Source organism: Corynebacterium sp. NML140438 (assembly GCF_001875725.1).
In the GTDB taxonomy this organism is placed as follows: domain Bacteria; phylum Actinomycetota; class Actinomycetes; order Mycobacteriales; family Mycobacteriaceae; genus Corynebacterium.
This window is the reverse complement of record NZ_MLCQ01000029.1, coordinates 1-111063: the sequence shown is the minus strand read 5'-3', so window position 1 is coordinate 111063 and position 111063 is coordinate 1. Positions and strand designations below refer to the sequence as shown.

Genomic DNA, 111063 nt, shown 5'->3' with positions numbered 1-111063 from the left:
AGAACCCGCGCCCGGCGAGGTCTTCTGCGACGCGCGCGGCGGAGCGTTTCGTGCGGGCGAAGATGATGGTTTTGCCGCGGCCGTCGGCCTGCAGGATGCGGGCGAGTACCTCGGGCTTGTCCATGTGGTGGGCGTAGAACACGACCTGTTTGGTGGTTTCGTGGGTGGAGGCGGCTTCGTCGCCTTGTTCGGCGCGGATGTGGATCGGCATGTTCATCTTGGAGCGTGCCAGCTGCAGGATTGGGCCGGGCATGGTCGCGGAGAACAGCATCGTTTGCAGTTGCTCAGGCAGCGCGGACCACAGTGTCTCGATGTCGGGCAAAAAGCCCATGTCGAGCATTTCGTCGGCCTCGTCCAGGACGAGGATCGCGACGTGGCCAAGTTGGAGTTCGCCCTGGTGGTAGAGGTCGATGAGGCGGCCGGGTGTGCCTACGACGACGTCGACGCCGTTGTGGAGCGCGTCGATTTGCTCCTGGTAGGGCCGCCCGCCGTAGATGGTGGTGACGCGCACCGGGGTGTACTTCGCGGCCCGTTCCAGGTCGTCGCCGACCTGCACGGCGAGTTCGCGGGTGGGGACGACGACGAGGGCGCGGGGTGTGCCGTCGAGTTCGGCGATGGTGGCGTCGTCAAATACTCGGTCGAGGAGTGGGATGCCGAAGCCGTAGGTTTTGCCCATCCCCGTGCGGGCTTGGCCGATGATGTCGCGGCCGTCGAGTGCGAGGGGGATCGCAAGTTCCTGAATGGAAAATGTGCGGCGGATGCCGAGCTCCTCGAGGGCATCGATGAGTTCGGCGGCGACCCCGAGCTCATAAAAATCGGGTGACTGTTCTCTAGCAGCTGATTTGGACACGCCCTCATCTTAGCTGTAGCCCGTTACAATGGATTGACATCCGTGAAGATGAACAAAGATGAAGAAGGATAAGGACGGAAACGAACATATGGATATCAAGATCGGTCTTGCAGACACCGCACGTGAGCTCTCCATCGCGATTGCTGAGGGGCATGAGGATGTGCTCAATCAGGTGAAGCAGGCGATTGAGGATCAGGCCCCGACCCTGACGCTGGAAGACGACAAGGGCAAGAAGTACTTGGTGCGCACCGAGAAGATTGCCTACGTTGAGCTCGGTTCTGCCCAGGCTCGTTCCGTTGGGTTCATGCGTTAAAACCAGCTAGATTTACGACCATGAACAACGATCACAACACCGACGTTTTCGAGGATTGGGACTTTGATGACGACGGTGAGTACACCTCGGTAGACCCGGACGCGGAGGGGCGCCTTGTGCGCTTCGCCCGCGAGTACGGGTGGCGCGCCTACGCGATTCCGGTGCTGGCTGTGTTGACGGTGTTTGTGATTGTGAACATGCTGCAAAACCCCGACGGGGAAGTGTTCGCGGGAAGCGCGCGCGAAAGTGCGGTCGAGCAGCCTGACGGTGACGAGGCCTCGCGCACGGTGAGTGCGCTCCCGGAGGGGCAGCAGGATGTACTTCAGCTTCCGCCGGGAGGTCCGTTCACGGAGACCGGGGAGGGTACCTTCTACGAGGTCGGGCACCCTGGGATGCAGGCGGGCAAGGGCGATGAGCTCACGGTTCGCTTTGTTGTTGAGGTGGAGCACGGGCTCGATACGGCGCTGTACGGCGGGGATGAGGCTGTCGCCTCGCTTGTCGACGCCACCTTGAGCGACCCCCGCGGCTGGACCAACGATCCACGCTTCCGGTTCGAGCACGTCACGGCGGCTGATGAGCCGTCGTTGAAGATCCGTTTGGCGTCCCCTGCGACGACGCGAGAGCTGTGTGGTGTACACCTTGAAATGGAGACGAGCTGCCGCACCCGCGTGACGGGTGAGGATACCGTCATTTTGAACGAGGCCCGCTGGGTCCGTGGTGCTGCTCCGTACGAGGGGGACTTGGGACGCTACCGTCAGTACTTGATTAACCACGAGGTGGGCCACGCGCTCGGCTTTGCCCACCACGAGCCGTGCCCGGAAAACGGGGTGTTGGCGCCGGTGATGATGCAGCAGACGTTGAGCTTGAACAACGCGCAGCTCTACTCCTTTGATAAGGAAGAAGTGTACCCGGATAACCAGGACACCTGCCGGTCGAACCCGTGGCCGTACCCGCGTCCGGCAGTGCTATAGGTGGAGACAGACGAGAGGAAGGCGAGCTGCGCTGTGACTATTCCCGAGCATGTGTTGTCGGCGTTTCAGGTTGATGGGGAGGTGGCGTCGATACCTGATGCTGCCTGGGGTGAGGCGAAGCAGTTTGGGCGCATCGTGATTTCGCGGGCCTTGCCGACGGCTGCGTGGTCGGGCAAGGTGCGTGAACGTATCGCCGACCATCTTGAGGGGGTGCACGTTGCGCGCCCGGTGCGTGCGACGGATGGGCGTTTCGTGGTTGCGGGGTACGTGGCCAATGAGTTTTCGCCGGGTGCGCCTGCCGCGCGCGTGGATGAGGCGGTGGCGGCGGTGCTCGCGCTCGAGCGCGCGTTGTTGCAGGCTGAGGTGGCGCAGGAGCTGCCTGAGCGCGACAGCTCGGACGTGATCGCTGAGGCGGACCGCGGGGCTTGGAAGGGCCACGAGGACGCTGGTACGGAAGGGCTGTGCGTGGCGCACGTGGACGCGCTTTCGCGCACGTTGTTCTCCGGGTATGCCGCGCCGGTGTTGACGGATCTTTTGCCTTCGGCGCGACTTCGCCCGAAGGGCTACTCGGCCGCGGTGGTGATTGTCGACGCCCTGCTCGCCGGGGCTGTCGATCCGCGCATTGTGGAGCGCTGGTCCCACATTCCAGACCTCGTGTTCTTGGCGGGGCGGGCGTTGGACTTCCGGATGCGCATTGCGCAGCATGACGGGACGTTCCAGCGGGCGAACATTCGTTCGAAGTTTTCGGAGGTTTCCGAACTGCTCATGTCGCGGTAGCGTGCCACAATGGTGGCCATGAATGACCAGCCGTCCGCCACTCCTCGCGCGTTTCTCGTTCCGCGCCAACAGCTCACGCAGACCCGAACGTGGTCGCAGCCGCTTCCTACCGAGGGGGTATGGAAGGTAACGGGCCAGGCGGGCTCGGGCGTGACCAGCTTCCTGATTGATGCGTTTGTGGCGTCTGCGAAAAAGCAGTCGGACGCGGAGGGCGTGCTGTTTCTGACGGATTCGAAGGAGTCCGCCGCGCGGATTCGCGCCGAGATTTCGGAGCGGCTCGCCGGTACTGACTTCGTCGCCGACGGCCCCATGGTGCGCTCTGTGCATTCCTTGGCGTTCGCGGTGCTTCGGGAGCAGCAGGAGCAGCTGCGGTTGATCTCCGGCGCGGAGCAAGATGCGGTGATCCGGCAGCTGCTGCAGGGCCACGCCGAGGACGGCCGCGGGAGCTGGCCCGCGGAGCTGCGCCCGGCGCTGCCGATGGTGGGCTTTGCCCGCCAGCTGCGTGACTTTTTGTTGCGCGCGATTGAGCGCGGCTTGGACGCAGACGGACTCAGGGGGCTTGGGGCCCGCTACGGGCAGGAGATTTGGGGCGCGGCCGGGGACTTTTTGGAGGAATACCGGCAGGTCATGGCGCTGACTGGTACGGTGCGCTACTCGGCATCCGAATTGATTGCGAAGGCGCTCGATCTGCCGCTGGAGCGGACGTGGCACACCGTGATCGTGGATGACGCCCAGCACCTCTCACCGGCGGCGGCGAAGTTCGTGGAGCGCCTGTTGAAGGGGGCAACACTCGGAGTGGTCGGCGGCGACCTGGAGCAGTCCGTCTACCAGTTCCGCGGGGCGAGCCCGGAGTTCTTTACCACCCTTGGGGGCCTGGAGCACACCGTGATTGACCTGGGGCAGACGCGGCGCGAACCGGAGGTTTCGGTGGCGCTGGCGCAGACTCCGACGGCGGAGCTCGCGGCGGTGGCGGACGCGCTGCGGCGCGCGCACCTCGAGGAGGAAGTACCGTTTCGAGACATGGCGGTGGTGGTGCGCTCAACAGGGCTCATCGAGCCGTTCCGGCGCGCGCTGCTGCACGCAGGCGTGCCCGTCGCCCTGAACCCGACGGACGTGGTGCTCAGCGAACAGCGGATCGTTGCCTCACTGCTGCTTGGCCTGCAGTCGCTATACAAACCGCTGACGGTGGAGCAGTGGCGCGACTTGTTACTCGGACCGATCGGCGGGACGGACCCCGTCACGCTGCGGCGTTTGTTGCGGGGCTTGCGGCGGTGGAAGCCGGATACACGCGCCGAGGAAACACTGCGCGAACTGGTGGTTTCCAAGGCTGAGCTGCCGGATTTCGGCGCGGTGCTCACGGACCGCGAGCTGCAGATGCTGCGCCGCATCCGTCAGGTGCTCGACGCCGCCAGGGAGGTCTACGACGCCGACGGCAGCGTGGAGGAGGTGCTGTGGGCACTGTGGCACACCACGGGGTTGGCCGAGCACCTCACCGCGGTGGCGCTGCGCGGCGGCACAACGGGCTCGCAGGCCGACCGCGACCTTGACGCTGTCATGGCGCTCTTCGACGCTGCCGGTGACTTCACCGAGCGCAAAACCCAGGGTGGGCTCGAGCTGTTCGTCAACAGCATGCTGGAGCAGGAACTGCCTACTGGTGTGCGTGATCGCCGGGCGGCAACGCCGGACGCCGTTGCGTTGCTGACTGCGCACGGCGCGGTGGGCAGGCAGTTCCGCAGGGTCGTGGTCGCGGGTGTGCAGGACCTCGAGTGGCCGAGCCTGGGGGAGACCGGCTCAATTTTCGGCCAGCAGGATCTGGTGGACCTGGCGGACCACGACGTGGATCCCGCCACGCCGGTGTCGCACCTGCGGGAGCGACTGGAGGAGGAGCGTCGCCTCTTCCACGTGGCGCTGACCCGCGCGACGGAGCGTGTCCTGGTCACGGCCGTCGACCAGGTGGAAGGCGAGGAGGTACTCGAGCCTTCCCGGTTCATCGAGGAGCTCTGCGAGGAAACCGGTATTGTCCCACAGCAGGTGACGCTGTCCGCGGACGACGCGGAGGCCGTAGGCGAAGGCGTGGAGGCGACGGTGGTGCGCGTGCTGTCCCGTGACGATTTCCTGGGAGAGCTGCGCCGGACACTGGCAGACGAGGAGCACAGCACAGAGGCGGACCGGCGCCAGGCCGCACGCCAGATCGCCCGGCTGGTGGAGGCAGGGGTGCCGCTCGCGGACCCGGAGCAGTGGTGGACCACCACCGAACCCTCGACGGATGTGGCGGTTGCAGGGCAGCGGACGTTGTCGCCGTCGAGAATTGAGGCGCTGCTGCAGTGCCCGATGCGCTCCGTGCTTGAGCGAAGCCTCGGGTTCGATAGCTCGATGCCCATGATCGTCGGCTCGATTGTGCACGCCTACTTCGAAGCCCTGGGCCGGGGCGTGCCGGAGGGGCAGGCGCGGATGCACACGATGGCCACGTACCGCGCGATGCTCGACGCCCCCGCGTGGCAGGCCGATGCCGAACTCCGTGATTTCGAGGCGATGCTGGACCGCACGCACACGTGGTGGCAGAATCGCAACCTCCATTTCGCACAAGTGGGCGTGGAAGTGCCGATCTCCGTGCAGGTCACCGAGGACGTCCACATCCGCGGGCGCGCCGACCGGCTGGACCGGGAGGCAGATGGCCACGTTCATATCGTGGACCTCAAGACGGGGTCGACGATGCTCTCCATCGACGCCGCGAAAGAGTTCGAGCAGCTCATGGCCTACCAGCTCGCGCTGAGTCATGGGACGCTCGTCGGTGAAGGCGACGGGGTCCGCGTGACGACGTCCACCTCCGGGGAGGAACCCCTGAACGTCGGCGGTGCGGTGCTGGTGTATTCGAAGCACGGCGCTGGCGCGGCAACAGAGCGGGTGCAACCGCGCAAGGAGGCTGATGAGCTTGCGGAGTTTACGGAACTCATCGCGCCACTGCCCAGCAAGACAACGGGCCCACAGCTTGAAGCGCAAGCGGGCAAGCACTGCGACCACTGTGCTGTGCGCTCACTGTGCCCGGTCCAGATCGAAGGGACGATGATTTACGATGGCTGATGTTTCACCCCAAGCACTCTTTCAGGCGCTCGGGGACGCGTTCCCTCCGAGTGACCAGCAGGCGGAAGTGATCGGGGCAACGCCGGGGCCGATGCTGGTTGTGGCGGGCGCTGGTGCGGGCAAGACGAAGACGATGGCGGACCGCGTGGTGTGGCTCGTCGCGAATGGGTATGTGCGGCCTGAGGAGGTACTTGGCCTGACGTTTACCCGGAAAGCGGCGCGTGAGTTAGGGCAGCGGATCCGGCATCGGCTGCAGGCGTTGGCGCGGCATCGCAAGCTTGTCCGGGAGCTCGACCCGTCGGGCGTGCTGGCGGAAAGTTTAGAGGTGATCGCGCCGACCGTCGCCACGTACGACTCCTATGCAGGCCAGATCGTACGCGACTACGGCCTGCTTGTGCCGGTGGAGCCGGACGCGCGCTTGATCACGCAGGCTGAGCTGCACTCGATCGCGGTCGAGGTTGTGCGTAATTACAACAAACCGCTCGTCGCGGATGGCGCACCCGCGCCAGCGATGCGCACCGTGGTGGACGACCTGCTTGGGTTGACCACCGCGATCGGCAACGCGCTGGCGAGACCTGAGGATATTGATGAGGCCGCGGAGATCTTCCTGAAAGAGACGGAGTCGCTGCCGAAGTCGCCGCGCAGCAAGACCGAGTTCTCTCAGAAGATGACGGGGTGGCGCAACAAGCAGCGCCAACGCCAGATGATGTTGCCGCTGGTTGAGCAGCTCAACGCGACCCTGCGCGAGCGCGGCGTGGTCACCTTTAATGAGCAGATGAACATCGCGGCGCTCCTCGCGGAGCAGCACGCATCGGTGGGGGCTGCGCAGCGCCAGAAGTACCGCGTGGTGATGCTCGACGAGTACCAGGACACCTCCCATTCGCAGCGTGTGCTGCTGCGCAGCCTGTTCGGGCAGGGCCAAGACCCGACGTTGACGGTGACGGCGGTGGGCGACCCGATGCAGGCAATTTACGGGTGGCGCGGGGCGACGTCGGAGAACCTTGCGGCGTTCGTGGAGGATTTTCCGGCCGCGCACGGTGCTCCGGCGCCGAAGAAGCAGCTCACCATTTCGTGGCGGAACCCGAGCAAGGTGCTCGAGATGGCGAACCAGGTTTCTACCGCAATTTTAGGCACAGGGGAGCAGCGTGCCGTCGAGCCCCTGGCGCCGCGTAAGGACGCCGCGGAGGGCGAGGTGGTGATGCAGTTCTTCGAGCGCGAAGAGGAGGAGATCGAGTTCGTCGCCGACGCGCTGCAGCAGCAGTTCGAGCAGAGCGAGCGACTCTCGGCTGCGGTGCTGACGAGGAAGAATCGGCAGGCGCAGCCAATTGCCCAGGCGCTTGAAGCACGCGGGGTGCCCTACGAGATTGTGGGGCTCGGCGGGCTGCTGGATACCCCGGAGGTGCAGGACACGCTGGCTGTCGCGACGATGCTGGTCCGCCCGGAGGACTCCGCGGCGGCGCTGCGCGTGTTGGGAGGCCCGTCGGTCGGGCTGGGCCTGGCGGATATGGAGGCGCTCGCCGAGCGTGCGAAGAACCTGCAGGCGCGCGCGGAGGGGTCGGCCACGCAGGAGGACGCTCCGAAGCCGGCGGACCCGGAGGAGCGCCTGATCGAGGAGCTGACGCAGCTGGCACTTGAGGCGGAGGCATTGAAGATGCAGCAGGCGAAGCCCGCGGGGTTGGCGGACGCGGTGGCGGACTTGGGGGAGCCGGAGCGTTTCAGCGAGGAGGGCTACAAGCGGCTGCGGCTGCTGGCGTCGCGGCTACGCCAGTTGCGGCGCAACTCGCTGGGCAAGCGGCTGAGCGACCTGTTCGCGGACATCATTGAGGTGTTTGGGATCCGCGTTGAGGTGCTGGCACGGCAGTCCTCGGCGGGGACGGTACACCTGGACCAGTTGCTGCACTACGTCGAGCAGTACCCGGGCACCAGTGTGGAGGCATTACTGGACTACTTCGAGCTGGCCAAGCAACAGGAGGACGGCCTGACGCCGGGCAACGTCACGGTGCGGGGGGACCGCGTGCAGATCCTGACCGTGCACAAGGCGAAGGGCCTGGAGTGGGACACCGTCGCGGTGTTGCACGCGGACAAGGACACGTACAGCTCGAAGATTGAGACCTTCCTGTCCCAGATCCCGTACCTGCAGCCGGAGACATTCGGCGACCCGGATATCTACGAGGACTTTGCGGACGTTGAGCACCGTACGGGGTTCCAGAAGGCTGCGGACGCGTGGCGCAAACACATCGGCGAGGACCTCGCGGAGGAGCAGGCGCGCCTGTTCTACGTTGCCATCACCCGCACCGAAAATAAGCTGCTGATTACCGGGTCGAAGACTTCCCTGACTGGCAAGAATACGAACGGCCCCTACGAGCACTTCGCGGCGTTCGAGGGCTTTGAGATGCCGGAGGAACCAGAAGATGAGGCCGAGGCAATAACAGTGCCGCAGCCAGAGGCGGCCGTCGGTACGTGGCCACGACCCTCCTACGAGGCCGCGCACGCCGCGAACAGCCAGGCAACTCGCCCGAGCGAGCTGGTGAGAGGTGCACTTGAGACCGAGATCGCGCCCGCCGCCGGTGAGCTGTACGAGCTGTGGGAGCGCGACGCCACCGCGCTCATTGAGGAGCACAAGGCGGCGCAGTCGCCGGACGTGCCCGTCATGCTGCCCGGTGAGTTGACGGCCTCCGACATGGTGGCCATGCAGGCGGATGCAGAGCAGTTCGCGCGCCGGGCCCGTCGCCCGGTGCCGTTCAAGCCGAACCAGTACGCGAAGCGCGGCACCGCCTTCCACGAGTGGATCGAGGATTTCTACGGCGCGCACGCGCTGCTGACCGAAGACGAGCTGCCGGGGATGGGCGAAGCGGAGGTGGATCCATCGACACTCAAGCGGCTGAAAGCCAACTTCGAGGACAGCCACTGGGCGTCGAAGACGCCGACGCACGTGGAGTGCCCGTTCGAGTTGGCGCTTGGTAAGGCGGTGGTCCGCGGCCGGATGGACGCGGTCTTCGAAGACGGCGACGGCTGGGTCGTCGTCGACTGGAAGACGGGCACGCGCCCGGTGGGGGCGGCGATGGAGGCCGCGAAACTGCAGCTGGCGGTGTACACGGAGGCGTGGAAGCGCATCGCCAACGACGGCCGCCCCGTCCGCGCCGTGTTCTTCTACGTGCGCGATGGTAAGGACTTCACCGCCACCGACCTGCCGGATGCGCAGCAGTTGACGGAATTGTTGGAAGATGCAGCAAACGGCGCGACTTCCGGTACAGTTTCACGCCGTAGTAGCGAGGAAGGATAGCGGAGTGAACCTGCCGTTTACGTTGTCATGGAGTGACCGGTTCCGTGCGGACGCGGACCCGTCGGAAATTCCGGTGCACACCCTGCTGGATGTCGTGCGGATCCCGTCGGCGGAACGCACAACTCCGTGGGCGCTGATGGCGAGGCGTTTCGGCTACGCAGCCATCTTGGTGCTGGCCGTGGCGACGGTCGTCTACTTCGACAAAGAGGGGTACACGGAGCCACTGACGTTTATCGACGCCCTCTACTATTCCGCGGTGTCGCTCTCAACGACCGGCTACGGCGACATTACGCCCGTGACACAGAGCGCCCGCCTGATGAACATCCTGGTCATCACGCCGTGCCGTGTGGCATTCCTGATGCTCTTGGTCGGTACCACGCTGTCGGTGCTGACCGAGGATTCCCGCAAGACGCTACAGATTCAGCAATGGAGGAGAACAGTGCGCAATCACACCATCGTTATCGGCTACGGCACCAAGGGCAGGTCCGCGGTGGACGCGTTGCTCGCCGGCGGCACCGCGCCGGGCAACATCGTTGTTGTTGATGATGACGCCGTGGTGCTCTCGAACGCTGAGAAACGCGGCCTGGTCACCGTCCACGGCAACGGCACTCGCTCGGGTGTGCTGAAGGTTGCCGGTGTGGCGCGTGCGCGCTCTGTTGTGGTGGCGCCGTCCTCGGACGATACTGCGGTGCTGGTCACGTTGTCGGTGCGTGAGTTGGCGCCGAGCGCGATGATTGTCGCCAGCGTCCGCGAGAGCGAGAACCAGCACTTGCTGATGCAGTCGGGCGCGGATTCCGTGGTGGTGTCTTCCGAAACGGCGGGTCGCCTGCTTGGCATCGCGACGGTCACGCCGCCGGTGGTGGAGATGATGGAGGACCTGCTCAGCCCGGACGAGGGGTTCGCGGTGGCGGAGCGCCCGATCGCGGACGACGAGGTCGGGGCGAACCCGCGCCACCTCGCCGACATTGTGCTGGGCGTTGTGCGCTCCGGTGAGCTCTACCGCATCGACGCCCCCGAGGCCGAGACGGTCGAGCCTGGCGACCGCCTGCTGTTTGTGCAGATGACGCAGCCGACTCCGCTGACAGAGCGCACGCGCCCGACGGAGTAGACGGCGTATGAAGCGGTTCATTGCCTTCGATGCCGCCGGCAGGTTTGTGCTGGGAGCAGACGGTGCACCCGCACTTTTCGACGCCCCCTCCGCCCAACCACACGCCGAGAAGACAGTGCACGTCGGCGACGATGTGTGGGCGGTGCTGGTCAGCGAGGCGCAGCTTGAGGCGATGGGCGAGCGCTTCGGCACTTGCCGCAGTCACGCAAGCGACTACCTGGTTGCGCGCGGGTTCGGCCTGCTGCGCAACCAGCGCCAGCTGCGTTTCGACCCGCGCGATGGCAGCGAGGTCGCCTGGGGCGCGGCGGGCATCGTCGCGCGTGGCGCCAGCGGGAAACCACTGTTCCCGCGCATTGACCCGTCGGTGATCGGGGTGGTGCAGTCCGCGGATGGGCAGCAGATTTTGCTCGGGGAAAACGCGCGCCGGCCGGGCTACTTCACACTGATCGCGGGCTACATCGACGTCGGTGAGACCATCGAGGATGCGTTCGCGCGTGAGGTGTGGGAGGAAACGGGGCGTCGTGTCGGGCAGGTGCGCTATGTTGGGTCGCAGCCGTGGGCGCTGTCGGGTGCGCTGATGTTGGGGATGGTGGCGTCGACAAGCGATGTTGATGCTGTGGGGTCCGTGGATGGGGAGCTGACGCAGCTGCGATGGCTGCGCCGCGACGAGCTGGACACTGTCACGCTGGCGGTGCCTGGGACGATTGCGCGGCGGATGATTGACCAATGGGCTCGAGGAGAGTTCAACGAGGACGGGAGTGGAGCGTAAGTGACTGTTGACCTGAGTTTGTTGGATGAGGATCAGCGGGTTGCGGCGACCGCTCCTCGTGGCCCGGTGTGCATCCTGGCTGGTGCCGGGACGGGTAAGACGCGCACGATTACGTACCGTATCGCGCACATGATTGACCAGGGCACGGTGAGCCCGAACCGGGTGCTGGCGGTGACGTTTACACAGCGCGCGGCAGGGGAGATGCGCGATCGCCTGCGCACGATGGGCATTGGCGGCGTGCAGGCGCGCACGTTCCACTCGGCGGCGATGCGGCAGCTGCGCTATTTCTGGCCGCAGATTGCGGGGGATCTGCCGTGGCGGCTGCTCGATAACAAGTTCCCGCTGGTCGGACGTGCGGCACGAGCGGCCGGGTTGGAGTCGGACAAGGAGATGGTCCGCGACCTGCTGGGGGAGATCGAGTGGGCGAAGGCCAGCGTGATCGGCGCGGAGGACTACGTGGACCGCATCGCGGATACGAACCGCACCCCGCCGACGGATCCGAAGAAGGTCGCGGAGGTCTACCGGCTGTACGAGGAAGCGAAGACGAGCCCGCAGGGCATGCTTATCGACTTCGACGACCTCCTCCTGCACGTTGCGGGTGCCTTGGAGAACGCGCCGGCGGTGGCGGAGGAGTTCCGCTCCCAGTACCAGTCCTTCGTGGTGGACGAGTACCAGGACGTGACCCCGCTGCAGCAGCGGGTGCTGGAGGGCTGGCTGGGCCAGCGCGATGACCTGACGGTGGTGGGGGACGCGAACCAGACGATTTACTCCTTTACCGGCGCGACCCCGGATTACCTGCTGAACTTTTCGCGTACCTACGAGCACGGCACGGTGGTGAAGCTGCAGCGGGACTACCGCTCGACGCCCGAAATTACGGAGCTGGCCAACGCGGTGATCTCGCGCGCGACGGGCAGGGCCGCGGGCACCAGGCTTGAGCTGATCGGTATGCGGGAGTCCGGTCCGCAGCCGACGTTCCACGCCTACGACGATGAACCGACGGAGGCCCGCGAGGTTGCCGCGGCGGTGCAGCGCCTGATCGATTCCGGGGTGCCGGCCAAGGAGATCGCGGTGCTGTACCGGATTAACGCGCAGTCGGCGGCGTTTGAAGCGGCGCTCGCGGACGCGGGCATCGTCTACCAGGTGCGCGGCGGGGAGGGATTCTTCCAGCGCGGTGAGATCCGCGAGGCGCTACAGACGCTCGTGGCGGCAACCCGGCGCCACGACTTGCCGGATGACCCGGTGGTGGTGGCCAAGGCGGCGTTCGCCCCGCTCGGGTTGACGCCGACGGAGCCGGAGGGCGCCCAGGCCCGGGAGCGCTGGCAGGGGCTGCGCGCACTCGTGGACCTCATCGAGGAGATCGTGCACACGAAGGAGGCCTCGAGCCTGGAGGACGTGCTGCGCTCGCTGCGCCAGCGCGCGGAGGCGAAGCAGCCCCCAGCGATTGACGGGGTCACGCTCGCCAGCTTGCACGCGGCAAAGGGCCTGGAGTGGGATGCGGTCTTCCTCGTGGGGCTGGTGGAAAACACGCTGCCGATCTCGCACGCGATCAAGGCGGGCGATGAGAACATCGAGGAGGAGCGCAGGCTTTTCTACGTCGGCGTGACTCGCGCCCGGGAGCACCTGCAGTTGTCGTGGGCGCTGGCCAGGCAGGAGGGCGGCAGGAAGTCGCGGTCGCGCTCGCGCTTCCTGGACGGGCTGGTGCCCGAGCTTGAGGCGGAGGACACCCCGCAGCGGTTGAAGCAGACGCGCCGCTGCCGGGTGTGCGGCAACGTGCTGTTCGCCCCGGCGGACAAGGCGCTCGGCCGGCACCAGGATTGCGACGCCGACATTGACGAGGACGTCTACCAGGCGCTCAAGCGCTGGCGGTTGAAGACGTCGCGGGCGGCGAAGCAGCCCGCCTACATGGTGTTTTCCGACGCCACCCTGCTCGCCATCGCGGAGACCATGCCGGAAGACGAACAGGGCCTGCTCGCCGTGTCGGGGGTGGGTCCGGTGAAGGTGGAGCGCTACGGCGCCGAGGTCCTAGAGACCCTGGAGGAGTTCCGCTAGCCGCGATAAACACCTAGAAGCACAGCGGGCAGTCGGGGTGCGGCTGCAGGCGAAGCGTTTTCAGCGGGGTGCGGTTGAACGGGTCCGCAAGCAGGGTGTCGCCGGTGCGGGGGTCCGGGGCGGATACGCCCGGCGGGTCCGGCAGCTGGCAGATCCGCCGGGCCATGGTTGCTGCGGCGACCACGCCTGCCTGGACCACGACCGGGTCCGGGTTGCGCACGCCCGCGGGTGCCGCGGCGGCGATCGTTGCCCACTGTGGGTCGCGCTCGAGGAGGTAGTGCTCGCGGCAGATCAGGCACGGACCCTCGACACCGACGGCGTAGGGGCCGACGAGGACGCGGGCGTCGATCTGCAGCACCGGAATCACAGGGCCTGTGCGGTGCCGGGTGTACGCGGCGAGTGCCCGGGTGCGGTGCGCCTGGTCGACGATGATGAGCGGGAGAGGCGAGGGCGCGTCGAAAAGGAAGCGGGAGAGTGGCTGGGTTGGATCGGGGGAGCGCACGTGGATGCCGCTGGTGCGCAGTGTTTCTGCCAGCGTGTTCGCCAGCGTTGAGGTGCCAACCAGGAGTACCTCGTGGCGCGAAACCTCGACGAGGATGCGGTAGGCGATGAGGTCCTGGATGAGGCTGCGCGCGGCATCCGCGTCCATGGAGACCGCCAACCGGCGAACCACCTTGGGCAGTGGCTGCGGGGCCGACAGTGAGTCGAGGACCGCGGCGACCGCGCGGGCGTCGCCGACTTCGATGATGCCGCTGCGTGTGGCGTCGAGCCCGAATTGCAGCGCGTGCGGGCCCCTGCTGAGTACCTGTACCCCCATCGCCAGCTGAATGACAGATTCCGACTGGTTACACATGCTTCCCCCTTGTGCCCCTGTGGCTGTGTCGGTTGTACAGCATACAATCTTCGGCATGCAAGAGTCGGAGTTTGAGTATCGGGTGATTCGCTCGCCGCGGCGCACGCGCACTGTGCAGGCCCGGCTTATCGACGGCGTCGTGGAAGTTCGCATCCCAGCCAGGTTCAGCGAGCGCGAGGAGCGCGAGGCGGTGGCCGAGATGATGCGGAAGATCCGGAGGAAGACCCGCCACCAGCACGTCAGCGACGCCGACCTCCAGGCCCGCGCGGAGGCGCTCAACGAGCAGGTGCTTGAGGGGCGGGCGAAGGTGGGCTCGATACGGTGGGTGTCGAACCAGACGAAGCGGTGGGGAAGCTGCACCCCGTCAGGGGGCACGATTCGGATTAGTGACAGGCTGCAGCACGTGCCGGGCTACGTCCTCGACGCGGTGATTGTGCACGAGCTGACGCACACGTTCATCCCGGGGCATGGCCCGAAGTTCTGGGCGTGGGCAGACAAAGCACCCCTCGCGGAACGCGCGAAGGGCTACCTTGAGGCCTACCAACGGTTCGGCGGGGAAGGCTAATCCTCGTCGTTCTTGCGCAGTTCCTCTTCCAGGCGGGCGAGCTCTTCGTCGAAGTTGTCGTCGGAGGAATCGTCGAGCAGGGTGTCGATGAACGCCGCCGGGTTGGACAGGTGCTCGGGCGCTGGAAGGAAGTCCGGGTGGTCCCAGATCTGGTCGCGGCGGGCCTGGCCTACGGCGTTTTCGACGCGGCGCCACAGCTCGGCGGCCTCGCGGACCTTCGGGGCGCCCAGCTCGATGCCGACGACGTTCGCGAACGCGCGCTCGGCGGAGCCACCCGTTGCGCGGCGGCGGGCCCACGCCTCGGCGAGCTGCGGCGTCGACGGGATACGGTCCGCCAAGGAAGCGTCGGTGACAACGTCGACCCAGCCTTCGACGAGCGCGAGCAGCGTCTCCAAACGGGCGGTGGCGGACGCGTTGCGGGAGGTCACGCGCGGGGAGAGGTCTGCGCCCTCCAACTGCTGGAGCGCCTCCTGAATGGCTTGTGGGTCGCCGCTTTCCAGGTTCAGGCCGCGCGCCATCTCCTCGAGCTGCGAGGTATCGATCTCCAGGCCGGCCGCGTACTCCTCAACGGAGGAGACGAGGCGTTCGACGAGCCACGGCACGTGCTTGAACAGGCGCTGGCGCGCTGCCTCGCGGGCCACAATGTAGACCAGGACCTCCTGGCCGGGGATCTCGAGGCATTTGGCGGCAGCGGTGACGTTCTTCGGCAAGATGGCTGTGACCCCTGCTGGTGCGACGGGCAGGCCGAAGTCGGAGCCGGTCAGGGCTTGCTCGGCAAGGTCGCCGAGCGCGTGGCCGAGCTTGACGCCGAAGTTCATGGCGTTCATTTGCTCCATCATGCCGACCATCGGGCCCATCATCTCGCGGGCCTCAGGGGGCATGGTGTCGCGCTGCGCGCGGTTCATCTGCTCCGCAACAGGGTTGACCAGGCGCTTCCACATCGGCATGGTCTCAACCAGCCAGTCGTCCGCGTTCCACGTGCGCGGCTGGGCGTTTGCGGATGGCAGCGTAGTGGCGTCGTCAAGCCAGAGGTCGGCGAGCCGCACTGACTCTTCAACCGCGGTGCGATCCCCCGCGGAGACCGCAACCTTATCGCCGACGTGCTGGCGTGCCATGCGCAGCGCCATTTCGAAGTTCACGGATTCGCCCTCTGTGCGGGCGTTCATCGTCGAACCCATGCCCGAGAGCATCTGCCCGAACTGGTTCAAAATATCGCCCAAGCCACCTTGACCACCGCCAACGTTGCCCCCGAACCCGAACGCGGCGAACGGGTTGTTCTGCTGGTTGCGACGCTCGCCGTCACCGTTGTCACCGTCGTTGTCGTTGTTGGGGAAGGTAAATCCGAATCCATTGCTCATAGGCACCACCCTACAGTCGTGTGTGCAGGTTGTGTCGGCTGCAAGCGGGTAAATCGCAACGCTGTGGGCGAACATCTAAGATTTGTGGGCGTGATGAACGCCGAGCAAGAACGAGCACAGGCACAGCCGCGCAGCCGCCGCCTCGCCACGATTGTGTGGGGCGCCATCCCCCTTGTGGCGCTGGCCGCGGCCCTGAGCCTCGACCATATTCCTGGCACCGATATCTCCCTGGCCGTGCCGTACGCGGCGCAGGGCCCGGGGCCGACGTTTAACACGCTCGGCGACGTTGAGGGCGTGCCCGTCGTCGAGATCGAAGGAGCGGACTCCGATGCAACGGAGGGCAACCTCAACATGACTACGGTGTCCGTGCGCACTAACATGACGCTGGTGCAGGCGCTGACCCGCTGGATCGCCACGGATGACACGATTGTGCCGCTGGAGCAGATCATGCCTCCGAATACGAACCGGGAGGAGATGAAGCAGCGCAACCAGGAGGCCTTCGTCGCCTCGGAGTCGGCGGCGACGATCGCCGCGATGAACTACCTCGGGCGCCCGACCACGGTGGTGGTCCACGAGGTGATGGAGGACAGCGCCGCGAATGGGGTGCTGCAGGTAGAGGACACCATCACGCGCGTCGGGGGCAAGGATGTGTCGCAGCCGCGCGAGGTGCAGCGCATCGTGCGCGAGCACGCCCCCGGGGACCGACTCGCCGTGGAGGTGCTGCGTGACGGCGCACCTCACACGGAGGAGATCACGCTCGGCGCGAATCCGGAGGATGCGAAGGTGCCCATGTTGGGGATCTTGATGACGTCCGCTCCGGCCGACGGCGTGCAGGTGACCTACAACCTCAACGATGTGGGTGGACCGAGTGCCGGGATGGTGTTCTCGCTGGCGGTGATCGATAAGCTGTCGCCGGGTCTGCTCAACGGCGGGAAGTTCGTGGCCGGCACCGGCACGATTGACGAGTCAGGGGAGGTCGGCCCAATCGGCGGCATCTCCCACAAGATCGCCGGTGCGCGCGACGCCGGTGCGGAGCTCTTCCTCGCGCCCGAGGGCAACTGCGCGGAAGTCATGCGCACGGACAGCGGGGAGATGCAGGTCGCGGCAGTCAAAACGCTTGACGACGCCGTGAAGGCCATGGACGCGTTTGCCCACGGCCAGCCGGTGCGCAGCTGCAGCTAGGAGTCAGACTCCGTGGAGGTGGTTGCCTCCGCGGGGGACGGGGCACCCTCTGGGCGCTTCGCCAGCCCAAGCTTGTAGATGTGCTCGCGCGGACCTTCGCGGTCCATGGTGAGCAGCTGCTTCATAATCTGGCCCTTGTCATTATCAATGACGGTCACCACGGCAGAGGACCCAACGGTAGACCAGCCGACCACGAAGCGGCCGGTGTCTTCCACGACTTCGCTCGAGCGCAGCTCGGTGAGCACCTGCGTACTTGTGGTGGCGACGGACTCAGACTCCATGAACTGGAATTGACCCATCTCGGAGCTGCTGCAATCGAACGCGTCCGGGAGCCCGGTCGGGGTGCAGCTATCCAGCTTTTCGAAGAACTCGGGCGGAGCGAGCGTCGAAAACTGCTTCGCGACCTCGGCAACGCCGTTGTCGTCCTTCTTTGCGGTGCTCGTGGTGCTTGTCGACGTCCCCTCCGCCTCCTTCGTAGTCTCCGTGGCCTTTGTGGTTTCAGACTCCGACGGCGAAGGCGACGCAGAGGTCTCAGCAGAGGACGTGGTCGGTGCCTCCGTCGTGGTCGGTTCCTCCGTCGGGTCGTCCTTGCCACCGCACGCGGTAGCTACCACCAGCGCCATCGCCAGCACCGCTGGAGTGCCGACGCGCCGGCGCCAAACGTTCGAAAATGCAGCCACGGTGTGCTCCTTCATCCTCTTAGGACAGCTCATCTGGGTCTTGTTCCAAACCGTAGCGTAACGCAGCAATCACATTCGGCGCCACGTTTGGCCCGCCGCGAAGCTCAATATCGTCCTGGGCGAACATGCCGCGCTCCTCAAGCTCCTCCTCGGTCAGGCGCATCTGCAGCAGCGTCTGCTCGATGCCTTCCTCGCGCAGCACACCGGAGAAGAGGCGCGCCGGGCGCGGCGAGGGGTCGTCACTGCTGGTGTCCCGGAACATGATCTCCTGCGCCAGCACGGCTCCCTCCACCGCGTGTGGCCAGGCGATACGCGCCACGTACTCCGCCAGCTCCTCGGAGCCGGGGCGGATATTGTCCGGCAGGTTGTCCTGCACGACGAGGGTGAGGGGCGAAGAGGCGTCGTCAACCTCGAGCTGCTCGAGCTCGTCCACAAGCAGGGAGGAGGGTACGAGCGCGAACAGCGTTGGCCCCTGGTCCCAGCCTTCCGCGTGCACGAACTCGACGGCTTCGGACATGGCCTTATTTAATGCTTGTTGGTTGAGCACGGGAACCCTTCTGTCAGTTCAGGCGTTACACTTTTTAAGATAGAACCTTAATACGCGTACTAAGACTATTTCGAAGGAGCAGGATTTGGCCACCCGCCTTAGCCAACCACAGCCCCACGCGAAAAAGCAGAACACCGGGCTCGCCGTCACGATTGGCGTCCTCGGTGTGTTGCTGTTTTTCATCCCGATCCTGATCGGTCTCTACACCGATTTTCTTTGGTTCGGGGAGCTTGACTTCCGTGGGGTCTTCAACCGCGTCATCGTGGCGCGCGTGGTGTTGTTTGTAATTTTCGCCGCCGTCGGCGCACTAATCACCTACCTTGCCGCGTGGTGTGCGTGGCGGGGCCGCACGAAGGAAGCCTTGAGCTTCGAAGCCGTCGTCGGCGACACGCGGACCAAAGTGAACCTGCAGCAGGGCGTTCGCACGCTCCTGGTGTGGGTCCCGGTGGTGGTCGCGATCTTCTCCGGCCTGGCAGGGCAGCGCCTGTGGCGCACGTTCATGCTGTGGTTCAACGGAGAATCCTTCGGCGTAAATGATCCGCAGTTTGGCAAGGACCTCGGGTTCTACGCCTTCGCGCTGCCGGGTATCACCGCGGTTATCGACGGCCTCTCGCTCCTGCTGCTCGTCGCCTTCATCGTCGGCGCGGTGGGCCACTACCTGCTGGGCGGCATCCGCATCGGCAATAAGGTCAGCGGGGTGCCGGGCCACATTTCGACGGCCGCTCGCGTGCAGCTTGCTGTGACTGCCGGCCTGTGGATGGTGCTCAAGGCAGTCAGCTACTGGCTGGAGCGCTACACCCTCCTGTACTCGCAGAACGACATTTTCACCGGTGCGTCCTACACCACGGTCAACGCCTCGCTGCCGGCCAAGATGATCCTGACGGTCATCGCGGTGCTTGTCGCGGCGGCGTTCTTCGCGTCCGTTGTATATAAGGACTTCCGAGTTCCTGTGATGGCCGCGGTGCTGATGCTCGTGTCCTCGCTTGTGGTCGGGGGCGTTTGGCCGGCGCTGCTGGAGCAGTTCTCGGTCAAGCCGAACCGCCAGTCGAAGGAATCCGAGTACATCGCCCGCAACATTGAGGCCACCCGCTTCGCGTTCGGCCTGACGGACGAGCAAGTGGAGTACCAGGACAACTGGGGCGCGGAAAAGGTCTCCAACGACAAGGTCGCGGACGACGCCGCGACGATCAGCAACATTCGCCTACTGGACCCGGAGATCATTTCCCCGACCTTTACCCAGAACCAGCAGCTGCGTAACTTCTACGGCTTCCCCGACCAGCTGGCGATGGACCGCTACGAAGTTGACGGCAAGATGCGCGACTTCGTCGTCGCGGCCCGCGAGATGGACCCGAACGCGCTGCGCGAAAACCAGCGTGACTGGATCAACCGCCACACCGTGTACACCCACGGCAACGGCTTCATTGCAGCGCAGGCCAACCGTGTTGACGAGGCCGCGCAGGACGCCGGCTCCACCCGTGGTGGCCTGCCAATCTTCACCGTCTCGGACTTGCAGTCCAACGCGATTGCTGCTGAGAAGGACCAGGCGGACGAGCTGGGCATCCAGGTCGACGAACCCCGCGTCTACTACGGCCCGGTGATCGCCTCTGCGAACGACGGGCTGGACTACGCCATCGTCGGCGATAACGGTCAGGGCCCCGTCGAGTACGACACGGACAGCTCCACCTACACCTACCAGGGCGAAGGTGGCGTCAACATCGGCAACTGGGTCAACCGCATCGCGTACTCCGCGAAGTACCAGGAGCTGAAGTTCCTGCTGTCCGACCGCGTTGGCTCCGAGTCCAAGATTCTCTACGACCGCGACCCACGCGAGCGCGTTGAGAAGGTCGCGCCGTGGCTGACCACGGACTCCAAGACCTACCCGGCCGTGATCGACGGCAAGATCAAGTGGATCGTGGACGGCTACACCACGCTGTCCCAACTGCCGTACGCAACGCGCGAATCCTTGACGGATACGACGCAGGATGCGCTGAACCCGGACGGGACCACGCAGCGCCTACTGAACAACAACGTCGGCTACATCCGCAACTCCGTCAAGGCAACCGTTGATGCCTACGACGGCACGGTGGACCTCTACGCGTTCGACGAAAACGACCCGGTGCTCAAGGCGTGGATGGGCGCGTTCCCAGACACCGTGCGCCCGGCAAGCGACATCTCCGATTCACTGCGTGACCACCTGCGCTACCCAGAGGACCTGTTCAAGGTCCAGCGCGAACTACTCGCTCGCTACCACGTGAACGACCCAGGCGTGTTCTTCAACAACGACGCCTTCTGGTCCGTGCCGAACGACCCGACCGCGCCGGAAGGCCGCAAGGAACTCAACCAGCCTCCGTACTACGTTGTTGCCGGCGACCCGGAGACCAACCAGCCTTCCTTCCAGCTGATTACGCCGTTCCGTGGCCTGAACCGTGAGTTCCTGTCCGCGCACATGTCCGTGTCCTCCGACCCGGAGAACTACGGCCAGATCACCGTCCGCGTGCTGCCAACCAACACGCAGACCCAGGGCCCGAAGCAGGCGCAGGACGCACTGATGTCCTCCGACCAGGTGGCGCGTGACCGCACCCTGTGGAAGGGCACCAACGACCTGAAGAACGGTAACCTGCTCACCCTGCCGGTCGGTGGGGGAGAGATCCTCTACGTGGAGCCGATTTACTCGCAGCGCAAGGACCAGGCGTCTGCCTTCCCGAAGCTGCTGCGCGTGCTCGTGTTCTACCGCGGCCAGGTCGGCTACGCGCCGACGATCTCCCAGGCGCTGAAGCAGGTTGGCATTCACTCTGAGGCCGCCCAGGACATCGACATCGTCGACGATAAGGGCAACACGAAGCCTGCCAAGGAAGCACCAGCCGATGGTGAGAAGGCCGAAACCTCAGCACCAGCAGCTGCCGGTAACAAGGACGAGGCCCTGAACAACATCAACGACGCGCTGCGCAACCTGGAAGGCGCACGCAACGGCTCCTTCGAGGAGTACGGCAAGGCGCTCGACGAGCTCGACCGCGCCGTGAAGGAATATCAGAGCATGTAACCCTTCCCGTGTGACAGCCTGAATCCCCTGCGAATCCGTGAGGTGCGCAGGGGATTTGGTGTTTTTAAGGGTCGTGCGTATAGTTATCACTCGTTGCCCGTTAAGGCAGCAGGTGAAAATTCAACATCACCCGACGCGGGGTGGAGCAGCTCGGTAGCTCGCTGGGCTCATAACCCAGAGGTCGTAGGTTCGAATCCTGCCCCCGCTACCAACTTCCGACCCCTACCAGGGAATATCCTGGTAGGGGTCTTCTTCATTTTGTGCTGAAATCGCCATTTGGTGCACTAGATGGTGCACTGGGCTCAAAATCCTGCAGCGCGTAAGACTGTGACACGCCAACAAAATGGCGCATGTTTTTCGGATGTTCTGTCTCGAACGGTCTTAGAAAATCATCACCGCTCCGCTAAGATTGTCTTTGAGCGCGAGTTACCGGGATGCCGTCTTATAGGGCACGGGTCTCGCGCATTTTTAGGATGAAGACTGAATCAATCTACAAGGTGATGTAGGCAATGGGCGGCAATACTAACTTAGGCACAGCCAAGACTGCCAAGAAGGACGAGTTTTACACGCAGTGGAACGACATTGAAACGAGATGCAAGCCTATCTCGAATACGACCCCGACGTGTTCAGGGGTAAGACAGTGCTGCTGCCGTGTGATGATCCAGGAGCAAGCAACTTCACCAAGTACTTTGCACTGAACTTTGAGAAGTTCGGCTTGAAGAAGCTGATCTCTACCTCTTATGCACCGGCGTCAAACCCAGCCGTGACTGAGAAAGGGCAGATGCTACTGGACTTCGCGCTTGGCGAGGACCAGGACGAGAAGTTCAATGAAGACGACACCTGGCTCCGAGGACGCATTTACGTCATGGGAACAGGGCAAGGACCTTAACGATGACGGGCGCCTTAACAAAGAAGACCTCCAGTGGGATTACCTTGAAGGCGATGGCGATTTCCGTTCTGAAGAGGTCACGAAACTCCGCGATGAAGCCGACATCGTTATCACCAACCCACCGTTCTCCCTGTTCCGCGAGTTCCTTGCGTGGCTGATTGATGGCAACGTCCAGTTCTCCGTTATCGGGAACATGAACGCGGTTACCTATAAAGAGGTATTCCCGCTTTTCAAAGACAACAAGGTTTGGTACGGCCCCTCAATCTCTAGCGGTGATCGCGAATTTCGTGTACCCGAAAGTTACCCACTTACCGCTGCAGGTCAGCGTGTGGATGAACAGGGGAATAAATTCGTCCGCGTAAAGGGTGTTAGATGGTTTACCAACATTGAGCATGGACGCCGACATGAACAGCTCGTGCTCATGTCGATGGAGGACAACATGATCTACGGTTCAAAGACGGTCCGAAACGTGGGGTATCCAAAGTACGACAATTACGACGCAATAGAAGTACCAGAGACCAAGGGAATCCCCAACGATTACGACGGCATGATGGGTGTCCCCATCTCGTTCCTCGACAAGTACAACCCAGACCAGTTTGAGATCCTCGGGATCACGCAGGCATGGGACGATCATTCGGGGTTGAAGCTCAAGAACTATCCAACCCAGATTCAGGTCAGCAAGAACGGCGTTAGATCTCGGGTGGGCAAGCTTAATGACGGTGCCGCCATACCGCATGACACAGAGCCTCAAGACGTGACGTACTACGAGGTCGACGGACAATTCTTTACTAAACCATATTGCAGAGTTCTTATCCGCCACCGCAACCCCAATGTCAAGGAGTCTTAAGCCATGGAAGCAAAACTCAACCCCCGCAAGATCCGTGACATCGTTGACGGATTCCACTACAACGAACTCGAAGGCAAAGGTCTGTACGGTTTGGCTGGCAACCTCACCATCCAGCCTGAGTACCAGCGCAACTACATCTACAACGACGGTAAGAAAGACGTTGCCGTCATCGACTCGCTGCTCAAGGGCTATCCACTGGGGCTAATTTACTTCAACCAGCCCAAGCAGGACGAAGACAAGTTCGAGATCCTCGACGGTCAGCAGCGCATTACCTCTATCGGGCGCTTCTACAAAGACCTGTTCGTCGTCAAAGACACTGACGGCAATGAGCAGTATTTCTCGTCGCTGGGCAAACACCAGCAAGAGCAGATCCTTGAGACTGAGCTGCTCATTTACGACTGCTATGGCACTGAGGCCGAGATCAAGGAGTGGTTCAAAACCATCAACATCGTTGGTGTGCCACTTACAGCCCAAGAGCTACGTAACGCCGTGTACTCAGGTCAGTTCGTCGATGCTGCTAAGAAGGTCTTTTCCAACTCCGGCTCTGCCATCATGTCCAAATGGTCGAACTTCGTTAAGGGCGACCCAGCCCGCCAGGAGGTGCTTGAAGTAGCACTTGACTGGATCGCCCAGCGTGAAGGCACCACCATCGACAGCTACATGGCAAAGCACCGTGAAGACGATAACTGCAACGAACTACAGACTTACTTCACTGCAGTTATCGACTGGGCAGCAAGTGTGTTCAAGATGACAGACACGACGATGCGCGGCATCGCGTGGAACACGCTGTATGAGCAGTACGGCGCCAAAGGCTACAACGCGACTGAGATGACGGCTGCTGCAAAGGAGCTGCTGTCTGACCCGCAAATTCAGTCCAAGAAGGGTATCTACGAGTACCTGCTTGGCGGCAAGACAGACACCAAACTACTTAACGTACGTGTCTTCACTGAAGCGGTGAAGAAGCGCGTCTACAAGCGCCAGACTGATGCTGCAAAACAGAAGGGTGTCTCCAACTGCTCGTATTGCGCTATCGGTCACGATGAGAAGAAAGCAAAGATCTGGGCGCTTAAAGAAATGGACGCTGATCACGTCACTGCGTGGTCCAAGGGTGGATCGACCGAGGAGAGCAACTGCGAGTTGCTCTGCAAGTCGCACAACCGTGCCAAAGGCAACGCTTAAAGTCGGTGATTAACCATGCTCATCGGCTACGCGCGTGTTTCGACCTCCAAGCAAGGGCAGTCTCTCGACACCCAACGTGAAGCGCTCATCGACGCTGGCTGCGATGCTGCGCACATTTACACCGACACCATCTCGGGCACTAAGTGGCAACGCCCCGGCCTCGATGACGCGCTGGCATACATGCGACCCGACGACACCCTCGTCGTGACCAGGCTCGACCGTCTTGGCCGCAGTCTCGCAGAGACGGTCAACACCATCGCTGACCTGGCGGATCGCGATATTAACGTCAAGGTGCTCGAACCAGCGCTAGACACCTCACGGTCTGCCGACAAGGTGGTCATCAACGTCATGGCGTCACTGGCTGAGTGGGAGCGTGACCTGTTGATACAGCGGACACGTGAGGGAGTAGCCCACGCCCGAGCACAGGGCAGGGTAGCCGGACCCAAACCGAAGCTCAGCAACGAACAGGCCCAGGTGGCCAAAGAGTTACTCGACGGCGGCAAGTCCGTGAGTGCTGTCGCTAGGACCTTCAACGTGTCCAGACCCACTATCTACCGTGCCATCGAGCGCCTTGAGGCTGACGCATAACAGCCCAGACCCCACAGTGACCGCGTCGCTAGTGCCACTGTCCTGCAAGCCGAGCACTAGGCAGCACTAGCGACGCCCTGAGCGCGTGGGGGTGCTGCAGGGCGGTGCTAGCGCCGCCCGGCACAGCCGGGGCCAAATACGGGATTGACCACACACATCCCGTATTTGGCATAAGGAGTGCTCATGTCCACCTATTCGCAAACGCTTACCTCCCACGGCGATATCCTCGCCAATATCCCCGGTATCTTGGGGTTTTACCCGCAGGACTCGCTGGTCATCGCGTTCTTTGAACGAAACGACGACACCCCTGGTCTACACCTGGGACCGCTCGCTCGGCTCGACCTGGACGACGCTGTTGAAACGCTGGTTGACAACCAACAGCAGTTCGCTGCTCTGTCAGACCGCGACAACGCTGACGCCATCATCGCCTACGTGGTAAGCAGCGACCCCTTAGCCGCCGATGACCTGGCGGAGTTCCTGCTCAGCGAGGACTCGCCGTTGCCTACGGTGCTTGCAATCATCCAGGTTCCCGAGATCACTTCTGGAACCGGCTGGTGGACTGTGTATCAGCAACTCAGTCTCTCAGCACCGCGCAGCGGCGTGGTCAGCGAGGTTGCAGGCTCTCTCACACTGCAGCAGATGATCTTGGACACTGGCCAGCTGCCAGCGCTGTCGCGTGAGGAGCTGGAAGAGCGCTTGAACAGCACAGCTCACGGCATCGACGAGGAGGAATATCAAGACATCATCGCCGACGTTGAGGGGTACGAGAACGAGATTCACTTCCTCCGTGATGACCTGCAGCAGGAGTACGAGAAGGCTGCAAAGGGTGTCTCTAATCCCACCGACACACAGGCCATCCGTGCTGCGCTGAGGTGTTTTACCACACCTATGTTGCGTGATCCGCTGCTCGGAGCGCTGCTAGACGAGCCGCAGCAAGGTCTGGCGTTCGCAGAACGTCTTATGCAGACAGTGCCGCGAGACTGGCTCAAGATGCTCTCGCAAGTGACCGCTACTGTCGCGGTTCTCGCACAAGCCACAGGGCAGACTGGCCTGGCAGGCGTGGCCGCGCACAAGGCCACTGAGCTGAGCGATACCGAGAACTTTCCGAACCTGGTGGACAGATCCATCAGCCGCGGCCTGGGCAGCAAGCTCATCACGAGCGTGCGTCAAGGTGCGTCGAAGGCACACTACCTCTTGTTCGACGCTTAAAGCTCTACCCCGTTGCAGCAGTCGCTGTAGCGGGGTTTTCTTTTTCTATCAGTGCCGTGACCAGGGAAGAAGGAAATCTCCACCGAGCAGGGGAGAGGTCTCTAGACAGCAGAGCTGTCTCAAAGAACGGATTGAGAATCAATCCACGACACGGAGGCACGCCATGTACCACTACACCCACGAAGACCTAGAGCTGCTCTACCTCATGTCTGACGGCATGGATGGCGAAGACGCCGATCCGGGTGCCGCACAAGAGCTACGCGACCTGGAAGCAGCAGGGGCACATCTGCCCTGGGCAGTGCTGTAACAGCACTTACAGCAGCAGCAAAGCCGCTGCTCAAACACACAATTGAAAGACAATCACACACTCACTCATATAAGGAGAAATCACAATGTCCAACCCGTTTAACAATGGCACCATCGTTGGCAACGCAGCACGCGAGCCGAAGATCTTTGAGCACGCAAACGGCGGTGCGACGGTGAAGCTCAACGTCTACGCACGTAATACGTTCAAGAACAAGTCCACAGGCAAGGTGGAATCAGAGATTGTCGAACTCACTGGCTACGTGGCTGACGCCAAGAACCTCGGCGTCTTCGGATGCATCGGCGCTGGTGATCGCGTTGCAGTGAGCTACTCGCTGAAGACTGACAACTACACCGATAAGGACGGCAACAAGCACTATCCGCTGGTAGCGCGCATCGACACTGTGCAGCTGATCGACTCCAAGAAGGAGTCTGAGGCACGAGCAGCACGCCGCGAGAACAGCGCAGATAACGCTGCTGCTAATGACTCTGAAGAAGTGCCGTTCTAGTTGCAACAACACCCCGCAGGGAAACCTGCGGGGTTATTTTTTCAGCACAGACCACGCATAACGCCGTCGCCGTCCAGTACGGGAGCGCTGATACTCCTGCTCCAGACGCTCTGTCTCTACACAGTGCATTACATGAGCCATTACATGAGCCATTACATGCGCTGTTTTACTGCACTGTGTACTAGCCATTCCATTACGCACTACGCTGGCGCACTTCAAGTTCATTGAAATCTTCTCAGACATTAGTGGTTCTCCTTCAAGTGAAGAATGCTTTAACTGGCCCCACCTTACCGGCATTCCTCTCAAACTTGGCCTCTGTTCGCTATGAGCGTTGGGGCACAGCGCCTAAGGCGCATACGGAAGCTGGGTTAACATTTACTCATGTCTGTTTCTGAGCTGTCCACCAGTACCCAGAACTATTTGAAAGCTATCTGGGGGCTAAAGGAATGGTCATCCGAGCCCGTTACCGCCACACTTATAGCGAAACAGCTGGGACTCAAGCTCTCCTCGGTCTCCGATGCAGTGCGCAAAATGTCGAAGCAAGGGCTCGTGTCACACACGCCCTATGGCTCTGTGGAGTTAACCGAACTTGGCAGGCAGTACGCATTGGTCATGGTGCGCCGCCACCGATTGCTTGAGTCTTTTTTGGTTCAAGCATTGGATTATACGTGGGACGAGGTCCATGATGAAGCCGAAAATCTTGAACACGCGGTGTCTGACATGCTCATAGAGCGCGTGGATAAGTTCCTCAATTACCCCACTAGGGATCCACACGGCGACCCTATCCCTACGGTTGATGGACAGGTCACTATCCCCAGTGCGCACCGTCTCACCGACAGCGGCGCACAACCGCAGGTGACCGTGGAACGCATTTCTGATTCCGACCCACAACTGCTGGCCTTCCTCAAAGAGCAAGGCATCGTCATTGGGGCTGTTCTTACCACGCGCGAAGGAACGCCCTTTTCAGAATCGCTCGAAGTACAGGTAGCCGACAGTACTCAGTGGGTAGTACTTGGGCGCCCAGCTACGGACGCAGTGTTTGTAGCACACCACAGCCTGTAGTCTTTCCCTTTCTCATTAATCCTGTCCCTACCTGCCCTTTTAAAAACTACGGTGCGGCGTAGTTTGCAACTACGGTAGTACGTAGTTAATCTTTTCGATCATCACCTATCCCACTTATGGCTAAGGCCAGGATGAGCAGGATTGTCATGTCAGACTCACCAGATTTGGTGTACTTTTCTAGCGTTTCTGAAAACACAAAAAGATTCGTCGAACGCTTAGATAGACCCGCAGTGCGCATTCCACTGCGGCCCAAGAAAACCGGAATGATCCAGGTTTCACACCCGTACGTACTCATCGTTCCAACCTACGGCGGTGGCTCGCTCAAACGCGCAGTCCCCAAACAGGTCATCGACTTCCTCAATGACCCAATCAACCGTTCCTTTATCCGGGGCGTGATTACCTCAGGCAATACCAACTTCGGAAGCGCTTACTGCGTCGCCGGCCGCATCATTTCCGCTAAGTGCCACGTTCCAGAGCTGTATCACTTCGAGCTACTCGGCACGCAGAAGGACGTTGCCGCTGTAAAGCAGGGCCTTCACAAGTTTTGGGAGCAGCAAAGCAACTAACAATTACACCCCATTGATTTCCCACAAAATGAAGACCACATCCGCAACACACAGATTGGAAACCACAATGCCGCCACTTAAGGCCACCCCCACACAGCCCATTGGCCCTACGCCCCGCACCGCTTCAGCAGACGATGCCGGCGGTGTCGGTAAGCGCAAGAGCTACCATGCACTCAACGCGCAGCTGAACCTATTCGACGATTCGGGAAGAATCCAGTTCGACAAGGACATTGAGGCAACACAAGACTTTTTAGCGCACCATGTCACTCCCCGCATGCATCAGTTTGAATCCACCAAGCAGCGCTTGGAGTGGTTGGTTGATAACGAATACTACGAGCGGGAATTCCTTGAGCTTTATGATGACGATTTTCTGTGCACTATGTACGACAGAGCCCACCGAGCCAAGCATCAGTTCCGCACTTTCCTCGGCGCATTTAAGTTCTTTACTTCATACGCACTGAAAACCTTTGATGGCTCGCGATTTCTGGAAGGCTACGAAGAACGCGTCGCCACCACAGCTTTGTACCTTGCACAGGGCGATGAAGAGCTTGCGGAGAAGCTGGTGGATGACATCATGACCGGACGCTTCCAGCCCGCCACCCCTACTTTTCTCAACGCAGGAAAAGCCCAGCGTGGCGAAATGGTCTCCTGCTTCCTCCTTCGCATCGAAGACAATTTGGAAAGCATTGGCCGCAGCGTGAACTCTGCACTGCAGCTTTCAAAACGCGGCGGTGGTGTGGCCTTGTTACTGAGCAATCTGCGCGAATCCGGAGCCCCAATCAAAAAGATTGAGAACCAAGCTTCCGGCGTAGTCCCAGTCATGAAAATTCTGGAAGATAGCTTCAGCTATGCCAACCAATTGGGCGCTCGACAGGGCGCTGGAGCCGTCTACCTACATGCGCACCATCCAGATATTCTTCGTTTCCTGGATACCAAGCGGGAAAATGCCGATGAGAAAGTCCGCATTAAGACTCTTTCGCTGGGAGTTGTTATTCCAGATATAACCTTCCAGCTGGCCAAAGAGAACAAGGATATGCATCTTTTTAGCCCGTATGACATCGCTCGCGAGTACGGCGTAGCCATGTCTGACATGTCTATCACCGAGTATTACGACGAGCTGGTTTCCAATCCGCGAATTTCTCATACGACTATCAAGGCCCGCGAGTTTTTCACCACGCTGGCTGAGCTTCAGTTTGAATCTGGATACCCCTACATACTCTTTGAGGATACGGTCAACCGCGCTAATCCCCTCAAAGGACATATCAATATGTCCAATCTGTGTAGTGAGATCCTCCAGGTCAACACGCCATCCACCTACGGCGCCTCAGGTAACTACACCACCGTTGGCCAGGACATTTCCTGCAATCTAGGGTCGCTCAATATCGCTAAAGCTTTTGAATCACCGGACTTTGGGGAAACTGTTGAAACCGCGGTGCGCGCTCTCACGAAGGTCTCAGACCTAACAAATATCGAAGCTGTTCCTTCCATCGCTCACGGTAATGCATCCATGCATGCCATCGGGTTGGGCCAAATGAATCTCCACGGTTTCCTGGCTTCCAAGCGTATTCCTTATGGCTGCGCCGAAGCACTGGACTTTACAAATATCTATTTCCTGACCGTGACCTATCATGCGCTCCGTGCATCCCATGCGCTAGCGGTTGAGAAAGGTCAACGATTCACTGGCTTTGAAGAATCCACCTATGCCACTGGCGTCTACTTCGACAAGTACATCGACCAAGACTGGGCGCCGGCCACTGACCACGTAAAACAGCTATTCCATGAGGCTGGCGTGCAGATTCCTCAACGCGAGGATTGGCTACGGCTCAAGAACCAAGTGATGCAAGACGGCATCTACAACGCCTACTTGCAGGCAGTTCCACCCACTGGATCAATTTCCTACATCAATGACTCCACCGCGTCCATACACCCGATTGCCTCCAAGATTGAAATACGCAAGGAAGGCCGCTTGGGGCGCGTGTACTACCCCGCACCGGAAATGACCAACGACAACTTGGAGTATTTCGATGACTCCTACACCGTGGGGTACAAAAAAATCATCGACACCTACGCTATGGCCACCCAACACGTGGACCAAGGGCTTTCCCTGACTTTGTTCTTCACCGCTGACACCACTACGCGGGACATCAACAAGGCACAAATCTATGCCTGGAAAGCCGGAATCAAGACCTTGTACTACATCCGTTTACGCCAACCTGCACTCCAGGGAACCGAGGTCGAAGGCTGCGTTTCCTGTGCTCTGTAGGAACACGGTCCTTCCTTCATTCACAACCATCCATCAAGAAAGAAAGAAGCTATGTCTTCAACATCAAACACTGCTGAGCTAACCAGCATCTCAGTTACGCCGCCAAGTTACCGGCATGACCCTTCAGCCCGCATCCGCGCCATCAATTGGAATCGGGTGAGCGATGAGAAGGATCTTGAAGTGTGGAACCGCCTCACCGCCAACTTTTGGTTGCCAGAAAAGGTTCCACTTTCAAACGATCTCCCGGCGTGGCAGAGGATGACACCGGAGGAACGCAACCTCACCATGCGGGTGTTCACGGGACTCACCACCCTGGACACCGTCCAGGCCACTGTGGGCGAAATCTGTCAGATCCAAGATGCCCGCACCGAGCACGAGGAGGCCGTGTATACCAACATCGCCTTCATGCAATCAGTCCATGCCCGTTCTTACTCTTCAGTGTTTTCTACTTTGAGCAGTACGAAAGAAATTGATGAGGCATACCGCTGGGCGGTGAATAATGACCTTCTCCAGGCACGCGCCAAAAAAGTGCTCACTCATTATTTTGGACCCGATCCACTCAAGCGCAAAGTGTCATCGACGCTGCTTTCCTCGCTGCTTCTCTACGCGGGTTTCTATCTTCCCCTGCATTTTTCCGTCCACGCCACCCTGACAAATACGGCAGACATGATTCGCCTCATTCTGCGTGACAAGGCAGTGCACGGTTACTACTCAGGCTACAAGTACCAGCGCGGACTGGAAACGTCTGCTCCACAACGGCAACAGGAGATGCATGATTTCACTATTTCCTTGCTCGAAGAGCTTTATGCCCTAGAGCTGGATTATTCCGGCGAGCTATATGAGCCGTTGGGGCTCATGGATGATGTAGCTGTATTCGTTCGCTATAACGCCAATAAGGCGCTCATGAATTTGGGCTACCCGGACTACTTCCCACCTGAAGAAACGGAAGTGAACCCGGAAATCCTCGCTGCCCTAGCACCTGGAGCAGATGAAAACCATGACTTCTTCTCCGGCTCCGGTTCCTCCTATGTCATTGGCACCGCTGAAGAAACGAGTGATGATGACTGGGATTTCTAAACCGTTTCCACGACCAGACCAAGGAAGCTGGCTTGAGACCATCGCGCTGTTTGAAGCCATCCGCGAAGGAAACCAACCAGCAGCCATGCGGCTTTTGGATACGTCCGCCGCACGGGAGGCCGTCCTCGGGGGACTGTTAGGACTCATCGAACTGTACTTCCGCCATGAAGAAGACAAAGTGGATAACTTTCTTACTGCCGCCCACGCCGCCGGGCCACCGCCTGCCTTTGGCTGCAAGCCTTTTCTCCCTTGATCGCACGTACCTACGCCCAACTAAGAAGAAAGGACTTCCTATGACCACCCCACGCATTAGTGTTATCGTCGGCAGCCTGCGCCGCGGCTCATTTGCGCGCAAGATTGCACACGAAGTGCTCACAATGATCCCTGAAAACTACCAGGCAGACATCGTTGAAATCCGTGACTTGCCGCTCTATGACTTCGACTACGATGACCCCTCGGTCACGGACAAGCCCATTCCAGCTGAGTACACCACTTTCCGCGACACCATCAAGAACTCGAGCGGCGTCCTCTTTGTTACCCCGGAAAATAACCGTACTATCCCTGCCTGTCTCAAGAATGCAGTGGACATCGGTTCCAAGCCCAACTCGGATGTGGCTTGGAAGAACCTTCCCGCAGGTATCATCAGTCACTCTGTAGGCCGCATGGGCGGCTACAGTTCACAGAAGAACCTCCGGCTCGCCCTGTCCTACTTCGATATGCCGCTTCCTGGTCAGCCCGAGGTATTCCTTGGCCAATCCCCCACCCTCTTCGAAGACTCCGGCCATCTCAATGAAGGCACCGCAGGCTTTGTCAAAGACTACGTTATACGCTTCCTGCAGTTGGTCGACATGACATTAACAGCCAAGCACAGCTAGCGACGGCGACTAACCCTAGCCACCGCCCTCTACGAAGTACTTGAAGGCTTCTAAAGGGCCTTCTCAAAGACACAAACCCCGGATTCACACTCATCCTTGAGTTACCTGAATCTGAACCCAGGACGCTTCAAAAAACACCGCTCTAATTCTTCGATTTTCGCTGAATTAGAGCGGTTTTAGCGCTGTCGCTGGACACTGACCCTGGCGACATCCTGTTAGGCCGCTACAGGGCCATACAGGGCAGGGGAGACCCCCATCTACGGCTTGCCGCCGTCGGGGGACTCCTTGTCACCGTCGGGAGACTCCTTGCCACCGTCGGGGGACTCCTTGTCACCGTCGTGGTCGCGCTGTTGCTCCTGCTGGCGGCGCTTAGCGATGCGTTCCAGCGCGCGACGCAGTACTGCAGCGCTTTCCTCCTGAGTACGGTCGATGACGATCTCGCGGTACCGTTGCTTCATCTCTGGGTTGCTGTCAATCTCGACCCGCAAAAAGTCCTGATCAACATGCGAAATCTCCTGCAACGACTGCGTTGCTTCCTCGATGATGATCTTCGCTTCCTGCTCTGCTTCCTCGCGCGTTACTGCAGCGTCACGTGTGGCCTCATCATGTTCTTCACTGCCGAATTCTTCGGCAAGGTCAAGCAGCTCATCTGCCTGAGCTTCAGCGAGACCCAGCGTCTGCTCAGCTTCTTTGCGTGCGTCACTGCGGATCTGCTCGGCTTCTTGCTCGGCCTTTTCGCGTGCTTCGCTGCGGAGCTGTTCAGCTTCCTGCTCTACACGCTTGAGCTTGGCTTCGGCGGCGCTCTCAACCTCCTTGGCACGGTCCAGCAACTCTTCCGCCTGTGCCTCGGCAAGACCCAACTCCTGTTCAGCATCCTTCTGTGCATCACCACGAATCTTTTCGGCGTCCTGCTCGGCCTTCTCGCGTGCTTCTTTGAGTACGCGCTCGGCAACCTCGCGAGCCTGCTGTTCAGCATTTTCCTGCACACGCTGGGCTTCTTCACGGGCCTGCTGCGCCCGTTCGAGTTCTTCTGCAGCTTGCTTGCGGTCTTTCGCTGCAGCATCGACATCTCGCTGTACGGAGCTGTGCTTCCGTTCCACCTCGTCCTCACGGTTCGCAAGGTCGCGCTCCCGGTCCTGCTGTTCGACGTAACGGTCAAGATTCAGCGACTCATTGTGACGTTCAGACACATCTAGCTCTACCGGGTAACCCAACGCGTACATGTGCTCTCGAAGTCCACGCTGCGCGTCGATGAACTTCTGGTTCCCGGAGATTTGTTTGCCCTTCTTCGGGCCAGATATGTACCGCACCGACTCATCAGTGTTGTACGCGATGCCGGGCCGGCAGCGGAGCTTGTCGGGATCATCCGGCTTCGGCGAGAACGTATCAGCCTGGAACTGGATGTGTGGCGTTGATTCGTCGAAGTTCATATCCCCACCGGCTACGGCATCGATGCCGCCGGGGATGAAGTTCTCGGCGAGCCAGCGCATCGACTCTTCGAGGTACTCCTTCGCTTCGTCGTAGTCCCGTGCGACAAGCCGTGCGCGCTTCACCTCACGGCCGTCCACAGTGCTGGTGTAGAAGTCGGGGACCTCTACACACATCGACTTCGGCAGATGCACGACGAACAGAGACGTCTCGAAACTGTTCTTCTGTACGCGCACGCCGTCCATCCGGGCGTCTTGGTACGCCAAGACCTCCTCGACGGACGCAGCGCGTCGGAACGTGCCGTTGCCGTCGTTGACGAACGGAACGTTCAAATGCGCATCGGCCACGACGATATTGCTATTCATCGCGGCCTGATGCGCGAGATCCTGCGGATCTAATTCTCGCATCGCCTCCTTGAGGAGTCGCTTGCGGTCTCCTCGCGTGTCTCCGCCGCAGTTGTCGCGGCGGAGATGGCGCAGATTGAACGCTGCGCGTCCCTTCTGCGCTGTAGATGTCTTCGACATATCGCGTACCTCCTGTAGACCCCTAAAGACCTCAGTCCAGCCACCTCGCAAGATCGGATAACTGAGGTCTCACGGGGGCGCCTGCGGCGGGCAATACAAGCGGCGGAAAACCCTCCCTATTCGGTCGCGTTTCCCGCCGCTTTTTTTAAAATAAGATGCCCCGGTTGAGCACCTTTGCAAGGCGTTCAACCGGGGCAAGAAACGGAATGTCACTCGTTCTTTCTACGAGAGCTTGAGCTATTCCGCCTGGTTAACTCTTTAACGAACTCAAAGGCGCTCTCCGCCATGACTCTTTGCTTTGTCACGGCTTCCTTCGCCTCCTGCTGGTCGCGGTATACCTGCATATAGAGAACGACATAAGGGTTTTTTGAGCGCTCGAGGGAGGCCGCAACCTCCTTCTCCATTGGTTCGTTACAGAATGGGAGACTTTGGACTTCCTCCAAGGAGAGGGTAGGGGGCCCAAATACACGCTCATAGTCCTGCAGAGCCTCGAAGGATTGGGTTAGCTCTTCTAACTTGTGCTTGGTTTGAGCGAACGTAGTTTGCAGGTTGTTTGCTAGATCCTGCAGTTTGGTGATTTCTTCGTTTGACAATACCAGTTTTTCCTTTCAGTTTCAATGACTTTGTGATGGCGCAACACGCGCGGGCGCGCGTGTTGCGCCAGGGGGTGCGCGTTGGCGCATGGAAACAGTCATGAGGCGGCACCCCCTGCGGTAATCGCGGTGAAGATCTGCTGTAGTTCTTCGTCGGTGACTGCGGTAGTTGCCCAAGTACCCCGGTTGATGACCGCAACAGCTTCGTCGGCGTTGAGTACCTTCTGTTCAAGACTGACGTACGTAGGGCTACCCACCAGCGCGGCGCCGTAGCGCTGGATAGAGTGCCGTTGTTCCGCCTGGAGACTGCCGTTGTTTTCGCTGACTACGCGGATGACGTCGCGGGTGTTCGCGGATACGCGTACTTCGAGATTCGTGCGTTCCTTGTCGTCGGTGCCGGGCCAATTCCATACGTAGGTTTTGCCGTTGCTGCTGACGCATAATTGTCGCGAATTGGCCGGTTCTCCGGCGATGAGTACGCCGTTGGCTACTGCGGTGCTTACCGTCGTTGCTGAGCTGTCTAGCGCGCCTGTAGTGCGTGTTGCGTAGCCGCTACGGCTGTAGCTGAGTCCCGCAAGGTAGTTCGTGTACGTACCGTCAGAGTTCTGCACTTGCAGAATGCGGTGTTGCTGGCCGTCTTCGCTGCCGTCGAGCAGCCAAGCGCGCGGCGGGATTCGCGCAAATCGCGGTGCAAAGGAAATCCGTACGCGAAAAATACGCGTTCGGCTTCGCATCTGCTGCGGCAAAGTCCATAGGCGGCGGGTTGATGCGCGAGGTGCGCGCCGTGACCTGCTGACCTGCATCAGCGAAATCGGCAAGTAGCGTATCGGCGTCCTCCGTCGGCGCGGTGGGGTCGCCGTAGAGAATTTGCTTAATTACGTTTACGACCGGGGCGACTGTTCGCGATTCAATTTCGCTAATCACCGCGTCACGTTCATCTGGGTCAGCGATGTTGTCCGCGCGGCGGCGGAGCTGTTCTAGATTCTGCGAAAGCGGACCAATAGTGTCGTAATCGAAAAATTCACGTGTGCCGTTGAAAAATCCCTTGTTCAGGTAGATGGTGTACTGGCCTTTTTCGACCTTGATGATTATCTGGAATCGGCGGTACGCCTGAGATTCGTCTTCTGCCATCTGAGAGCGGCCGAAACGATCCGTGTAGGTACCGGCGAGACCCGACAGGAAATCATCTGGGGTAGTCGCCGCAGTGACAATATTGAGCTGCTGGATTGGATACGTGCGACCGTACTTGATGTTGACGGAAGGATGACCTTCATCAGGTTGCTTGTACGGTGCAAACATTCGGAATACGTTGCCCCTGCTGCCGCATGCGTGGATAATCGTCGCGGCGCGCATATCGTCCCATACGATGCAGTCTTGACCGTCGTATCCGTCAAAACCAACGTTGTCACCGCCGATTTTGAATACGGAAAACTTCAGGTCGCGCGGTACCCGATTGGTAATCAGGTCTTTGCCGGTACCGGCGTCGCCGTAGACCAGGATGTTTACAATCCGTGGCGGTAGCGGCGCATACTGCAAATAATCGCCGCGCAGCTTTGTCAGATGCGCGAGAATTCCGCGCTTTACGTAGAGATGCAAGTACTTCTCGCGCACTTCCGCAGGCGTCATTTTTCCTTGAGCGACCAGCGCCGATACTTCATCGACGTTGACTTTCTTCTTCTGCGCGTGGTGCTTAGCGTCTTCATCGACCTGTTCCCAAAGATCTGGCACATTAGTGACTACTTCGCTGCGGTCGTAGGTTTCTTTATCCGCCTGAGCAGGGTCTTCGTGCGTCAAGTACCTACAGAGCGGCAAAAAAGCGCTAGGCGGCTTGCCCTCTACGTACTGCGGCGGAACACCAAACGCCTTCGCTACGGCCGCAATCGTCTTGTACGACTTGCAAAGAAGCGCAATGTGAAAATGAGCAAGCTTTTTGTCACCGACAGCTGCACCCTTCGGTGGCGTGTACTTACTCTTAAAGTCCTTCGGCGTGTAGGTGTCGCGGTCGTGGTTGATGTACGCCCAGTACGTCATGCCCTTCGGAGCGAGCGCTTCTTGTATGCGCTCTTCCGTGAGCAAATCGCCGTAGCCGTCGTAAAACGCCTGCTGCGTAATGAAAAATGCGCTGAACTTCTTCCTTTCAGCTTTGTGCCACTTTCCGCCAGGGCGATAAGGGCATTCATCGGTGTCTACGAGTTGCAAAAGTTGCAGAGATTCAGGCAACGCCTTGACTGTCTGCGGCTCCGATTCCGGCGCTAAAGTTGCATCTTCCGTCATGTGAGCTTCGTCACACGTGTCAGGTTTAGGCATTGCGGACCACCGCCGAAAAGCGGAAAAAACAGAAAATACAGATTTTGCGATCTGTGTTTTTCGCGGAGGTGCAACGCTGTGACCTGCGAAAACGTAGAATTTCGCAGCGGAACCCACGCGGGCGACACAAGCCCAAGCCGCCCGCGCGCGTTAGTGTTTTTGCTGGTAGTTGTAGGTTTTCGTTTTGCGGTTGGTGAAATTCCGTTTGGAAAAGCAGAAAACACAGACCGTATTCGAGAGTTCACTTTTTGTGGAAGAATTCCCTGTGAATCTTGGAGAAACCTGGCAACGCTGCCACAGGCGTGAATTTAATCCTTGTAGCGCGGCGAGAATTCGCGTATTCTTATGAGCAAAGTCTTTTTTATTGAGCTCCGCTGTTTCAGCAGTGGAGTTTTTCATCGTCGACATGGCTACGCAACACCACCGATCGTGGACTGCGCGTCGAGCCAGGCTTCAAGATCACTGACTCGGTAGAGGATGTGCTTGCCTGATTTGATGTAGCGGGGGCCTCGCCCCTCAGTGCGCCAGTTGGCAAGGGTGCCGCGCGACAGACCGAGCATCTCAGCGGCGGTTGTGGGTTTCACCGAAAGGCGGGGGATGTCTTCGTGGATGAGCACGATAGATTCTCCTGACATGGAAAAGTCACCCCGGCCTGCACAGTCGTGCTTAGGGGCTACTTCATGTCCGGCTCTAAATCGTCAATCCACTTACTTCGAGGACAAGACCTCGCTGGCGATACCCGGAAGGCTAATTACAATTTTAGGTCATTCACGATCATTTGAAAAGGGGCGGGAACCATTCATTGAAGGGGAGATCTGTCTTTGAGGACGTACCCCAGTGTGAACCGTCGTACGCCGACAGGGTTGCTCCAGGTTGAAGGTCAGGAGTAGGTAGCCTGCCGTATTCAAGCTCGCGTAGGCGATCAGTGAGCTTCTTCTTCAGCACCTTGAGTCCACGCTTACTAGCGGCAAGTGTGCTGTCACCGCGCGCAGCCTTGATTGCAGTACTTAACTCTTCGAGACGAGCGTTTATCACCCTAAGGTCACGTGCAAGGGCTGCACGCTCCGCCTCGCGTTCTTCTGCCTGTGTTGCACCATCGTCAAAGCGGAGTTGTACCAGATTATCGGAATCCCAGAGGGCAGGTCGTTGTGCGTTCATGTCTTCACTTTACCATTATTCGAACCTATGCAAAAGTGGTGCTATAGTTGTACGCATGGCAAAGAAACAACAAGCATCGAGGGCGCCACTTCAACCAGGCGAAGATACTGTTGAACGCGTTCTTGACACGCGCACGCGAGGACCATTTGACGAATTTTTCACCGTCAAGAACTGGGAGGGGCGCTCCAGACGATTCCACGTCCGAGCGGCAACGAAGGGTGAATTTCGCGCCAAGGCTAAGGAGATGATCGATGGTTATCTCAACACGTCCACGAGTGACTGGACAAAGGCGAGGCGAATTACAGCTTTTATCGACGAGGTTAGCGAACCTATCGTGAAGGCCGCACGCCTGAGGCCTAATACAAAGAAGCGCTATGAGTTAGCGCTGTCGCAGCTGCGTAGGCAGTTGGACGGACTGGCTATCGGCGACGCCGTGAGATTCGCGACGCTTGAGCGGGCACTGCAAGATATCGGCCGTGACCACGGTGCTGAGTCCGCGCGCCAAGCACGAACTGTCTTGAGCAAGTACGTGCTTGACCGGCTGATCCGCGAGGGCGTTATTGAGAGCAATCCTCTGAGAGGTATCTCTATTGACCTCGGGGATACCCGCAAAGGAAGCAAGCCTACGCAATCGCACGCGCTCACTGATGAACAGTACGACGCAGTGGTTGATCATCTCGTGGAGCGCGATACCTCTGGGCCGATCCCGCCAGGAACAGACAGACGGCACACGTCGATCAAGAAGCACGAAATCACGGTGGCGCTGGCCGTGTTGCAGGCGGGCACAGGTCTGCGTATTAGTGAGGCTCTTGCACTCACCCGTGAGGATGTAACGGTCACGCAGGACTCGCTGGCGGTAACGGTGCGCGCCGAACACTCCAAAACACACCGAGGGCGCACTGTTCCGATGCTTGATTCACGATGTAAGTGGTTCTGGTTAGAGCGGGTCAAGACAATTAACCCTGGCGACCCTCTTATCCCAGCACCAGGGGACAAGCACTCTCGCTGGCGAACAGATAACGCCGTGAAGGCGTGTGCGGCGCTTTACAAAGACATCGGCGTCCAACTCGAAGACAAGGCTGTTTCTTCTATGCGGTCACACGCCTGGCGCACAGTGCTGAATAACCGCGCAATCGCTCGCGGTGTTCCTGCTGAGATCCGCAGCGCCTTCTTCGGTCACACTGAGGCCATGAACGCACGGAATTACACCGATCTCACTGGCGTTTCGGCCATGCAGTCGGCGCTTGAGGGTGGTGCACTAGATGGTGCACTAGGGGCGTGATTCTGGATGATTCTAAATGATTTCAAATGATCGAAAATGCTCCTAAACAGCATGGTCGGAATCGAATAACTCCTGTTAGGCTCGAATGTAATCCGATAACCCAGAGGTCGTAGGTTCGAATCCTGCCCCCGCTACCAACTTCGGATCCCTACCAGTGTTTATGCTGGTAGGGATCTTTTCTTTGCTTAGGAGCCAGCTGCGTGTGGTGGGGGTTAAGCCGGAGACTGGGGCTTCGGCGTTTCAGGCAGGATGCTGAGCGTCTCTGTGGGTTCAGCGGTAGTGACGAACTAATCACATCCAGGTCCATAAGCCCTCCAAAAGTATTAGGCTCAAGGGTGACCTCATCTCGTTGCAAATGGAGCAGTGGCCTCATGTTTGTTCAAAATTGGAAACTTGGCATTTCGTCGACAGGTAAAGCTGGTGAAACAGGACCCAGTAGCCCATCCGGTTCCTTTCCGAAACTGATAGTGGCCATGGTGTGTACTTTTGGTTTGGCGGTGTCGGGAGTCCCGTGTGCTCACGCTGAGGATGTGGGGGATGCGACCCCGCCCGAGGAGCAAAGCGCTGCCGACCAGTTCGAAAGCGCGACAAATAATGAAGAACACCAGATAGCGGAAGATCCCGCGGGGGCCGACGCTGTCGGTGATTTCGAACTGGGACCAGAACTGGTCAGCGAAAACGTCACTGCGTCGCAGGAGACAAAGTTGGCGCAGCCAACGAATGTAGTAGCCCTATCTGGTACGAAGAGAGTAAAAGCCAGTATCGAGAAAAACACGAATCGTAAACAACGTCTCGTCGTATATGTTTACAAGGATGATCCGCAAACACAGTCAAATCCCACAGTGCTCGGGTCTAAGGAATTACGCGCGGGTGCAAAGGATTTGACAGTGAACGTGGGCGAAGAACTCGTCGCGGGGGATGTCATTTACCTCGTTCTCAAGCAGCAGGATCACGTGGATAGGAAGTGGGTGTTCAACGGTGTTGAATCCGACCCTCTGGCGGTGACAGTTGCTCAGTCAATGGCGGACGCGAACAAGCTTGTTGTTCCTTCGGATGAGTTTTTGGTCGAAGACATCTTTACCTTCACTGAGGAAGAAACAGACGAAGTTTTAGCCGCGTTCAAACGCGACAATCCGGACATCGCGGACAGGATTAAATCTATTAAGCTTGCCGAGGCAGGGACCGGCTCCTCTGCAAGAGCTGAGGTTACCTTTACAGATGGCTCAATCAACCGTGATCCGACCGTGAAGATTAAATTGGCAGGCCCTTCTGGGAAGCCGGTTATTGACCAGCCGTTTGTTGTCACTCAAGATAGGATAACCGGCACTATTGAGACCGAAGATGGAGCACCCGTTCCAGACGGAACTAAAGTGCAGATTATTACGCAATTTGATGCAGGGGACGATGTAAAGAACTTCGGTCCCGAGGGTAAGTGTAATTTTTCAAAATCTACGTGGAAGTCGGCAGGTGTCGATGTCGAAAACGGCACATTTTCACTAGACTATGATGGCTTTAAACTCCCATGGTCAAAAGATGACTCGGCTAACTCTTACACAATTGGCATTATCGTAAAATCGCCAAAGAAGCGTCCAACTTGCATCACGGCTGTGCCGGAACACCCAACGCCGAAGAAAACTCCGGTACGGGACCCTAAAAAGCTCACCGATGCGGAGAAGAAGGCAATAGATCAGGCGATCCGAACGGCGTACACAGCTAAGAGCGGAAAATCGAAACTACCAGATGGTACCGGAGACCTGGAAGGCACCCCTGCGTTTATTGACTTTGATCCAAATGGGACTGTAGCCATAATTAACCCACGGAACACTGAATTCAAGTGGGATGATAATTACGACGCGCAATTCGCAACAAACGAAGACGGTACTCACAAGCTCAAAGAGGGCAAAACCCCGGGTCTACGTATCCCGAATAAGGATCTAGTTACTAATATCGCGCCCAAATCACCAAGCATCAAGGTGGATTACGGTGCGGGTACGGTCACCATCACCCCGCCTGCGTATACGGCTGCCGGTGATGATACCGACCTGGCCTCCTACACAATCTCCTACGGGGCTAAGCCGATCACCCTCACGCGGACAGTCGATAAGAACGGAACCTCAACTTGGTCATCAGACGGCGACCCGGTTGACCAGAGCACCGGACAGGTAACACTACAAATCGCGAAGTTGCCTGTCGGCGCCACCATCACAGCAGTAGCAACGGATAATGGCGGCTTAGTCCCGGAGGAGAAACCGCTTAGCTCCAATAAAGTGAGCGAGATATTGCAAACCGCCACTGTTTCCTACGATCCGAATGGTGGTTCGGGGTCGATGGATGCTGCCACGTTGAATAAGGGTGGTAAGTACACGATTCTTCCGAATGGGTTTGATGCGCCGAAGGATCAGGTGTTTGCTGGTTGGAAGATTGGCGATAAGCCGTACGAGCCTGGTGCTGAGATTGAGGTGAGTGCGGATACGACGATTACTGCGCAGTGGAAGCCTTTGCCGGCTAAGACGGTTGAGGTGACCACGACGGTGAAGGAACCGACAACGGTTGAGGTTCCGACGACGGTGAAGGAACCGACGACGGTGATAGTGCCGACGACGGTGAAGGAATCGACAACGGTGATAGTGCCGACGACGGTGAAGGAATCGACAACGGTGATAGTGCCGACGACGGTGAAGGAATCGACAACGGTGATAGTGCCGACGACGGTGAAGGAACCGACGACGGTGAAGGTACCGACGACGGTGAGGGAATCGACAACGGTTGAGGTTCCCACGACGGTGACAGTGCCGACGACGGTGAAGGAACCGACGACGGTGATAGTGCCGACGACGGTGAAGGAACCGACGACGGTTGAGGTGACCACGACCGTGGAGCCGTCCGCGACGACTGATCCGAGCAGCCCGGCTGAGCCGAGCGAGACGACGACCTCGACCGGTTCGAACAAGCCTAACCAGCCAGGGGACAAGCCAACCCAGCCTTCGACCCCTGCAGAGCCAGATGCCAACGGTTCGTCCGAGAAGGCGAAGCGCTGCGCTGCGAACGCAGTCGCGCTCAATAGCCCACTGTTGTGGCTGTTGCCAATCGGTCTATTGGCAGGCATTGGCTACGGCGTTAACGAAGCGTTCGGCCCACAGATCCGGCCGGCTGGTGCTGAGCTGAACGCCCGCTTACAGGAGCTCATGCCGAAGCACAGTTGGGTCGGTGAGCTGCAGGCGAAGGCTGACGATGTTAACCGCCAGTTCGCAGGCTACGGCGAGCAGTTGCGCCCGCTGGGTATCGCACTCGGCGCGATTGCCGCAGTCAGCATGCTTGGCATCCTCATCGCCCAGGCATGTGAGGAAGACGGCTTCGACAACGGCCTGACGATCCTCGGCTCGTCGAAGGACGATACTGCTGCTGAGAAGCCAGGTTCTTCCGAGCAGAAGTAAACTGCGCTCAGAAGAATGAAAGGCGCCGCCCACACCGGGTGGCGCTTTTCGCGTTTGCTACCTAGACAGGAAGCGTTGGAAGCACAAGAAGCATAGGCCAGGACCATCCGGGAGTGGAGCTGTTTCAAGATTTCAGCCTTGATAGTGGGCTTGAGCAATAGCGTTGGGAACCGAGACGCGGTATCTAGCGTCTCATATGTATAAGCAACCAGTCGTAGATGGAGTATTGCCATGATGGAAAAAACCACGATTAATGAAGACATTGAGTCAATGAGCAGGGCGTATAACGGACTGTCGCCTCGTGCATGGAGCGTGATTAGGTACCGGACCAAAGAATTGCTCACATCACACATCGCGGAGTGTCAAGCGGCATGGGGAGAAGATGTCGACTGGGGGGATGCAAGCGGGTGGCAGGTCTTTGGGATTGACCAGGCAATGCGGTTGTTGGGCAAGGAAACGCTTGGGGAGCATTTTCAGCGACTTACCACGGTGACAGAAGGCTTGTCCAGGCACCTCTTGACGAAGTACTACCACGTGCCCGCTGACGTCGATGACGAAGCGACAGACGAGCAGATGGCAGCTCTCGACAATTTGCTTGACGCCGGTGAAGCCAGGACGGTGGTAGGCGAGGTCGTTGAGGAAGCGGTTCGTCGTATCCATGTCGTTGAGGTAAAACATGCGCTTGAACAGTTTGTAGCAGGAGAGTCATGAGCGCACATGCTATTGAACAGACCGTGTATCCCGTGTTGCGCGGGACGTATTGTCTCAATATTGGCCTGGACGCGCGCTCGCGGCGACGACGCAACCCGTTCCAAGCTTGACCGGTCAAACTGAACCGGTGTGCCAGAACGAGTTGCGGTATCGACAACCCCGCTTAACTGTCCCAGTCCACCGCCCAGGGATCCTCTTCTTCCTGCTGCTCCATCAGCGCGTTGATCGGCTCTGTCAGATGTTGGTCGATCACCGTCCAGGCGGCTTCGTTCTGATCCTGCAGGAAGATTCGTTTCATCTCCTCGCTGCTGCCAGGAAGACTCTGGACGTCCTTTGCCCATCCCGCTAAGCGCTGTGCTCTCCGAGTCCGCGACAACAGATCGACCTGTTGGTTCAGCTGCCGCCAAAGTTCCTCGACTGCCTGCGGGCTGTGGTCCCTGCCCAACGTTTTCAGTGCTTCCTCCACGGTAGTTTTCATCACTGCGTCGTTCAGTTCTGCTGGTGTGATCGCTGGCTTGTGGTAGCGCATCATTCCTACCAGCTTCGTCGCGTCCCCGCCCGTCGCTTCCAAGGCTTTGATCACGAGCTGTCCTACTTGGTACTGCAGAAACTGAAACATTATTCGGTACAGGGACTGATCCTTGTCCTGTTGAATGCCCGGTGTCGAGCGCAGTACGTCGATCGCTTTGCGCTCCAATTCTGTGTGCTCCTGGTTGAGTTGGGACACCATCTTGTACGCGGTCGGCTCGTTCGCGTTCTCCGGATCGGTTATCTTCAGGTACTCCACGAGCAGAAAGATCGAGTCGCTGTCGCGATCGACCATCGGAAGATCCCAATCCGACCCTCTGATGATGTCCGGCACTGGTCGCTTCGGGTAACCGTGAAATTGAATCTGTGGTGTGGTCATCGTTGCTCCCTTCTACTTTCGGTAATGCTATGCAGGCATGCCGACATGACAGCATGGAGTTATGCTGACGAGACGGCATGCTGGCATTCTGTATTTGAGTCAGAGCTGGTCAGAGGGTGTCCCAGTGTATTTTCTCTCGCAAAGATTTGCGATTTTTCTTTATGTGGCCAGTGATTGCTTCGGTCAGGATTTCCGTCATCGGGAAGTATTCTCTGGCTTGTCCGCCAATACGAATTGTTCACTTCTTCTCACGGTCGGCTGGTTTAATTTCGGCTTCGGCAGCAGTTGTTGGTTTCCCGTGGCTGCGGGCACACATAGGCTTAGGGCGTCGTGCTACGCACCGAGGACACCCTCCTCCGAGAGGGAGCAGCCCACACGGTAGGGTGGCCACCATGAGTCACTCCACGTCCGAGTCCCAGGTTCCGCACGCTACGGCGCGTGCGGGGCACGATCCAATGATCCGGGTGCGTGATGCGCACCTGCACAACCTGAAACATATCGACGTCGACTTGCCTCGGGATACCCTCGTGGCGGTCACTGGTGTATCGGGCTCAGGCAAGTCCAGTCTGGCCTTCGGCACTATCCATGGAGAGGCGCAGCGTCGCTATCTGGAATCTGTTTCGCCGTTTGCGCGCCGTCTGATCGGTGGCGCGGTGAACCCGCGCGTCGGGTCGGTTGCGGGTCTGCCTCCGACGGTGGCGTTGCATCAGTCCACCACCCTGGGCGGGGCGCGATCTTCCGTGGGAACGATCTCGAATATGTCGAATAGTATTCGTCTGCTCTTTTCCCGCTCTGGCAGCTACCCGGATGGCATGCGTGAGCGGTTGGAATACGGCAGGCTTGATTCCGATGCTTTCTCGCCCAACACCACGGCTGGCATGTGCCCCGAGTGCCAGGGAACTGGCACTGTGCACCGGCCGACGGAAGCGTCGATGGTGCCGGATCCCAGCCTGTCCATCTGGGACGGCGCGATCGCCGCGTGGCCGGGAGCGTGGTTAGGGAAGAACTTCCGGGACATCCTGGGCACCCTTGGTTACCCGCTGGACGTGCCGTGGCGGGATATTCCGCAGGAGGACCGCGACTGGATCCTGTTTACGGACGAGCAGCCGGTGGTCACCGTCCACCCGGTGCGGGATGAGAACGCTGTGCATGGGTCGTATAAAGGTAAGTGGCGTTCGGTTGCCACGTACCTCACGGACACCTTGGCGGAGACGGAGTCGGATAAGAACCGTCGTCGGGTGCTGTCCTTCATGCACTCATCGACGTGCCCGACGTGCCAGGGCCGCGGGTTCCAGCCGGATACCCTGCAGGTCACCTACGCCGGTTACGCCATCGACGAGTTCAATGACTTGGCGTTGAAGGACGTGCTGGCTGTCCTGGAGGATCGCCTGGAGCGCCTGGAGGGCATCGCGGAGCAGGAGTGGAACGAGCACGACGAGGCCGAAGAGCTGCTGCTGGATCAGGTGCTGCCCACGGTGCGCGCGGCGATTGAGCTGGGGCTGGGCCACTTAAGCCTCTCTCGTCCGGCACGGAGCTTGTCTGCCGGCGAGCATCAGCGCCTGCGGTTGGCATCCCAGTTGAACTCGAGCTTATTCGGCACGACCTATGTGCTGGATGAGCCCTCGGCGGGCTTGCACGTGGTGGAGCGCAAGGCTGTCTCTGAGTTGCTGCAGCGCTTCATCGACGCCGGTAATTCGGTGCTGCTGGTGGAGCACGACATGTCCCTAGTGGCCGGGTGCGATTGGATTGTGGACATCGGCCCCCGCGCAGGGGAGCGCGGCGGGGAGCTGGTGTTCTCCGGCTCGACTAGCCAGTTCCGCGCGAACGCCGAGCAGCTGGGCTCGCCCACGGCGATCGCCCTGAATGCGGACTTCCCCGAACTGACGGACACCCCCGCCGGTAACGGTGCATCCATCAGCCTGCGCGGCGTGCACGCACGCGCCTTCGACGGCGCCGACGTGGACTTCCCGCTAGGAGCACTTACTGCAGTCACGGGCGTATCCGGTTCCGGCAAGTCCACCCTGGTCATCGGGGTGTTGGCGGACGTGGTATCCCGCTCTGCCAAGCAGGTGGTCGGCGCCGAGGAAGCGTCGGACGGGGATGCGGATGCTGAGCTCACGGCAGGTTCAGATTCCTCTGGGGATTTCAGGGTGGACAGCGTAGAGGGCGTCGATAAGATCCGCAGGTTGGTGCACATCACCCAGAAGCCGATTGGGCGCACGGTGCGTTCCACCGTGGCCACCTACACGGGGCTGTTCGATCATGTCCGCAAGCTCTTCGCCGCGACCCCCGAGGCCAAGCGGCGAGGCATGTCGGTGTCGGACTTTTCCTATAACACGACAAAGGGCCGCTGCCCGGAGTGCGACGGTGCGGGCAGCATCGAGGTCGAGCTGGTGTTCCTACCCGGCACGTACACGACCTGCCCGGCCTGCCACGGCAAGCGCTACAAGCCGGAGATCCTTGAGGTGCAGTGGAACGGCCGTAGCATCGCCGACATTTTGGCGCTCACCGTGGACGAGGCGCTGGAGGTATTCGCCGAAGAGCCGAAGATTCTGCGCTCTGTCGAATTCCTGCACGCGCTCGGCCTGGGTTACCTGCGGCTGGGGGAGGGCTCCCCGGAACTTTCGGGTGGGGAGGCGCAGCGCATCAAGCTGGCCTCCGAGATGCAGCGCGGCTCCAGCCGCAAGCACAGCCTGTACCTCCTTGACGAGCCGACGACGGGCCTACACCCGGCGGATGTTGATCTGTTGCTCGCCCAGCTGCGTCGCCTTGTCGACGACGGCGCCACGGTGGTCGTCGTCGAGCACGACCTGCGGGTGGTCGCGCAAGCCGACCACATTATCGACGTCGGCCCCGGCGCCGGAGACGAGGGCGGCCAGATCTTGGCCACCGGGACGCCGGCGAAAGTCGCCCAGCAGGGCGTGGACCCGGATTCACGTTCGGTGACAGCGCAGGTGCTGGCCGAACGGGCTGGGTTGCACTGAGGCTGAGCATTGAGCGTCTGCGATCTCGTATACAACGCGGTGATGCTTGACGCGCATACGCTTCTGGGTTTGCTTATCGAGTTTGCGTAGTTCCTTCGCAGCAGAAGATTTGAAGGTGATGCGATAAGTGGCGTTTGACATAACCGAGCTTTACGCGAAGCCGAGTTCCTTTTTGAGGTCCTCAAACGAGATTTCCTCGCTCTCTTGCCGAGCAATTTCGGCGGCGCGGATGTCTTCCAGGTCCTCGAGAGCTTCGACAGCGCGGGCAAAGAATGTAGGAGAGACGACAACTGCGCGAGCGCGGCTGCCCCGGCTGGTGATAACGACAGGTGTGCGCTGCGCTTCCTCTAATAGCTGGCTCTGCGAATTGCGGAACTCGCTGGATGCCACTGATTTTATTTCCATATCGTAAATGTACATCTTGTACATATCGGTTGGCAGCGATATTTCACTGGTCGTTCCGATTCGGGCTTGTGGTCAAAAGGCGCTGTAGCGTGATTGATCTGCAAGGCTTTGCTCGTGTCGAGGTGTTTAAGGAGTGCGATGCAGTTCGACCACCGTGCTGGGCGCATGCTGGGTGGCGCGTATTCGATAAGGCACGTGTTAGCATCTGGTGACGCGCGGGCGTATACGCTGCAGAAGTTCCCACTTTGGATTTACGGAAATGGCAACAGCCGCAGAGCATCAATTCGATTTAAAGGCCGCTGCAAACTATTTGGCGGACATCCTCAATAGGGATGCGTTGAGCGAAAGCGATTCTAGGGTTGAGGGTGCCGTGGATTTGCCGAAGTTTCATGGGGCTGCCGCTTGGATTGATACGTTTTTATATCTCATTTTGGAAGTGGAAACGTCGACTGGGACCACCTTCGTGGGGTTTGAAACCCTCTTTCAGCCCGAGGGAACGTTTCAACAAGATTCGGTCGAGTATGAGAATGTCCATGATTTGTGGGCGTACGAAATTGCTGGCGATTCGTTTCTTCAAACACTCAGTTTTGAGGATCCGGATCGCATCACTTGGATGAGAGCTGATACGAAACATTTCGTTCCTGCTACCTGGAGCGATTTGCTGGATTTTGCTTATGGGTCGAATCGAATATGGGTGCGGGATTAAAGTGGCACCAGCACCGGCATGAAACCTAGGAGGATGCAGCCTCATGAGCACCGACGTACACTCCAGCTATTTCCTCGCTGATTCTTACGCGCCGCGCCTGAAGAAGATTGACAAAGAGTCGCGCGCCCTGCTTGTCGAATACCAGACTCTGCAGCCTCCTCTGGTCTTGGCAGATATGGATGTCACCAATCTCCGGGGAGTCGCTTTCCCGCGGAGCTCAGTGGAGCGGATTCGCGATTCGGACCTCGGCGAAGAGGAGCGTCAGAAAGCAATTGCTTACCTGTTGGGGTGCTGGTATATCGACCAGGTTGATGGTGTTTGGGATTTCGTTCCCATGCCTGTGGACAAGCCAGCCCTCTACTTTTCGTTTGGCCTCGGGGTCCGGACGAAGAACAGCTCGATGCTCATCGTCGCCGAGTCCGCACGAGAGATTGTGGAAGGCGGGGATCTCGCTTTTACGGAAGCTCTTTATACGTCCAATGTGAAAGTCGAACGACGACTTGCGGAAGAAAGGTCTCGTTCAGAGGAAGCTAGGACCTAGAGCCTCGCACCAATTACCCCAAAAGAAGAATTAGGAGAGAAACATGGTCTTTGCGATTTTAGGTTCAGGTGCATTAACCGCGCTATTCGTGTGCTTTTGCATCTTGGTAGTTGGATTCCTAGTCCACTTATTCACTGAGCGAAACGTGCTTTCTGCATACCGCTTCTTAGTTGCGATGATTTTACCAGTACCCGTTTTTCTGATGTACAACATATTTCGCAGTGGGATGGGCGATGGCTGGTTTAGCATTGTGGTCAGTGGGTATTTAACTACCGCAGTCATCATCAGTTTCCTTGGGCGCCTCATTGAGCGCTACAACAGCGAAGAGCGGGAATAGGAGCGACCACGAGGAAAGAGGACGTTTACTCGGCGCCTCCCGCAAGGAATTTAAAAAAGGTCCTTTGCCCGATACCGAGTCGGCTGGCCACTCCCGCTTTGGGCACACCACCGGCTGCCCAGCTTGGCGGCCGATGGGGTCGTTCACGAGTACATTGGCGTAGCTCAAGCACTAGCGACGCCGCGACCCTCGGCCTCGCCTAGAAACTTTCGCTGGGCTGCCAGATACTCGCTGAGATTCACGACGGTATCGTCAGTTGAGTCGTGGGGTGTGGCAGGCAAGTTGGTGCTCAGCCCGTTCTGTGAGTTCCAGGTTTGAACCGATTGCATAAGGCTTATCGCTAGATTGTTGGGCTGAGCATGCCACTCCTTATTCGAATCGTTGTATTCTTCCCACGCCTCCTCAAGTTCTGAGACCGTGTCGGAGGTCACCGCTCCTGCAGCGGCGGCATCAAACCAGGCGGTGGCCGCTGCTGCAAATCGGTCCTCTATTTTTACGCGTTCTTGAATCTTGGCCTTCTTGCTTCTGACAGATAGCGTGGCCATCGTTCCACCTGCAACGAGAGCCGTAAGACCAATCGCGCCAGCAACTATTGGGTATTTCCGGGTCAGTTCAATTCCACGTCCAGCTACGAGTCGCACAGTGTTTACTGCTTTCTCGGCGGTGTTAGGCTCAATCGTCACTTCTGCCAAATGTTTAACGATTTGGCCGGCACTGTTGCGGACTACACTACCGTTGCGAATGAGTTCACCTGTTTTCAATCCTTGTGCAATCGCCTCAGGGATCACGATGGCTGTTTGCTGTAGCGGCATGGTTCTCCTCTTTTTATAGGGAAAATGATGCTTCAAATTATGACCTGACGTGGACCCAAAAGCTAGAGCCATGGTCATGAAATCGGCTTTGACAGACCAGTTGGAATGCCAATTGCTAAAGGGCATTTGAAACGCCGGCGTTGAAGCGCGTTGAGCCCCAAAGCAGAAGTTCGCTTGGGCTGAGGCCCTACGCTTATCGACGATCGCCCGCTCGCATGTCGAGCGCCTCCGTTAAGCTACCTGTATGAGTTCTGTGACAACTGCTCCGCGCCTTGACCGCGCCACCATGCGCCGTAACCTCGACGGCTTCAAACACCGTTGGAACGAACGCCTCGACGGGTGGCGCTCACTCGACGAAGGCGCACTGGAGCGCAAATACGCACAATCGTACTGGGCAGAACTCCTCGCATGCTTCGGCATCACAGCCTCACGCATGGACCTGTTTGAGCAAGACGCGAAGCGCGCCTCAAGCGGACAACGCGGCTACATCGACCTCTTCTGGCCGGGCGTAGTCATCGGCGAAGCCAAGAAGCCAGGCGTCGACCTGCAAGTAGCAATCGACCAAGCCCGCGACTACCTGCTTGGCGGCACCGTCAACGACGCCGAACAACCCCGCTACATCATCGCCACCGACTTCTACCGCATCCGACTCATGCGCCTCGGTGACCCAGAAACCAGGTTCAACATCGAGTTCCCGCTCGAAGAAATCACCGATCACGTCGACGAACTCAAATTCCTCGCAGGCTACGAAGACAAACTCACCCACGTTGAGCAAACCGAAGCCTCGATCGCAGCATCAAAAATCATGGCGAACCTCTTTACCGCCATGGTCGGCGACGACGTCGACGAAGAAGTAGGCGACGCAGCCCCCACCTACATGCACGACGAAGAACTCGCGGTACAAGAAACCTCCATGTTTCTCACGCGCCTACTCTTCCTCCTGTTCGGCGATGATGCAGGGCTGTGGGAGCAGGACCTGTTTTATCGTTTCATTCTTGAGCACACCAACAGCGAGAACGTCGGCATGCAGCTTGCCGGTTTGTTCGAGGTGCTCAATACACCGGAGGAGCGTCGCCGACGTGTTCCCGATTCGATGGCCGCGTTCCCGTACGTGAACGGCACGCTGTTTGAGACCATCATGCCCACCCAGTTCTTCACCCCGGAGATGCGCGACGCGATCTTGGTTGCTTGCCGTTTCCAGTGGACCAACATCTCTCCGGCAATCTTCGGCTCCCTCTTCCAACTTGTGAAATCGAAGGAGGCACGTCGCGGCGACGGCGAGCACTACACCTCCGAGAAAAACATTCTCAATACCCTCGGCCCGCTGTTTCTCGACGAGCTTCGCGAAGAAGCTGACCGCCTCATCAACTCGAAGTCAACCAGTGTGAAAAAGCTCCAGGAGTTCCGCGACAGCCTCGCCACACACGTATGCATGGAAGCTTTCAACCCGACTTGGATACAAAATAACGGCACAGTCGCGCTGGCGGCGTGAGTGCTTCAAATGAGGCCTCGGTGGTTAAACTCAAGTTCAAGACTTAATCGATGAAGGGACACTTGGTGGCAGGAGAAACTAGAAGGCTAGAGGCTGCGGAGATCAACATCGGGAGGCTGTTGACCAGCGGCGACTTCGAGTTCGTCATTCCGGAGTACCAGCGTCCGTATGCGTGGGGTGCTGAGGAATCGCTCCAGCTGCTATCGGATCTGCTCGGTGCGCTGGAGCGGGACACCGATGAGCCGTATTTTCTCGGGTCGATTGTTCTCGTGAAGTCTCCGAACGTAGCTCGATCCGAGGTTATCGACGGGCAGCAGCGCATCACAACATTGACGTTGTTACTGTCGTTGCTTCGAGACCTCGTCGCCAACGATGACCTGCGCCGTTCCATTCACAATTTGATCGAGAAGCCTGCGGTGGAGTGGGATAACCAGCCCGCACGGCCACGTTTGAAGCTTCGTCCGCGCGACAACCAGTTCTTCTACGACTACGTGCAGACCGTGGGCAACACGGCGAAGCTCATTGAACTCAGCGACAGCATTCCCGAGACTGACTCTCAGCGGGGTCTACGAGACAACGCGAAGGCGCTTCACGACGAGTTGGTGCAGCTCAGTGCAGAGCGGTTGAAGGACTTGTTTCGGCTCATCGCTGGACGGGCTTTCTTGGTAACGGTCTCGACGCCGGATTTGAACAGTGCCTACCGGATCTTCTCGGTGATGAATGCTCGGGGTCTACCGCTTTCTCCGCAGGACATTTTTAAGTCCCAGGTGATTGGCGCGATCGACGAGAATGAAAAGCAGCACTATGCCGATCGCTGGGAGCACTTGGAGGAAAGCCTTGGTCGAGACGAGTTCGGCGATCTCTTCCTGTATATCCGAGCAATCAAGGCTCGCAACCGTGGCGTGAAGAGCCTCCTACAAGAGTTTCCAGAGCAGGTTCTCAATACTTACCTGCCGGACAATGGAAGTGGCTTCATTCGGGAGGTACTCGAACCATATGCTCGCGCCGACATCCGGTTACTGGCACAGGATTTTCAGGGCGAGGACCCACACTGGGAGCAGGTAAATCACTGGCTCAAGCGACTCGATCAGCTCGACAACGATGACTGGCGTCCTCCGGCATTGTGGGCTCTGACTGAGCACGGTGAAAACCCAGAATTTCTTGTCGATTTCTTTACCAAGTTGGAGCGCTTGGCTGCGAGCATGTTGGTTCGCCGTGTCTACGCGACCCCACGCCAGTTGCGATACATGGAACTCCTCAAGCAGCTTGCTGATGGCTTCGGACTCGAGGCCCCGGCTTTTGAACTGACCGAAAGCGAACGAGCCGAGACACGAGACCGCATTGACGGGGAGATCTATCTCGCAACTCGTGTGCGTCGCTACGTGCTGTTACGGCTTGATTCCATCTTGGCGAAGGACCCGGGTGCATCCTATGACCACCGCATCATCACCGTTGAGCACGTTCTGCCGCAAAGCCCTGCTCAAGACAGCCAGTGGGTGCGTGACTTCACTGAGGAAGAAACAGCGACGTGGACACATAAGTTGGGTAACCTGTTGCTGTTGAATCGACGTGCGAACTCACGGGCGCAGAACTTCGATTTCGACGTGAAGAAGGACAAGTACTTCACCTCGGGTAAAGGCGTGGCCGTGTTCGCTTTGACGACCCAGGTACTGGCGGAACCAGTGTGGACTCCCGAGGTCGTTGAGCGCCGCCAAGAGGAGCTGGTGGACCTGCTGGTCAAGGAGTGGCAACTCTAGCTGGGCGCTAACCTGAATGGTGTGTACCGAATTGTCGACCCTGAGGGCAATGATGTTGCCGAAGGTGAGGTCGGCGAAATGATCCTTCAGTCCGAATCGATGATGAAGGGTTACTGGAACAAGCCGGAAGAGACCACGAAGACTATCCGGGATGGCTGGCTGCACACTGGTGACCAGGTAAAACGTGGATCTGACGGATTCATGACGCTGGTCGACCGGATGAAGGACATGATCATCTCCGGTGGGAAGAACATCTATTCCGCCGAGGTGGAGAATGCTGTCTCTGGTCACCCCTGATGTTCTGGACGTGGCTGTTGTGGGTGATCTTCACGAGGTGTACGGGGAGACGGTTGTTGCGGTGATCGTGCCGACTGATCCGGAGAACCCGCCCACGCTGGAGTCGATTCGCGTACACGCCGCGCAGACGCTCTCGAAGTTCAATGCGGCTCTTCGCGTTTTGGAGTGTGTAGCTGACCGTAGAGCCTGGTTCGGGGTGGCGCAACATGTAGGGGTCCTGGCCGGTACAAGTTGAGAGTTACGACGCTTGCATCTGACCGAACCAGGACCGTACTTGCAGCCTAGTGGCAGCCTCGTCGCAGACACTATCTGCCGCGCGGCAGTAATCTGCTTGACGTTTACCGGAGCCGCCGACGCGGGCGCCTCCACTATCATCGACGCCGCCCCGGTTGCTGTCGACGGGCACTGCCCCGACTGCACCCACCCCGGGAAACTGCGTGATGACTCTGTCCGCTGACTGGTTGACCTGCCGGTGGTGGGGTTTCCCACCTGCCTGCACGTTCTTGTCCCCCGATTCACCTGCACCATTCAACAATGCTGGAGGACAATCTTCCAAGTTTCCCTTAACTGTGCCGATTACGGGGCCGAGCTCACTCACCGGGTTACCGGCTAGATCCTCCAGCGGCTGGCCATCGACGTCGCTCCGGTGACGATAGCCAGCACCGCGGCGGTGGCCGCGCCCGAGGACACGTCGGTGATGCCCGGTTCGGCCAACGGGTTGCGGAAGACCGCCTGCATGACCAACCCAGCAACGGCCAGGGAAGTGCCTACCAAACCGGCGACGACCACCCGCGGCAAACAGATGGTCCAAATTAGCGCGGTGCGGGCCTGGGTCGCGCCGGGCATGTCGACGCCGAGACGGTCGGCGATGGGCCCGAGTAGGGCGGCGGTCGCGTCGGACAGTGAGACGCTGACCGGGCCGAGGGAGATTCCCGCGAGGACCGTGACGAGCACCGCCGCGGTCAGGATGGCCCCGATAGTCGTCTACCGGGCCCGACGTGCGATGGGGGTGGAAACGTTGACGGACACCCTGGAAACGTATCGAAAATAAAGTCTGGTTTCACATAGCTCTGGGGCGGGCCGCCGCCGCTAACTGGGCTTGTTCGCGTTCGGGTAGGCGTCCAGCCCAGGGAAGGCGGGCGTGTCGGGATGGGTGTCGCGGTAGCGGGGCAGGAGAACATGGCGTCGTACAGCTCCCTCTTGTCCTCCTCTTCGGCGGAATTGCGCACGATCAGCTTCATGATGAGGTCGCCGCGGCGTTCGCGCCAGCATCCAGAAGCGCCAGCGCCCGGTCGGCCCGGGCATCTGCGTCGCGGTCGGTCAGAGCGTCGAGTAGTTCGTCGTCGAGATTCAGATCACGGTGCACGGCTGTCATGGCCGCCACCTTTCCACCCCCGAAACGATCCCGCAGCCGAAACGGCCTCCGGGCTCATTGGTTCTCCGTGTCCTTGTACCCGTACGGCGACACCGCGTACACCGTCGCCGCCAGCGCCAACCGGGTGGCCTGTCCACGCCGGGCTCGATGCGCAGGCGGTAGCGGTACCTGGACAGGAAGTAGGCGCAGAACCCCATGCTTTCCCTGCTTATCGACGCCACCGGCGGCCCCTCGCCGGCCTCCACGTGGATGGCGAGGTTGAGGCGGAACCACCGCCAGATCTCGGTAATGTGCGCCACCGGCGTGCCGTCAGGCAGGGCGGCGTCGCAATCGGCGCCGCCCATGCTGCGCGGGTCGGTGATGTGGAGCAGGTCGACGGGGCCGTCGGGGCCGGTGGTCTCGAGGACCATCACTCGGGGAATGAGGAACCCGGGTTCCTCCAGGCGCGGCCTGCGGTTGACGTGGCCGATGATGTCGCTGCCGGCGTCGCGGACGACCATGTCGGTGCTCGACGTCTGCTCGAAGGCGAGCTCGTCGAGTTCGAGGAAACCCGACCCGCCCGCGACGGTCCGGGGAGGGGGAGCAGCCGCAGCGGGCCGCAAGTCGGTTCACCCCGACGAGGCATGGGAGGGGGCTGGGCCGTTCTTCCCCGTGGTCGGCCCAGTAGCTCGACTCGGTGGCCTGCTCCCACAAACTGCGTTCGTCGGTCATGGCGGTTCCTCCAATTGGCCGTGGTGTGCTGCCGTGGCGTGCCGTTGCGTCGAATTTAGCCGAATTCTTCCGGCGGCGCCGCGTCCCCCGGGGCGCGAACTCGCCGGGCCACAGTCCCCAGTCTTACCGGTGGGAGCGGGCCGCGCTGGCCAATCAGATCGCCGGGCGGCTGCACCGCCAGTTCCAGTGGGGCGGGGCGCTGACCCAGGAGTAGCCCGCCCCACGTCGATCGGGCGCGGCTGATGTTCGAGCTGGTCGATCCGGGCCTGAGGCTGCTCACCCGGTTCATCGGGCCGCGGGCTGGCTGTGGGGTCGGGGACACGGAGGATTTCTATGCGTCGTGGTCGAACGGTGTGTTAGCATCGTTGACGCAGCGGGTATCGGTTTCCCGTGGCGTGCCCGCCCATCCGAAGGAGAGACATGACCGCCGAAATGACCCCCATCACCAGCTGGACCCTCATGCAGGAAATCCCGATTCCCCAGGACATCGGGCCGATCCTGGTTCAGGGCGAGCGTCCCATCACGGCGTACAAGACCTTCCGCGATTCCGCGATCTTCACCGACCGCCGATTAATCGTCCGCGATGCCCAGGGGCTGCGCGGCAAGAAGGTCGAGCTGTACTCGCTGCCGTATTCGTCGATCAACATGTGGTCGTCGGAGAACGCGGGCACCCTCGACTTCAATGCGGAGCTGGAGTTGTGGACCCGCGCCGGGCACATCAAGGTCAAGCTGGGCCGGGACATCGACATCCGTCGCCTCGATCAGCTGATCGCCCACGCGGTGTTCGGGCAGCTGTAAGCCCGGGCGCTCCCGCAGGTGCCGGTGGCCGATGGTCGGGGGCGAGTCGGTCCTCGGATGCTCGCCCGTGCTTTGCGACGGCCGTCGGTGAACCCTCGACACCGTATGCCCTAGGGGCATGATGTGTGGAGTTGAGCGGCGCGCCCCCGTTTTCCGACGGGTTGGGCGAGGCCACGACGATGATGATCGCCATCATCGACTCGCTGAAGGTGCTCTACACCCTACGCCCTACGTCCGCCGCTAGGCGAAGCGTTTGGCATACCAGCCGATCAGCGCCACCGAATCGGGCGTGACCACCTGCCGGCGGGCGTCGATGCCCCTTCATCGCGCCGTCGGCGACGGTCGCGGCTTCCCACTCGGCGTCGGAGGTCACGTCCAGCTTGCGGTAGGCGCACGTTTCGCCGAGCTTAACGACGTCCTCGTTCGCCGTCGTCATGCAGGTCCGTCGCGATGACGGAATCGTCGCGGGCGATGAAGCGCTTGGCCAGTTCGAGGCCGAAGCCGGAGGCAGCGCCGGTAATCAGGACCGTGCGAGGACCCTGGGGAGTGGGGGAGCGGAAGAGTTTGCGGCTGATGTTCACCATTCGAACGTTAGCGACGCCGCGGCGACGGCGAGGGCCAATTCTCGACTGGCCTCCGCCGGATTTTCCGGTCACCTTCCTAGACACCTTCCTCCTCGCCATCGTGATCGAGTGGTGCCCGTGGTCAGGATTCGAACAAGCCCTGGCCCACGTAGCCGTCCTCGCCGATTCCCGGCGCGACGGGGAACACCGACGACGAGGTCGTCCTCAGGTACTCGATAAACATGTCGTCCCTGGCCATGTTCTGGTGCACCTTCGCGAAACGCTCCGGCGTCCGCCTCGGCTTCGAACTCCCGTTTGGGGCCGACGCCGATCCGCATCATTCAGAACACCATCCAGGTGACCATCGCCACGGCGATGAGCGACATGGTGCCGCCGATGACCTCCTGGGCCTTGAAGGAGAGTTTGGTGCGGCCGAACGTGAACACGGCGCCGAGGATCAGGGAACCGATTACGGTGATGGTCACGCCCCACCAGATCTTCTGACGGGCATCTTCCCGTCCTCGTTTGCGGGCGTACGCCAGGAGGATGCCCACGATCAGGGCCGCCTCGAGGCCTTCACGCAGGCCGATGAGGAAGGAAGCGGGGAACATGCGGTCGACCTTTCGGAGGAGGGCGGCGCTCCGGCAGGTAAATTACCGTCACCATCCCTCATGAACTTAGGTAAACCTTGCTACTAGACGGTTGGAATTCAAACCTGAATAGGTAAGTACAGGCTTGGTTACGGCCCAATTCGGGGTGTTCGGCGGGGCGGGTTCGCACCGTGTTCGACCATGCTTGCGCCAATGCCCATGTCGTCGCCTATGTCAGCATCGACAGCAGGAATACGGAATCCTCGTCGGCATCGACCCGGTGGGGAACCATCGACGGCAGATGTGCGACACGGCCCGGTGTTAGGGTTTCTGTCCGGTCGCCCACCGAGAAACGCACACGGCCTTCCATACACTGCACCAGAATCGGATGGGCGGCACGGTGGTCGGGCAGGGACTGGCCCGCCCGGAAGCGCATGGCGATCAGGTTCACGCCGTCCGCGGTCTGCAACCGCTGCACCGCCGGGCCGTCGCCGTCCACGGGTGCGGGTGCCGCCGCGATGACATCATGGAAGCTCAGCACGTCCGGATCGGCGGCCAGATCGGCCTTCTGCTCCTCGTCGAGGAATTCGATCTCCCTACGGGCATCGCGCACGCGGGCCACGATGCCGATTGAGGCGAGAGAGTCGTCGTGTTTGACGAATGTGCTGCGCATGCTCAGGACCCGTCGGCGCGCCGCCGGCTGCCTGATCGCGTTGACGACGATCCGCGCGACCCCGGCAGGGCCTTCGTCCTCGAGCATCTGGCTCGGCTTGAGCAGGCCCATCTCGCCGATGCGGACCTGTTCGACCTCGAAGCCGTGATCCTCGAGCAGCTGCCGCCATTCGGCGGGGGTGAGGGGGACGGGCATTGACGCGAATCGCCTTCGACATGGCGACCCGGATCTCGTCCTTAGTCGATGGCGGGAGGTCATCGGGGGTCAGTGCGAGTTCGTGGATCGCGTACCGGCCACCGGGCGCGAGGACGCGGCGGACCTCGTCGAGGATGGCATTCTTACCCTTGTCCCCCTGCATGGTGAGCATCGCTTCGCCGATGACGGCGTCCGCTGAATCGTCGTCGAGCCCCGTCGACTGGGCCTTGCCCTTCACTACGCGACCCTGGCCGCTCACGACCTTGGCTGTGGTCTGTACGGCGGCTTCGTCTTCGTCGACTCCGACGTATCCGGACGGCCGTCGCTTCAGGATCTCTGCCGCCGTGATGCCCAGGCCCGGGGCCAGTTCGACGACTCGGGCGTCGGTGAGGCGGGACTGGTCGAGGATCCACTCTGTCATCTTCCGGCCTCCGGGGCGCAGCACCTTCTTTCCGAGCCTGGCCAATAGCCAATGTCCCTGGAGTTTATCGAAATCCCTGTCGCGGGCGGTCATGCTTAACTCCTTCGTAGAGTGTCGGTGGTGGCGGTGTCGTCGGAACGTGGCTGCCAATAATCCGAATATGAAATACCGATTACTAGAAAATAGCTTAGGCTAAGCTAAAGTTCTTGTCGAGAAGGCGGTGAAAAGCCAGATCAAGCCGTCGCAAAGCAGCTTTGCGACGGCCCGAAAGGGGAGTTGGTTCGAGAAATGCCCCGGTCAGCGGTCCTGCGGAGTTTGGTCGACGAGCTCGTCGGCGGCGGCCGCCCGGCGGTCGTCGCGGGGTCATCGTCGGGTCCCGCTCTGGCACCGGTTCGCTTGGCGACGGCCTCCGCCTTGGCGTCGCATCTGGTCACCACGGCGGCGAAACGGCACGGGGAGTTGGGCGTGGACGGGGTCTGGTTAATGTCAGTCATCATCGTCGGCGGTACGCGCGGACACGAGGCCCCGCTATGCATCGACTGACCCGGGGAAGTCTGTGTCAGCGGTGCCATGCCCGGAGTGCCGGAGGAGATCTAGGGGATGGGACGGCGCCGGGCGCCGGTGCGGGCCGTGTACTTTGGAGGCAACGCCGTCTCAGGAGGGAACGTCATGGATCGTGAGGAAATCACCCGCACCCTGCAGCTGACTCTGATTTCGTCTCTTGGATTTTCAAGGCAGAAAATTGCTCTAAAGCTCTAGAGCTGTATATAGTTCGAGCCAAGAGATACCCCCTCCAAGCCTATGCGTTGCAAGCTTAAATGCGAGGGGGGCTTTTGCGTAGCAAGTCAAAGGCTTAAGCGACATTTGTGTGTAACTAGCCACGTCCAGCCCACCTTTTCTCACGCTTAAGCTGGGGTTTTGAAACGGGCACCCCGACAGTGGCAGCTTTGCATTTGCTGGAAGGAGCCCCGTAAATGGGCTGCGATAGAGGTCAAGCCTCTTTCCCATGAGGGAAATGTACAGATGACTGGAGCCTTTCACTATCTGTGGAGGCATATTCGATGCCGAATGGTTGGTTGGGTCACGAGAGGCAGGTCGACCTGCTTCGTCAGCGCAGCATGCACATCGATGACAGCGCAGCTGCAGGTATTCAGAAGACTGAAAGGGTAGCGGTGTGGCGAGTGCCCGGTAACACCTGAGTGAGTATCCGGTAGCGGATCATTCAAGCGCGATGTAGGCGTTGGGCCGTTATTCGCAACCTGCGAACGAGCATCAGCGCCAGGAGCTGCTCTTTGCTTAATTACGCGGAGATGGCCGGTGACCACGCAGGGCACAAGGTCTAGCTGTCCCAGTCCACCGCCCAGGGATCCTCTTCTTCCTGCTGTTCGATCAGCGCGTTGATCGGCTCTGTCAGATGTTGGTCGATCACCGTCCACGCCGCTTCGTTCTGGTCCTGGAGGAAAATCTTCTCCATCGCTTCGCTGCTTCGAGGCAAATTCTTGATGTCCTTCGCCCAACCGGCTAGGCGTTGAGCTTTCCTCGTTTGCGCTAACAGATCGACCTCCTGGTTGAGTTCCAACCACAGCTCCTCGACGGCCTGCGGGCTGTGGTCCCTCCCGAGCGTTTTCAGTGCTTCCTCCACGGTGGTTTTCATGACGGCGTCGACAGCTGCTGCGCGTTCGATCGATGGGTGGTGGTAGCGCATCATCCCAACCACCTTGTAAGGGTTCCCGTCGGTAGCTTCCAGAGCTTTGATCACGAGTTGCCCGGCTTGGTACTGCAGGAACTGGAACATTACCCGGTAGAACGCCTGGTCTTTCTCCTCCTGGATCCCTGGTGTCTCGCGCAGATAATTGAATACTTCTACTTCCATTGCGCGGTGTTCGCTGTGAAGCTCGCGAAGCAGTGTGTAGGCCGTCGGCTCGTTTGCGTTCTCCGGGTCGATGATTTTCAGGTACTCCACGAGGAAAAAGATAGAGTCGCTATCGCGGTCGGTCATCGGGAGGTCCCAGTCGGAGCCGCCGAAAATATCGGGGACAAGGCGTTTCGGGTAGCCGTGGAACCGCACTGTGGGCGTTGTTGTCATGATTGGTCTCCTTCGGTGTCGTTGGTGTTGCTGCAATGTAGCGAACGGGTCCGACATTTCGCCGGGCAAGCACGCGGGCAAGCCTGTATTGGTCGTGCTGTTGGCGCGTTTTAGCAGGTAGAAGTCGGGATGCAGCGTCCATGTTGACGAAGGCGTGTTCGAGTGGGGTGGCGGAGGGGCGTCGAAAAGCAGTGAAGGGCAGGGGCGCAGAAAATGTGACCCATGTCCCAAAAATTCGGTGGATTTTTTCCTGCGACGCTTTTGCAATGAGGGAAAACTAACAGGGGTCCAGCCAATGAAGTGCTCGCCACGGAAGGGGCGCCACGAAGAAAGGATTCACATGTCTATCGATCAACAGATCTCTGACTATTACGGCAAATTGCAGAAGAGGAACGCGGGGGAACCGGAGTTCCACCAGGCACTCGCGGAAGTGCTTGACTCCCTCAAGATCGTCCTCAACAAGGATCCTCACTACGCTGACTACGGACTCATCGAGCGTCTCTGCGAGCCAGAGCGCCAGCTTGTGTTCCGCGTCCCATGGGTCGATGACAACGGGCAAATCCAGGTCAACCGCGGCTTCCGCGTGCAGTTCAACTCCGCGCTCGGCCCCTACAAGGGCGGGCTGCGATTCCACCCGAGCGTGAACCTGGGCATCATCAAGTTCCTGGGCTTCGAGCAGATCTTCAAGAACTCCCTGACCGGCCTGCCGATCGGCGGCGCGAAAGGTGGCTCTGACTTCGACCCGAAGGGCAAGTCCGACGCCGAGATCATGCGCTTCTGCCAGTCCTTCATGACGGAGCTGCACACCCACATCGGCGAATACCGCGATGTGCCAGCCGGTGACATCGGCGTTGGCGCACGCGAGATCGGCTACCTCTTTGGCCAGTACCGCCGCTTGGAAAACGGCCACGAGTCCGGCGTGATCACCGGCAAGGGGCTGAAGTGGGGCGGCTCGCTCGTGCGTACCGAGGCAACCGGCTACGGCCTGGTCTACCTCGCCTCCGAAATGATGCAGACGCACGGCGAGACCTTCGAGGGCTCCAAGGTCATCGTCTCCGGCTCCGGCAACGTGGCCATCTACGCTGCCGAGAAGGTACAGCAGCTCGGCGGCGTGGTTGTGGCCATGTCGGACTCCTCCGGCTACGTCACCACCCCGAACGGCGTGGACATCGAACTGCTCAAGGACGTCAAGGAAGTGCGCCGCGGGCGCATCTCCACCTACGCGGCTGAGGCCGGCGAGGGCGTCGAATTCCACCGGGATGGCAACGTGTGGGAGGTCCAGGCGGACGTCGCCCTGCCGTGCGCCACCCAGAACGAGCTCGATGGTGACGACGCCAAACTCCTCGTGGACAACGGTGTCCGCTACGTCGCCGAGGGCGCAAACATGCCGTGCACCCCAGCGGCTGCGCACTACTTCCAGCAGAAGGGGATCGCGTTCGCGCCGGGCAAGGCAGCCAACGCAGGTGGCGTGGCCACCTCCGCGCTGGAGATGCAGCAGAACGCCTCGCGCGACTCCTGGTCCTTCGAGTACACCGACCAGCGTTTGCATGAGATCATGTCGAACATCTTCAAGACGGTCGATTCGACCGCAAAGGAGTACGACATGGAGGGCGACTACGTGGCCGGCGCGAACATCGCGGGCTTCAAGAAGGTCGCTGACGCGATGCTGGCGCAGGGTGTTATCTAACAATGCATGAATGTGCGTTGATAGCATAAAATACGATTAATTGCCCACTGTCGACACTGACTTAAGACCGGTTCGGTAGTGGGCAGGCGTGTTTCCAGGGGTAGGAAGAAAGAAATTTTCCTGAATAACATACACTGGGCCGCATAGCTGTTACACTCCCGTGTATGTCAGAGCAAACAGTGTTGAACGTAGCAGTCGCGGGCGCTACCGGGTACGCCGGCGGCGAGATCCTCCGCCTGCTACTCGGCCACCCGGCATACCTCGCGGGCGAGCTCGAGATCGGTGCGCTCACCGGGGCCTCCAACGCGGGCGCCTCGGTAGGGGAGCTCATGCCGCACCTGCCCGAGCTTGCCGGCCGCGTCATTGAACCCACCACCGTGGAGGTACTCGCGGGCCACGACGTTGTCTTCCTCGGCTTGCCGCACGGGCACTCCGCGAAGATCGGCGCGGCGCTGCCGCCAGAGGTCACGGTCATCGACTGCGCCGCGGACTTCCGGCTGCGCAGCGCCGATGCCTGGCAGCACTACTACGGTTCCGAGCACGCCGGGTCCTGGCCGTACGGCCTGCCGGAGCTGCCCGGCCACCGCGATCAGATCGCGGCAGCTACGCGGATCGCGGTGCCCGGCTGCTTCCCGACGGGCGCTACGCTCGCGGCGTGGCCAGCGGTCGCATCCGGCCTGGTAGAGCCGGACCTGACCATCGTCTCCGTCACCGGCGTGTCCGGCGCAGGCAAGAAGGCGAGCGTTGCCATGCTGGGCGCGGAAACGATGGGCTCGCTGAAGGCCTACAGCGCTGGCGGCACCCACCGGCACACCCCGGAGATCCAGCAGAACTTGCAGGAAGTAGCGCAGTCTCCGGTCGGCATCAGCTTCACGCCGGTGCTCGCACCGCTGCCGCGCGGCATCCTCACCACCGTGGTCGCACCCCTTGCCCAGGGTGTGGACGCTGCCGCTGTCCGTGCAGCGTACGAATCCGCCTACGCGGGCGAAGCCTTCGTCACCCTGCTCCCGGCCGGGCAGCAGCCGCAGACGCAGCACGTGGTCGGCTCAAACATGTGCCACGTGCAGGTAGCAGTCGACGAATCGGCCAAGAAACTGGTGGTCACCAGTGCCATCGACAACCTCACCAAAGGCACCGGCGGCGGTGCCGTGCAGTGCATGAACCTTGCACTCGGGCTCGAAGAGACCGCGGGGCTCTCGCGAGCCGGGGTGGCTCCGTAACCGCCAGCCTCACTCCATCTCTACTTCTTCTTCTCGTATAGGACTGTAAAGGACACTTTCATCATGAGCACTACTGGTGTCACCGCCCCCAAGGGATTCAGCGCCGCCGCGACCTCGGCCGGCATCAAGGCATCCGGCAAGCCGGACATGGCCGTCGTGGTCAACGAAGGGCCAAAGCAGGCAGCCGCGGCCGTATTCACCCGCAACAAAGTTTTCGCAGCGCCGGTCAAGGTCAGCCGCGAAGTAATCAAGGGCGGCGCTATCTCCGCCGTCGTGTTTAACTCTGGCAACGCCAACGCCTGCACCGGCGCGCAGGGCCTCGAGGACGCCAAGGCGATGCAGCAGCTCACGGCCACGGGTATCGGGTCGGAGGCCTCGCAGATCGCGGTGTGCTCCACCGGCATCATCGGCGACCTGCTGCCGATGGACAAGATAGAGCACGGCATCGGGGCCCTCGTGAAGGAACTCGGCGACCATGGCGCGGACGCCGCCGTCGCCATCAAGACCACGGACACCGTGGCGAAAGAGGTCGTCGTCAATGGTGACGGTTGGACGCTCGGCGGGATGGGCAAGGGCGCGGGCATGATGGCGCCGTCGCTTGCCACCATGCTCGTGTGCATCACCACGGACGCGGACGTCGAGAGCCAAGCGCTGCAGGCTGCGCTCGACCGCGCCGTTGCCACCACCTTCAACACCCTCGATATCGACGGCTCCACCTCCACCAACGACACCGTCATCGCCATGGCCAGCTGCGCAAGCGGCGTCACCCCGACGCAAGACGAACTCGACGCCGCGATGCAAGACGCCTGCTCGCAACTCGCCGCCATGATGCAATCCGACGCCGAAGGCGTAACCAAGCGCGTGGCCATCACCGTCGAAGGCGCAGCCGACGACGTCCAGGCGCTCAACGCAGCACGAGCCATCGGGCGCGACAACCTTGTCAAGACCGCAATGTTCGGCTCCGACCCGAACTGGGGCCGCGTGCTCGCCGCCGTCGGCATGGCAGACGCCGAGATGGACGCCGAGAACATCTCAGTCACCTTCAACGGGCAGACCGTCTGCGAGCAGTCCGCGGGCGCGCCGGGCGCGCGCGATGTGGACCTAAGCGGTGCGAACATCGAGGTCGTCGTCAACCTTGGCACCGGCGGGCAGGGCAGCGCCACTGTGCGCACCACCGACCTGTCGCACGCCTACGTCGAAATCAACTCCGCATACAGCAGCTAGGAGGCATCCGTGTTAGCGAATCTCAGCAGCGAGCAGCGGGCAACCGTCCTGGCAGAGGCACTGCCATGGCTGCAGCACTACCGCGACAAAATTGTGGTGGTCAAGTACGGCGGCAACGCCATGATCGATGAAGACCTCAAAGCCGCCTTCGCTGCCGACATGGTCTTCCTACGCACCGTCGGCGCGAAACCCGTGGTCGTGCACGGCGGCGGCCCACAGATCAGCGCGATGCTCAAGCGCCTGGGCCTCGACGGTGGCGAGTTTGTCGGTGGCTTCCGCGTCACCACCCCGGAGATCCTGGACGTGGTGCGCATGGTGCTCTTCGGCCAGGTCGGGCGTGACCTGCTGGGCAAGATCAACTCCCACGGGCCCTACGCAGTGGGCACCTCCGGCGAGGACGCCGGGCTGTTCACCGCGAAGCGCCGCACCGTCGACGTCGACGGCGAAACCCGCGACATCGGGCTCGTCGGCACGATCACCGACGTGAACCCCGCCGCCGTCATGGACATCATCGAGGCAGGCCGCATCCCGGTGGTCTCCGGCATCGCGCCGGGCGAGAACGGCGAGGTGTACAACATCAACGCCGACGAGGCCGCGGGCGCACTCGCCGCGGCGATCGGCGCGGAGCGCCTCGTGGTGCTGACCAACGTGGAGGGCCTCTACACGGACTGGCCGAACAGGGACTCGTTGCTGTCGAAGATCGAGGCCGGGGACCTCGAGCAGATGCTGCCAGCACTGGACTCGGGCATGATCCCCAAGATGGAGGCGTGCCTGACCGCAGTGCAGGGAGGGGTGAGGGCCGCCCACGTCATCGACGGGCGCGTCGCGCACTCCGTGCTCCTTGAGCTGCTCACGATGGGCGGGGTGGGCACCATGGTTCTGCCAGATGATTACGACCGTTCCCAGTACCCGGACGGCACCATTTTTAGAAAGGATGACGCATGAAGGACTTCACACAGCGTTGGGCGGGCGCGCTTCTCGACAACTACCCGGTCCCACCAGTCGAGCTCGTCGAAGGTTCCGGCTCCACGGTGACTGACGCGGATGGCAAGCAGTACATCGACCTGCTGGCCGGCATCGCGGTCAACTCGCTTGGCCATGCGCATCCGGCAGTGGTTGAGGCGGTCACCAACCAGCTATCGACGCTCGGCCACGTCTCGAACCTGTTCGGCTCCGCGCCCGTGGTCAAGGTCGCCGAGGCCCTGCGGGAGCACGTTGGCGATGACACCGCCCGCGTCTACTTCTGCAACTCCGGTACCGAGGCCAACGAGGCCGCCTTCAAACTCGCGCGGCTGACCGGCCGCCGCCGTATTCTTGCAGCGCAGCACGGCTTCCACGGCCGCACCATGGGCGCACTCGCCATGACCGGCCAGCCGGACAAGCAAAAGCCCTTCGAACCCATGCCCGCAGGCGTGGAGTTCTCCCCCTACGGCGACATCGAAGCGCTCACCGCACTCGTAGAACAGAACCCTTCGGATACCGCAGCCATCATCCTGGAGCCAATCCAGGGCGAAACCGGCGTCATCCCCGCCCCGGAAGGCTTCCTCACCCAGGTGCGCGAGCTGTGCGACAAGTACGGCATCCTCTTCATCGTCGACGAGGTACAAACCGGCGTCGGCCGCACCGGCGACTTCTTCGCCTTCCAGCACGAGGGTGTGCTGCCGGACGTGATCACTATGGCCAAGGGGCTCGGCGGCGGCCTGCCTGTCGGCGCGACCATCGCGCGCGGCGAGGCCGCGAAGCTGTTCACCCCGGGTAGCCACGGCACCACGTTCGGCGGCAACCCCGTCTCCTGCGCGGCGGCCACCGCAGTGCTGGAGACGATCGACGACACCTTCCTCGCGGAGGTGCGCCACAAAGGTCAGGTGCTTTACGACGCCACCTTGGCAATCCCAGGCGTGAAGGAAGTGCGCGGGCGCGGGCTCATGCTTGGCCTGGTGCTGGAGCAGCCGGTGGCGAAGCGCGTCGTCACGCTGGGACTTGAGCATGGCGTGATCCTGAACGCGCCGGCGGATGACGTGATTCGGCTGACGCCGCCGCTGGTGATCGGCGACGACGAGATTGCGCGGGCGGTTGAGCGCCTCGCGGCCGCGATTGCGGAGGCCTCACAGTAAGCCGACAGGCTTGACGTATCGCTTTCACATGTGCTGTAATTTGGTTGTTCAATTCATTAATTGAACATTTGCTAGTGAGGTGGAGCCATCCACCCTTGCGCCTTCACATTCCTTGCTCGGAATCGGTGCAACCAAACCACAGTGAAAGTCGATACTCATGGTCTTCTCCGCGAAGAAATCCCTCCCAGCAGTAGTGCTCTGCGCCGCGATGATGTGGACAGTGACTGGATGCAGCAGTCCTGCGAACAATGAGTCTGCCTCGGAAACGAGCCAGACCGTCGCAGACGCCTCGCACGCAGTGACCATCACGGACATCACCGGGAACACGATTAAACTAGAGAAGCCACTCGAGCACGCTGCCATCCAGCTTTCTGGTTCAGGCGGGCCGCTTTTGACGATGGCGGCCCTCGACCGGGACAACTACACGTCCAAGATCGCTGCGATGGACAAGGGCCTCGAGTCCAACCGACAAGACCTGTGGGACCTTTTGCTTAAGGCGAACCCGGAGCTTGCTGATATCCCGAAGATTGGTGATGCGACGAAGGATCAGATTTCCGCCGAACAACTCCTGACGATGGGTGTCGACGGAGTCATTGCTCCGGTTCGCCAGAAAGCAAAGATGGATGTCATCGCTGAACAGACTGGCATCCCGGTAATCTACATCGATTACCACAGCCAAAAGCTGGACAACCATATTCAGTCCACCAAGATCATCGCTGAAGCCACCGGGCTGACGAAGAACGTCGACGAGATCACGAAGTTCTACGAAGACGTCGTCGGCGACATCGAGGAGCGCGCTTCGAAGCTGGACCGCTCTACCTCGGTGTACTTTGAAACCAGCTCGAGCGGTCCGACCGAGTTCGGCAACACCTACGGTGCTGACATTATGTGGGGCGCCATCCTGGACGCCGTCGGGGCAGACAACATCGCGACGCATTTCATGGCTCCCAACGATGCGGAAGCGCTCTCTGCAGAGCAGGTCTTGGTCAGCAACCCGGACAAAATTATCTTTGCGGGTTCCCTCTGGGCCAACCAGCCGGACTCCGTCAAGATGGGCTTTTCGGTATCGAAGGACGAAGCGCTTGCTTCGCTCAAGCCCTACCGTGAGCGCGAAGGCTGGGACAAGCTCACCGCTATCCAGAACAACGAGCTGTACGCGATTGGTCACCCAATGACCCGTGAAATGCTGGACTTCTACTCCTACGCGCAGCTAGCCAAGCTCTTCCACCCGGAGGAGTTCGCGGACCTGGATCCGGAGGCGCTGATCAAGGAGTACTTCGAAAAGTACATGCCGATCCCATACGAAGGAACCTGGTTCGTCAAGTATGAGTAAGGCAACAACAAAAAGCCTCCCGAAAGGACTACTGATCGCGTTTGCCATTTTGGCGGTCGTGGTCCTTTTCGTGGTGGATCTGTGCGTCGGCCCCGCTAACATCAAGCTCTCAAACTTCTCCACCGTGTTAGACCCTGACTCGGTTGAGCACGTTGCGTTCTTCCGCATGCGCATGCCAGCTGCCCTCATGGCAGTAGGGGTGGGGATGAGCCTGGGGTTGGCGGGTGCCGTGATGCAGACGATCCTGAATAACCCGCTCGCCAGCCCGTTCACGCTTGGCGTGTCCTCGGCGGCGAGCCTCGGCGCAGCCATCGTCTTTGTGACGGCGCTGCCGATGGTCTTCGTAACCGGCGGAGCGCTGCTGCTCGCGCTGGTCTCCGTGCTGATTATCTTCGCGGTGGGCAAATACATCGAGATGAGCAACTCATCACTCGTGCTTGCGGGCATCGCGCTGAACTTCCTTTTCGACGCGTTCCTGTCCCTGATCCAGTACCGTGCATCCGAGGAAAGCTTGTCGTACATCGTATTCTGGACGATGGGCGGGCTAACCCGCGCCTCCTACCCCCAGGCGTGGATCCTGCTCTCGACGTTCGTCGTTGTGTTCGCGGTGCTGCTTCGCAACGCCTGGAACCTGACCGCCCTGAAATTCGGCGAAGCACGCGCGGAAGCACTCGGCGTCAACGTAGGACGAGTGAAGATCCTTTCCCTGATCCTCGCTTCTATCCTTACTGCGCTTGCGGTGAGTTTCTGCGGAAAGATCGGGTTCATTGGGCTGGCCGCGCCGCATCTGGCACGCCGCCTGGTTTCCGAGGACCAGCGTTTCTACCTGACAAGCTCCGCCATCCTCGGCGCAATGATTCTGCTTGTCTCTTCAATCCTTTCCAAGCTGATTGTTCCGGGCGTGGTGGTGCCCATCGGCATCATCAGCTCGATCATCGGTATCCCGTTCCTGGTCTACGCGCTTACCAGCCAGCGCCGTCAAAGGACGGTGTAGCGCATGATTACAGTCAACAACTTCTCCTTTAATTACGGCGACCGCCAGATCATCGACTCCATCAGTTTCCAGGCGAAACCCGGTGAGGTCACCGTGTTGATGGGACGTAACGGCGCGGGCAAGACCACGCTAATGACGTCGATAGCCCGCTCAGGCAAGCCTGGCCGCGGCAAGACAATCACCGGCGAGGTTACAACCACCGGCAACACTTCCTACCTGAACCAGCACACCGAAGGGAACCTGCCCTTCACCGTGTTTGAAACGGTGATGATCGGAAAAGTAGCCAAGCTCGGGATCCGCACTACCCAAGAAGACATTGACGATGTCAACGAGGTGCTCGACATGCTTGAGCTGCAGCCCCTGCGCGACGTCGCCATCCGCAACCTGTCCGGTGGCCAACGCCAAAAAGTCTTCATCGGGCAGGCCATGGTGAAACGGCCAGACATCCTGCTTTTCGACGAACCCACGTCCGCACTCGACATCGAAAACCAGTACAGAATCCTGCACCAAATCAAGGCGCTCACGGTTGAACGAAACATCACGACGGTAGTAAGCCTGCACCAAATCGACCTGATCGAGCGCTTCGCGGACCACATCATCGTGCTCCACGAAGGCAAGATCTACGCCGAAGGCTCACCCGCCGAGGTGTTTACGAAGCAGACATTCCGTGACGTCTACTCCGTCGAGGCGATTCTGGCGGGAGTCAAGGACCGAATCCTCTTCGGGTTCGACCTCCTCGACCACCCGAAAATCCCCGGCGAGCACTCACCAACCTCCATCCATTAGTCCCGGTGGCGGGTAAGCTTCAGCGCCCGCTGCTGGTCCAGCACCTCGAAGTAGGGCAGCGGATCGATGTCGAGCGCCTCCACGTAGTCCGTCAACATGTCACGCACCACGCTGTGCAGGTTCTCAACGTCCCACGGCTTGGCAATGTAGTAATCCAGGTTCGCTTCGTTGACCGCGTGCACGGTGTCCTTGAGCTGCGCCTGCCCGGTAACCAGCACCTTGCGGGTCGCTGCGGTGCGCGGGTCCTGCGCCATCTGCACCAAAAACTCCACGCCGGTGGTGCCTGGCATGCGGTGGTCACACAGCGCGAGCGCGAGGAGATCGCCGTCGTCGCTGAGCTCGTCGATCACTTCCCAGGCCTCGTTGGCGCTGGAGGCCACCTCCAAGCGGACGGTGTCCGCGAAAGGGAGGAGGTCGCGCTCAAGGGCGGCGCGCACTTCGGCTTCATCTTCAAGAATCAGAATGGTGAGGTTCATGGTGTCTCCTTGGTCCGTTGATACGTAGGCGAACGCTGGCTGTGGTGCCCCGCGGGGAGGACCCCAGCGCGATGGTTCCGTGGTGCTTATTGATGATGCTTCGGCACACGCTCAGGCCGATCCCCATCCCGAAGCGCACTTGGCCGTTTTTCGTGGTGAAGCGGGGTTCGAAGAGCTGCTCGAGGCGCTCGCCGGGGATGCCGGGGCCGTCGTCGATAATGTCGACTTCGACCCAGCCCGGCTCGGGCGCACTCGTGCGGATCGTGATTGTGCCGCCAACGCCCGTGTCCTGCATTGCTTCGGCGGCGTTGGTCAGCAGGTTCGTCCATACCTGGGCCAGCTGGCCCGGCATGCACGTAATGTTGGGCAGCTCCGCGTAATCGCGAATGACCTTAACGTGGTCGAGCCGGTGCGAGATGAGTCGCAGCGTGTCGTCGATACCCTCGTGGATGTTCACGTCGGTGACGGGGTCACCGTCCGGGCGCGCATACGAGCGCAGCGAGGCGACGAGTTCCGTAATACGGGTCGCCGCGGTGGAGAGATTACGCACCCCAGTGCCGATCGCCGCGGCACGCTCAATGGTTTCGAAGTCGAGCCTGCGGGAGCGAGCCACCTGCCTGGCAAAGGCGGCGTCGTGAAGCCCGGCGAGCACCCAGCGTTGCGCGAGCGCGCGGTCACCGATGATCTCCGTGAGCTCACGCCGCAACCTGCGTGCCTCCTTCGTACTCACCGAGGGAGCTAGTTTCGCCTGCTCAAGGGCTTTCAGGACGCCCTCGCGCCACTTCCGGTTCGGGCTCGAAGCCAGCAGCGTATCGACGTCCTCTCCGAGATGCGCCGCCGTTCGCTCAATCGCGGCCATCGGGTTGTTCAACTCGTGGGCAACCCCCGCCGCCAGCTCGCCGAGGGAGGCGAACCGGGCCTGGCTCATCAACTCGCGGCGGGCCTCCTCCAGATTGCGCAGGGCGGTACTCAGCCGCGCCCGCTCCTGCTCGAGCTCCACGGTCATCTCGTGCTGGTGCACCTGGCTGTTCTCAGAGCGGCGCAGGCGCCGGTCGTAGGAACGCACCAGCAACACGGCGAGCATGCGGTCCAGGCCGGGGGCGATGTCGAGCAGGTAGTTGAGCTGGTCCATCGGCAGCTGCACCGCGGTGACCTCTGTGGTAGTCCGCGCCGTGAAGAAGCCGATGCGCGTGCCCGCCAGCGCCAACAACCCGATGACCAGGCCCGTCGAGCCGCGGTGCATCGTGATGTCGCCTGCGTCCGTGTTGCGCTGCAGCACCACCTCGCCCGAGATGGTCAAGATGACCTCCTCGACCTCCTTGCCCTCCGTAGTCAGGTTCACCCCGGGAGGAAACACCAGACGCGGCTGGCGCCCAAGGTGGCGGTCGGCTGCATCAATAATGCGCCCGACAATCTCCTCGTTTGTCAGTTCCACATCCAGCGCTGGCGCGGCCGGCTGATCGTACTGGGCCGCGAGCTCGGGGCTGTCGTGGTAGCGCGACGCCCAGTAGCGCGTCAGCTGCTGCTGCAGGTTCCGGGCCAGCGCCTCCTCGTGGATCTCCGGGGTGTACACCAGCATGTCTAGCCTGCCCAGCTCGCTGAGTCGGTCCAGTCCCGACACCGAAGGCGCGGTGGTCAGGACGATGATGCGGGTGTGCTCGTAGTGGGCGTCGTCAAGAAAGTCGACGAGTGGGTGATCCTTGGTCAGCCCATGCTCGTGCACCGTCACAGTGATGAGCGCGAGGTCGTCGGTGCGCGGCACGTCCGTCAGCGACGGGAACGTGAGCACCGTGTGCGTGTCGCCGAACGCGTCGCGCACGATGCTCTGGACGGTGCGCGACGCCTCCGACGCACCGATGACCGCGATTTTCGAGTGAGGAATCATCTACAGCAGCCCCATCAGCGTCCACACCGACGGCATCACGAAGATCAGTAGCAGCGTTGCCACCGTGCCCATCACCAGGCCGACCTGTGCCATCTGCGGAATCGTGATTTCCTTCGTGGCGTACGCAATCGCGTTCGGTGGGGTAGAGATCGGCAGCGACATACCCAACGAGCAAGCAATCGCCACAATGACAGCGATGAGCATTGGGCTCGGCTCCGAAAGGGTGACAGCGAGCGACACCGCAAGTGGTACCAGCAGGTTCGCCGCCGCCGAGTGGGAGATGACGTTCGCCATGGCGAACCCGATCAGGCCCAGCAGCGCCAGGATCATCATCGGGCCGAGCACCTTCCAATCCACCGAGCCTACCAACCAGTCATCCAGGCCCGTCGCGCCCACGCCCGTGCCCAGTGCAATACCGCCGGAAACCAGCCACAACACCGGCCAGTCCAGCGCCTGGACGTCTTTGCCCTTCATCACCTTCAGGCTCAACAGCGCAACAACAGGGAAGAACCCAACGATGTTCGAAGAGACCCCGTGCAGCGGCTCGCTCATCCACAGGACGATCGTCAGCCCCGCGACTGCGTAAAACAGCTTCGCGTTCGTCGACGTATCCCAGGACGCATCCATCTCAATCGAGATCCGCGTCTCCGAAGGGATGAACGCGAAGCAGAGGAACAGCCAAGCAAACACCAGTACAACCAGCATGAACGGGACGGCCAGCAGCATCCACTCCAGGAATGACACCTTGATGCCGTACTCCGCCAGCGCGCCAATCGCGATCGCGTTCGGTGGTGTCCCGACCGGCGTACCGATGCCACCTACGTTCGCCGCCAGCGGAATCGATAAGGCGACACCTGCGCGGATCTTTCCCGGCGGCAGCGTGCGCAGAATCGGGATGACCACCGCGAACATCGTGGCGGTCGTCGCCGTATTCGACATGAACATGCTGAGCACCGCGGTGATGAGCATCAGCCCCAGCACCGTGAGCCGCGCCTTATCCGGGAAGGGCCGCAGCATGATCGCTGCCAAGTTCTTGTCCAGCCCGAACTTTTCAGCGCCATGCGCAATCATGAACCCGCCCAAGAACAGGATGATGACGGGGTTCGCCAGCGCTGCAAAATAGTCGGACGCGGGCAGCACCGTCTCCTGCAGCGCCTCCACGCCACCCGTCGGGTCGGCGATCGCCCCTTTCGAGAGCAGGATGACCTCGAGGAAGATCACCAGCACTGCGGTCGCGGTCAGCGGAATCGGCTCCAGGATCCAGAAGACAATCGCCAGGAGGAAAATAGCAAGCATCCGTTGGCCTGGCGCTTCAAGTCCGGGAATGTTGAAAAGGAAGGGGAGTGCGAAGAGCACCACGCCAAGAATCAGGCCCGCCCACTGCTTCTTCGAAAGTGTCGGGGTGCGCTGCTGGAGCGCCGGTGGTGGAATCGTTCCATGCTGTACAGCCATACCTTTGTATCTTAATCGTATGACCAGGGAATTTGGGAGGTTAGAATAATAAGAATGAAACACTCAAAGTTCTTCGCCGCAGCCCTCGCCGCGACCTGCTTATCGACGGCCACTTCGTGCACCACCCAACCCCTCCCATTCGAGCAACACCCCACCGCACCGGCTTCGCAGGAAGCCTCATCTGAGTCCGAGTCCGATCCGGGCGTGATGGACGAGCCTTCCTTCGAGGACGCCATCATTGCCATCTGGGCGAAGACGGATGAGATGCGTGGCATTGGCGTTCCCGAGTCCGAGATCGAGGACTTGCAGGCCCGCACCGACAAGCGCGACGAGTCGATGGGGAAGCGCGCAATGTTTTACGTCACCGAGGCTGACAAGCTCAGCGAACAGTATGCGTCAGTGACTGAAAACGGTTCTTAAGCCCAGAGCGGTCCGGTGCGCGTGTGGTAGCCGGAAGGCTCCACGTGCACGATCGTTTCCGATTCACCGATGACCGCAGTGATGCCATCCTCGATGGCGTCGGCGTGCTCGTGGGAGTACGCCACAGTCCAGCCGCCGGGAACTTGCACGACGAGGCTGATCAGTCGATCGCGGCCAAACGCAGCCGTGCGCACCGACGTGAACTCGACGTCGTGCTCGGCAGCGTAGCTATCGAGGAAACCGTGGAGCTTCTCCAGCTCGTCTTGCGGTAGCGCTTCCGAGAGCAGGCCCAGGATGGCGCCTTTGAGGAGGCAGTAGCCGGTGAAGAGGACATTGCAGCCGACGCACAGTGCGATGATCGGGTCGAGCAACTGCCAGCCGGTAATCCAGACCGCCACGATGCCGACGATCACGCCAACCGTGGTCCACACATCAGTGAGGAGGTGGTGGCCGTCGGCATCCAGTGTTGACGAACGGTACTTCTTACCGGCCTTCACTAGCACAACACCGACTACGAGGTTTAATACAGTCGCAGCAACAGAGAACGCCAGGCCGATGCCGATCTGCTCAACCGGCTGAGGATGAATAATGCGTTGCACGGACGTGTAGATGATCGCGACGGACGCCACCAGAATCAGCGAGCCCTCCACCTGCGCGGAGAAATACTCGGCCTTCGCGTGGCCAAAGTTGTGGTTCTCATCCGCGGGCTTCGCGGAAAGCTTCAGCGCCCACAGGCCGACGAGGGCAGCAACCAGGTTAATCACGGACTCGATGGCGTCGGAGAGGAAACCGACTGAACCCGTCACTCCAGCCGCCGCCATCTTCAGTGCAATGGTGAGGATGGACGCGGCAACCGAGAGCCACATAAACCTTTCGAGGAGCCGCTGCTCTTGTTTGCGCTCGGCGTTAATCTCCGACAAAGGCATGACTGCTGTTCGCCTCCCTATATCTGACCTGCAATATGGTAACAGTGCAATCGGGGTATGGGGCGTTATACAAGGCGAACGGGGAAAGATTGAAAGTTGGACCTTAGAAATTTGCAAGGAAACTTTTGAATGTTGATTTATAAAATAATGAAGTTGCAACAGTATGTGATTCAATCGAACAATCGAATACTGGATATTCAATAAGGGGGTAGAAGGTTCCGATTTCTGACCCAATTTTTTGGGACATCTTTGGGAAATGTGCAGATGGCAGTACGTTTGTACCGTTTAGGCGCACCCGATAACGGGGGTATTCGAAATGTATAAAAATATGAATGGAGCTTTTATAAAGTCGCTCGGAAAGGGGTTATATATGCCGTGGAATGCAAGGTATGCAGATAGGTCCTTAAGAAATTCTAAAATGTTGTCGGGAATGTATTGTGTTTGGCATGTCAAATACTTCTAGCGCCACTACGGCAGCGGACATCAAGGGTCCGCCAATCAAACCAGTGAGCCACGGCAAGGCAGTGTTGTTCCTTGCTCTTGGTACAGCATTCCTTGCCGGTACCCCGTTGTGGGTAAAGGCCACGAACATGGATCCCGCCACGCAGGCCTTCCTGCGCGTCGTGATCGGCTGCATTGTTCTGATCCCGTTCGGTGTTATGGAAATCCGCAAGAAGGCGTCGCTGAGCAAGAAGGGCATCATGCTCTCCATTGCCTCCGGCCTCTTCCTGGGCGTGGACTTCACGTGCTGGAACTACTCCATTTTCTACGTAGGCGCCGGCATTGCCGCAATTCTGCTGAACCTGCAGGTCATCATCGTGCCGATGCTTACGGCAGTCTTTGATAAGTACAAGATTCCGCCGGTCTTCCTGATCCTTGTCCCGATCATGGCCGTCGGTGTGATGCTGACCGGTGGCGTCTTCGAGGCCTCTGAGGCCTCTGGTGGACCGGAGTCCATCTACGGCATTAAGACTGCAACCCTGGGTACCATCTTCGGCCTGACCTCGGGCGTATGCTACTCGTTCTACCTGTACCTCTCCCGTAAGGCTGGTACCTCCGCACGCAAGGACCTTTACGTCCAGCCGATGATGTACACGATGATGGCTCAGGCAGTTCCGCCAACAATCGTGGCATTCTTCATCTCGCCACGTAAGGGATTCGACTTTGTCAACGGTGTTCTGATCGACGGCCAGCTCCCGCTGGTTGATCCTGAGCACACCGTCGGTGACGCTCTGACAACTTGGAACTGGTTCAACCTGCTCTGCTTGGCTATCCTTGGCCAGGCGCTGGCATGGACCTTCGTCCAGTACGGTACGGTCTGGCTCGACCCGACCCTGTCGGCAGGCATCCTGCTGCTCTCGCCGGTGACCTCCGTTATCATTGCGGCTCCACTGTTCGGTGAGATTCCATCCGCCCTGCAGATCGTCGGTATCTTCCTGATTTTGGGTACAGTGGCATACCAGAATGGACTGTTCTCAATGTTTACAAAATCAAAGATGAAAACCGACCATGAGAATCCGGACCACTCGCTCGATGAGCAACTCATCAGAGAGGGATTAGCGCCCGGGCACTCACCGGAAGAAGCCTCGGATAACCCGAAGAAGCATCACCATCACCACTAATTCGGGGTAGGTTCGGGGCGAACCGAAAAATTTCACACAATTAGTGAAACCGCACCCCGTCTGTTCCGAAAGGTACAGGCGGGGCGTCGGCAAATAATCGAATATCAATCGTCAACGAGCAAGGAGAAGAAATGAAGCTGACCCAGCGCGAACAGGAAAAGCTGCTCATCGTGGTTGCTGCTGATGTGGCACGCCGCCGCAAGGAGCGCGGCGTGAAGTTGAACTACCCAGAGTCGGTAGCCCTCATCACGGATTACCTCATGGAAGGTGCCCGCGACGGCAAGACGGTAGCGCAGCTGATGTCCGAGGGCATCCAGGTACTTACCCGTGACGACGTCATGGAAGGCGTTCCGGAGATGATCTCTGACGTCCAGGTTGAGGCAACCTTCCCTGACGGCACCAAGCTTGTCACTGTCCACAACCCAATCCGATAAAAGGAGACTATCCATGATTCCAGGCGAGTACTTCATCACTGAAGGCAAGGTCATCCTGAACGAAGGCAGCGAGTCGATCACGCTTGAGGTGAAGAACACCGGCGACCGTCCGGTCCAGGTCGGTTCCCACTTCCACTTCGCTGAGGCAAACAGCGCCCTCGAGTTCGACCGTGAAGCTGCGATGGGCAAGCGCCTCGACATCCCGTCGGGTACCGCAGCCCGTCTCGAGCCAGGCGATTCCCGCACTGTTGAACTGATCGACTTCGGCGGCAAGCGCGAAGTTCACGGCTTCAACGGCCAGGTCAACGGCCCAGTCAAGTAAACGGAATACGAAAGCTTTAAGGAAGGGAACAAAATGGCATATGAGATCGATAGGCGTCAGTACGCCGAGCTTTACGGCCCACACACCGGTGACGGCGTCCGCCTCGCGGACACCTCACTGATCGCACGCGTTGAGAAGAACCTGCTGAAGCCAGGCGAAGAGGTCAACTTCGGTGGCGGCAAGGTTATCCGCGACGGCATGGGCCAGAACTCCCGCGTTACCGGCGAGGAACTGATTCCGGACCTCGTTATCACGGGCCCGATCATTATTGACTACACCGGTATCTACGTTGCTGACATCGGCATCAAGGACGGCAAGATCCTCAAGATCGGCCGCGCTGGTAACCCGGACATCCAGGACGGCATCGACATCGTTGTGGGCGTCGCTACCGAGGTCATCGGTGGCGAGGGCAAGATCGTTACCGCCGGGGCAGTGGATACCCACATCCACTTCATTTCCCCAGACCAGGTCATGGCTGCCCTGGACAACGGCACCACCACCCTTATCGGTGGCGGCGTTGGCCCGGTTGATTCCACCAACGCAACGACGGTCTCCGCGGGCCCGACCAACATCAAGCACATGATCGAGGCTTCCGTTGACTTCCCGGTCAATGTTGGCTTCCTGGGCAAGGGCCACGCATCCGCGCTGAACCCACTGCGTGAGCAGATCAAGGCCGGCGCAATCGGCCTGAAGATTCACGAGGACTGGGGTGCGACCGCGAACACCATCGACAACGCGCTCACGGTCGCGGACGAGATGGACGTCCAGATCGCAATCCACACCGATACCCTCAACGAGGGTGGTTTCGTGGACAACACCGCCAAGGCAATCGACGGCCGCGTCATCCACACCTTCCACACCGAGGGCGCTGGTGGCGGTCACGCGCCGGACATCATCGAGCTGGCTGGTCACTCCAACGTGCTACCGGCGTCGACCAACCCGACGCTGCCGTACACCCACAACACGCTGGAAGAGCACCTTGACATGATTATGGTCTGCCACCACCTGAACCCGGATCTTCCGGAGGACGTGGCGTTCGCAGACTCCCGCATCCGCAAAGAGACCATCGCGGCGGAGGACGTCCTGCACGACATGGGCATTCTCTCCATCACCTCCTCCGACTCCCAGGCAATGGGCCGCGTCGGCGAGGTTGTGCTGCGCACCTGGCAGGTCGCTGACCGCATGAAGCAGCAGCGTGGTCCGCTCGAGGGTGACTCCGAGGGCAACGACAACGAGCGCATCAAGCGTTACGTGTCCAAGTACACCATCAACCCGGCTATTGCTCACGGTATCGCGCACGCAGTCGGTTCCGTTGAAGAAGGCAAGATTGCTGACCTGGTGGTCTGGGAGCCAGCACACTTCGGTGTCAAGCCGCTGCTCGTGCTTAAGTCCGGCTACGTCGCACGCGCAGAGATGGGTGACTCCAACGCATCCATCCCGACGCCACAGCCACGCACGATGCGTTACTCCTACGCAGCGTACGGCGATGCAGTCCGCCGCACCAGCGTTACCTTCCTGCCGACGGCCGCATTCGAGGCCGGCGTGCCGGACCAGCTGAACACAAACCGCCGGTTCGTCGAGGCCAAGGGCATCCGCAACCTCTCCAAGGCAGACATGAAGTACAACTCCGAGACGCCTGACATCAAGGTCGATCCGGAGACCTACGTACTGACCGTCAACGGTGAGGAAATCCACTCCGAGCCAGCTGAAGAATTGGCTATGGCACAGCGCTACTTCTTGTTCTAAGGTGGACACGTAGCAGAGGCGAGCGGGGGCAGCAGATGCTGCCTCTGCTCGCTTTTTAATTTCTGCGGCAAAATCTAATGAAAGGTACTTATCACAAAATGATCGTTACTGAGATTCTCGGCAACGTGAATACCACCGAGGGTATTGATACATCGAACTGCGATTACGTCGTGTTCGACAACGAATCCCGCGTCAAGCGCATTCAGCGCGTCACCACCGAGCACGGCACCGAACTCGGTATCCGTCTCAACAGCGACTTCCGCGAGTTCGTCGACGGCGATATTCTTGCCCGCGAGGGGGACACGCTGGTCGTCGCAAAGATCGCGGCTTCCGACGTCCTTGTGATCGAACCGGCGACTATCCGCGAGGCCCTCGAGGTCGCTCACGCGCTCGGGAACCGTCACCTCCAGGCGCAGTTCTTCGCCGCTGGTGAGAACGCGTTCGATAAGGACGTGATGGTCGTTCGCTACGACCACACGGTGGAGCACCACATCCAGCACACTGGTGTGTCCTACCACCGCGGTGAATACGTGATGCCAAAGGCGTTCCGTCATGCAGAGCACACCCACTAATCGCAGTCAGCTCGTCGTCTGGCACCTCACCGACTCCGCACTGCCAACTGGTGGCTTCGCGCACTCCGCGGGCATGGAAACGTACCTGCAGCGCGATATCATCCACGACGCCGACACGTTCGCGACATGGCTACGTGGCTACCTGTACCAGGCCACATTTAATGATGCCCTGGCGGCTCGGTTCGCGATCGAGCTGCAGCAGTCTGGCCTGTCGGAGGTGGAGCGCGTCGAAAAGCTCGCTGAGCTCGATGCCCTGGTGCACGCAACACAGACACCGAAGGAGCTGCGTGCTGCGATGCAGTCGATGGGGCGGCGTATGTCGAAGGTCGCCAAGATTGTCGACGCCAGCGACGCGCTCGTCACCGAGTACGACCGCGGGCTTGCTGCCCGTGAGTACAAGGGCAACCCCGGCATCGCGTTCGGACTGGTGCTCGGCGCAGCTGGTGTGGAGGAGTACACCGCCGTTGAGGCGTACCTGATGCAGCTTGCGACCTCGATGGTGCAGAACGCCATCCGTGCGATCCCGCTCGGTCAGGACGCTGGGCAGCGACTGCTCGTCGGAGTGTATGACTGGGTATCGCGCTACGCTGCGGTGACCATGGAGCACACCATCCACGACTTGGGTGTGGCGGCGCCGGATATGGAAATTGCGCAGATGCAGCACGAGTTCCTGCATTCGCGAATGTTTATGTCTTAAACCTTGGAAGGAATGTTGAATTATGTCAGTTATTAAGATCGGTGTCGGTGGCCCTGTTGGCTCCGGCAAGACACAGCTCATCGAGCGTATTACGCGCGCGCTTGATGGAGAGATCTCCATGGCCGCGATTACCAACGATATTTACACCACCGAGGACGCGCGCATCCTCGCCCGCGACGGCGTGCTGCCAGAGGACCGCATCATCGGCGTAGAGACCGGTGGCTGCCCGCACACCGCTATTCGTGAAGACACCTCGATGAACGAGGCCGCCTACGAGGAGCTGCTGAACCGTCACCCGGACCTGGAGCTGGTGTTCATGGAGTCCGGCGGCGATAACCTGTCCGCAACGTTCTCCCCGGAGCTCGTCGATTTCTCGATTTACATCATCGACGTGGCTCAGGGCGAGAAGATCCCGCGCAAGGCAGGCCAGGGCATGATCAAGTCCGACCTGTTCGTGATCAACAAGACGGACCTTGCGCCGTACGTCGGTGCTGACCTGCAGGTCATGGCGGATGACTCGAAGAAGTTCCGCGGTGACAAGCCGTTCGTGCTGACCAACCTCAAGACCGACGAAGGCCTTGACCAGGTCATCGAGTGGATTCGTCGAGATGTGCTCATGCAGGATCTCGACACCAAGGCGTAGCTTGATGTGGGGCGAGTCACGCGCGGTGTTCACCCACGAACCGCCGCATGAGGAAACTGGTGTACTGGAGCTCGGTATCGGCATTGGCGGTACCAAGTCGGTAGCGAAACGGCAGTACCACGAGGGTGCGTTCAAGATCATCCGCCCGCACTACCTGGATGACTCCGGGCAGGTCTACTACACCATCGCGAACCCCGGCGGGGGCTACGTCGGTGGCGACGTGTACCGGATGGACGTCGAAGTAGAACCGGATGCCTCCGTACTCCTGACGGACCAGTCCGCAGCGAAGGTGTACCGCACGCCGAACGACTACGTCGTGCAGAACGTGGAGTTCACCCTGCACGGCAACGCTGTGATGGAGTACATCCCGGACCAGCTGATCTTGTACCGTGACGCGGACTTCCGTCAGCAGATCACCGTCAATATGGACGCGGAATCACAGCTGTTCATGTCGGATATCGTCACACCGGGCTGGTCCCCGGACGGCCGTATGTTCTTGTATGAGCAGGCGCACCTGCGCAACGTTGTGCGCGTCGACGGCAAGCTCGCCGTCGTGGATAACGTGCGCATTGAGCCGACGAAGGAACTCTTCAACGACGTGAAGGGGTCCTTCCTGGGCCAGCACACCCACTTCGCGACGGCCATCTGCATCGACCCGAACATGACTCCAAAGCTCCTGGAGAAGGTGAGGGACGCTGTGCGCAACTCCCTGGAAGGCGAGGGCACCGCGAGCGCCTCGGTCACAGAGACCGAAGTGCCAGGCTTCGTGCTTCGCGGTGTTGCTGACTGGACGGAGGACCTGATGCGCATCATCAAGGCGGCAGCGAACGTGGTTCGTGCCGAGACGCGCGGCCAGGGGCCGATCGACCTGCGCCAGTACTAGTTACTGGTTATCGGCAGAATCCGGGCCATGTCCATGATCGTGGGCATGGCCCGCACCTATCCAGTGCAACAGCTCATGGATGTCATCGTTTGCGATGGCGTAGTAGATGCTGCGACCGTCGCGCTTCGAGGACACCGTGCCGTTGTTCTCCATCGCGCGCAACGCGGCGGAAGCAGTCGCGATGCGCAGCCCTGTGCCCTCGGCAAGCTCGGTCACGGTCAGTTTATGCTGGCCAGCGTGGTGAATCGCAGCGAGCAGTGTCAACCGGGTCTGGTCCCCGAGGATCTTGAAAATCCCGGTCCAATGGGGGAAATCTACTGACTGAGCCACTACTGAAACCTTTCTGGAATCTTGTTCACTACACCGGATGGGAAATGTGGAGTACCGGGATGTCCTGGTTATCTCGGTCTAGGTTACCGCTCACTCCGAAAACATTCTCAAGGACTGCTGGAGTAAGAACGTCGTCTGGCGCGCCGTTGCCCTTGAGCTGCTTGTCGTGCAGCAGCAAGAGGCGGTCGCAGTAGCGCGCGGCGAGCGCCAGGTCGTGGATCGCCAGCACGATGACCGTGTTGTGCTCACGGGACAAGTGGCGAAGCATGTTCATCAGCTTGTACTGGTGATGCAAGTCGAGGTGGTTCGTGGGCTCGTCCAAGAGCATCACCTTCGAACGCTGCGCCATCGCGCGTGCCACCATAGCTCGCTGGATCTGGCCGCCGGACAGTTCCGACATTTTGTGGTCCACGATGCCCTCGAGGTCCGCGTGCCGCAGCGCGTGGAGGATGATTTCCTCGTCCTCCGGTTGGGCCTGCGCGAACGGTCCGCGGCCAGCGCTGCGTCCGAGTTGGATCACCTCGCGCACGGTGAGCGGGATCTTGTCGCCGGAGTGCTGCGCCACGTAAGACAGCACGTGGACGCGCTCGGTGCGAGGGTAGTCGCGCAGCGGCTTGCCGTCGAACAGCACATCGCCTGTGAATGGGTGCACCCCGGCGATGGATTTGAGCAACGTCGACTTGCCGCAGCCGTTCGGGCCCACGAGCCCGATGACGGACGGGGCGTCGAGTTCGAACGAGATGCCGCTCAGGATGGTCGTACCGGGGAAGCCCGTTTCAAGGTTCTTGACTTCTAACATCAGTGCTTCCTCCGCAGGATCAAGAAGAACGCAGGGACGCCGATGAGCGCGGTGATCACGCCGACAGGCAGTTCCTGCGGGGCGAACAACGCGCGAGCGATGGCGTCGGCACCCACAAGCGTGATCGCGCCGACCACCGCGGAAATCGGGATCAAGCTCGCGTGCCGCGGGCCGGAAATCATACGCACAGCGTGCGGAACAATCAGGCCCACAAACCCGATCGCGCCGACGGACGCGACCGTAGCCGCCGTCATGAGCGACACCGCCACCAACACCGCGTAGCGCAACGCCACAACCGGAATGCCCATCGTGGACGCCGTCGCATCACCGAGGGAGAGCGCATCTAGGTAGCGCGACATCATCCACAACGCCACCGTGCCGAGCGTGCCGACGATGAACACCGCGATCACGGTGTACCAACGCGCGGCGCTGAGCACGCCGAGCAGCCAGAACATGATGCCGCGGGTCGACTCGGCGTTCCCGGACGCGGTAACAATCAGCGAGGTCAACGACTGGAACAGGAACCCAATCAGCACACCGGTGAGCACCACACGTGCGGCGTCGGCGGCGCTATTGCGCAGCAGCAGCATCAACATGCCGAAGGACACGAGCGCACCTACTGCGGCACCGGCGATGATGCCGTACTGCCAGGTAGAGAACAGGATCGCCACGACAGCGCCCGTCGACGCACCCGAAGAAATGCCCAGCAGGTACGGCTCGGCGAGGTCGTTGTGGGTAATCGCCTGCATCGCCACACCGGACACCGCGAGGATCGCGCCGACCATCGCAGCCATCAGGATGCGGGGGATGCGAAGCTCGGTCAGGATGGACATGCGCAGCGGGGAAGGGGCGGGCAACGCCGGATCAAAAATCCCACGCAGCTCAGTAAAGCTCAGGGAGCTTGAGCCAATCGGAATAGAACAAACCATCGCGAGTACTAGCAGTACTAACGCGATGGCTGAGACAGTGACGGTCTTCTTCACAGTTACTTGGCTGCTCCGTCGAAGAGGCCGTCGTCAATTGCCTTCGAGATGTTCTGCACAACCTCGTAGGAACGAGCCGAAGCCGAGGTGGCGACGCCAGGAACCACAATGTACATGTTGTTCTTGACTGCCTTCATCTCCTTGGTGCCCGGGGTGGACTCGAGGTCAGCGACCTTCTCCTCCCACTTATCGCCCGGCTCGCCGCGGCCAGGCAGGTCCGCGAGGATGATCACGTCCGGATCAGCCTCGGCGACGGCCTCCCACGACACCTGCGGCCACTCCTCATCCAGGTTGGCGAAGACGTTCTTCATGCCGGTGCGCTCGCCCATGTTGGTCACGATCGACGGACCACCAGCGACGTACGGGGAACCGCCAACAGACGAGTAGAGCAGCATGAACGTGGTGCCCTCAGGCGCCTGCTTCGCGTTCTCAAGCTCGGAGTTCTGCTTCTCGATGAGCTTCTTCGCCTCCTCCTCGCGGCCGAAGAGCTTGCCCAGGTCCTCGAGGTCCTTCGCAATCAGCTGGAAGGAGTCCTTGCCCTTGTTGTCGCCGTAGGACGGGCACTCGCTGTTCGGGTTGAAGGTGGCGACGCCCAGCTTTGCCCACTCCTCGCGGGTACCTGCGGCGTCGGCGCGCCAGTTCTCGTCGAACGGGGAGAAAATGAAGTCCGTGTCTGCGTCACGCAGCTGCTCAGAGTTCGGGACCGACGGGCTGACTTCCTTCAGGCCGTCGAGGGAGAAGCCTGCCGGTGGCAGGTCTTTCTGGTGGCCGTAGCCGGCGATCTGGTCCTTGGCGCCGAGTAGAAGCAGGGTGTCCGTTGCGCCCTGCTCGAGCGTGGTCGCACGCTGAACTGGCCCCTGGACGGTGACCTCGGTACCACAGTTGTCGATTGTGATGGCCGAGTCGGACTGTGCCTGGGGAGCCTGCTCGTCTGTGGAGCTGCAGCCGGTAAGGGCCAGCCCTGCAACGAGAACAGAGCCAAGAGCGGCGGAGATAGCGCGCATAACGCATCCTTTCAAACAATCAATTATCTGACAGAATGAGATTAGCGCGAAACCTTAGGAAAAGCTAGAAAAACATTTATGAACGGCGAAGACGCATCACACGGTGCGGGACGCCAGTATCAAGGAACTCCTCGCCTTCTGCGACAAGGCCAAACTGCTCGTAGTAGGGGACCAGGCCAGACTGCGCCTCGACGATCAGGTCGCCCGGCCAGCGCTCCGTGAGCTGGATACCCGTTTGCGCGATCCGCGGCCCAAGACCCGTGCCGCGGGCGCTCGGGGCAACAATAAACCTGCCGAACTGAGAACCTTCCTCGGTGGGAAAACGCGAGCGCAGCCCTCCAGATCAGTACCGTTCCACGCGAGCAGATGTAGCGTGTCAGGGTGCGCATCCTGCTCATCGAGCTCCCGGTAGGGAGAGTGCTGCTCGGCAACGAAGACGTCGACGCGAAGCTTGAACAGCTCGAACGCCTCGAGTGAAGTGAGTTCAGAAAGCGGTGCTACTTGGATTCGGTGCGTGTTCATGGGGGAGAGCCTTTCGGGTCGCGGGATCTGGGTACGGCTCGATGCGGCCGGTTCGGCCGTACGAGAGGTGGCGGTGAAGCGCCTCGAATGGACCTTGCTTGTCGAAGTGTTCAAGTGCGGCGGCAAGCACTACCGACAGTAACCATACCGCGGCTCCGAGCAGCACCGGCCGGAACTCGCCAAGGCCCGGCAGCCAGCCGTAGCTGATGAGCACCGCGGTCGGAAGCAGCACGAACGTCTGCAAGAGATAGCCAGACATCGAGCGCTTTCCTAGCGCGATAACCGGCATGGTCCAGCGGGGTGGCTGCTGGTTCCAGTGCTGCGTCGCCAGCGCGAACGCGGCCAGGATGCCGGGGCCGGTGAGGAGTCCGAAGCTCTGATTCATGATCGACCAAAATGTCGGTGTCGACGCTGGAAGGAGGCCCAGCTGTGCAAGACCAAGTGGGATACCAATCGCAATAACAACCGCAACGGCCACCCCGACCCACACCCACAGTGTGCGCGCGTGCTCCTTCACGTCGGTGAGCACGCCGTCACGCGCCCACACAAAGCCGATGAGGGAAAGCGCCCCCAGCTGGATCACAACGAGGGGCTGCGAGAGCGTCATGTAGAACGCGAATTCTTGGTTATCCGCAAAGTACGCGGCAAAGGAGCTGGTGTCCGGCGCCGGCGCCATGAGGCCCAGTGGTGAGCCAAAGAAGAGAATGGCGATCAGTGTGTATATGAGGCACGACAGTCCCAAAATGGTTCCGGAGATGATGTAGAGCACGCCGGAGCGAACGTTCACGAGCAGCGCCATCAGCACACCGATAAGTCCGTAGGTCAACATGATGTCGCCACTAAACAGCAGCCACATGTGTGCCACGCCGAACAGTGCGAGGAACCCGTAGCGCCGCGCAAGCACTCGCTTAGCAGCACCCGATGGGTAGCCCTTCCGCGCCAAACTCGCCGCGACCAGTCCGAAGCCGAATCCGAGCAGCGTCGAAAACATCGGCAGGCCGCGAACGTGCACGAACATCGCCGCGAAAAGAGTTGCCGCCTGGTCCGCGAACGTGCCGGGGTGCTCGCCTGCCACGGTCGTGCTCAGGGGAGTGAGCCAGTACGAAATCGCGTTGGCGACGGCGATGCCCAGCAGCGCGAGGCCCCGTGCGATATCTGGGACGACGAGCCGTTGCTGTTGATGATCGTTGCGCATGAAACCAAAGCGTACGGCAGGGGACAGTACGCATCAACCGCCGCCTGGAACTCCTGTTGGCCAGTCGCAACACCCGAATGTACATGGGCTTCCGCGCCGATGGGGCAAAACATGACAAAAGGTGGCATTGTGTTACACAAGAAACGTCTGTGGTTGGAGTGGAAGGGTGCCTATGTTGCTGCGCCGAGTCTGTGCGCTCGTTGCTGGGGTTGGAATCGCGGTCGCGGGGTTGGGAATGGAGTCGCCCGCGCAAGCGCAGGTGCGCTCGGCGTACGAGGGTAACGTCGACCCGAACTACGTCTGGCGTAGCGACGCCGCTTCGAAGCTCCTCGCCGGAAAACCTTGGACTGACTATGTGCTGCACCGCGTGCCTGGTTCCTTCCACGACGCACCAAGGATCCCGGAGGCATCGAACCAGGCGCTCACGCGAGGAAATTCGCTGTACGGGCCGAGCACCCCGATCTACGTCAAGCGCACGGACGGCACTGAATCAATGTGCACTGTCGCCGTGGCTGGCTACGACGACAAGGGGCACAAGTACGCCCTGACCGCCGGGCACTGCGGCGAGGTTGGCGACGCCGTCACCTCCGCTGACTCCTGGCAGGTCGGGCCCTCCGGCACCATCGTGGACGTCAACCGCGACCTCGACTACGCGCTGATCGAGCTGGGCTCGAACGCGGAGGTCACCCGCTCCTACAACGGTGTCCGTATCAACCACCTCGGCAGCAAGCCGGTCAAACCCGGCAACGTGGTGTGCAAGCAGGGCGTGGCCTCCGGCTGGACGTGCGGTGCGACCCTGCACGACTGGGAGTCCATGAATATCTCCCACACCTGCGCCATGCAGGGCGACTCAGGTGCACCTGTGGTGGTGGGCGACCGCCTGGTCGGCATCCTGAACGGCGGCGTGCTCCCGGCACCGTTTGATGTCTCGTGCCACAGCCCGCTGCAGGGCGTGATTCACGCGCCGACGGGCGCCGTCCGGTTGGACGCGGTGCTGTCCACGCTGAACAACGGCTTCCGCCTGCCTTAGGCGCCAATCACCTTTCGCGCTGCGTCGTGCAGCAGCCCGTTCGTGGCGATCGCGTCGCCGCCGTGCGGGCCAGGCTCACCGGCGAGTGAGCTGAACGTGCCGCCCGCCTCCGTGACCAGGACCGATAGGGCAGCGAGGTCCCACACGGACACCTCCGGCTCCGTGGCGATATCCACGGCGCCCTCCGCCACCAGGCAGTAACCGAAGAAATCCCCGTAGCCGCGCAGGCGCCAGGTGCGCTCGGAAAGCGCAATGAAGTTCTCCTGCAGGCCGCGCGCCTTCCAGCCCTCAAGTGAAGACATTGCCAGGGAGGCGTCCGCAAGCTCGCCCACGTGGGAGACCTCGAGGCGCTTCAGGCTGCCCTTGTTAAACGTCCGCCACGCGCCGGAGCCTTGGGCCGCGTACCAGCGGCGCGCAAGCGCCGGGGCGGAAACGACGCCCAAGACTGGTTGGCCGTCGACAAGCAGCGAAATCAGCGTCGCCCACACGGGTACACCACGGACGAAGTTCTTCGTGCCGTCGATCGGGTCGATCACCCACTGGCGGCCCTCGAAGACGGTCTCCCCGCCAAACTCTTCGCCAACGATCGAGTCGCCCGGGCGGGCCTCGGCGAGGCGCTCACGCAGCACCTCCTCGACAGCAACATCGGCGTCGGAGACCGGAGTCATATCCGGCTTCGACTTCACCTTCAGGTCGGAGGCCTCGAAGCGGTCGAGCGTGATCGCGTCGGCAGCGTCCGCGAGTTCGAGGGCGAGGGCGAGGTCATCGTCATAAAGATTCGTCATGCTCAGTAAGCCTAGCTTCAATGTCCGACACAATTTGTGGGTTTCCGGCAACGCACCAGGTCACCCCACCAGCCGGCACCTTCTTTGCCACGCCACCGACAGCCTCGATGAGCGCCTTGCCCGGCAACCAATCCCAATCGGCGACGGAGTGCTGCAGCCAGCCGCCCAGCTGGCCGCTGGCGATATTGGACAGGTCCACGGAGCCCGCGCCCCACATGCGGATCGTCGCCGCGTCGCGCACCGCGCGCAACCACGCGTTCCGGATGGCGTCATCGCGCATGAACGTCGGGTGCAGGTACGTCACCAACCCCTGCGAAGCCAGAGACGCCGACTCGAGGTCAGGCAGGCGCTGGCCGTTGCGCGTCGCGACGCCGTCGTGGGCAAGCCACGTCGTCTGCATCGCCGGGCGGTGCACCGCGCCAATCAGGATGCGCGCCGGGTCCGAGGGGTCGCCCTCCACCAGCGCGAGCGCCGAGCAGAAGTAGTCCGAGCCCTGCGTGAAGTTAAACGTGCCATCGACCGGGTCGATCACCCACGTCCGTGAAGAAGTGCCCTGCTTGGCAGCACCTTCTTCGCCGAGCACGCCGTCGTCCGGGCGCAGGGCTGCGAGCGTCTCCGCGACGAAGCGCTCGGCGGCGCGGTCAGCCTCCGTCACTACATCAGAAATTGAGGTCTTGTAATCCGTCGCAAGGCCTTCCTCCCGCATCCGCAGCGCAAGCGAGCCAGCATGCTCCACCAATGCGGCGGCCAGTGTTGCGTCATCAGAGTCTTGATGTTGCTCAATGAAAGAAGTCATGTACCCATTATGGGGCTGTGCGCGCAATTTGTGGGGCGTCGTCTAGACTTCGACGGTATGCAACCGGAGACGCTCGCTCGAATGAAACGTATTGACGCCACATTGACCACCATCGAAAAGGTCATGGACCTCGACGAAATGGCCCTGCGCATCAAAGAACTCGAGCAGCAAGCCGGCGACCCGAGCCTCTGGGACGACCCCGCCCACGCACAGCAGGTCACCTCGGAGCTCTCCAGCTTCCAGGCTCGCCTGAAGAAGGTCACGAGCCTGCGCTCGCGTATCGACGACCTCCCCGTCATGTACGAACTCGCCGAAGAGGAAGGCGATCCTTCGCTCGCCGACGATGAGCTCGATTCGCTCGAAGCGGACGTCGATTCCTTGGAAGTGCAGACGATGCTGTCGGGCGAGTACGACGAGCGCGAGGCCGTCGTCAACATCCGCTCCGGTGCCGGTGGTGTTGATGCTGCTGACTGGGCGGAGATGCTCATGCGCATGTACATCCGCTGGGCGGAAAAGCACGGCCACAAGGTGGACGTGTACGACATTTCCTACGCGGAGGAAGCCGGGATCAAATCGGCGACCTTTGTGGTGCACGGAGAGTATATGTACGGTCAGCTTTCCGTCGAGCAGGGCGCGCACCGCCTGGTGCGCATCTCGCCGTTCGACAACCAGGCGCGACGTCAAACTTCCTTCGCCGAGGTAGAGGTGCTGCCGGTCGTAGAGCACACCGACTCGATCGAAATCCCCGACAGCGAGATTCGCGTGGACGTGTACCGCTCCTCGGGCCCCGGCGGGCAGTCGGTGAACACCACGGACTCTGCGGTGCGCATCACGCACATCCCGACCGGCATCGTGGTGACCTGCCAGAACGAGAAATCCCAGATCCAGAACAAGGCGTCCGCGCTCAACGTGCTGCAGTCCAAGCTCCTGGAGAAGAAGCGGATGGAGGAAAAAGCCGAGATGGACGCGCTTGGCGCCGGCGGTAACGCCAGCTGGGGCAACCAGATGCGCTCCTATGTGCTGCACCCGTACCAGATGGTGAAGGACCTGCGCACGAACTACGAGGTAGGGGACCCGCAAAAGGTGCTCGACGGCGATATAGATGGTTTTCTCGAGTCCGGTATCCGCTGGCGCATGGAGCAACTCCAGTCACAGGAGTAACAGAAGTAGTAGTGTGTAGCGGGTGATCACTTTTTCCAACGTGACGAAGGTCTACCCGACGTCCACACGACCAGCACTCGACGATGTCTCATTCGAAATTGCCGACGGCGACTTCGTCTTTCTCATCGGCCCGTCCGGTTCCGGAAAGTCGACGCTGCTGCAGCTGATGATCCGTGAGGAAAACCTGACCTCGGGGGACATCCACTTCGACGATTTCCACGTCAACGCCCTCAAAGGCAGCAAGGTGAACCTGCTCCGCCAGTCCATCGGCTACGTCTTCCAGGACTTCAGGCTGCTCCCCAAGCTGAACGTCTACGACAACGTGGCGTTCGCGCTCGAGGTGATCGGGAAGAAGAAGCAGCGCATCGCAAAGCTGGTGCCGGAGGCCCTTGAGCTGGTCGGCCTCGATGCGAAAGCGAACCGTATGCCACACGAACTGTCAGGCGGCGAGCAGCAACGCGTCGCAATCGCGCGAGCGTTCGTCGATAAGCCCCCACTCGTCCTCGCCGACGAGCCCACCGGCAACCTCGACCCCGCTACCGCCGACGAAATCATGGCGTTGCTCGCGCGCATCAACCGCCTGGGTACCACCGTCGTAATGTCTACCCATAACGCGCGCGCCGTCAACGAGATGCGCCAGCGCGTCATGGAACTGCACCTGGGCAAACTTGTTCGCGACGACGCCAACGGCGTCTACGGAACCGTGAGGGGATAAGCATGAACTGGAACTTCATTTTCCGCGAAGGCCTCCGTGGCCTCGGGCGCAACTTCACGATGACCATCGCGCTCATCATCACCACCGCGCTTTCGCTCGTGCTCGTCGGCGCAGGCATCCTGATTTCGCAGGCGACGAGCGCGACGAAGGACCTCTACCTCGACCGCGTTGAAGTCATGGTAGAGCTCGACGAGACCATTTCCGCCGAGGACAACGACTGCTCCTCCGAGGCCTGCCGCGAGGTCCGCGACACCCTGCAAGCCGACGACCGCGTCGAACAGGTGACCTTCCGCTCCCGCGAGCAGTCCTACGAGCGCTTCGTGGAGCTCTTCCAGGATTCCGAGCCGGACCTCGTGCGCGAAACCTCCCCGGACGCGCTGCCCGCTGCACTGCACGTGCGACTCAAAGACCCATCCGACATCGCACCTATCGACGCCATCCGCGACATGCCGCAAGTTGCCATGGTCAGCGACCAAGCCGACACCGTACGCGAAGCCGCCGGCACCATGGACACCTTCCGCAACGTGACCTTCGTCGTCGCCGCCGCGCAGGCGCTGGCCGCGCTGTTCCTGATTGTGAACATGGTGCAGCTCGCCGCGTACAACCGTCGCGAACAGATCGCGATTATGCGCATGGTCGGTGCATCCCGCTGGTTCACTCAGGCCCCGTTCGTGCTGGAAGCCGTGCTCTCCGTGCTGGTCGGTGCGGTGCTCGCCACCGTGCTGACGTGGGTGGGGAAGCGCTCGCTGGTGGACCCGATGCTCGGCGACCTCTACGCCTCCCAACTCGTTGCCCGCGTCCCCGATTCTGCTGTGATGACGGTGATGCCGCTCGTCGGCCTCGGGGCCATCGTCATCGGTGCACTCGCAGCTCAGGTGGCACTGCGCAGCTACGTGCGGAAGTAGTAGGGTGGAACGCCTATGGGCAAGAAGAAGAAACAGAAGCTGAGCAACACCGGGGTCCTTGCGACGAACCGGAAAGCGCGGCACGACTACAACATCCTGGACACCTGGGAGACCGGCATCGTGCTTGTCGGCACCGAGATCAAGTCGCTGCGCGAAGGCAAGGTGTCCCTGGTCGAGGCGTTCGCCACCATCGATAACGGCGAGGTCTGGCTGCGCAACATGCACATCCCCGAATACTCGAAGGGGCACTGGACGAACCACCCTCCACGCCGGACTCGCAAGCTGCTCATGCACCGCCGCGAAATCGACTCCCTGCAGGGCAAACTTCGCGACGGCAACCGCACCCTCATCCCGCTCTCGCTCTACCTCAAAGACGGTCGTGCGAAAGTCGAGCTCGGTCTGGGGCAGGGTAAGCAGGACTACGACAAGCGCCAGGCCATCAGGCGCCGCACCGAAGATCGCGAAATTGCTCGTGACCTTGGCAGGAAGTTCAAAGGCATCAAGGCCTAAGGAGATTTCAGGTTGAAGCAAGCACTCGTCACAGGCGCCTCCCGCGGTATCGGTCGTGCGATCGCGGAGGAACTCGGCCGCGACCACCACGTCTACGTCGGCGCCTCCCGCGACGCCTCCGAGGTCGTCAGCGCACTGCCCAACGCCGAGCCCTTCGAGGTTGACCTCACCGACAGTGCTGCGATGGCGGAGGCTGCGTCGAACATTCAAGAGCTCGACGTGCTCGTGCTCGCCGCAGGCGTCATGACGCCCGCCCGCCTCACCGATCTTTCCGAGGCCGACCTGCGCCGCACCATGGAAGTCAACGTGATCGCGCCGATGCTGCTCACGAAAGCGCTCTTGCCCGCGCTGCGACGCAGCAACGGCCTCATCCTGACCATCAACTCCGGCGCCGGCTTCTTTGGTATCGACGGCAACTCCGCCTACTGCGCCTCAAAATTCGGCCTGCGCGGCTTCACCGACTCCCTTCGCCTAGAGGAAGCCGGTTCCGTGCGTGTGACCTCCCTACACCCAGGGCGCACCGACACCGACATGCTCCACGGCGACACAAACGGCCCGAAGATGACGCCACAGTCCGTGGCGAAAGCCGCACGCCTCGCCGTCGATGCCGGCCCGGATGCCGTCGTCGAATTCCTGCGCATCACCCCAACCGCCTAAGTCGGGGCCCTTGCGCGGGAGCGCGATTGTCGGCTACAGTGGTGCTCCTACGGTTCCCGTAGTACGAGGGGTCGATTCTGGTTTCGACTTCATCGACTAAGCCAGGGGAAGCGTGCCGGTGCAGGCTAGAGACCACCGTAAGCGTCGTAGCAACCAATAAACGCAGAGAAGAACTCTCAGCGTGACTACGCCCTCGCTGCCTAATTAGAAAGGTTCAGCGACCTGCGTGTCCGTCAGGCCGGGGATGCCCCCGACCCGGTACCTGGCGTCGACTTAGGGGGCTTGCCTTCCGGCCCTGTCAGTGGGGCTTCGGGAGGGACATTTTTCACTGACTGGGCCCGTCATCCGGACATGTTTGCCTGATCCGGAGGGCCGAGCAGAGGCAGTGCGCGAACTGCGCACGGAGAAGCCCTGGCGCGGTGGTGAAGGACCCGGGTTCAATTCCCGGCGGCTCCACCACGAGGACGCTCATTTTGATACAAAGTGGGCGTCCTTTTTCCTGGACTGGCGGCGTTTTGGCTTGTCGGCTTAAGGGACATTTTGTGTGTTTTTACGGCGTGTCGCGATAAGGGACATTTTGTGTGTGTTTAGCTGCGTCCGGCCCACCCTTTTCTCACGCCTAAGCTGGGGTTCCACTGACTATCGATACCGGTATCGAATTCTTTCGGCCGCCCATCCAGGTGACCGCGGCGTTGTAGTTCTTCTCTGGCCCACGCCGCTCGTGCTACCTTCTCGCCGACGCGTCCAAAGTCTTGTTGCCGGGCAAGCGCAAGAGGCGGTATCGGGTCCTGCGTGTGCATGTAGAGCCACCAATCCATGGTGATGCGTTGATGCTCATCGAACATGCCACGGTGTTGGCCGGCTTTGTCTTTGAGCTGCTTGTTTATCCCGCCTTCTAACAGGTTCGTGGTGGCCTTTACATCTTGTGTCACACCCTCTGGTGGGGCGAGGAAGATAAAGAGTTGGTCGTCTTGGATGAGTTTTTCAAACCTGCGCAGTGCACGACGTGCATTGCGGTGGGTGTACCACCATTGCTGGGTGTCGTTGACCCATGTTGGTACTTGACCTTGGGGGATATCGCGACGGTAGGTGCGTTGTTTGAGCCAGTCGTCAAAGATTATGCGGGTGGTGTGTACGGCTGCGATAAATCGTGCAGCATCATCATACGTACAGTCCAAGTTCGCTAGACACCTGCTGAAGCACTGCTTCGCTTGGTGGTTCGGGGGTGCGGGCGTTAGGCGTGAGAGAGTGCTGATTCATACTACAAATAATATAGATTCATCGAAGGACGACCAGCTGTTTGACTTTGGCGGGCATAACGTGCGCGTGGTGCTTGATGAACGTCAAGCGCCTCGGTTTGTTCTTAAGGATGTGTGCGAGGTTCTGGAGCTTCAAGCTCCTCATATGGTGGCAGATCGACTAGAAGAACATGACCGTATGGTCGTTTGCATCAACAGTTGTGTCCCAGGTCAGTCCGTATCCTGAGCCTAAGGTGCGTGCAATTGTTGATTTACCTGCTCCGTTTCGGCCGAAGAAGAAATTGAGGTTGTTCAAGTCAACGGTGCAATCCTCAAAGGTGGCCGAGTTGATCGTGATCTGCCTGATCGGGCCGTGCATCTTATCCAATAGCATTCTCCTGATCGAGTTTGCCGTCACGAAGCCATTGGTCGACTTCCGAGAGCTTGTACTCGTACATTTTCCCGGCTTTGTATGCGGGTAGACGCCTTTCTTTAGTCCAGTTACGGATGGTGTCCTTGCTGACGCTCAAGTGGGTTGCTACGTCGTCAAGGTTGACCCAGTTTTCTATTTCGTTGCCTGTGCTCATGGCTGGCCTCCGGCCGGGGTAGTCATAAAGACGCCGATTTTTGCATTCGTGAGTTCGTGGATGAGATTGACGTTCTTGACTGCCCAATGAGTGCGGTTGAGTTCGTTGAAAGTCTTGCTGCCTAGCAGGTCCAGTTCTTCGAGTAGCTCGTTGATTCGTTGCTGCGGGATCTGTGAAAAGGGAGCGTATTCGATTCTTAGTCCACGCACGCCGTTGCGGATATTGGTCACTACCGCAAGGTAAGCAAACTGTTCTTCGCTAGCTCGACCATAGCTTTCGTTCTCGTTCATGATGAGCGCCGGGTAGGTCTTCAGAATCTCGATCGCGGCGTGATCGAGAATTTTCAACTGCTCAGTGTTTGGCCCCATGCTTTCAGTCAAGGCACGCTTAGGATCCATGGGGACTGTTCGAGTGCTTGGGTCAAACTCTGTCGTCACGATCAGCTGGTAATAGTCCCTACTCAGGGCGACTTGGGCGGAAGGAACTCCCGCAGCTCCGGCAGGCGGGGGCATCGTCAAAAAGACAGAGGCGTTGACAGTACCAGCACTGCCAATCTGAACGCTATTCGCCCCAAGTTGACTAAAAACGGTCGTATTAGGTGGCGACGACGATTCTGGGGGAATAATCTGTCCGTTTGTCATTACAGCCCCCTGCCGATGTTGAGAGTGCCGACCGAACCAATCTGCTGACTGTTCGCTCCGTACTGGTTGAACACCATATTTTGTGCTGGAGCCTGGTTCTGCGGCGAATCAGAAACAACTGAGTCTTCGCTAGGATCGGCCGCTTGGTGATCGTTATTCACGACTTCAGCTTCTATGACCTCTCGATCGTTCGAAGAAGCATCAGGGGGCGTCATGTCGGTTTGGGCACCGTCAAAGCGTGTAATTTTCGGGGTCCAACTTTCGTCAAGATTAAATGCCTGCATATCGAATTTCCTTATGGAGTTTGGTGCGGATGGAGGTAGGTGCCATCGGTCAAAAGTGTCTCGCCCTGAAGTGTTGCGCACCATCGGGTTTGATACGTGCTGCCATGCACCAAGAATGAGGGCATCAAGACAGGCTTCATCTGTATTCGGCAGTGTGGCTTTGGTCTGGCTCGCACCGTCGGGTAAAGGTGCAACTACCTGATCAGCAGCGATTGCGCTGTCCCGATTGATGGCTGTTCCGAGCATCTGAGCAAGGCGAAGCCCTTTGGAATCGACGTCTATGAAGCGGTCAATGAAGTCTCTCGTTCGTTCCAAAGCTAGGGGGAGACTGCTTTCAACCAGCTCGTTGAAACTGTGCGCGAAATCTTTGCCGCCAACAGGTAGGTAGCTGGTATCTCCGTTGCTTCTGCAATTGCGGAGCTCGCTGGTCTGTTGGTTGAAGGTTCGACCAGCGGATGGTGTTTGAAAATCAGGATTCACGATGCGGATGAGCCCGGCAAGGATCTCTGGGTTACTGAGCCCGTCCGCTTTGCCAGAAAGCGTGTCACGAGCTTTCGCGCGGGGTGGCAGTGCTTCTTGAAGCAGCACGAAGAAGGTTCCTGCGGTGAGTCGATCTCTATTGTCCTGCTCTGCCATGATCCTCGATTCTGAAATTACAAACCTTAAGAACCTTGCGAACCTTGGGAACTCTGGTGCCCGAACCTTGCGAACTCCACGTTAGGAAGTGGAGATGCAAGAAGCGACTCCACCGCATCGGCTTCCAGCGAGTGGGACGAGTTCCCATTAATTCCTAGGAAACCAGTCTACTTCGATTCCGGTGCTGTTGTGGTGGCGGTGCTGCTGGCGTCTCTGGCCAGGCTCTGATCAAGCCTGTCCTCCAGTTGTCAACTGGGAGACGCGTTCGAGACGCACCTGGCGGACAGTCCTTCATGGGCTGTCCGCCTTCTGTGTCTTTATCGCGCTCTCTTACGTAGTCAACACCTGTTCTCGAACGGGTCTCCCTTCATTAGAAGGGGGTTCCCTCCAATGGCTACCGAGCCAGCTCACATCAAAATTCAGCTCAAATTTGAACGAACGGAGAAAATTAGCCAGCGCTATCCCACTAGCAGCACAACGTATTACATCACCGCTGATCAAGCGGAGATCATGATCGAGCGCGACCTCGAACTCCGTCGTCAGGAAGCGGAAGAACCACAACAGGTGAAGCGCCGCTGCATTTACGAGATCTGTGACGAGTTGAGTAAACGCGACTACAACAACGCGAGACAGCAGTTGCGCAACACCACATATCGATCTGTAGCTGCGAAAGACGACGATGAGGAACTTTCCATCGTGGATGTCGCTGTCTCTAACGAGGGTATGGATCCAGCAGAAAACTGGGTTACCTCGGACGTCGTGCGACAGGCGCTTGACCAGCTTGATGCTAAAGAGCGCATGATTCTCGTGGGCGTACGCATGCACGGATACACCCAAGCACAAATTGCCAAAGCGCTGGGGATTTCCCAACCTGCGGTGGCGAAGCGGCTGAAGAAAGCAGAGACACGACTGCGCGAACTTCTTTTGTAGGGGGGAGGTTATAAAAGCGGTGCCCTCGAAGCCCTCCCTATAGCAAGGCCGCCCCAACCAATTCCGGTTCCGGGTCTTGCATAGGAAAGGAGGTCCGCTGATGCGGCACCAACTGAATCTCGACCTGTCGACCCGTGAAAAAGTCGTGGGTTTGCGCAGGGTCACCCTGCGTGAACGCCTTGCCCGAGTCATCCTCGGCGAGCAGAAGAAGTTCACCGCGGTAGTCCCCGGCGACTGCGTCAACCAGGTCACCATCACCCAGCGTTCCGATGAGGATGATGATGGTCTCATGGCATTGGCTGACGCAGTCGGTGTTACCCGGAGTGGTGGTGATGCCGCGTGAACGTCACCGAAGCAAACCGCTACATCCAGGCGCTGAACCGAATCGCGGAGGGGGCACGATGCTAGCGTCCGCAATCGAAGAATCCGCGTGGGAATCCTTCGAAGACCACGTCGGTATGTCAGGTGCGCGCCCGATCGCTGCAGCCCAGCTCGCCCAGCCTGCGCTGGAGGCTGCTGCCGAAGAGTACGAAGCCGCCCATCAACCTCCCGCACCAGCCCCGGCACCCGCTCCGGAGGCGGTGACGGTGACGTTGGAGCAGGTCCGCACGGTGCTGGCGCACCTGTCACAGGCAGGCCACACCACGCAAGTGCGTGAGCTCATCCAGGCAGCAGGTGCGGATAAGCTCTCCGAGGTTGACTCGTCTAAGTATGGGCAGCTGCTGGAGCAAGCGGAGGCGATCACCGATGCCTGATCAACATGCGCTCTTGAGCGCCTCGGGCACTCACCGGTGGCTTGCCTGCCCACCATCAGCCACGTTGGAGGCAGGCGTGCCAGACACTTCGTCAGCGGCTGCCCAGCAACGAACCGCCGCGCATGAGATCACTGAGTGGAAACTCCGTCGCGCCTTACATGACGCTCCGACCGCAAGACCTGTCTCGGATTGGCATGACGCGGAGATGGAAGCTGTCACCGATGACTATGTCGCGTTTGTCCAGGAACGGCTGCGCGATGTGCGGCAGGTGTGCGCTGATCCTCAGATGCTCATCGAGCAACGTTTGGACTTCTCCCACGTGGTGCCGGGTGGGTTCGGTACCGGCGACTGCGTGATCATCGCTGATCCCACGCTTCAGATCATCGATTTGAAGTACGGCCAGGGTGCCATGGTTGAGGCGGAGAACAACCCGCAGCTCATGTTGTATGCGCTCGGTGCGTTGGAGGCGTTCGGGTCGCGCTACGACATCAGCGAGGTGGCGGTGACGATCTTCCAGCCGAGGCGCTCGAACGTCTCAACGCGGAGGGTCCCGGTGGCCGAGCTGGAGGCGTGGGCAGAACAGGTTGTGAAACCCCGTGCGGCGCTGGCAGCCAGCGGGGATGGCGAGTTCGCGCCTGGTGAGTGGTGCCGGTTCTGCAAACTCGCACCGACCTGCCGGACGCGAGCTGAGGCGAACCTTGCGCTTGCCCAGCATGAGTTCGCACCACCCGCTGAGCTCACCGATGCCGAGATCGCACAGGTGCTGGCCCAGCTGCCGGAGTTGAAGGCGTGGGCTGCCGATGTGGAAACGCACGCGCTGTCGCTGGCGGTAAACCAAGGCAAGACCTGGCCCGGTTTCAAGATCGTCGAGGGCCGCTCGATCCGCAAATACGCCGACGAGTCCGCTGTCGCCCAGGCGGCTGAGGCAGCCGGTGTCGATGTGTGGGATCGCAAGCTCAAGACGATCACCGCGCTGGAGAAGCAGCTGGGCAAGAAGCGTTTCACCACTCTCCTTGGGGATCTCGTGGTCAAACCCGCTGGTAAGCCCACGCTGGTGCCCACCTCCGACAAGAGGCCCGCTCTCGTGATCCAGTCAGCAACAGATGAATTCACTGCCATCAGATAACGAACAAGAAAGAAGGTAAGACAAGATGTCTGCAATAAATCCGACCCGTGTGGTCATCGGCGAGGTCTGCCTGTCCTACGCCAACATTTTCGAGGCGAAGTCCATTCAGGGCGGCAAGCCCAAGTATTCCGTGTCGCTGATCCTCCCGAAGTCCGACACCGAGACCCTGGCCAAGATCGAGCGCGCCATCGACGCAGCAATCGATGCCGGAATTGGCAAGTTCGGTGGCAAGCGTCCTAACAAGGCTGCTTTGAAGCTCCCGCTGCGTGATGGTGATATCGAGCGCGATGATGAGGCCTATGCGAACGCGATGTTCGTCAACGCCAACTCGACCACCCCGCCGCAGGTCGTGGATGCTTCTCTGCAGCCGATCCTGGACGCCAACGAGGTCTACTCGGGCTGCTACGCAGGGGTGAGCATCAGCTTCTACGCGTTCAACACGAACGGCAACCGGGGTATCGCCTGCGGCCTGGGCAACATCCAGAAGCTGCGTGACGGTGAATCGCTCGGCGGTAACCGCATCAGCGCCGAGGCCGACTTCGGAGGCTTCGCAGCAGCCTCGGATGACTTCCTCAACTAGGGAAACGGAGAAGCATCATGAACGAGTGTTACTCAGCAGCACTGTCAGCAAATACCACCACTCTCGTGGCAATCTTCGTTGGCGCTGTTCTCGGTCTCATCGTCATGAAGATCGCCTCTGTGATTGCCGAACGGCGGGCGATCCGCCAGGATTGCAAGCGCATCGACAAGCTCATGGCTGACACCGAGGTCGAGCTGGAGAAGCACCGCGCTGACCACGACCACTAACCCCTCACCTTGTGCTGGGAGGAACTACGCCCACTTCTTACGGTGTGGTCTCTTCCCAGCACCCATTGCTTTCTAGGAGCTGTCGCGCATGCGTGAACTCTTCATTGACATCGAGACCTTCTCGCCGGTGAACCTGGCGAAATCCGGGGTGTACCCCTACGCCCACCACGACGACTTCGAGCTCCTCTTATTCGGCTACTCGATGGACGGCGGCCCCGTTGAGGTCGTCGATCTCGCCAACGGTTACCGGCTCCCCGACAAGGTGCTGGCCGCACTCGTTGACCCGCACGTGGTGAAGTGGGCATTCAACGCCGGATTCGAGCGGATCTGCCTCTCCAGCTGGCTGGCCAGACAGCATCCAGAGCTCATGGCGAATCGCAAGTTTCTGGACCCTGCCCAGTGGCACTGCACCATGGTGTGGTCTGCCTACCTGGGCTTGCCGATGAGCCTGGAGCAGGTCGGCACCGTCCTTGACCTGCCAGTACGGAAAGACAGTGCGGGTAAGAAACTCATCCGCCAGTTCTACACCCCGGCCACACCCAGCATGTTCAACCAGGGCGAGATGCGCAACCCGCCTGCATCCGACCCCGACGGGTGGGAACAGTTCATCTCCTACAACCGGCGCGACGTCGAGGTGGAGTTCGCGATCCACCACCGGCTCGCGGCGTTCCCCGTCCCCAAGGACGAGTGGGACACCTACGCCCTCGACCAGAACATCAACAACACCGGCATCCGGCTCGACCAGGTGCTCGTGGATCACGCCGTGGCGTGCGACCGGCAGCACCGCGCTGCCACGCTGGCCCGTGCCCAGGAACTCACCGGGCTGGAGAACCCGAACTCGCCAATCCAGCTCAAGGACTGGCTCGCCGCTCACGGCACGCCCCTGCAGGCACTGACGAAAGACGAAGTCTCCGCCGCGCTCGACAACGCTACAGGTGAGGTGTGTGAAGTCCTCCAGCTGCGCGGTGAGCTCGCCAAGTCGTCGGTGAAGAAGTACGAGGCGATGCAGCTTGTGGCAGGTCGTGATGGGCGCGGGCGCGGGTTCCTCCAGTTCTACGGGGCAGGGCGCACCGGGCGTTTCGCTGGCCGCCTCGTCCAAGTCCAAAACCTGCCACGCAACTACCTACCAGACCTGGCCGAGGCCAGAGCCCTCGTGCGGACTGGAAACTTCGAGGCCCTCGAGCTGCTCTACGACTCCGTATCCGACACGCTCAGCCAACTCATCCGTACCGCTTTCATTCCCGCCGATGGGCACCGGTTCGTGGCGGCCGATTTCTCCGCGATCGAGGCGCGGGTCATCGCATGGCTTGCAGGCGAGACCACCACGCTTCAGGCCTTCCGCGACGGGAAGGATTTATATTGCGAGACCGCGAGCCGCATGTTTGGAGTCCCCATCGACAAGCACGGAGCCAACGCCGAGCTGCGTCAGAAGGGCAAGATCACAGTCCTCGCCTGCGGCTATCAAGGCGGCGTCGGAGCTCTGAAAGCCATGGGCGCACTCCGTAGGGGATTGGCCGAGTCTGAGCTCCAGCCGCTGGTCGATGCGTGGCGGGCCGCCAACCCCAGCGTGGTGCAGCTGTGGGCAGACATCAACGCTGCCGCCATCGAGGCCATCTCTACCCGCCAGTCGTCCAGTGTTGGTGCGCTGGCCTTCGCCATGGAGTCCGGGATCATGTTCATCCGCCTGCCATCCGGGCGTCGCCTGGCCTATGTGAAACCCAAGCTGGGTGAGAACAGGTTCGGTGGCACCAGCATCACCTACGAGGGCATCACGACGGGGCGCAAGTGGGGCCAGCTGGAAACCTACGGTGGGAAGCTCACCGAGAACACCGTCCAAGCCGTCGCCCGAGATCTGCTCACGTATGCCTTGCACTAGGTCGATCGCGCTGGGCATCGGATCGTCATGCACGTCCATGACGAGATCGTCGTGGAGACCGCCACGGCCACCATGGACGAGATTTGCGAGCTGATGCCACCGCGCCCGGATGGGCAGCGGGGTTGCCACTAGCGGCAGACGGGTACGCGTGCGATTTCTATCAAAAAGACTGATCCAGGTACTCGTGCACCAGCTCGTAGAGCTCCTGGGCCCTTGGGTGCGGGTCGCAGCGCAGTTGGTAGCTCCACTTGAACACCATCTCCTCATCCAACGATCCCAGCACCTGCATCACCGTCGCTTTATCCATAGCGGCGAGTCTGCCCTGCGGGTGGCCCGGTTGTCAGCGGGGTAAACCCGGTGCGACTTTCCGATGGTCGGTTATCAAATAGGTCTCCTCGAAGCCCTCCTACTAGGAAGTCATACATCTCTGCGCGTTCATCGACGGCTTCCTAGAAAGGAGCCAGACATGGCTACGAGAGATCTTCAGGTATTCACCAACGATGCCTTTGGAACGATCCGAACTATCGAGCATGAGAACAAGGTGTATTTCTGTGGCCGTGATGTGGCCATCGCCTTGGGGTACAAGGATCCAGTTAACGCCATCAAGCAGCATGGACGTGGGGTGGCGTTTCACCACCCCATCACGGATGCGCTCGGGCGCACTCAAGAAGCCCGGTTCATCTCCGAAGGTGACCTGTACCGGCTCATCTTCTCCTCCAAGCTCCCCGCAGCCCAACAGTTCGAAGCCTGGGTTGTCGACGAGGTCCTACCCACCATCCGCCGCCATGGCGTCTACGCCATCGACAAGCTCTTGGACGATGACGAGTTCCTCGAGCAGGCCATCATCCAGCTTCGATCCGAGCGGGCCAAGCGACTGGCAGCCGAGCAGGCCCTTCTTGAGGCCACTCCGAAGGTCACGTATTACGACATCGTGCTGCAGTCGCCTGACGCTGTGCCGATCACGTTGATCGCTAAGGATTACGGGTTGTCGGCCCGCAAGATGAATCAACTGCTCCATGAACTTGGGATTCAGTTCAAACAGTCGGGTGTGTGGGTGCTCTATCAAGCTCATGCCGGTAACGGCTACACGGACACGAAAACCCATCTGGTAGCAGAAGGACGCCACACCCGGTTGCACACTTACTGGACCCAGAAAGGCCGCCTGTTCATCTACGAGCAGCTGAAAAACCAGCGGGACATCCTGCCATCCATCGAGCAGGACGGCGGTGCGGCATGACGACGACTGCTCCCGGCATCGACCTGGGTTTCTCACCCCACAACACCGAGGGCTACCCAGACCCCACCGCATACAAGGCGCTGAAGAGTCTCCAGCGCGCCGAGTACGGCCACCGGCCCTTGGCCTACATCTGCTCGCCGTATTCCGGTGTCACAAAGAACAACGTGGGACTTGCACGCGCGTTGTGTGCTCACGCGGTGGCACGTCACAAGATTCCGCTCGCACCGCACCTGTTGTTTCCGCAGTTCATGGACGACACCGACGCGAGCGAGCGCGAGTTGGCGATGTTTTTCAACCGAATTCTTCTTAGTAAGTGCGAGGCGATCTGGGGCTATACGGCCCGTGTCTCGGCAGGGATGCGCGCCGAGATCGAATGGGCCCACCACCTCGAGCTGCCGATCACCTATTTCGACGCTGACTTTCAGGAGCTTCCCCTGTGAAACTGAACTTGCCCCCCGAAAAAGGCGTTACGCCTTGTCTGTGTACAAGTGGCGGGAGAACGCTGAAAGAGCTACGGCAGCGCCAACGGCAATCGTCCAAGCCCAGCCGGTCGCGAGATACGCAAGAACAGTGACGAGGACGTAGATGGCCGCGTTGTTTAGAGGTGTGCTCATCTTTAGAGGTGTGCTCATCGGGCAGCAGCCTTTCGCACGAGCACAACTGTGTCCCAAGTGAGGGCGACGAACGCGACCGCGAGCAGGGCCCATGTGATGGGACTGCTAGGGGCGACGACGTAGGCGAGAAAGAATGCCAAGACTGCGATTGTGGACATTTGAGGTCCTCCTGTCGTACTGACGCGGTGAGATTCAGTGCTCCGAGTATTCTGTCGCAGCTAAAGGGGGTAGACATCAAGAATAGCTCATAGTAGTTCTGCCTCCACAGGCCAGGGAGTTTTCCTATTCGAGCAGGTGTTACCAGCCGGGACGTCGTCCTGGCAGGTCAATTTGGTTTTGTGGGCTGCTCACTTCATATCCGAGCTGGCGAAGTACTTCCGCCGCAGTCTCGCAATCCTGCTTCACCACTGCATTGATTTGGTGTTTCAAAAACTCTTGCCTCCCAGCCTCAACGTGCATTTGCCAACCGGGCTTACCCATAAATCCGAGCTCTGTGATGCAAAACTGAATGACGTCTTCAAGGCAAACACGGAAATGATGACCTCCAGTGGGGTAGTGAAGATTCTGCTGTTCAAAACCTGCTTCGCTATGTTTGTTGCGTTCGAGCAACATAGCTAGTGCTGGGGAGTTGGAGCTGACATGAATGTGTGCGGAAGGTCGTTTCTGCGAATCGCGAAGATACTCAAACCGAACAATGGGGTGGACTTTTCGTTTCTTTTTTGGGCCGTAGAGAAAGCGTACGCCGTAGCTACTGGAGTGAGTGGAAAGGAAGCTGTTAGTACGATCGAGGGTGATTTTGCAGTTTACGTGTAGCTCCGCACCTCCGATTTCTGGGATCTTGTACGAGAGAGGTGCAAGAAGTTCGAAAGATCCCGCGCAAATATCAGGGTTGCAGAAACTAAATTCAGTAATCACGCGGTCAGCGACGGTGGCTGCTATTAAATCTGTGACTTGTTGTTGAAAGGCAGCAAACTTAGCTTCAAACTGGTTACTATCCACTATTCGCCAATCAGAAATTCGAGGGCTTCGTATTCTGAAAGGGTCCGTGCCTCATCGTACGTGAGGTCATTGACAGCGCGAAGACGTTTGAGATCGTCGATAGTTTGCGGCTGGAGACTTTTTACCAGCCGGTCGCGTAATTCTCGAAGTTGTCGGGTGTTTTTTCTGCCAAGCATTGGAGCTGTCATTGTGAGTACCACCTTTCTGTAGGGTGAATCATGCCAGGCGATGGGGCTGCGGTCAATGGCTGGTTCGATGCGATCTAAGCTGCGTAGATGCAAGGCACGGGGGTAAGGGGAGGGGGACGTCGATAATTACTTTCTTCTCTAAGCCTTGCCTAACTCTCATGGGTGGCTTAGGGTGAGTGAGGTAACCCTACCCTTGGATATGAGTAGCAAGGATACTTTTCAACATGATTCGTTTTTCACGTAAGACCATCGTGGCTGTTGCGGCTGCCGCAGCGATGACGCTGACCGCCTGCTCTGAAGCAGAGTCGAACAACGCGTCCACTTCGGAGACCCAGGCTAGCGCCTCCGCTACGACGGCTGCCGCGGAAAACGGCACCGTGACCGTGACCGACAACTATGGCGAAAAGACTGTGCCGACTCCGCCGAAGCGCGTCGTTGCGCTCGACAACCGCACCTTCGAGCTCCTGGACTCTTGGGGTGTGAAGCCGGTTGCGGCGCCAAAGAAGTTGGTTTCGAAGGATGTTCCGGGCCTGCGAGACAATGACGATATTGCGGACATCGGCAATCACAAGGAGCCCAATCTGGAGATCATCGTTGCAGCTGACCCGGACGTAATCATCTCGGGCCAGCGTTTTGAAAAGTACGACGACGAGATTCAGAAACTGGTTCCGAACGCAGTACTCGTCGACTTCGAACCACGTGACGATGAACCCTTTGACCGCGAGTTGATCCGTCAGACCCTCGAGCTTGGCGAAATCTTCGGTAAACAGGCTGAGGCTGAGAAGACCGTGGAAGACTTCACCAAGGCAGTACAGCGTGCTCGCGACGCATACGACCCAGCGCAGACCGTGATGGCTGTCAACGTTTCAGGTGGGGAAATCGGATATGTTGCCCCGGGCATCGGCCGCACCTTTGGCCCCCTCTTTGACCTCATCGGTTTCACTCCGGCGCTGAAGGTAGAAAACGCCTCGAGCGACCACAAGGGTGACGATATTTCTGTTGAGGCTATCGCCGACTCCAACCCAGATTGGATCTTCGCCCTTGACCGCGACGCGGCCATTAAGAAGGAAGGGGAGTCCCCGGCTGCTCTGAGCGTGCTGAGCGACTCTGCCGCACTGCAGAATGTCACCGCAGTCAAGGAGAATCACATCTATGTGGCTCCGCAGGACACCTACATCAACGAGTCCATCCTGACCTACACCGAAATCCTGAACGGCATTGCTGACCAGCTGGAGGCCGCCAAGTAATGGCGCAACCGGGTACGCGCACCCACCCCAAACTTCTTAACTGGAAGCTTGGGGTGGGTCTCGTCATTGTGATCGTGCTGCTGGCCCTGTCCTTATTGGTTGGCCAGTACGACGTTTTTCGATCAAGCGACGGCTGGGACATGTTCAAAACCACCCGCGTTCCGCGCACTATCGCGCTGGTGCTTGCCGGGGCTGCGATGGCGATGAGCGGCCTCATCATGCAGATGCTCACCCAGAACCGCTTCGTCGAGCCCACCACGACGGGTACCACCGAGTGGGCTGGCCTGGGCCTGCTGGCGTCGTACGTATTCTTGCCCGACGGCACGATCCTGCAGCGCATGATCATTTCCGTCACCTTCGCATTCATCGGAACGATGGTCTTCTTTGCGTTCCTTCGTAGGGTGACGCTGCGCTCGAGCCTGATCGTCCCGATCGTCGGCATCATGCTCGGCGCCGTTGTCAGCGCATTCTCCACGTTTTGGGCGCTTCAAACTGACCTGCTTCAGTCGCTCGGGATTTGGTTCGCTGGCTCGTTTACCTCAGTGATTTCCGGGCAGTACGAGGTGCTGTGGATCGTCGTCGCGGTCGTGGTTGCCGTGTTCTTCTACGCCGACCGCCTTACGGCCGCCGGCCTGGGGGAGGACGTCGCCACGAACATTGGCCTTAACTACGGCCGCATCATCTTGGTCGGAACGAGCCTCGTTGCGGTCGCAGCGGGCGTCGTGACGGTGGTCGTCGGCAATCTTCCCTTCCTCGGGCTCATTGTTCCCAACATTGTTTCCATGATGCGTGGCGACGACCTCCGCTCCAACCTTCCGTGGGTCTGCCTCCTTGGCGTCGGCATCGTCACCGTGTGCGACTTGCTGGCCCGCACGATCATCGCCCCGTTCGAGATCCCGGTGTCCGTCATCTTGGGCATCATCGGTGCGGTGGTTTTCGTCTTCTTGATCGTGAGGCAGAGTCGCCGTGCCTAAACAACCTATCGACGCCCGCTTCGTCGGCGCCTTCCAATCCAGCAGGAGCAAAACCCGCTACTGGGTAATTCTTGCGTGCCTTATCATCGCCGCGGTCTGCTTTACCGCGGGTTTGCTGGCCTACGGCAACCCCATGGACTTCGGCACCACCGGATACTGGTTGATTGCGAAGCGCCGTTTGAACTCGGTTATCGCGATGGCGATTGTGGCGCTGTGCCAAGCGGTGGCGACCGTCTCGTTCCAAACGGTGACGAACAACCGCATCATTACGCCGTCCATCATGGGTTTTGAAGCCCTCTACGTGTCGATACACACCTCGACCGTGTTCTTCCTCGGTGCCGCTGGCCTGAACAATGGATATACGCTCCAGATGTTCGTGCTGCAGCTAGTGCTCATGGTTGGCCTGAGCCTTGTGCTGTACGCATGGCTGTTGTCCGGAAAGCACGCAAATATGCACGCGATGCTGCTGGTCGGCATCGTGATCGGTGGCGGACTCGGCAGCGTGTCGACGTTCATGCAGCGCCTCCTCACACCAAGCGAGTTCGATGTCCTCACCGCGCGGTTGTTTGGCTCTGTCAACAACGCGGATCCTGACTACTATCCGGTTGCTATTCCGCTCGCGGTCGGCGCCACAGCACTACTGGTACTCAATTCACGCCGCCTCAACGTCCTCGCACTTGGCAGGGATGTCACCGTGAACCTCGGCGTTAGCCACCGATTCCACTCGATCTTCACATTGGTGCTGGTCTCCATCTTGATGGCGGTCTCGACTGCGCTCGTTGGGCCGATGACGTTCTTAGGGTTCCTCGTAGCGACGCTTGCATACCAATTCTGCGATACCTACGACCACCGCTACATCTTCCCAATGGCAGCACTGCTGGGATTCTGCGTACTCAGTGGCGCCTACTTCATCATGAACCACGTGTTTTATGCGCAGGGCGTCGTATCCATCATCATTGAGCTCGTCGGTGGCATCACCTTTTTGGCAGTCATCTTGAAGAAGGGACGCTTATGATCACGCTGAAAGAAGTCCGCAAAGACTACGGCGACGACGTCAAAATCGGACCCGTCAATATCGAGATTCCCGCTGGTGGCATCACCGCGCTCGTTGGACCGAACGGTGCGGGCAAGTCGACGCTCCTCACGATGATTGGGCGTCTCTTAGCTATCGACTCCGGCACGGTCGAAATCGGCCGTATGGACGTCACCAGCGCTAAATCAAAAGATCTCGCAAAGATCATCTCGATCTTGCGTCAGGAGAACCACTTTGTGACGCGCCTGACGGTGCGCCAGCTCGTCGGCTTCGGGCGCTTCCCGTACAGCCATGGACGTCTCACTCCCGAGGACGAGCAGATCATCTCGAAGTACATCGACTTCCTTGGTCTCCACGAACTCGAAAACCGTTACCTGGATCAGCTCTCAGGAGGGCAGCGCCAGCGCGCTTACGTTGCGATGGTGCTCTGCCAGGAAACTGACTATGTTCTTCTCGACGAACCACTAAACAATCTCGACATTGCACACTCGGTGGAAATGATGAAGCACCTGTACTCCGCCGCGAGGGACTTCGGGCGGACCATCATCATCGTGCTGCACGACATCAACTTCGCAGCGAAGTACGCCGACTACATCTGTGCCACCAAGGATGGTCAGATCGCCGCGTTTGGGACTCCGCGCGAAATCATGAACGACGAATTGCTCACGCAAATCTTTAACACGCCCGTGCATGTGATTGAAGGGCCGGACGGGCCCCTCGCTACATATCACTAAAACGCTTGCTGTGCTGGCGATTTGTGTTGTTTGTTGGTTCGTGGTTAAGTTATCCCTCGTTGCCGACGAGCGGCCCAGTCGCTTGGAGGGAATGATTAAAGTGAATAAGGTTGCTGCTTGTGGGCGGTTTCGGGTCTGGCTGGTTTGGTTGGATTTGACACTGTGTTTGCGGGTGTGTAACTTTGTTTCAGCTGCTTGACGCTGGCTCTGGTTGTGGGGTTGGTTGTTGGGTGTGCGGTTGTTGTTTGAGAACTCGATAGTGTGCCAATGTACTTTTTATTTTTTTGATTGCATTGACGTTTGGTTGCGTGCTGTGTGCCACGTTTGTGGTGTGTGCCGGTGGTGATGCTTGAACCTATGATTGGGTGTCGCTAGTTTTGGTGCAGATGCATGGTCATGTTGACTGTTTTGTTGATGTGGTTGTGACTGGTCCTGTTGTGCCCCGTCGG

The 111063-nt window shown here is 60.1% G+C and carries 117 protein-coding genes, 1 tRNA gene, 1 other RNA gene and 3 pseudogenes (1 of these 122 only partly in view); 77 read left to right on the top strand and 45 right to left on the bottom strand.

Annotated elements, in window-relative coordinates; translation table 11 throughout:
• A protein-coding gene (locus BJP08_RS09050; RefSeq protein ID WP_071569280.1) for a DEAD/DEAH box helicase crosses the window boundary here: on the bottom strand, positions 1 to 850 show its 5' portion. The gene continues 476 nt to the left of window position 1, outside the view; 850 of the gene's 1326 nt are visible here — the first part of the coding sequence; it begins with the start codon at positions 848 to 850; its stop codon lies off the left edge, out of view.
• A gap of 58 nt (positions 851 to 908) precedes the next feature.
• On the opposite strand from BJP08_RS09050, the gene BJP08_RS09045 reads away from it, so the two are divergent.
• Genes BJP08_RS09045 through BJP08_RS09010 form a run of 8 tightly spaced genes read left to right on the top strand, consistent with a single transcriptional unit; the run spans position 909 to position 13201 of the window.
• Entirely contained in the window at positions 909 to 1163 is a 255-nt protein-coding gene (locus BJP08_RS09045; protein ID WP_369816420.1) for a DUF3107 domain-containing protein, read from the top strand.
• A gap of 20 nt (positions 1164 to 1183) precedes the next feature.
• Positions 1184 to 2134, top strand: coding sequence for a DUF3152 domain-containing protein (locus BJP08_RS09040; RefSeq protein ID WP_083428496.1), 951 nt, complete (start codon positions 1184 to 1186; stop codon positions 2132 to 2134).
• Positions 2135 to 2167: 33 nt separating this feature from the next.
• Positions 2168 to 2911: a hypothetical protein gene (locus tag BJP08_RS09035; RefSeq protein ID WP_071569279.1), complete on the top strand. Its 744-nt coding sequence runs from the start codon at positions 2168 to 2170 to the stop codon at positions 2909 to 2911.
• A gap of 18 nt (positions 2912 to 2929) precedes the next feature.
• Positions 2930 to 5992: an ATP-dependent DNA helicase gene (locus BJP08_RS09030; RefSeq protein WP_071569278.1), complete on the top strand. Its 3063-nt coding sequence runs from the start codon at positions 2930 to 2932 to the stop codon at positions 5990 to 5992.
• Positions 5985 to 9275 carry an ATP-dependent helicase gene (locus BJP08_RS09025; RefSeq protein ID WP_071569277.1) on the top strand — a complete coding sequence of 1097 codons (3291 nt, stop codon included), beginning with the start codon at positions 5985 to 5987 and terminating at the stop codon, positions 9273 to 9275. The genes BJP08_RS09030 and BJP08_RS09025 overlap by 8 nt, the downstream gene beginning before the upstream one ends.
• A 10-nt stretch (positions 9276 to 9285) precedes the next feature.
• Positions 9286 to 10383 carry a TrkA family potassium uptake protein gene (locus BJP08_RS09020; protein WP_369816429.1) on the top strand — a complete coding sequence of 366 codons (1098 nt, stop codon included), beginning with the start codon at positions 9286 to 9288 and terminating at the stop codon, positions 10381 to 10383.
• A gap of 7 nt (positions 10384 to 10390) precedes the next feature.
• Positions 10391 to 11152 (top strand): NAD(+) diphosphatase, encoded by a 762-nt coding sequence (locus tag BJP08_RS09015; protein WP_071569275.1) that lies wholly within the window; start codon positions 10391 to 10393, stop codon positions 11150 to 11152.
• Positions 11153 to 13201 carry an ATP-dependent DNA helicase UvrD2 gene (locus BJP08_RS09010; RefSeq protein WP_071569274.1) on the top strand — a complete coding sequence of 683 codons (2049 nt, stop codon included), beginning with the start codon at positions 11153 to 11155 and terminating at the stop codon, positions 13199 to 13201.
• Positions 13202 to 13214: 13 nt separating this feature from the next.
• Here the strand turns inward: BJP08_RS09010 and BJP08_RS09005 are convergent, their stop codons facing one another.
• Positions 13215 to 14054: a hypothetical protein gene (locus BJP08_RS09005; protein ID WP_083428494.1), complete on the bottom strand. Its 840-nt coding sequence runs from the start codon at positions 14052 to 14054 to the stop codon at positions 13215 to 13217.
• Positions 14055 to 14109: 55 nt separating this feature from the next.
• Between BJP08_RS09005 and BJP08_RS09000 the strand changes: the two genes are divergently transcribed.
• Positions 14110 to 14619: a M48 family metallopeptidase gene (locus BJP08_RS09000; RefSeq protein WP_071569273.1), complete on the top strand. Its 510-nt coding sequence runs from the start codon at positions 14110 to 14112 to the stop codon at positions 14617 to 14619.
• Here the strand turns inward: BJP08_RS09000 and BJP08_RS08995 are convergent.
• Positions 14616 to 15977, bottom strand: coding sequence for a zinc-dependent metalloprotease (locus BJP08_RS08995; protein ID WP_071569272.1), 1362 nt, complete (start codon positions 15975 to 15977; stop codon positions 14616 to 14618). The two genes, BJP08_RS09000 and BJP08_RS08995, sit on opposite strands and share 4 nt — an antisense overlap.
• Positions 15978 to 16070: 93 nt before the next feature.
• Here BJP08_RS08995 and BJP08_RS08990 point away from each other — a divergent pair, with 93 nt between their 5' ends.
• A complete protein-coding gene (locus BJP08_RS08990) occupies positions 16071 to 17159 on the top strand; it encodes a PDZ domain-containing protein (protein WP_071569271.1) in 1089 nt (362 codons plus the stop codon).
• Here BJP08_RS08990 and BJP08_RS08985 read toward each other — a convergent pair.
• Positions 17156 to 17839, bottom strand: coding sequence for a hypothetical protein (locus BJP08_RS08985; protein WP_143110085.1), 684 nt, complete (start codon positions 17837 to 17839; stop codon positions 17156 to 17158). The two genes, BJP08_RS08990 and BJP08_RS08985, sit on opposite strands and share 4 nt — an antisense overlap.
• 19 nt (positions 17840 to 17858) lie before the next feature.
• Positions 17859 to 18356, bottom strand: a complete 498-nt coding sequence (locus BJP08_RS08980) for a PPA1309 family protein (RefSeq protein WP_071569269.1) — start codon at positions 18354 to 18356, stop codon at positions 17859 to 17861.
• 115 nt (positions 18357 to 18471) lie between these two features.
• Between BJP08_RS08980 and BJP08_RS08975 the strand changes: the two genes are divergently transcribed.
• From BJP08_RS08975 to BJP08_RS08945, 9 genes are all read left to right on the top strand, one after another.
• The gene (locus BJP08_RS08975; RefSeq protein WP_071569268.1) at positions 18472 to 21426 is read left to right on the top strand and encodes a UPF0182 family protein; all 2955 of its coding nucleotides are present in this window, start codon (positions 18472 to 18474) and stop codon (positions 21424 to 21426) included.
• Positions 21427 to 21560: 134 nt separating this feature from the next.
• A tRNA-Met gene (locus BJP08_RS08970) sits at positions 21561 to 21637 on the top strand.
• Positions 21638 to 22018: 381 nt separating this feature from the next.
• A complete protein-coding gene (locus BJP08_RS11775; RefSeq protein ID WP_255364811.1) occupies positions 22019 to 22315 on the top strand; it encodes an adenine-specific methyltransferase EcoRI family protein in 297 nt (98 codons plus the stop codon).
• On the top strand, positions 22254 to 23162 hold the full coding sequence (locus tag BJP08_RS08965; RefSeq protein WP_218160229.1) for an adenine-specific methyltransferase EcoRI family protein: 909 nt from the start codon (positions 22254 to 22256) through the stop codon (positions 23160 to 23162). The genes BJP08_RS11775 and BJP08_RS08965 overlap by 62 nt, the downstream gene beginning before the upstream one ends.
• Positions 23163 to 23165: 3 nt before the next feature.
• Positions 23166 to 24341: a DUF262 domain-containing protein gene (locus BJP08_RS08960; RefSeq protein WP_071569267.1), complete on the top strand. Its 1176-nt coding sequence runs from the start codon at positions 23166 to 23168 to the stop codon at positions 24339 to 24341.
• Positions 24342 to 24356: 15 nt separating this feature from the next.
• Entirely contained in the window at positions 24357 to 24929 is a 573-nt protein-coding gene (locus BJP08_RS08955) for a recombinase family protein (protein ID WP_071569266.1), read from the top strand.
• 183 nt (positions 24930 to 25112) lie between these two features.
• The gene (locus BJP08_RS08950; protein WP_071569265.1) at positions 25113 to 26138 is read left to right on the top strand and encodes a DUF4192 domain-containing protein; all 1026 of its coding nucleotides are present in this window, start codon (positions 25113 to 25115) and stop codon (positions 26136 to 26138) included.
• Between the two features lie 163 nt (positions 26139 to 26301).
• Positions 26302 to 26445, top strand: a complete 144-nt coding sequence (locus tag BJP08_RS11715; protein WP_165482993.1) for a hypothetical protein — start codon at positions 26302 to 26304, stop codon at positions 26443 to 26445.
• Between the two features lie 85 nt (positions 26446 to 26530).
• Positions 26531 to 26950 carry a single-stranded DNA-binding protein gene (locus tag BJP08_RS08945; RefSeq protein ID WP_070362918.1) on the top strand — a complete coding sequence of 140 codons (420 nt, stop codon included), beginning with the start codon at positions 26531 to 26533 and terminating at the stop codon, positions 26948 to 26950.
• Between the two features lie 33 nt (positions 26951 to 26983).
• Here the strand turns inward: BJP08_RS08945 and BJP08_RS11710 are convergent, their stop codons facing one another.
• Positions 26984 to 27193, bottom strand: a complete 210-nt coding sequence (locus BJP08_RS11710) for a hypothetical protein (RefSeq protein WP_177221751.1) — start codon at positions 27191 to 27193, stop codon at positions 26984 to 26986.
• 138 nt (positions 27194 to 27331) lie between these two features.
• On the opposite strand from BJP08_RS11710, the gene BJP08_RS11955 reads away from it, so the two are divergent.
• The 6 genes from BJP08_RS11955 to BJP08_RS08920 all read left to right on the top strand — a co-directional run bounded on the left by BJP08_RS11955 (position 27332) and on the right by BJP08_RS08920 (position 32793).
• Positions 27332 to 28012 (top strand): metal-dependent transcriptional regulator, encoded by a 681-nt coding sequence (locus BJP08_RS11955; RefSeq protein ID WP_022862719.1) that lies wholly within the window; start codon positions 27332 to 27334, stop codon positions 28010 to 28012.
• A gap of 116 nt (positions 28013 to 28128) precedes the next feature.
• A complete protein-coding gene (gene nrdI, locus BJP08_RS08935; protein WP_052093126.1) occupies positions 28129 to 28578 on the top strand; it encodes a class Ib ribonucleoside-diphosphate reductase assembly flavoprotein NrdI in 450 nt (149 codons plus the stop codon).
• Between the two features lie 67 nt (positions 28579 to 28645).
• Positions 28646 to 30841, top strand: coding sequence for a class 1b ribonucleoside-diphosphate reductase subunit alpha (nrdE, locus tag BJP08_RS08930; protein WP_052205721.1), 2196 nt, complete (start codon positions 28646 to 28648; stop codon positions 30839 to 30841).
• A 51-nt stretch (positions 30842 to 30892) separates the two neighbouring features.
• On the top strand, positions 30893 to 31918 hold the full coding sequence (gene nrdF / locus BJP08_RS08925) for a class 1b ribonucleoside-diphosphate reductase subunit beta (protein ID WP_034666259.1): 1026 nt from the start codon (positions 30893 to 30895) through the stop codon (positions 31916 to 31918).
• A complete protein-coding gene (locus BJP08_RS11490) occupies positions 31899 to 32171 on the top strand; it encodes a hypothetical protein (RefSeq protein WP_133065267.1) in 273 nt (90 codons plus the stop codon). The genes nrdF and BJP08_RS11490 overlap by 20 nt, the downstream gene beginning before the upstream one ends.
• Before the next feature lie 40 nt (positions 32172 to 32211).
• The gene (locus tag BJP08_RS08920; RefSeq protein ID WP_022862715.1) at positions 32212 to 32793 is read left to right on the top strand and encodes an NADPH-dependent FMN reductase; all 582 of its coding nucleotides are present in this window, start codon (positions 32212 to 32214) and stop codon (positions 32791 to 32793) included.
• Positions 32794 to 33050: 257 nt separating this feature from the next.
• Here BJP08_RS08920 and BJP08_RS08915 read toward each other — a convergent pair whose 3' ends face one another.
• From BJP08_RS08915 to BJP08_RS08890, 6 genes are all read right to left on the bottom strand, one after another.
• On the bottom strand, positions 33051 to 34745 hold the full coding sequence (locus tag BJP08_RS08915; RefSeq protein ID WP_071569264.1) for a hypothetical protein: 1695 nt from the start codon (positions 34743 to 34745) through the stop codon (positions 33051 to 33053).
• Positions 34746 to 34954: 209 nt separating this feature from the next.
• Positions 34955 to 35338: a hypothetical protein gene (locus BJP08_RS08910; RefSeq protein ID WP_071569263.1), complete on the bottom strand. Its 384-nt coding sequence runs from the start codon at positions 35336 to 35338 to the stop codon at positions 34955 to 34957.
• A gap of 98 nt (positions 35339 to 35436) precedes the next feature.
• Positions 35437 to 35949: a hypothetical protein gene (locus tag BJP08_RS08905; protein WP_071569262.1), complete on the bottom strand. Its 513-nt coding sequence runs from the start codon at positions 35947 to 35949 to the stop codon at positions 35437 to 35439.
• Positions 35936 to 37612: a Rep family protein gene (locus tag BJP08_RS08900; protein WP_071569261.1), complete on the bottom strand. Its 1677-nt coding sequence runs from the start codon at positions 37610 to 37612 to the stop codon at positions 35936 to 35938. The genes BJP08_RS08905 and BJP08_RS08900 overlap by 14 nt, the downstream gene beginning before the upstream one ends.
• Before the next feature lie 443 nt (positions 37613 to 38055).
• The gene (locus BJP08_RS08895; protein ID WP_083428491.1) at positions 38056 to 38280 is read right to left on the bottom strand and encodes an AlpA family transcriptional regulator; all 225 of its coding nucleotides are present in this window, start codon (positions 38278 to 38280) and stop codon (positions 38056 to 38058) included.
• Positions 38281 to 38419: 139 nt separating this feature from the next.
• Positions 38420 to 38803, bottom strand: coding sequence for a hypothetical protein (locus BJP08_RS08890; RefSeq protein ID WP_071569260.1), 384 nt, complete (start codon positions 38801 to 38803; stop codon positions 38420 to 38422).
• A 55-nt stretch (positions 38804 to 38858) separates the two neighbouring features.
• Here BJP08_RS08890 and BJP08_RS11220 point away from each other — a divergent pair, with 55 nt between their 5' ends.
• The 3 genes from BJP08_RS11220 (at position 38859) to BJP08_RS08875 (ending at position 44230) form a co-directional block, all read left to right on the top strand.
• Positions 38859 to 40085 (top strand): site-specific integrase, encoded by a 1227-nt coding sequence (locus BJP08_RS11220; RefSeq protein ID WP_255364810.1) that lies wholly within the window; start codon positions 38859 to 38861, stop codon positions 40083 to 40085.
• 887 nt (positions 40086 to 40972) lie between these two features.
• Positions 40973 to 43519 carry a hypothetical protein gene (locus BJP08_RS08880; protein ID WP_071569259.1) on the top strand — a complete coding sequence of 849 codons (2547 nt, stop codon included), beginning with the start codon at positions 40973 to 40975 and terminating at the stop codon, positions 43517 to 43519.
• A 231-nt stretch (positions 43520 to 43750) separates the two neighbouring features.
• Positions 43751 to 44230 (top strand): hypothetical protein, encoded by a 480-nt coding sequence (locus BJP08_RS08875; protein ID WP_071569258.1) that lies wholly within the window; start codon positions 43751 to 43753, stop codon positions 44228 to 44230.
• Between the two features lie 163 nt (positions 44231 to 44393).
• Here the strand turns inward: BJP08_RS08875 and BJP08_RS08870 are convergent, their stop codons facing one another.
• Positions 44394 to 45137: a hypothetical protein gene (locus BJP08_RS08870; protein WP_071569257.1), complete on the bottom strand. Its 744-nt coding sequence runs from the start codon at positions 45135 to 45137 to the stop codon at positions 44394 to 44396.
• A gap of 392 nt (positions 45138 to 45529) precedes the next feature.
• On the opposite strand from BJP08_RS08870, the gene BJP08_RS08865 reads away from it, so the two are divergent.
• Entirely contained in the window at positions 45530 to 48121 is a 2592-nt protein-coding gene (locus BJP08_RS08865; protein ID WP_071569256.1) for an excinuclease ABC subunit UvrA, read from the top strand.
• Between the two features lie 150 nt (positions 48122 to 48271).
• Here BJP08_RS08865 and BJP08_RS08860 read toward each other — a convergent pair whose 3' ends face one another.
• The gene (locus tag BJP08_RS08860) at positions 48272 to 48526 is read right to left on the bottom strand and encodes a type II toxin-antitoxin system prevent-host-death family antitoxin (RefSeq protein WP_070363564.1); all 255 of its coding nucleotides are present in this window, start codon (positions 48524 to 48526) and stop codon (positions 48272 to 48274) included.
• Positions 48527 to 48785: 259 nt separating this feature from the next.
• Between BJP08_RS08860 and BJP08_RS08855 the strand changes: the two genes are divergently transcribed.
• Genes BJP08_RS08855 through BJP08_RS08845 form a run of 3 tightly spaced genes read left to right on the top strand, consistent with a single transcriptional unit; the run spans position 48786 to position 50110 of the window.
• Positions 48786 to 49232 carry a hypothetical protein gene (locus tag BJP08_RS08855; RefSeq protein WP_071569255.1) on the top strand — a complete coding sequence of 149 codons (447 nt, stop codon included), beginning with the start codon at positions 48786 to 48788 and terminating at the stop codon, positions 49230 to 49232.
• A 43-nt stretch (positions 49233 to 49275) separates the two neighbouring features.
• Positions 49276 to 49773: a hypothetical protein gene (locus BJP08_RS08850; protein ID WP_071569254.1), complete on the top strand. Its 498-nt coding sequence runs from the start codon at positions 49276 to 49278 to the stop codon at positions 49771 to 49773.
• Positions 49774 to 49816: 43 nt separating this feature from the next.
• On the top strand, positions 49817 to 50110 hold the full coding sequence (locus tag BJP08_RS08845; RefSeq protein ID WP_071569253.1) for a hypothetical protein: 294 nt from the start codon (positions 49817 to 49819) through the stop codon (positions 50108 to 50110).
• Between the two features lie 164 nt (positions 50111 to 50274).
• On the opposite strand, the gene BJP08_RS08840 is transcribed toward BJP08_RS08845, so the two are convergent.
• Positions 50275 to 50922, bottom strand: coding sequence for a hypothetical protein (locus tag BJP08_RS08840; protein ID WP_071569252.1), 648 nt, complete (start codon positions 50920 to 50922; stop codon positions 50275 to 50277).
• 244 nt (positions 50923 to 51166) lie between these two features.
• Here BJP08_RS08840 and BJP08_RS11915 point away from each other — a divergent pair, with 244 nt between their 5' ends.
• The 5 genes from BJP08_RS11915 to BJP08_RS11480 are packed head-to-tail and all read left to right on the top strand — an operon-like array spanning position 51167 to position 54925.
• The gene (locus BJP08_RS11915; protein ID WP_177221750.1) at positions 51167 to 52414 is read left to right on the top strand and encodes a type IIL restriction-modification enzyme MmeI; all 1248 of its coding nucleotides are present in this window, start codon (positions 51167 to 51169) and stop codon (positions 52412 to 52414) included.
• Between the two features lie 50 nt (positions 52415 to 52464).
• Positions 52465 to 54171 (top strand): DUF262 domain-containing protein, encoded by a 1707-nt coding sequence (locus BJP08_RS08830; protein ID WP_071569251.1) that lies wholly within the window; start codon positions 52465 to 52467, stop codon positions 54169 to 54171.
• Positions 54172 to 54192: 21 nt separating this feature from the next.
• Positions 54193 to 54468, top strand: coding sequence for an AMP-binding protein (locus BJP08_RS11910; RefSeq protein WP_071569250.1), 276 nt, complete (start codon positions 54193 to 54195; stop codon positions 54466 to 54468).
• Positions 54446 to 54703: a hypothetical protein gene (locus tag BJP08_RS11905; protein WP_071569249.1), complete on the top strand. Its 258-nt coding sequence runs from the start codon at positions 54446 to 54448 to the stop codon at positions 54701 to 54703. The genes BJP08_RS11910 and BJP08_RS11905 overlap by 23 nt, the downstream gene beginning before the upstream one ends.
• Positions 54704 to 54715: 12 nt before the next feature.
• A complete protein-coding gene (locus BJP08_RS11480; RefSeq protein WP_143110083.1) occupies positions 54716 to 54925 on the top strand; it encodes a hypothetical protein in 210 nt (69 codons plus the stop codon).
• 152 nt (positions 54926 to 55077) lie between these two features.
• Here the strand turns inward: BJP08_RS11480 and BJP08_RS08810 are convergent, their stop codons facing one another.
• Together BJP08_RS08810 and BJP08_RS11705 are read right to left on the bottom strand one after the other, a co-directional pair.
• On the bottom strand, positions 55078 to 55422 hold the full coding sequence (locus BJP08_RS08810; protein WP_083428489.1) for an iron chelate uptake ABC transporter family permease subunit: 345 nt from the start codon (positions 55420 to 55422) through the stop codon (positions 55078 to 55080).
• Positions 55423 to 55705: 283 nt separating this feature from the next.
• Positions 55706 to 55843, bottom strand: a complete 138-nt coding sequence (locus tag BJP08_RS11705) for a hypothetical protein (protein WP_177221749.1) — start codon at positions 55841 to 55843, stop codon at positions 55706 to 55708.
• A gap of 195 nt (positions 55844 to 56038) precedes the next feature.
• Between BJP08_RS11705 and BJP08_RS11475 the strand changes: the two genes are divergently transcribed.
• Together BJP08_RS11475 and BJP08_RS08800 are read left to right on the top strand one after the other, a co-directional pair.
• Complete coding sequence (locus BJP08_RS11475; RefSeq protein ID WP_143110082.1) at positions 56039 to 56797, top strand: hypothetical protein; 759 nt, start codon at positions 56039 to 56041, stop codon at positions 56795 to 56797.
• A gap of 177 nt (positions 56798 to 56974) precedes the next feature.
• Positions 56975 to 57352: a PH domain-containing protein gene (locus BJP08_RS08800; RefSeq protein ID WP_071569246.1), complete on the top strand. Its 378-nt coding sequence runs from the start codon at positions 56975 to 56977 to the stop codon at positions 57350 to 57352.
• 214 nt (positions 57353 to 57566) lie between these two features.
• Here BJP08_RS08800 and BJP08_RS08795 read toward each other — a convergent pair whose 3' ends face one another.
• The 5 genes and pseudogenes from BJP08_RS08795 to BJP08_RS08775 all read right to left on the bottom strand — a co-directional run.
• Positions 57567 to 57788 (bottom strand): hypothetical protein, encoded by a 222-nt coding sequence (locus BJP08_RS08795; protein WP_071569245.1) that lies wholly within the window; start codon positions 57786 to 57788, stop codon positions 57567 to 57569.
• Positions 57760 to 58008, bottom strand: coding sequence for a hypothetical protein (locus tag BJP08_RS11700; protein WP_071569244.1), 249 nt, complete (start codon positions 58006 to 58008; stop codon positions 57760 to 57762). Before BJP08_RS11700 ends, BJP08_RS08795 begins: the two co-directional genes overlap by 29 nt.
• Positions 58009 to 58256: 248 nt before the next feature.
• Positions 58257 to 58526: an FTR1 family protein gene (locus BJP08_RS08785; protein ID WP_071569243.1), complete on the bottom strand. Its 270-nt coding sequence runs from the start codon at positions 58524 to 58526 to the stop codon at positions 58257 to 58259.
• Positions 58527 to 58734: 208 nt separating this feature from the next.
• Positions 58735 to 59118 (bottom strand): cupin domain-containing protein, encoded by a 384-nt coding sequence (locus tag BJP08_RS08780; protein ID WP_255364825.1) that lies wholly within the window; start codon positions 59116 to 59118, stop codon positions 58735 to 58737.
• A pseudogene (locus BJP08_RS08775) lies at positions 59116 to 59887 on the bottom strand (methyltransferase domain-containing protein); the annotation flags it as partial. The pseudogene BJP08_RS08775 and the gene BJP08_RS08780, both read right to left, overlap by 3 nt.
• A 195-nt stretch (positions 59888 to 60082) precedes the next feature.
• On the opposite strand from BJP08_RS08775, the gene BJP08_RS08770 reads away from it, so the two are divergent.
• Positions 60083 to 60337: a hypothetical protein gene (locus tag BJP08_RS08770; RefSeq protein ID WP_071569241.1), complete on the top strand. Its 255-nt coding sequence runs from the start codon at positions 60083 to 60085 to the stop codon at positions 60335 to 60337.
• 796 nt (positions 60338 to 61133) lie between these two features.
• Here the strand turns inward: BJP08_RS08770 and BJP08_RS08765 are convergent.
• Positions 61134 to 61880: a hypothetical protein gene (locus tag BJP08_RS08765; RefSeq protein WP_071569240.1), complete on the bottom strand. Its 747-nt coding sequence runs from the start codon at positions 61878 to 61880 to the stop codon at positions 61134 to 61136.
• Positions 61881 to 62220: 340 nt separating this feature from the next.
• Here BJP08_RS08765 and gdhA point away from each other — a divergent pair, with 340 nt between their 5' ends.
• From gdhA to BJP08_RS08725, 8 genes are all read left to right on the top strand, one after another.
• On the top strand, positions 62221 to 63567 hold the full coding sequence (gene gdhA, locus BJP08_RS08760; protein WP_071569239.1) for an NADP-specific glutamate dehydrogenase: 1347 nt from the start codon (positions 62221 to 62223) through the stop codon (positions 63565 to 63567).
• 164 nt (positions 63568 to 63731) lie between these two features.
• Positions 63732 to 64787 carry an N-acetyl-gamma-glutamyl-phosphate reductase gene (gene argC, locus BJP08_RS08755; protein ID WP_071569238.1) on the top strand — a complete coding sequence of 352 codons (1056 nt, stop codon included), beginning with the start codon at positions 63732 to 63734 and terminating at the stop codon, positions 64785 to 64787.
• Between the two features lie 63 nt (positions 64788 to 64850).
• Complete coding sequence (gene argJ, locus BJP08_RS08750; RefSeq protein ID WP_071569237.1) at positions 64851 to 66011, top strand: bifunctional glutamate N-acetyltransferase/amino-acid acetyltransferase ArgJ; 1161 nt, start codon at positions 64851 to 64853, stop codon at positions 66009 to 66011.
• Between the two features lie 9 nt (positions 66012 to 66020).
• Entirely contained in the window at positions 66021 to 66956 is a 936-nt protein-coding gene (gene argB / locus BJP08_RS08745; protein WP_071569236.1) for an acetylglutamate kinase, read from the top strand.
• Positions 66953 to 68125 (top strand): acetylornithine transaminase, encoded by a 1173-nt coding sequence (locus tag BJP08_RS08740; RefSeq protein ID WP_071569235.1) that lies wholly within the window; start codon positions 66953 to 66955, stop codon positions 68123 to 68125. Before argB ends, BJP08_RS08740 begins: the two co-directional genes overlap by 4 nt.
• Before the next feature lie 157 nt (positions 68126 to 68282).
• On the top strand, positions 68283 to 69458 hold the full coding sequence (locus BJP08_RS08735; RefSeq protein ID WP_071569234.1) for an ABC transporter substrate-binding protein: 1176 nt from the start codon (positions 68283 to 68285) through the stop codon (positions 69456 to 69458).
• Positions 69451 to 70452 (top strand): iron ABC transporter permease, encoded by a 1002-nt coding sequence (locus BJP08_RS08730; RefSeq protein ID WP_071569232.1) that lies wholly within the window; start codon positions 69451 to 69453, stop codon positions 70450 to 70452. Before BJP08_RS08735 ends, BJP08_RS08730 begins: the two co-directional genes overlap by 8 nt.
• Before the next feature lie 3 nt (positions 70453 to 70455).
• Positions 70456 to 71238 (top strand): ABC transporter ATP-binding protein, encoded by a 783-nt coding sequence (locus BJP08_RS08725; RefSeq protein ID WP_071569231.1) that lies wholly within the window; start codon positions 70456 to 70458, stop codon positions 71236 to 71238.
• On the opposite strand, the gene BJP08_RS08720 is transcribed toward BJP08_RS08725, so the two are convergent.
• From BJP08_RS08720 to BJP08_RS08710, 3 genes are read right to left on the bottom strand one after another with little or no spacing between them, the layout of a single operon-like run.
• Positions 71235 to 71714 carry a response regulator gene (locus BJP08_RS08720; RefSeq protein WP_071569230.1) on the bottom strand — a complete coding sequence of 160 codons (480 nt, stop codon included), beginning with the start codon at positions 71712 to 71714 and terminating at the stop codon, positions 71235 to 71237. The genes BJP08_RS08725 and BJP08_RS08720 overlap by 4 nt on opposite strands.
• Positions 71689 to 73599, bottom strand: coding sequence for a sensor histidine kinase (locus BJP08_RS08715; RefSeq protein ID WP_218160228.1), 1911 nt, complete (start codon positions 73597 to 73599; stop codon positions 71689 to 71691). The genes BJP08_RS08720 and BJP08_RS08715 overlap by 26 nt, the downstream gene beginning before the upstream one ends.
• Positions 73600 to 75051, bottom strand: coding sequence for a DASS family sodium-coupled anion symporter (locus BJP08_RS08710; RefSeq protein WP_071569229.1), 1452 nt, complete (start codon positions 75049 to 75051; stop codon positions 73600 to 73602).
• Between the two features lie 54 nt (positions 75052 to 75105).
• Between BJP08_RS08710 and BJP08_RS08705 the strand changes: the two genes are divergently transcribed.
• Positions 75106 to 75471, top strand: a complete 366-nt coding sequence (locus tag BJP08_RS08705; RefSeq protein ID WP_071569228.1) for a hypothetical protein — start codon at positions 75106 to 75108, stop codon at positions 75469 to 75471.
• Here the strand turns inward: BJP08_RS08705 and BJP08_RS08700 are convergent.
• Positions 75468 to 76397 carry a cation diffusion facilitator family transporter gene (locus tag BJP08_RS08700; RefSeq protein ID WP_071569226.1) on the bottom strand — a complete coding sequence of 310 codons (930 nt, stop codon included), beginning with the start codon at positions 76395 to 76397 and terminating at the stop codon, positions 75468 to 75470. The two genes, BJP08_RS08705 and BJP08_RS08700, sit on opposite strands and share 4 nt — an antisense overlap.
• A gap of 446 nt (positions 76398 to 76843) precedes the next feature.
• Between BJP08_RS08700 and BJP08_RS08695 the strand changes: the two genes are divergently transcribed.
• The 8 genes from BJP08_RS08695 to BJP08_RS08660 all read left to right on the top strand — a co-directional run bounded on the left by BJP08_RS08695 (position 76844) and on the right by BJP08_RS08660 (position 83316).
• Positions 76844 to 78019 (top strand): DMT family transporter, encoded by a 1176-nt coding sequence (locus BJP08_RS08695; RefSeq protein ID WP_071569225.1) that lies wholly within the window; start codon positions 76844 to 76846, stop codon positions 78017 to 78019.
• Positions 78020 to 78150: 131 nt separating this feature from the next.
• Positions 78151 to 78453: an urease subunit gamma gene (locus tag BJP08_RS08690; RefSeq protein WP_070362895.1), complete on the top strand. Its 303-nt coding sequence runs from the start codon at positions 78151 to 78153 to the stop codon at positions 78451 to 78453.
• A gap of 13 nt (positions 78454 to 78466) precedes the next feature.
• On the top strand, positions 78467 to 78775 hold the full coding sequence (locus BJP08_RS08685) for an urease subunit beta (RefSeq protein WP_071569224.1): 309 nt from the start codon (positions 78467 to 78469) through the stop codon (positions 78773 to 78775).
• Between the two features lie 33 nt (positions 78776 to 78808).
• Complete coding sequence (gene ureC, locus BJP08_RS08680; RefSeq protein ID WP_071569223.1) at positions 78809 to 80521, top strand: urease subunit alpha; 1713 nt, start codon at positions 78809 to 78811, stop codon at positions 80519 to 80521.
• A 98-nt stretch (positions 80522 to 80619) separates the two neighbouring features.
• The gene (locus BJP08_RS08675; protein ID WP_071569221.1) at positions 80620 to 81093 is read left to right on the top strand and encodes an urease accessory protein UreE; all 474 of its coding nucleotides are present in this window, start codon (positions 80620 to 80622) and stop codon (positions 81091 to 81093) included.
• Positions 81074 to 81790, top strand: a complete 717-nt coding sequence (locus tag BJP08_RS08670) for an urease accessory protein UreF (RefSeq protein WP_071569220.1) — start codon at positions 81074 to 81076, stop codon at positions 81788 to 81790. The genes BJP08_RS08675 and BJP08_RS08670 overlap by 20 nt, the downstream gene beginning before the upstream one ends.
• Positions 81791 to 81812: 22 nt before the next feature.
• Positions 81813 to 82433: an urease accessory protein UreG gene (gene ureG, locus BJP08_RS08665; RefSeq protein WP_071569219.1), complete on the top strand. Its 621-nt coding sequence runs from the start codon at positions 81813 to 81815 to the stop codon at positions 82431 to 82433.
• A 4-nt stretch (positions 82434 to 82437) separates the two neighbouring features.
• Positions 82438 to 83316 (top strand): urease accessory protein UreD, encoded by an 879-nt coding sequence (locus tag BJP08_RS08660; RefSeq protein WP_071569218.1) that lies wholly within the window; start codon positions 82438 to 82440, stop codon positions 83314 to 83316.
• Here BJP08_RS08660 and BJP08_RS08655 read toward each other — a convergent pair whose 3' ends face one another.
• The 6 genes from BJP08_RS08655 to BJP08_RS08630 all read right to left on the bottom strand — a co-directional run bounded on the left by BJP08_RS08655 (position 83317) and on the right by BJP08_RS08630 (position 88149).
• On the bottom strand, positions 83317 to 83646 hold the full coding sequence (locus BJP08_RS08655) for a helix-turn-helix transcriptional regulator (protein ID WP_070975990.1): 330 nt from the start codon (positions 83644 to 83646) through the stop codon (positions 83317 to 83319).
• A 28-nt stretch (positions 83647 to 83674) separates the two neighbouring features.
• Positions 83675 to 84445 (bottom strand): ABC transporter ATP-binding protein, encoded by a 771-nt coding sequence (locus BJP08_RS08650; protein WP_070975992.1) that lies wholly within the window; start codon positions 84443 to 84445, stop codon positions 83675 to 83677.
• Positions 84445 to 85428 (bottom strand): iron ABC transporter permease, encoded by a 984-nt coding sequence (locus tag BJP08_RS08645; RefSeq protein ID WP_071569217.1) that lies wholly within the window; start codon positions 85426 to 85428, stop codon positions 84445 to 84447. The genes BJP08_RS08650 and BJP08_RS08645 overlap by 1 nt, the downstream gene beginning before the upstream one ends.
• 2 nt (positions 85429 to 85430) lie before the next feature.
• Positions 85431 to 86432 carry an ABC transporter substrate-binding protein gene (locus tag BJP08_RS08640; RefSeq protein ID WP_071569215.1) on the bottom strand — a complete coding sequence of 334 codons (1002 nt, stop codon included), beginning with the start codon at positions 86430 to 86432 and terminating at the stop codon, positions 85431 to 85433.
• Positions 86433 to 86508: 76 nt separating this feature from the next.
• Positions 86509 to 86718: a GNAT family N-acetyltransferase gene (locus BJP08_RS11900; protein ID WP_255364824.1), complete on the bottom strand. Its 210-nt coding sequence runs from the start codon at positions 86716 to 86718 to the stop codon at positions 86509 to 86511.
• A gap of 198 nt (positions 86719 to 86916) precedes the next feature.
• On the bottom strand, positions 86917 to 88149 hold the full coding sequence (locus tag BJP08_RS08630; protein WP_071569214.1) for a DUF418 domain-containing protein: 1233 nt from the start codon (positions 88147 to 88149) through the stop codon (positions 86917 to 86919).
• A gap of 172 nt (positions 88150 to 88321) precedes the next feature.
• On the opposite strand from BJP08_RS08630, the gene BJP08_RS08625 reads away from it, so the two are divergent.
• The gene (locus BJP08_RS08625; protein ID WP_143110081.1) at positions 88322 to 89179 is read left to right on the top strand and encodes a S1 family peptidase; all 858 of its coding nucleotides are present in this window, start codon (positions 88322 to 88324) and stop codon (positions 89177 to 89179) included.
• Here the strand turns inward: BJP08_RS08625 and hisN are convergent.
• Complete coding sequence (gene hisN / locus BJP08_RS08620; RefSeq protein ID WP_071569213.1) at positions 89176 to 89964, bottom strand: histidinol-phosphatase; 789 nt, start codon at positions 89962 to 89964, stop codon at positions 89176 to 89178. The genes BJP08_RS08625 and hisN overlap by 4 nt on opposite strands.
• Positions 89948 to 90760, bottom strand: coding sequence for an inositol monophosphatase family protein (locus BJP08_RS08615; protein WP_071569212.1), 813 nt, complete (start codon positions 90758 to 90760; stop codon positions 89948 to 89950). Before BJP08_RS08615 ends, hisN begins: the two co-directional genes overlap by 17 nt.
• Before the next feature lie 57 nt (positions 90761 to 90817).
• On the opposite strand from BJP08_RS08615, the gene prfB reads away from it, so the two are divergent.
• From prfB to ssrA, 6 genes are all read left to right on the top strand, one after another.
• On the top strand, positions 90818 to 91921 hold the full coding sequence (gene prfB, locus BJP08_RS08610; RefSeq protein ID WP_071569563.1) for a peptide chain release factor 2: 1104 nt from the start codon (positions 90818 to 90820) through the stop codon (positions 91919 to 91921).
• 22 nt (positions 91922 to 91943) lie between these two features.
• Positions 91944 to 92636, top strand: coding sequence for a cell division ATP-binding protein FtsE (gene ftsE, locus BJP08_RS08605; RefSeq protein ID WP_071565505.1), 693 nt, complete (start codon positions 91944 to 91946; stop codon positions 92634 to 92636).
• 2 nt (positions 92637 to 92638) lie between these two features.
• Positions 92639 to 93541, top strand: a complete 903-nt coding sequence (gene ftsX / locus BJP08_RS08600) for a permease-like cell division protein FtsX (protein ID WP_071569211.1) — start codon at positions 92639 to 92641, stop codon at positions 93539 to 93541.
• Positions 93542 to 93556: 15 nt separating this feature from the next.
• Positions 93557 to 94051: an SsrA-binding protein SmpB gene (gene smpB / locus BJP08_RS08595; protein ID WP_071569210.1), complete on the top strand. Its 495-nt coding sequence runs from the start codon at positions 93557 to 93559 to the stop codon at positions 94049 to 94051.
• Positions 94052 to 94063: 12 nt separating this feature from the next.
• Complete coding sequence (locus BJP08_RS08590; protein ID WP_071569209.1) at positions 94064 to 94708, top strand: SDR family oxidoreductase; 645 nt, start codon at positions 94064 to 94066, stop codon at positions 94706 to 94708.
• 67 nt (positions 94709 to 94775) lie between these two features.
• Positions 94776 to 95167, top strand: a transfer-messenger RNA (tmRNA) gene (gene ssrA, locus BJP08_RS08585).
• A 128-nt stretch (positions 95168 to 95295) separates the two neighbouring features.
• Here the strand turns inward: ssrA and BJP08_RS08580 are convergent.
• From BJP08_RS08580 to BJP08_RS08560, 5 genes and pseudogenes are all read right to left on the bottom strand, one after another.
• Positions 95296 to 95940 (bottom strand): annotated as a pseudogene (locus tag BJP08_RS08580) (IS256 family transposase); the annotation flags it as partial.
• A 187-nt stretch (positions 95941 to 96127) separates the two neighbouring features.
• Positions 96128 to 96334, bottom strand: a complete 207-nt coding sequence (locus tag BJP08_RS08575) for an AAA family ATPase (protein WP_143110080.1) — start codon at positions 96332 to 96334, stop codon at positions 96128 to 96130.
• The gene (locus tag BJP08_RS08570; RefSeq protein WP_071569206.1) at positions 96327 to 96533 is read right to left on the bottom strand and encodes a helix-turn-helix domain-containing protein; all 207 of its coding nucleotides are present in this window, start codon (positions 96531 to 96533) and stop codon (positions 96327 to 96329) included. Before BJP08_RS08570 ends, BJP08_RS08575 begins: the two co-directional genes overlap by 8 nt.
• Positions 96530 to 97174 carry a hypothetical protein gene (locus tag BJP08_RS11465; protein ID WP_143110079.1) on the bottom strand — a complete coding sequence of 215 codons (645 nt, stop codon included), beginning with the start codon at positions 97172 to 97174 and terminating at the stop codon, positions 96530 to 96532. Before BJP08_RS11465 ends, BJP08_RS08570 begins: the two co-directional genes overlap by 4 nt.
• A complete protein-coding gene (locus tag BJP08_RS08560) occupies positions 97174 to 98094 on the bottom strand; it encodes a hypothetical protein (RefSeq protein ID WP_071569204.1) in 921 nt (306 codons plus the stop codon). The genes BJP08_RS11465 and BJP08_RS08560 overlap by 1 nt, the downstream gene beginning before the upstream one ends.
• A 390-nt stretch (positions 98095 to 98484) precedes the next feature.
• Here BJP08_RS08560 and BJP08_RS08555 point away from each other — a divergent pair, with 390 nt between their 5' ends.
• From BJP08_RS08555 to BJP08_RS08525, 7 genes and pseudogenes are all read left to right on the top strand, one after another.
• On the top strand, positions 98485 to 99024 hold the full coding sequence (locus BJP08_RS08555) for a sigma-70 family RNA polymerase sigma factor (RefSeq protein ID WP_071569203.1): 540 nt from the start codon (positions 98485 to 98487) through the stop codon (positions 99022 to 99024).
• 100 nt (positions 99025 to 99124) lie between these two features.
• Positions 99125 to 99367: a hypothetical protein gene (locus BJP08_RS08550; protein ID WP_071569202.1), complete on the top strand. Its 243-nt coding sequence runs from the start codon at positions 99125 to 99127 to the stop codon at positions 99365 to 99367.
• A pseudogene (locus BJP08_RS08545) lies at positions 99364 to 99779 on the top strand (hypothetical protein). The gene BJP08_RS08550 and the pseudogene BJP08_RS08545 overlap by 4 nt, the downstream one beginning before the upstream one ends.
• A complete protein-coding gene (locus tag BJP08_RS08540) occupies positions 99772 to 100905 on the top strand; it encodes a DUF2800 domain-containing protein (RefSeq protein WP_071569200.1) in 1134 nt (377 codons plus the stop codon). The pseudogene BJP08_RS08545 and the gene BJP08_RS08540 overlap by 8 nt, the downstream one beginning before the upstream one ends.
• Before the next feature lie 25 nt (positions 100906 to 100930).
• Complete coding sequence (locus BJP08_RS08535) at positions 100931 to 101485, top strand: DUF2815 family protein (RefSeq protein WP_071569199.1); 555 nt, start codon at positions 100931 to 100933, stop codon at positions 101483 to 101485.
• Between the two features lie 17 nt (positions 101486 to 101502).
• Positions 101503 to 101712, top strand: a complete 210-nt coding sequence (locus tag BJP08_RS08530) for a DUF1049 domain-containing protein (RefSeq protein ID WP_071569198.1) — start codon at positions 101503 to 101505, stop codon at positions 101710 to 101712.
• Between the two features lie 88 nt (positions 101713 to 101800).
• The gene (locus BJP08_RS08525) at positions 101801 to 103588 is read left to right on the top strand and encodes a DNA polymerase (RefSeq protein WP_255364809.1); all 1788 of its coding nucleotides are present in this window, start codon (positions 101801 to 101803) and stop codon (positions 103586 to 103588) included.
• A 160-nt stretch (positions 103589 to 103748) separates the two neighbouring features.
• Here BJP08_RS08525 and BJP08_RS11695 read toward each other — a convergent pair whose 3' ends face one another.
• Positions 103749 to 103895 carry a hypothetical protein gene (locus BJP08_RS11695; RefSeq protein ID WP_177221748.1) on the bottom strand — a complete coding sequence of 49 codons (147 nt, stop codon included), beginning with the start codon at positions 103893 to 103895 and terminating at the stop codon, positions 103749 to 103751.
• 159 nt (positions 103896 to 104054) lie between these two features.
• Here BJP08_RS11695 and BJP08_RS08520 point away from each other — a divergent pair, with 159 nt between their 5' ends.
• Both BJP08_RS08520 and BJP08_RS08515 read left to right on the top strand, forming a co-directional pair.
• Positions 104055 to 104825 (top strand): phage antirepressor KilAC domain-containing protein, encoded by a 771-nt coding sequence (locus BJP08_RS08520; protein WP_071569197.1) that lies wholly within the window; start codon positions 104055 to 104057, stop codon positions 104823 to 104825.
• Entirely contained in the window at positions 104822 to 105265 is a 444-nt protein-coding gene (locus BJP08_RS08515; RefSeq protein WP_071569196.1) for a DUF4406 domain-containing protein, read from the top strand. Before BJP08_RS08520 ends, BJP08_RS08515 begins: the two co-directional genes overlap by 4 nt.
• Positions 105266 to 105292: 27 nt before the next feature.
• On the opposite strand, the gene BJP08_RS11690 is transcribed toward BJP08_RS08515, so the two are convergent.
• From BJP08_RS11690 to BJP08_RS08505, 4 genes are all read right to left on the bottom strand, one after another.
• Entirely contained in the window at positions 105293 to 105439 is a 147-nt protein-coding gene (locus tag BJP08_RS11690; RefSeq protein WP_177221747.1) for a hypothetical protein, read from the bottom strand.
• Between the two features lie 14 nt (positions 105440 to 105453).
• Entirely contained in the window at positions 105454 to 105597 is a 144-nt protein-coding gene (locus BJP08_RS11685; RefSeq protein WP_177221746.1) for a hypothetical protein, read from the bottom strand.
• Positions 105598 to 105736: 139 nt separating this feature from the next.
• A complete protein-coding gene (locus BJP08_RS11460; RefSeq protein WP_143110078.1) occupies positions 105737 to 106438 on the bottom strand; it encodes a hypothetical protein in 702 nt (233 codons plus the stop codon).
• Complete coding sequence (locus BJP08_RS08505; RefSeq protein ID WP_071569194.1) at positions 106438 to 106626, bottom strand: hypothetical protein; 189 nt, start codon at positions 106624 to 106626, stop codon at positions 106438 to 106440. Before BJP08_RS08505 ends, BJP08_RS11460 begins: the two co-directional genes overlap by 1 nt.
• A gap of 224 nt (positions 106627 to 106850) precedes the next feature.
• On the opposite strand from BJP08_RS08505, the gene BJP08_RS08500 reads away from it, so the two are divergent.
• From BJP08_RS08500 to BJP08_RS08485, 4 genes are read left to right on the top strand one after another with little or no spacing between them, the layout of a single operon-like run.
• Positions 106851 to 107873, top strand: coding sequence for a siderophore ABC transporter substrate-binding protein (locus BJP08_RS08500; protein WP_071569193.1), 1023 nt, complete (start codon positions 106851 to 106853; stop codon positions 107871 to 107873).
• The gene (locus BJP08_RS08495) at positions 107873 to 108847 is read left to right on the top strand and encodes an ABC transporter permease (RefSeq protein ID WP_071569192.1); all 975 of its coding nucleotides are present in this window, start codon (positions 107873 to 107875) and stop codon (positions 108845 to 108847) included. The genes BJP08_RS08500 and BJP08_RS08495 overlap by 1 nt, the downstream gene beginning before the upstream one ends.
• Entirely contained in the window at positions 108840 to 109862 is a 1023-nt protein-coding gene (locus BJP08_RS08490) for an iron chelate uptake ABC transporter family permease subunit (RefSeq protein WP_071569191.1), read from the top strand. Before BJP08_RS08495 ends, BJP08_RS08490 begins: the two co-directional genes overlap by 8 nt.
• Entirely contained in the window at positions 109859 to 110614 is a 756-nt protein-coding gene (locus BJP08_RS08485) for an ABC transporter ATP-binding protein (protein ID WP_070362871.1), read from the top strand. The genes BJP08_RS08490 and BJP08_RS08485 overlap by 4 nt, the downstream gene beginning before the upstream one ends.
• Positions 110615 to 111063 lie beyond the last annotated feature (449 nt).

What these genes read in the sequence shown, in the direction of transcription:
- BJP08_RS09045 (WP_369816420.1), top strand. Translation starts at nt 909, where the DNA reads ATGAAGAAGGATAAGGACGGAAACGAACATATGGATATCAAGATCGGT.
- BJP08_RS09040 (WP_083428496.1), top strand. Translation starts at nt 1,184, where the DNA reads ATGAACAACGATCACAACACCGACGTTTTCGAGGATTGGGACTTTGAT.
- BJP08_RS09030 (WP_071569278.1), top strand. Translation starts at nt 2,930, where the DNA reads ATGAATGACCAGCCGTCCGCCACTCCTCGCGCGTTTCTCGTTCCGCGC.
- BJP08_RS09025 (WP_071569277.1), top strand. Translation starts at nt 5,985, where the DNA reads ATGGCTGATGTTTCACCCCAAGCACTCTTTCAGGCGCTCGGGGACGCG.
- BJP08_RS09015 (WP_071569275.1), top strand. Translation starts at nt 10,391, where the DNA reads ATGAAGCGGTTCATTGCCTTCGATGCCGCCGGCAGGTTTGTGCTGGGA.
- BJP08_RS09005 (WP_083428494.1), bottom strand. Translation starts at nt 14,054, where the DNA reads ATGTGTAACCAGTCGGAATCTGTCATTCAGCTGGCGATGGGGGTACAG.
- BJP08_RS09000 (WP_071569273.1), top strand. Translation starts at nt 14,110, where the DNA reads ATGCAAGAGTCGGAGTTTGAGTATCGGGTGATTCGCTCGCCGCGGCGC.
- BJP08_RS08995 (WP_071569272.1), bottom strand. Translation starts at nt 15,977, where the DNA reads ATGAGCAATGGATTCGGATTTACCTTCCCCAACAACGACAACGACGGT.
- BJP08_RS08990 (WP_071569271.1), top strand. Translation starts at nt 16,071, where the DNA reads ATGAACGCCGAGCAAGAACGAGCACAGGCACAGCCGCGCAGCCGCCGC.
- BJP08_RS08980 (WP_071569269.1), bottom strand. Translation starts at nt 18,356, where the DNA reads ATGTCCGAAGCCGTCGAGTTCGTGCACGCGGAAGGCTGGGACCAGGGG.
- BJP08_RS11775 (WP_255364811.1), top strand. Translation starts at nt 22,019, where the DNA reads ATGCAAGCCTATCTCGAATACGACCCCGACGTGTTCAGGGGTAAGACA.
- BJP08_RS08965 (WP_218160229.1), top strand. Translation starts at nt 22,254, where the DNA reads ATGAAGACGACACCTGGCTCCGAGGACGCATTTACGTCATGGGAACAG.
- BJP08_RS08960 (WP_071569267.1), top strand. Translation starts at nt 23,166, where the DNA reads ATGGAAGCAAAACTCAACCCCCGCAAGATCCGTGACATCGTTGACGGA.
- BJP08_RS08955 (WP_071569266.1), top strand. Translation starts at nt 24,357, where the DNA reads ATGCTCATCGGCTACGCGCGTGTTTCGACCTCCAAGCAAGGGCAGTCT.
- BJP08_RS08950 (WP_071569265.1), top strand. Translation starts at nt 25,113, where the DNA reads ATGTCCACCTATTCGCAAACGCTTACCTCCCACGGCGATATCCTCGCC.
- BJP08_RS11715 (WP_165482993.1), top strand. Translation starts at nt 26,302, where the DNA reads ATGTACCACTACACCCACGAAGACCTAGAGCTGCTCTACCTCATGTCT.
- BJP08_RS08945 (WP_070362918.1), top strand. Translation starts at nt 26,531, where the DNA reads ATGTCCAACCCGTTTAACAATGGCACCATCGTTGGCAACGCAGCACGC.
- BJP08_RS11710 (WP_177221751.1), bottom strand. Translation starts at nt 27,193, where the DNA reads ATGTCTGAGAAGATTTCAATGAACTTGAAGTGCGCCAGCGTAGTGCGT.
- BJP08_RS11955 (WP_022862719.1), top strand. Translation starts at nt 27,332, where the DNA reads ATGTCTGTTTCTGAGCTGTCCACCAGTACCCAGAACTATTTGAAAGCT.
- nrdI (WP_052093126.1), top strand. Translation starts at nt 28,129, where the DNA reads ATGGCTAAGGCCAGGATGAGCAGGATTGTCATGTCAGACTCACCAGAT.
- nrdE (WP_052205721.1), top strand. Translation starts at nt 28,646, where the DNA reads ATGCCGCCACTTAAGGCCACCCCCACACAGCCCATTGGCCCTACGCCC.
- nrdF (WP_034666259.1), top strand. Translation starts at nt 30,893, where the DNA reads ATGTCTTCAACATCAAACACTGCTGAGCTAACCAGCATCTCAGTTACG.
- BJP08_RS11490 (WP_133065267.1), top strand. Translation starts at nt 31,899, where the DNA reads ATGATGACTGGGATTTCTAAACCGTTTCCACGACCAGACCAAGGAAGC.
- BJP08_RS08920 (WP_022862715.1), top strand. Translation starts at nt 32,212, where the DNA reads ATGACCACCCCACGCATTAGTGTTATCGTCGGCAGCCTGCGCCGCGGC.
- BJP08_RS08915 (WP_071569264.1), bottom strand. Translation starts at nt 34,745, where the DNA reads ATGTCGAAGACATCTACAGCGCAGAAGGGACGCGCAGCGTTCAATCTG.
- BJP08_RS08900 (WP_071569261.1), bottom strand. Translation starts at nt 37,612, where the DNA reads ATGACGGAAGATGCAACTTTAGCGCCGGAATCGGAGCCGCAGACAGTC.
- BJP08_RS08895 (WP_083428491.1), bottom strand. Translation starts at nt 38,280, where the DNA reads ATGTCAGGAGAATCTATCGTGCTCATCCACGAAGACATCCCCCGCCTT.
- BJP08_RS08890 (WP_071569260.1), bottom strand. Translation starts at nt 38,803, where the DNA reads ATGAACGCACAACGACCTGCCCTCTGGGATTCCGATAATCTGGTACAA.
- BJP08_RS11220 (WP_255364810.1), top strand. Translation starts at nt 38,859, where the DNA reads ATGGCAAAGAAACAACAAGCATCGAGGGCGCCACTTCAACCAGGCGAA.
- BJP08_RS08875 (WP_071569258.1), top strand. Translation starts at nt 43,751, where the DNA reads ATGATGGAAAAAACCACGATTAATGAAGACATTGAGTCAATGAGCAGG.
- BJP08_RS08870 (WP_071569257.1), bottom strand. Translation starts at nt 45,137, where the DNA reads ATGACCACACCACAGATTCAATTTCACGGTTACCCGAAGCGACCAGTG.
- BJP08_RS08865 (WP_071569256.1), top strand. Translation starts at nt 45,530, where the DNA reads ATGAGTCACTCCACGTCCGAGTCCCAGGTTCCGCACGCTACGGCGCGT.
- BJP08_RS08860 (WP_070363564.1), bottom strand. Translation starts at nt 48,526, where the DNA reads ATGGAAATAAAATCAGTGGCATCCAGCGAGTTCCGCAATTCGCAGAGC.
- BJP08_RS08855 (WP_071569255.1), top strand. Translation starts at nt 48,786, where the DNA reads ATGGCAACAGCCGCAGAGCATCAATTCGATTTAAAGGCCGCTGCAAAC.
- BJP08_RS08850 (WP_071569254.1), top strand. Translation starts at nt 49,276, where the DNA reads ATGAGCACCGACGTACACTCCAGCTATTTCCTCGCTGATTCTTACGCG.
- BJP08_RS08845 (WP_071569253.1), top strand. Translation starts at nt 49,817, where the DNA reads ATGGTCTTTGCGATTTTAGGTTCAGGTGCATTAACCGCGCTATTCGTG.
- BJP08_RS08840 (WP_071569252.1), bottom strand. Translation starts at nt 50,922, where the DNA reads ATGCCGCTACAGCAAACAGCCATCGTGATCCCTGAGGCGATTGCACAA.
- BJP08_RS11915 (WP_177221750.1), top strand. Translation starts at nt 51,167, where the DNA reads ATGAGTTCTGTGACAACTGCTCCGCGCCTTGACCGCGCCACCATGCGC.
- BJP08_RS08830 (WP_071569251.1), top strand. Translation starts at nt 52,465, where the DNA reads ATGAAGGGACACTTGGTGGCAGGAGAAACTAGAAGGCTAGAGGCTGCG.
- BJP08_RS11905 (WP_071569249.1), top strand. Translation starts at nt 54,446, where the DNA reads ATGCTGTCTCTGGTCACCCCTGATGTTCTGGACGTGGCTGTTGTGGGT.
- BJP08_RS11705 (WP_177221749.1), bottom strand. Translation starts at nt 55,843, where the DNA reads ATGACAGCCGTGCACCGTGATCTGAATCTCGACGACGAACTACTCGAC.
- BJP08_RS11475 (WP_143110082.1), top strand. Translation starts at nt 56,039, where the DNA reads ATGCTTTCCCTGCTTATCGACGCCACCGGCGGCCCCTCGCCGGCCTCC.
- BJP08_RS08800 (WP_071569246.1), top strand. Translation starts at nt 56,975, where the DNA reads ATGACCGCCGAAATGACCCCCATCACCAGCTGGACCCTCATGCAGGAA.
- BJP08_RS08795 (WP_071569245.1), bottom strand. Translation starts at nt 57,788, where the DNA reads ATGACGACGGCGAACGAGGACGTCGTTAAGCTCGGCGAAACGTGCGCC.
- BJP08_RS08785 (WP_071569243.1), bottom strand. Translation starts at nt 58,526, where the DNA reads ATGTTCCCCGCTTCCTTCCTCATCGGCCTGCGTGAAGGCCTCGAGGCG.
- BJP08_RS08770 (WP_071569241.1), top strand. Translation starts at nt 60,083, where the DNA reads ATGCCCCGGTCAGCGGTCCTGCGGAGTTTGGTCGACGAGCTCGTCGGC.
- BJP08_RS08765 (WP_071569240.1), bottom strand. Translation starts at nt 61,880, where the DNA reads ATGACAACAACGCCCACAGTGCGGTTCCACGGCTACCCGAAACGCCTT.
- gdhA (WP_071569239.1), top strand. Translation starts at nt 62,221, where the DNA reads ATGTCTATCGATCAACAGATCTCTGACTATTACGGCAAATTGCAGAAG.
- argC (WP_071569238.1), top strand. Translation starts at nt 63,732, where the DNA reads ATGTCAGAGCAAACAGTGTTGAACGTAGCAGTCGCGGGCGCTACCGGG.
- argJ (WP_071569237.1), top strand. Translation starts at nt 64,851, where the DNA reads ATGAGCACTACTGGTGTCACCGCCCCCAAGGGATTCAGCGCCGCCGCG.
- BJP08_RS08740 (WP_071569235.1), top strand. Translation starts at nt 66,953, where the DNA reads ATGAAGGACTTCACACAGCGTTGGGCGGGCGCGCTTCTCGACAACTAC.
- BJP08_RS08735 (WP_071569234.1), top strand. Translation starts at nt 68,283, where the DNA reads ATGGTCTTCTCCGCGAAGAAATCCCTCCCAGCAGTAGTGCTCTGCGCC.
- BJP08_RS08730 (WP_071569232.1), top strand. Translation starts at nt 69,451, where the DNA reads ATGAGTAAGGCAACAACAAAAAGCCTCCCGAAAGGACTACTGATCGCG.
- BJP08_RS08725 (WP_071569231.1), top strand. Translation starts at nt 70,456, where the DNA reads ATGATTACAGTCAACAACTTCTCCTTTAATTACGGCGACCGCCAGATC.
- BJP08_RS08720 (WP_071569230.1), bottom strand. Translation starts at nt 71,714, where the DNA reads ATGAACCTCACCATTCTGATTCTTGAAGATGAAGCCGAAGTGCGCGCC.
- BJP08_RS08715 (WP_218160228.1), bottom strand. Translation starts at nt 73,599, where the DNA reads ATGATTCCTCACTCGAAAATCGCGGTCATCGGTGCGTCGGAGGCGTCG.
- BJP08_RS08710 (WP_071569229.1), bottom strand. Translation starts at nt 75,051, where the DNA reads ATGGCTGTACAGCATGGAACGATTCCACCACCGGCGCTCCAGCAGCGC.
- BJP08_RS08705 (WP_071569228.1), top strand. Translation starts at nt 75,106, where the DNA reads ATGAAACACTCAAAGTTCTTCGCCGCAGCCCTCGCCGCGACCTGCTTA.
- BJP08_RS08700 (WP_071569226.1), bottom strand. Translation starts at nt 76,397, where the DNA reads ATGCCTTTGTCGGAGATTAACGCCGAGCGCAAACAAGAGCAGCGGCTC.
- BJP08_RS08695 (WP_071569225.1), top strand. Translation starts at nt 76,844, where the DNA reads ATGTCAAATACTTCTAGCGCCACTACGGCAGCGGACATCAAGGGTCCG.
- BJP08_RS08690 (WP_070362895.1), top strand. Translation starts at nt 78,151, where the DNA reads ATGAAGCTGACCCAGCGCGAACAGGAAAAGCTGCTCATCGTGGTTGCT.
- BJP08_RS08685 (WP_071569224.1), top strand. Translation starts at nt 78,467, where the DNA reads ATGATTCCAGGCGAGTACTTCATCACTGAAGGCAAGGTCATCCTGAAC.
- ureC (WP_071569223.1), top strand. Translation starts at nt 78,809, where the DNA reads ATGGCATATGAGATCGATAGGCGTCAGTACGCCGAGCTTTACGGCCCA.
- BJP08_RS08675 (WP_071569221.1), top strand. Translation starts at nt 80,620, where the DNA reads ATGATCGTTACTGAGATTCTCGGCAACGTGAATACCACCGAGGGTATT.
- BJP08_RS08670 (WP_071569220.1), top strand. Translation starts at nt 81,074, where the DNA reads ATGCAGAGCACACCCACTAATCGCAGTCAGCTCGTCGTCTGGCACCTC.
- ureG (WP_071569219.1), top strand. Translation starts at nt 81,813, where the DNA reads ATGTCAGTTATTAAGATCGGTGTCGGTGGCCCTGTTGGCTCCGGCAAG.
- BJP08_RS08660 (WP_071569218.1), top strand. Translation starts at nt 82,438, where the DNA reads ATGTGGGGCGAGTCACGCGCGGTGTTCACCCACGAACCGCCGCATGAG.
- BJP08_RS08650 (WP_070975992.1), bottom strand. Translation starts at nt 84,445, where the DNA reads ATGTTAGAAGTCAAGAACCTTGAAACGGGCTTCCCCGGTACGACCATC.
- BJP08_RS08640 (WP_071569215.1), bottom strand. Translation starts at nt 86,432, where the DNA reads ATGCGCGCTATCTCCGCCGCTCTTGGCTCTGTTCTCGTTGCAGGGCTG.
- BJP08_RS08630 (WP_071569214.1), bottom strand. Translation starts at nt 88,149, where the DNA reads ATGCGCAACGATCATCAACAGCAACGGCTCGTCGTCCCAGATATCGCA.
- BJP08_RS08625 (WP_143110081.1), top strand. Translation starts at nt 88,322, where the DNA reads ATGTTGCTGCGCCGAGTCTGTGCGCTCGTTGCTGGGGTTGGAATCGCG.
- hisN (WP_071569213.1), bottom strand. Translation starts at nt 89,964, where the DNA reads ATGACGAATCTTTATGACGATGACCTCGCCCTCGCCCTCGAACTCGCG.
- BJP08_RS08615 (WP_071569212.1), bottom strand. Translation starts at nt 90,760, where the DNA reads ATGACTTCTTTCATTGAGCAACATCAAGACTCTGATGACGCAACACTG.
- prfB (WP_071569563.1), top strand. Translation starts at nt 90,818, where the DNA reads ATGCAACCGGAGACGCTCGCTCGAATGAAACGTATTGACGCCACATTG.
- ftsX (WP_071569211.1), top strand. Translation starts at nt 92,639, where the DNA reads ATGAACTGGAACTTCATTTTCCGCGAAGGCCTCCGTGGCCTCGGGCGC.
- smpB (WP_071569210.1), top strand. Translation starts at nt 93,557, where the DNA reads ATGGGCAAGAAGAAGAAACAGAAGCTGAGCAACACCGGGGTCCTTGCG.
- BJP08_RS08570 (WP_071569206.1), bottom strand. Translation starts at nt 96,533, where the DNA reads ATGAGCACAGGCAACGAAATAGAAAACTGGGTCAACCTTGACGACGTA.
- BJP08_RS11465 (WP_143110079.1), bottom strand. Translation starts at nt 97,174, where the DNA reads ATGACAAACGGACAGATTATTCCCCCAGAATCGTCGTCGCCACCTAAT.
- BJP08_RS08560 (WP_071569204.1), bottom strand. Translation starts at nt 98,094, where the DNA reads ATGGCAGAGCAGGACAATAGAGATCGACTCACCGCAGGAACCTTCTTC.
- BJP08_RS08555 (WP_071569203.1), top strand. Translation starts at nt 98,485, where the DNA reads ATGGCTACCGAGCCAGCTCACATCAAAATTCAGCTCAAATTTGAACGA.
- BJP08_RS08550 (WP_071569202.1), top strand. Translation starts at nt 99,125, where the DNA reads ATGCGGCACCAACTGAATCTCGACCTGTCGACCCGTGAAAAAGTCGTG.
- BJP08_RS08540 (WP_071569200.1), top strand. Translation starts at nt 99,772, where the DNA reads ATGCCTGATCAACATGCGCTCTTGAGCGCCTCGGGCACTCACCGGTGG.
- BJP08_RS08535 (WP_071569199.1), top strand. Translation starts at nt 100,931, where the DNA reads ATGTCTGCAATAAATCCGACCCGTGTGGTCATCGGCGAGGTCTGCCTG.
- BJP08_RS08530 (WP_071569198.1), top strand. Translation starts at nt 101,503, where the DNA reads ATGAACGAGTGTTACTCAGCAGCACTGTCAGCAAATACCACCACTCTC.
- BJP08_RS08525 (WP_255364809.1), top strand. Translation starts at nt 101,801, where the DNA reads ATGCGTGAACTCTTCATTGACATCGAGACCTTCTCGCCGGTGAACCTG.
- BJP08_RS11695 (WP_177221748.1), bottom strand. Translation starts at nt 103,895, where the DNA reads ATGGATAAAGCGACGGTGATGCAGGTGCTGGGATCGTTGGATGAGGAG.
- BJP08_RS08520 (WP_071569197.1), top strand. Translation starts at nt 104,055, where the DNA reads ATGGCTACGAGAGATCTTCAGGTATTCACCAACGATGCCTTTGGAACG.
- BJP08_RS08515 (WP_071569196.1), top strand. Translation starts at nt 104,822, where the DNA reads ATGACGACGACTGCTCCCGGCATCGACCTGGGTTTCTCACCCCACAAC.
- BJP08_RS11690 (WP_177221747.1), bottom strand. Translation starts at nt 105,439, where the DNA reads ATGAGCACACCTCTAAACAACGCGGCCATCTACGTCCTCGTCACTGTT.
- BJP08_RS11685 (WP_177221746.1), bottom strand. Translation starts at nt 105,597, where the DNA reads ATGTCCACAATCGCAGTCTTGGCATTCTTTCTCGCCTACGTCGTCGCC.
- BJP08_RS08505 (WP_071569194.1), bottom strand. Translation starts at nt 106,626, where the DNA reads ATGACAGCTCCAATGCTTGGCAGAAAAAACACCCGACAACTTCGAGAA.
- BJP08_RS08500 (WP_071569193.1), top strand. Translation starts at nt 106,851, where the DNA reads ATGATTCGTTTTTCACGTAAGACCATCGTGGCTGTTGCGGCTGCCGCA.
- BJP08_RS08495 (WP_071569192.1), top strand. Translation starts at nt 107,873, where the DNA reads ATGGCGCAACCGGGTACGCGCACCCACCCCAAACTTCTTAACTGGAAG.
- BJP08_RS08485 (WP_070362871.1), top strand. Translation starts at nt 109,859, where the DNA reads ATGATCACGCTGAAAGAAGTCCGCAAAGACTACGGCGACGACGTCAAA.